The sequence below is a fragment of the candidate division KSB1 bacterium genome (genome assembly GCA_034506255.1).
Classification (GTDB): domain Bacteria; phylum Zhuqueibacterota; class Zhuqueibacteria; order Zhuqueibacterales; family Zhuqueibacteraceae; genus Coneutiohabitans; species Coneutiohabitans thermophilus.
Genome location: JAPDPX010000010.1, coordinates 115,344 through 230,686, shown reverse-complemented (window position 1 = coordinate 230,686; position 115,343 = coordinate 115,344). Strand labels below are relative to the sequence as shown.

General features: G+C 62.2%; 49 protein-coding genes (2 of these 49 cut by a window edge). 31 read left to right on the top strand and 18 right to left on the bottom strand.

Translation table 11 applies throughout. The annotated features are described in order from the left end of the window. Positions 1-24 carry the start of a hypothetical protein gene (locus tag ONB52_19720; protein ID MDZ7418361.1) on the bottom strand. 342 nt of this gene lie to the left of the window's left edge, so only the first 24 of its 366 coding nucleotides appear in the window; it begins with the start codon at positions 22-24; its stop codon lies beyond the left edge, outside the window. A 1,009-nt stretch (positions 25-1,033) separates the two neighbouring features. Between ONB52_19720 and ONB52_19715 the strand changes: the two genes are divergently transcribed. From ONB52_19715 to ONB52_19690, 6 genes are all read left to right on the top strand, one after another. Further along, complete coding sequence (locus ONB52_19715; protein ID MDZ7418360.1) at positions 1,034-3,487, top strand: Ig-like domain-containing protein; 2,454 nt, start codon at positions 1,034-1,036, stop codon at positions 3,485-3,487. Positions 3,488-4,727: 1,240 nt separating this feature from the next. Continuing rightward, the gene (locus ONB52_19710; GenBank protein MDZ7418359.1) at positions 4,728-5,672 is read left to right on the top strand and encodes a hypothetical protein; all 945 of its coding nucleotides are present in this window, start codon (positions 4,728-4,730) and stop codon (positions 5,670-5,672) included. Between the two features lie 59 nt (positions 5,673-5,731). Then, positions 5,732-7,171 (top strand): M48 family metalloprotease, encoded by a 1,440-nt coding sequence (locus tag ONB52_19705; protein MDZ7418358.1) that lies wholly within the window; start codon positions 5,732-5,734, stop codon positions 7,169-7,171. Positions 7,172-7,685: 514 nt separating this feature from the next. Next, a complete protein-coding gene (thyX, locus tag ONB52_19700) occupies positions 7,686-8,651 on the top strand; it encodes an FAD-dependent thymidylate synthase (protein ID MDZ7418357.1) in 966 nt (321 codons plus the stop codon). Between the two features lie 234 nt (positions 8,652-8,885). Then, entirely contained in the window at positions 8,886-9,917 is a 1,032-nt protein-coding gene (locus ONB52_19695; GenBank protein ID MDZ7418356.1) for a hypothetical protein, read from the top strand. A 97-nt stretch (positions 9,918-10,014) separates the two neighbouring features. Next, positions 10,015-11,400 carry a GWxTD domain-containing protein gene (locus tag ONB52_19690; protein MDZ7418355.1) on the top strand — a complete coding sequence of 462 codons (1,386 nt, stop codon included), beginning with the start codon at positions 10,015-10,017 and terminating at the stop codon, positions 11,398-11,400. A 68-nt stretch (positions 11,401-11,468) separates the two neighbouring features. Here the strand turns inward: ONB52_19690 and rfaE2 are convergent, their stop codons facing one another. After that, entirely contained in the window at positions 11,469-11,996 is a 528-nt protein-coding gene (gene rfaE2 / locus ONB52_19685; GenBank protein MDZ7418354.1) for a D-glycero-beta-D-manno-heptose 1-phosphate adenylyltransferase, read from the bottom strand. Further along, positions 11,984-12,988 carry a D-glycero-beta-D-manno-heptose-7-phosphate kinase gene (gene rfaE1, locus ONB52_19680; protein MDZ7418353.1) on the bottom strand — a complete coding sequence of 335 codons (1,005 nt, stop codon included), beginning with the start codon at positions 12,986-12,988 and terminating at the stop codon, positions 11,984-11,986. Before rfaE1 ends, rfaE2 begins: the two co-directional genes overlap by 13 nt. A gap of 635 nt (positions 12,989-13,623) precedes the next feature. Here rfaE1 and ONB52_19675 point away from each other — a divergent pair. The 18 genes from ONB52_19675 (at position 13,624) to ONB52_19590 (ending at position 32,458) form a co-directional block, all read left to right on the top strand. Beyond that, positions 13,624-15,063, top strand: coding sequence for an adenylate/guanylate cyclase domain-containing protein (locus ONB52_19675; GenBank protein ID MDZ7418352.1), 1,440 nt, complete (start codon positions 13,624-13,626; stop codon positions 15,061-15,063). Beyond that, entirely contained in the window at positions 15,060-17,387 is a 2,328-nt protein-coding gene (locus ONB52_19670; protein MDZ7418351.1) for a tetratricopeptide repeat protein, read from the top strand. Before ONB52_19675 ends, ONB52_19670 begins: the two co-directional genes overlap by 4 nt. Positions 17,388-17,501: 114 nt before the next feature. Beyond that, a complete protein-coding gene (locus tag ONB52_19665) occupies positions 17,502-18,056 on the top strand; it encodes a GNAT family N-acetyltransferase (GenBank protein MDZ7418350.1) in 555 nt (184 codons plus the stop codon). Between the two features lie 167 nt (positions 18,057-18,223). Next, the gene (locus tag ONB52_19660) at positions 18,224-18,985 is read left to right on the top strand and encodes an NAD-dependent deacylase (protein ID MDZ7418349.1); all 762 of its coding nucleotides are present in this window, start codon (positions 18,224-18,226) and stop codon (positions 18,983-18,985) included. A 40-nt stretch (positions 18,986-19,025) separates the two neighbouring features. Further along, positions 19,026-21,050, top strand: coding sequence for a tetratricopeptide repeat protein (locus ONB52_19655; GenBank protein MDZ7418348.1), 2,025 nt, complete (start codon positions 19,026-19,028; stop codon positions 21,048-21,050). A gap of 76 nt (positions 21,051-21,126) precedes the next feature. After that, a complete protein-coding gene (locus ONB52_19650) occupies positions 21,127-21,918 on the top strand; it encodes a dihydroorotate dehydrogenase electron transfer subunit (GenBank protein ID MDZ7418347.1) in 792 nt (263 codons plus the stop codon). Further along, positions 21,915-22,826, top strand: coding sequence for a dihydroorotate dehydrogenase (locus ONB52_19645; GenBank protein MDZ7418346.1), 912 nt, complete (start codon positions 21,915-21,917; stop codon positions 22,824-22,826). The genes ONB52_19650 and ONB52_19645 overlap by 4 nt, the downstream gene beginning before the upstream one ends. A gap of 159 nt (positions 22,827-22,985) precedes the next feature. After that, a complete protein-coding gene (locus tag ONB52_19640; GenBank protein ID MDZ7418345.1) occupies positions 22,986-23,822 on the top strand; it encodes a phosphatidate cytidylyltransferase in 837 nt (278 codons plus the stop codon). A gap of 128 nt (positions 23,823-23,950) precedes the next feature. Continuing rightward, positions 23,951-24,109 (top strand): DUF5989 family protein, encoded by a 159-nt coding sequence (locus ONB52_19635; protein ID MDZ7418344.1) that lies wholly within the window; start codon positions 23,951-23,953, stop codon positions 24,107-24,109. A 113-nt stretch (positions 24,110-24,222) separates the two neighbouring features. Beyond that, positions 24,223-25,278, top strand: coding sequence for a glutamine-hydrolyzing carbamoyl-phosphate synthase small subunit (gene carA, locus ONB52_19630; protein MDZ7418343.1), 1,056 nt, complete (start codon positions 24,223-24,225; stop codon positions 25,276-25,278). A gap of 1,230 nt (positions 25,279-26,508) precedes the next feature. Further along, entirely contained in the window at positions 26,509-27,456 is a 948-nt protein-coding gene (locus ONB52_19625; GenBank protein MDZ7418342.1) for a hypothetical protein, read from the top strand. Between the two features lie 499 nt (positions 27,457-27,955). Next, positions 27,956-28,339, top strand: a complete 384-nt coding sequence (locus ONB52_19620; GenBank protein MDZ7418341.1) for a roadblock/LC7 domain-containing protein — start codon at positions 27,956-27,958, stop codon at positions 28,337-28,339. A gap of 30 nt (positions 28,340-28,369) precedes the next feature. Then, positions 28,370-28,954 (top strand): ATP/GTP-binding protein, encoded by a 585-nt coding sequence (locus ONB52_19615; GenBank protein MDZ7418340.1) that lies wholly within the window; start codon positions 28,370-28,372, stop codon positions 28,952-28,954. Positions 28,955-28,992: 38 nt separating this feature from the next. Next, positions 28,993-29,556 carry a protoglobin domain-containing protein gene (locus tag ONB52_19610; protein ID MDZ7418339.1) on the top strand — a complete coding sequence of 188 codons (564 nt, stop codon included), beginning with the start codon at positions 28,993-28,995 and terminating at the stop codon, positions 29,554-29,556. 96 nt (positions 29,557-29,652) lie between these two features. Then, a complete protein-coding gene (locus tag ONB52_19605) occupies positions 29,653-30,042 on the top strand; it encodes a roadblock/LC7 domain-containing protein (GenBank protein MDZ7418338.1) in 390 nt (129 codons plus the stop codon). Between the two features lie 46 nt (positions 30,043-30,088). Then, positions 30,089-30,475 (top strand): roadblock/LC7 domain-containing protein, encoded by a 387-nt coding sequence (locus ONB52_19600; GenBank protein MDZ7418337.1) that lies wholly within the window; start codon positions 30,089-30,091, stop codon positions 30,473-30,475. 6 nt (positions 30,476-30,481) lie between these two features. Next, on the top strand, positions 30,482-31,126 hold the full coding sequence (locus ONB52_19595) for a hypothetical protein (protein MDZ7418336.1): 645 nt from the start codon (positions 30,482-30,484) through the stop codon (positions 31,124-31,126). Between the two features lie 285 nt (positions 31,127-31,411). Further along, entirely contained in the window at positions 31,412-32,458 is a 1,047-nt protein-coding gene (locus tag ONB52_19590; GenBank protein ID MDZ7418335.1) for a DUF3365 domain-containing protein, read from the top strand. A gap of 7 nt (positions 32,459-32,465) precedes the next feature. On the opposite strand, the gene ONB52_19585 is transcribed toward ONB52_19590, so the two are convergent. Further along, positions 32,466-32,771, bottom strand: a complete 306-nt coding sequence (locus ONB52_19585; protein ID MDZ7418334.1) for a hypothetical protein — start codon at positions 32,769-32,771, stop codon at positions 32,466-32,468. Between the two features lie 54 nt (positions 32,772-32,825). Here ONB52_19585 and ONB52_19580 point away from each other — a divergent pair, with 54 nt between their 5' ends. From ONB52_19580 to ONB52_19560, 5 genes are all read left to right on the top strand, one after another. After that, positions 32,826-34,010, top strand: coding sequence for a hypothetical protein (locus tag ONB52_19580; protein MDZ7418333.1), 1,185 nt, complete (start codon positions 32,826-32,828; stop codon positions 34,008-34,010). Between the two features lie 159 nt (positions 34,011-34,169). Next, entirely contained in the window at positions 34,170-34,538 is a 369-nt protein-coding gene (locus ONB52_19575; protein MDZ7418332.1) for a roadblock/LC7 domain-containing protein, read from the top strand. 92 nt (positions 34,539-34,630) lie between these two features. Beyond that, positions 34,631-35,281, top strand: a complete 651-nt coding sequence (locus ONB52_19570; GenBank protein ID MDZ7418331.1) for a cobalamin-dependent protein — start codon at positions 34,631-34,633, stop codon at positions 35,279-35,281. Next, positions 35,281-36,309 carry a uroporphyrinogen decarboxylase family protein gene (locus ONB52_19565; GenBank protein ID MDZ7418330.1) on the top strand — a complete coding sequence of 343 codons (1,029 nt, stop codon included), beginning with the start codon at positions 35,281-35,283 and terminating at the stop codon, positions 36,307-36,309. Before ONB52_19570 ends, ONB52_19565 begins: the two co-directional genes overlap by 1 nt. Positions 36,310-36,437: 128 nt before the next feature. Further along, positions 36,438-37,079 (top strand): DUF1638 domain-containing protein, encoded by a 642-nt coding sequence (locus ONB52_19560; GenBank protein ID MDZ7418329.1) that lies wholly within the window; start codon positions 36,438-36,440, stop codon positions 37,077-37,079. Between the two features lie 113 nt (positions 37,080-37,192). Here ONB52_19560 and ONB52_19555 read toward each other — a convergent pair whose 3' ends face one another. The 4 genes from ONB52_19555 to ONB52_19540 all read right to left on the bottom strand — a co-directional run bounded on the left by ONB52_19555 (position 37,193) and on the right by ONB52_19540 (position 44,366). Continuing rightward, positions 37,193-39,043 (bottom strand): ABC transporter ATP-binding protein/permease, encoded by a 1,851-nt coding sequence (locus tag ONB52_19555; protein ID MDZ7418328.1) that lies wholly within the window; start codon positions 39,041-39,043, stop codon positions 37,193-37,195. A gap of 115 nt (positions 39,044-39,158) precedes the next feature. Next, positions 39,159-40,052: a hypothetical protein gene (locus ONB52_19550; protein ID MDZ7418327.1), complete on the bottom strand. Its 894-nt coding sequence runs from the start codon at positions 40,050-40,052 to the stop codon at positions 39,159-39,161. Further along, positions 40,049-40,837 (bottom strand): alpha/beta hydrolase, encoded by a 789-nt coding sequence (locus ONB52_19545; GenBank protein MDZ7418326.1) that lies wholly within the window; start codon positions 40,835-40,837, stop codon positions 40,049-40,051. Before ONB52_19545 ends, ONB52_19550 begins: the two co-directional genes overlap by 4 nt. 268 nt (positions 40,838-41,105) lie before the next feature. Then, complete coding sequence (locus tag ONB52_19540) at positions 41,106-44,366, bottom strand: amino acid adenylation domain-containing protein (GenBank protein ID MDZ7418325.1); 3,261 nt, start codon at positions 44,364-44,366, stop codon at positions 41,106-41,108. Positions 44,367-45,287: 921 nt separating this feature from the next. On the opposite strand from ONB52_19540, the gene ONB52_19535 reads away from it, so the two are divergent. After that, complete coding sequence (locus ONB52_19535; protein MDZ7418324.1) at positions 45,288-46,517, top strand: T9SS type A sorting domain-containing protein; 1,230 nt, start codon at positions 45,288-45,290, stop codon at positions 46,515-46,517. Positions 46,518-46,826: 309 nt separating this feature from the next. On the opposite strand, the gene ONB52_19530 is transcribed toward ONB52_19535, so the two are convergent. From ONB52_19530 to ONB52_19510, 5 genes are all read right to left on the bottom strand, one after another. Continuing rightward, positions 46,827-50,297 (bottom strand): amino acid adenylation domain-containing protein, encoded by a 3,471-nt coding sequence (locus ONB52_19530; GenBank protein ID MDZ7418323.1) that lies wholly within the window; start codon positions 50,295-50,297, stop codon positions 46,827-46,829. 412 nt (positions 50,298-50,709) lie between these two features. After that, a complete protein-coding gene (locus ONB52_19525) occupies positions 50,710-59,559 on the bottom strand; it encodes an amino acid adenylation domain-containing protein (protein MDZ7418322.1) in 8,850 nt (2,949 codons plus the stop codon). A gap of 114 nt (positions 59,560-59,673) precedes the next feature. Next, positions 59,674-64,479 (bottom strand): type I polyketide synthase, encoded by a 4,806-nt coding sequence (locus ONB52_19520; GenBank protein ID MDZ7418321.1) that lies wholly within the window; start codon positions 64,477-64,479, stop codon positions 59,674-59,676. 28 nt (positions 64,480-64,507) lie between these two features. Continuing rightward, a complete protein-coding gene (locus ONB52_19515) occupies positions 64,508-77,914 on the bottom strand; it encodes an SDR family NAD(P)-dependent oxidoreductase (GenBank protein MDZ7418320.1) in 13,407 nt (4,468 codons plus the stop codon). Positions 77,915-78,058: 144 nt separating this feature from the next. Then, on the bottom strand, positions 78,059-84,763 hold the full coding sequence (locus ONB52_19510) for a type I polyketide synthase (GenBank protein MDZ7418319.1): 6,705 nt from the start codon (positions 84,761-84,763) through the stop codon (positions 78,059-78,061). Between the two features lie 438 nt (positions 84,764-85,201). Here ONB52_19510 and ONB52_19505 point away from each other — a divergent pair, with 438 nt between their 5' ends. Beyond that, positions 85,202-85,375, top strand: coding sequence for a hypothetical protein (locus tag ONB52_19505; protein MDZ7418318.1), 174 nt, complete (start codon positions 85,202-85,204; stop codon positions 85,373-85,375). A gap of 532 nt (positions 85,376-85,907) precedes the next feature. Here ONB52_19505 and ONB52_19500 read toward each other — a convergent pair. The 5 genes from ONB52_19500 to ONB52_19480 all read right to left on the bottom strand — a co-directional run. Then, positions 85,908-92,846, bottom strand: coding sequence for a type I polyketide synthase (locus ONB52_19500; GenBank protein ID MDZ7418317.1), 6,939 nt, complete (start codon positions 92,844-92,846; stop codon positions 85,908-85,910). A gap of 338 nt (positions 92,847-93,184) precedes the next feature. Then, complete coding sequence (locus tag ONB52_19495) at positions 93,185-101,059, bottom strand: SDR family NAD(P)-dependent oxidoreductase (GenBank protein MDZ7418316.1); 7,875 nt, start codon at positions 101,057-101,059, stop codon at positions 93,185-93,187. A gap of 1,576 nt (positions 101,060-102,635) precedes the next feature. Then, entirely contained in the window at positions 102,636-107,078 is a 4,443-nt protein-coding gene (locus ONB52_19490) for an acyltransferase domain-containing protein (protein ID MDZ7418315.1), read from the bottom strand. Positions 107,079-107,139: 61 nt separating this feature from the next. After that, positions 107,140-115,173 (bottom strand): SDR family NAD(P)-dependent oxidoreductase, encoded by an 8,034-nt coding sequence (locus tag ONB52_19485; GenBank protein ID MDZ7418314.1) that lies wholly within the window; start codon positions 115,171-115,173, stop codon positions 107,140-107,142. Between the two features lie 24 nt (positions 115,174-115,197). Then, positions 115,198-115,343: the end of a type I polyketide synthase gene (locus tag ONB52_19480; protein MDZ7418313.1), read on the bottom strand. The gene runs 6,685 nt beyond the window's last position; the window shows 146 of its 6,831 coding nt (coding positions 6,686-6,831); the start codon falls outside the window, past its right edge; its stop codon occupies positions 115,198-115,200.

The window sequence follows — 115,343 nt, the reverse complement described above, 5'->3', positions numbered from 1 at the left end:
AAGCAAGATCATGAAACGCTTCATCTGAAAACTCCTTTCTCGCGCAAGCATTCACCTCTGCGCTCCGGCAGCCGTCGCAAAAACCCCTTGCTTCTCGAAACACCGATGCTTATCATCTCGCGCGTTTTGGTTGAGAAGCTTTGGTGGTCTCCCGGCAGACTGCCAAAGCTTTTCTTTTTTTGGAGAAAGAAAAACGCCGGAAGGCAAGGCTCAGCAAAACGTGCAGCGGCCGGGGAAACGGTGTTTCTTCATGGCAAGACCCGCCCCAAATGATACTCGTTCTCTCAACGCACAGCAGGCGGGGAAAACGCGAAGGCAGGAGATCCGGGGGTGGCGCAAGGCAAAAGCGGCTGTTTCCCCATTCCCACCATGCCGTTGACGTGACGGCGCCAGAGTAAGCAAAAAAAAAATTTTGTCAAAGGGAAATTTGCTTTCGTGGGAAAAGAGCCATCAAGAGAATGGTCACACACGAGTCGCGGTATCTCCCACGAAACGGAAGCTCCCACGAAAACAGCCCCAAACCATTTTCGTGGGATTTCCTTTTCGGAGAGCAGCACAAGCATCCTGCTTGCAGACAAGATGTCGGCGCTACGTTCCCCGCCAATAGCCGAGGCATTACTGTTTCGGGGAAAAATTTCAGTCACGGAAGAAGGGTCGCATTTTCTCCCACGAAACTGAAGCTCCCACGAAAACAGCTCCAAACCATTTCCGTGGGATTTCCTTTTCGTGGGCGAAAGGTTTTCAAAAAAATGTTGGCGCGATGGCGGGGGCGTGGGTTGAGCAGCACAAGTTCCATCCTGGATGGCGGGCCTGTACGCGTTTCAGCGCCCGCGTGATTGAGCTCGCTGGTTTGCACGGTGTTTGAGCTGGGGCCCTTCCTACTTTTCCGATTTCACGCTTGATATTATCGGAAAAAGTTGGTTTTTTAGCCGGTCGGTCAGTGACAACGGGTGGGATGCCGCTGCCGACAGATGCCCAAAACCGCAGTGTCGGACACGAAATGCCACTTACCTGCTTGCGGAAGGATCACTTGATGATGTGCAAGAACGCATTGGCGGTGTTCCTGTTGATTTTCTTCTTCCCGCCGTGGGCGGCACCGGCACAAAATCTTTCAGGCGTGAGCATTTGCATTGACCCGGGACATGGCCCCGGCAACAGCAATGCCGGGCCGACCGGTCTGCGCGAGGCGGACATTAATTTTCGCGTGGCCACTTTTCTCAAAAACTATCTCATGGCTGCCGGCGCGGACACGGTATTGCTCACCCATCAAAACAACACCACCGACATCAGCCTGAGCCAGCGCGAACAAATCGCCAACAACTTCGGGGTGGACTGGTTTCACTCGGTGCATCACAATGCCACCGGCACCACCAACACCTCCACGCGCTACACCCTGGTGCTGCTCGAAGAAAAGCGCGATCCGGCGCGGCCCTGCCCCAATGGCAGCAGCTCCGGCACCGGCCGCGCCGAATGGCCGGGCCAGTCCGACGTGATGAGCAATCTCATGGCCGAGAGAATTTTCCAGGCCTATCGTACTTCTTCATTCTTGACGCGCCTGGACTGGACCTTCTACGGCGGCTGCAATGGCGGCTTCAGCCTGGGGGTGTTGAACGATTTGCAAATGCCGGGCGAGCTCTCCGAAGGCACGTTTCACGACCATCCCGGAGAAGAAGCCAAGATGCGCAATCCTGATTTCCTGCGCATGGAAGCGCGCGCCCTGGCGATGAGCTTTTTTGAATACTACAACGCCGGCAAAATGTCCACCGGCGCGCTGGTGGGCCTCGTCAGCGACGCGGAAAACGGCGCACCGCTCAACGGCATCACGGTCATGCTGCAGCCGGGCAACCGCACTTACACCACCGACAACAACCGCAACGGCGTTTATGTTTTCGACGATCTTCCGCCGGGCACCTACACGGTGACGATCGCCGCGCCGGAGTACCTGCCGCTGACCGCGACGGTGACGGTTGCCGCGCATGCGTTCCGCGCCGCCGACGCCCGCCTGATCCCCGCAGCCCTGCCGCAAGTGAGCCAGGTCAGCCCGGAACCGGATGGTCAAAACGTCTACGTCTATGCGCCGATCCGCATCTCGTTCTCGCGCAATATGAATACCGCCTCGGTGCAAGCGGCGTTTCGCCTGCAGCCGGCAGTGGCCGGCGTGCTCAGCACCGTCGCCAACAATCCCAGAGAGTTTCTCTTCACCCCGGATTTTCGCTTTGAGTTTGGCACGCGCTACACGGTGACGATCGACAGCACGGCGATGGATCAGTTCGGCCATCGTTTGCAGGGCGGCACAGTGCAGTGGAGCTTTGCAACCATGCCGCGCAACGCGGCAACGCCGGCGGTGGTGGACTTCGCGCCGGCCAACAAGCAGACACAGGTTTTCGTACGCGACGTTATCGAAGTGCGCTTTAATCGCGAAATGGCAATGGCCTCACTCCTGCCGCCGGCTCTGCAAGTCTTTGCGATTCCAGGCAGTCCCGCCGGCATGCGGGTTTTCCTTTCCCGTGAAAGCGATTTGTACAAGTACAGCCTGGTGCCCGTCGGCAACCTGTTGGGGAACCGGGTTTACACCGTGCAGCTTTCCGATCAGGTGCGCGATGCCCAGGGCAACCGCCTGCCCCAGGCACTGGAATGGAAATTCAAGACCGCCCTCGCGCCGGAGGTGCTGGAGCTGCGCAGCACGTTTTCCCTCACGGATAATATCCTGGGCGATCCGCGGCTGCATGCCGGCAGCAACAACTTCGTGGCGGATTCCACCGACTTTGCACTCGTCCCGTTCTTTGTCGTGAGTGATTCCACGGCCGGCCGGCTGCGTTATGCCTTCGTGTCCAACCGCAACGGAGCCGTGTTCATGAGCCTGACTGCAGCGCTGGTCCTGGGCAAAAATGATCTCGCCAGCCTGCTGGTGTTTGGCGACGCCAGCGGGAACACGCTGCGCTGGCATGTGCGCGGCAGTGACGGCCAGCTTTATGTTTGGGAAAAACGCCTGGATTGGACCGGCTGGCGCAATCTCAAATTCGAAGTGCAGAAAGACAGCGTGAATCTGGCGGGTCAGAGTTTTGCCGCAGCCGCGCTCGCGCCCCTGCGCTGGGAGGATTTATCCGTGTCGAATACCGGCGCGGCCGCGGGCGAAATTTATTTTGAAGATTTGTCTTATGGCCATCCGAGCAGTGTGAAGGTGGATGAATCTGCGGCCGCTGGGCCGGCGGGCTTCGTTCTGCGGCAGAATTATCCCAATCCCTTCAATCCCACCACTGAGATCGAATTCGAAATGGCGAATACCGCAGCGGTGGAGCTGGCGATCTTCGATCCCGCCGGTCGCCGTGTGCGCGTTTTGCTGGAAGGTGTGGCCGCCGCGGGCCGGCATCGCGTGCGCTGGCACGGCGACGAGGAGGGTGGCCGGGCCGTGGCTTCCGGCCTGTATTTGGTGAAAATGACCAGCGGAAGTTTTACCGCCGTGCGCAAGCTGGTGCTCGTGCGCTGAGTGATTCATACTCCGCCGTCAGGCGCTCGAAGGTAGAACCTGAATTGTGCATCGAATTCGTGAGATGCCCCCGTTACCGCGGCCAACAACGGCCAGTCAAATCACCCATTGGGTACTGGGTCAAACCGCCGGCCGAATGGACCACGGAGCCACGGAGAATACGGAGTCAACACGGAGTCAGCTTATTCACGCATCCGATGTCCTTGCTCTGAAAGATGATCGTCATCGCAATTTCCGGCCTTTCTCCGTGCAGCTCCGCGATCTCCGCAACTCCGTGGTCAGAAACGGTGTTCCGGCTCATCGCGCATTTCCGCCTGGTGCTTGCAGCGATTGTGGTGAATCCATGCAAAATCCAGGTAGAAGGGAATTCTGAAAGTTCATGGCAGAATCATTTTTCGGCAGAATGACTTTGAAACATTTCGGCTGATGAATCATCCTGCCAAAGTCAGTTGCGGCGATGCTCGGTGACTTCGGTGCGTTTCGTTGGAAAGGCTTTATCGCCGATGTTGACCGAAGACACTGAATTTCGCCGAACAGTTATTTCCTGAATTTTGCACCAAAGCTGGCTAAAACCGCAATTCAAGCGGTTCAAACAATTGTTTTGATTCATCCATTGGGTGGTGCAAGAAATTTTTGCACGGCTGGCATTGCTTTGAACTCCGCTAGGAGTGGGATGATTATAGCAGTGCGCCGCTCAAGTTTTGAAAACTCCGTAGGAGTGAAATGTGCTTCTCGTCAAATAATCGAGGCTTGTATCAATGAAATGCGACATGTCACTCCTACGGAGTTTGAGAATGGTGGTAGCTTGGAATCTACTATAAACATTTCACCCCTAGCGGGGTTAGTGAGAGTGCACAACCGATCACAATTGACAGTGCCCTTTGGTGCAAAATTCAGGTATTTACTGCATCGCATAAGCTTTGATTTGCAGCTTGTCTGCAAATCAGGATGGAACGTGAAATCGAATTCAATTACATGGACAACCAGCCCCAAGCGGGCGAAATGTAACAGCGAAGGGCAACGCCCCGGGAATCGGTCAATCGAAACATTTGGAAGCTCGAACAGAGCGTTATTGGGCCACGTCATGAATGCCGCCCCGGCAGAGCTTGGTAAGATGGATTTCATTGGTTCCCTGGGCCTTGCCCGTGGGCTGTTATCTGCGACCCCGTCGGGGTCGATTAAGCCTTTCGTGAAAAAGCGGCGTGGATTTAGCGTTGCGGTTTTAAAGAAAGCGAGTCCCATGAGAAAAAGACTGTTGCTCCTGATGTTGCTGGCTGCGGCTGCCGCATTCGCCCAGGTGGCGGAGGGGCCGCAACCGCAACAATTGACCGCCGCCGGCCGGGAGTTCATGCAACCGGTATGGTCGCCAACCGGCGAATGGATTGCGCTCACCGGGCCGAATTATGACGGCATCTGGCTCATCCGGCCGGATGGCAGCGGCCTCGAGCAATTGACCGGCGAGGTGGGGGTGGGTTACAAAATGAGCTGGTCGAGTGACGGCCGCTTCCTTGCAGGCCGGGTGACGCGCCGGCACAATCAGCGGCGACAACACGCGCTGCAAGTCTATGACGTCGCGACCAAAACCGGCACGGTGATTTCCGCTGAACGCAAACGCATGCCGGGTGTGCCGCAATGGGTGCCTGGGCAGGGCCGGCTCGCGCTGTGGACCGGCGGCCGGGTGGAGTATTTTGAAGTCGCTTCGGCCCCTCAGCCGGAACCTCCGACTGCCGCGCCGCGGCCTCTGGTTTTTGCGACGCCGCAGGGTGTGCTGGTAACGGGAGCCGGGGTGACGCCGCGGGTGGTGCAGCCGATGGCGGGTGAAATCATCAACGCCGAGCTTGCGCCGGACGGCACGCGCCTCGTTGCGGAAGCCCTGGGCAGCCGGCTGTTTGTCTGCTCACTGACCGGCAGCGACCTGGTGGAGCTCGGGCGGGGCGAACGGCCGCATTGGTCGCCGGACGGGCAAAAGATCGGGTTCATGGTCAGCGAGGATGACGGACATCGCCTGCAGCAGGCGGATATTTACACCGTCAACCCGGACGGCAGCGGCCGGGTGAATGTGACGGCGACCGCCACACAACTGGAGATGAACTGCAGTTGGTCGCCCGACAGCCGGCAGTTGGTTTATGATGAACGCCGCAGCGGTGCCATTTGGGTGATGAGGTGGAACCGGGTGCGGGAATGAGGCCGGTATGTGCCGCGCAGACGTGGTGTGGCAGGTTTCAAGAAACCGGAGGCAGAAAAATGTATCGTCGCAGTTTGGCTTTGCTCCTGCTGGCTGGTGTGGCAGTCCTGGCATTGGCCTCGTGCACCAGGGACTATGTCACCGGCAAATCGACTTTCAATCTCATGAGTGAATCCAGCGAGATTGCGCTGGGTCGGGAGGCGGATCCACAGATCGTCGCTGAATATGGCCTGTACCAGGATGCGAATCTGACCGCCTATGTAGACGGCATCGGTCAAAGCATTGCCCGTGTGTCGCAGCGGCCGAATTTGCAGTACACCTTTCGCGTGGTGGACAGTCCGATCGTGAATGCGTTTGCACTGCCGGGCGGTTATGTTTATTTCACCCGCGGCATCCTGGCACATTTCAATTCCGAGGCGGAGCTGGCCGGGGTGATGGGTCACGAAGTTGGTCACATCGTGGCGCGGCACGGTGCCGAACAGCAGTCCAAAGCACAACTCGCGCAGCTTGGCCTGGGCTTGGGCAGCGTCCTGTCCGAGGATTTTCGCCGCCTGGGCGGCGTGGCAGAATTGGGTCTGAGTCTGATCTTTCTGAAATTCAGCCGCAGCCAGGAATCGGAATCCGATCTGCTGGGGGTGGAGTATTCCACCCGGCTGGGCTACGATGCCCGGGAAATGGCCGGCTTTTTTCGCACCATCGCACGGCTGAGTGATACGGGCGGCGGCCGCATGCCGGTGTTCCTGTCCACGCATCCGGATCCCGGCCAGCGCGAGGTGCGCGTTGCCCAGCTTGCCGCCGAGTGGCAGGCCAAGATTCCCTACACGCCCAAAAAGCTGGATCGCAAGGATTATTTGCGCATGATCGATGGCATCGTCTATGGCGAGGACCCGCGCCAGGGCTTTGTGGAAAACAACGTCTTTTATCATCCCGAACTGCGCTTCCAATTTCCCGTGCCGGCCAAGTGGGCGTTGCTGAACTCGCCGAGCGTGGTACAGATGATGAACGCCGAGAAGAACGCCATGATCGAGTTCAGCCTGGGCCGCGGTGACAGCCCCAGGGCGGCGGCGGGCAGTTTTGTGCAAAATGCACAGGCCCGGGTCATTCGTGAACAAGCCACGCGCGTGCACGAGCTGCCGGCGTACGAAGTCGAGTCCCAGGTGCAGACGCAGAACAATCTGTTGCATCTGCTCTCCTACTTCATCCAGAAGGGCGAGGCGATTTACGTGTTTCACGGCTACACCACCAACGCGCTTTATGCCACGCATGCCGCGACCTTCAAAAGCGTGATGACCGGCTTCGAGGAATTGCGCAATCAGGCGGCGCTGCAGAAGCAGCCCTTGCGCGTGCGCATCGAGCGGGTGGAAAAGGCCGGCGATTTGGCGGGCGTCCTGCGCGGCTACCGCATGGAAGAGAAGCAGCTCAACGAGCTGGCCATTCTCAACGGCATGAACCTGCAGGACCAGGTCAAACGCGGCGACTACATCAAAGTGATAAGATAGAGCGCGCTTGCCGTCCCCGTCTGGCGCGGGCGTGAGTCTGCTCGCGCGACGGGATTTACAGGATGAAAGAAGTTGGGTTTTGTGTGCCGCGTCAGGGAAAACAGGCCGCACCGATGGCGCCGGGAGAAGCGCATAACTGCTGTGCCATAAACCGGGCCTCGCGGAGGGAACTGATTGACGTTCTTCTCTTTCAGCGCGCGGCGAAAACGGCTTCCGGAGCGCACGGTTTATAACTCCCTCTCGCCCACAAACTGCAGGCTCGAGAAGAGCGGCCCGGGGCCGCCTCCCGTCGGCAGATTGCGCTGATGACGGCGATGACAGGCATGCCTGTTTGGGTTTTTTGAGACCGCGTGCGATGCCCAAGCATCGCTGCCAAGCTGAAGTAATCCCCGGCCACGTGTGGCGTGGCGCACGCCTCGCTGTCTGCAGACAGGAGCTTTGCGCAGCGTCGCCACACGCAACTGAGGCATTACCTTGCAAACTGAAACGCGAATTCGAACCCTGGACAGGAAAATTGTCACGATCCGGGAAATTTTACAGCACAGACAGCAAAGAGAGGCAAACGAAAGTGACGCCGGAGCAGCTTTTTACGGAATGGGGCGGGGTGTTGGAGGATGGCTTCACGGTGATGCATGCGCCGGTGCGGCATTCGCCGGCCGGCACGCCCTATTTGACACAGCCGGGCGTGGTGCTGGTGTCCCGGCCGCAGGTCAAACTGGCGGGTTTGCGGGCCTTCCTGGCGGGCTTTGATGCCAACCTGCAATTTGACCAGTATCTCGACGACCCCGAGCCGCTGGCGCCTGGCGCGCAATTGTGCAAAATCGCCGGACAAACCTGTTACGCCAGTTTCGGACCGAAGCGCACACGCAACGAGCAGGCGGCCCGCTATTTTGAAAACCTGCTGAGCAGCGGGCACGGCTCAGTGCTGGAGCACGCCACTTATTCCTTTCTGCTCTACGGCATTTCCCGCAGCCTGACGCATGAGCTGATCCGCCATCGTGCCGGCTTTGGTTACTCACAGTTGTCGCAGCGCTACGTCTCGGGGCGGGTGTTGCGCTTTGTCGAGCGGCCGGAGTTTCAGGATGGCGGCGCGTTGCACCAGCAGTTCCTGCAGCGCATCGATCGCAGCCATGCCGAATATCATGCCCTGGCCGCGCGCCTGCTCGCCGCGCAGCAGGCGGGCACGGCCCTGCTCTCCGCCGAGGCGGCGACCGATTTGCGCAAAAAAGTCAATCAATCCGCGCGGGCATTGCTGCCCAACGAAACCGAGACCATCGTGGTGGTGACCGGCAATGTGCGTGCCTGGCGGCATTTCATCGAGATGCGCGCCAGTGCCCATTCGGAGCTGGAGATTCGCGGCCTGGCGCTGCGCCTCTTTCTCTGCCTGCACCGCCTGGAGCCACTGCTGTTCGGTGATTATCAACTGGCCCCCCTGCCCGATGCCACCCTCACGGTGAGCACGGCTTATCGCAAAGTTTGAGGCGCGGCAGGCAGCCGTGCGCGGGCCGGCTTCAGTTGCCCGCACAGAAAACAAAGCTGTTTCGGTGCGCGTTTCCCTTTCCCGGGCGCGCACATGAACGTTCTGCCGAATTCGCTGCGCGGTGGACACAGCAGGAGCGCTGGCCGCCGCGCCCGGCAGGCGATGCTTTCCGCCTTTGTCCTTGCAAATAAAGCGCAAATTTGTTACCCTGCAGCCATTTGTCATCCGCTTGACATGATGATTGCCGCGGACCAACCCGCGCAGGAGGACATGGAACAGGACGCCTTGCTTCACAAAATCTGGCGGGAAAACGAGCTGCCGCTGCTGGCGCGTTCGCACCGCTTGTATGAAGAGGTTGCCGAGGCAGCGCAACACGGCCGCGCAGAAGCGGTGTTCACACAACTCTGCCGCTGTTTGCGCCTGCCTGCGACGCAGTGGGCCGTTGCGGCGCAGCGCGTGTGGGAGGGCCTGCCGGAGAAACCATCATCTTCCGAGGCCGCTGAATTCAAAGCCCTGCTGGCAGCCGCCCAAGCCCGCCATGACAACGCCGCCCAGCGCGAGCAACTGCGGTTGTGGCTCTGGCGCCGCGTGGTGCGCTCCGGCAAGGCCGAATTGATTGCCAGCCGTTTTTTTGCGGACGCGCATCTCTTCTATCGCACGCTGCGCGACGACAAGCTGATTGCCTGGTATGGCACCCGGCAGGTGGAATGGCCGGTGCAGCTTCTGCTCGGCCTGTTTCTCGGTGGCGGCGAGGAAACGGAACGGTTGCGGCTGAAACTCTACTGGCCCACGGCGCGGCTGCCGGAGGATTTCCAGCCCTCGCGCCGTGAGAACCGCGCGCTGCGGCGGCTGTGGGAAGCCCGCATTCTGGTGCGCTTCGGCAGGTGGACGCATCTGCATCCCGAGATCATGCTGTTGTTGCCGGAAATCTCCTCGTTCACCGCGCCGGTGTTCGAGTGGGACGGCGACACGCTGGTGGCCCACATGCCGGACGGCCGGCGCTGGCCGGTGACGCCCTTTGCCCTGGCTGCTTTGATCTTTGACGAAACCCTGGCCTTGTTTGGCCGCGATCGCCAGGGCTGGTGGCGCAATTTTGCAGGCTATGCCGCGGCCTATCTTGCCCGTCCCGAGGACGTGGCCTCGCATTTCATCCTCAAGGCGTGTGATGATCTCGGGCTGCATCTCATGCGCGAGGCCGGCAGTCCGTTTTTGCACGAATTGGCCGGGGCGATTCAATATCTGGAAGCGCTGCGCGCGGCGCTGTGAAGCAGGAGGGCGAAGCGGCGCCCGGAGGGGCGTGGCAAGGTTTCAGGAAAAAATCTTCTCTCACTCCAAGCGTCTCTGATCGGCGCGTGTGAAAATCATGAAACTGAATTTGCGAATTTTGCTGGCGGCTGCCGTGCTGACCGGCGGGCTGCCGTCGGCCGTTGCCGCGACCGGGGAAACCACCCTGCCTTTCGAGGTGGATTTTGCGCGCTTCCGCATGAATGATCACGTCGCCCTGGTGGAGGTGTACATTGCCGTGGCGCGCAACCGCCTGCAGTTTGTTGCCGCGGACGAAAAATTGCTCGCCTCCTTCGAGTCGCGCGTCACCGTCGCCGTGGGCGACAGCGAGGTCATCGATTACCGCTGGGTCGAACACACCATCGCCGCGGATTCCGCCGAGATCAGGCCCTCACAGGTGTTGTGCACCCAGGCCGGCTTCCAATTGCCGGTCAACAGCTACAATGTCACGGTCAGCGTCAGCGACCCGCGCTCCGGGCGTTCCGGCACGCGGTCGTTCCGGCTGGTGGTGGAGCCTTACGCCGCCGGCCAGCTCGCGCTCAGCGATCTGGAGGTCGCCTCCCGCATCATGCGTGACACCACGCGCTCGCGTTTCTACAAGAACAACCACACCGTCATTCCGAATCCCGGCCGCACCTATGGCGCGGCCATGGCGATGCTTTATACTTATGCCGAAATCTACAACCTGACCTTCCCCAGCGACAGCACTTACTCCGTGCGCTATCGCGTGCTGGATGATCAGGGCCGCGAGATCAAGACGCTGCCGGTCCGCCACCGGCCGGTGAATGGCAGACAGTTGGTGGAGGTGGGTGGCTTCAACGTGATGGCCTTGAGTGCGGGCGCCTATGTGCTGGAGGTGGAGGTCACGGATCACGCCAGCCGGCAAAAGGCCACCGGCCGCCAGAGGTTTTACGTTTACCGGGAGGAGGTTCGGCCGCAGCCGCAAATATCGGCGCAAGCCGCCGGCTACGATTACCTGCTGAATCTCTACCGCGAAGTTCCCGAAAGCGAGCTGGATGAAGAATTCAAGACCATGCGCTACCTCGCCTCCACGGATGACGTGAAAATTTTCTCCGCGCTCGATGTGGCTGGCAAGCGGGCCTTCATCGCCAAATTCTGGCAAACTCGCGACCAGACACCGGAAACCCCGCAGAACGAATTCCGCGAGGACTATCTCCGGCGCGTGCGCTTCGCCAATGAGAGCTTTTCAGGTTTGCGCAAGGGCTGGCAGACCGACATGGGGCGCGTGTTGCTGCTCTATGGCCAGCCGGATGAAGTCGAGCGCTTCCCCAGCAGCAGCGAGAACCGGCCATATCAGATCTGGCACTACTTCGAGATTCAGGGCGGGGTGGTGTTCATCTTTGTGGATGTCAGCAACTGGGGGGAATTTCGCCTGGTGCATTCCACTGCGCGCGGCGAGCTGTCCGATGATGACTGGCAGCGCTGGATCAATCCCGGCCGCTGAGTCACGCTTGGCAGCAGCGGCCGGGCCGGGCGGGAGGTCGCCGTTTGATCAAGGCGCATCCAGACGTCTCACTCCCGCGGCGGGGTGTGTTTGTTTGCCTGCCGTTTTTGTTCGTGCTGGTGGCAAAATCTCTCCAATATAGTGGCCAGCACGTCGCGGGTGGCGCGTCCGGGCGTGAGGGCGATGCGCACGACCTGGCCGCCGGCGGCCTGCACCAGCTCATGGCCGACGATTTCGTGGATTTGATAATCGGCCCCTTTCACCAGCACCTCGGGGCGCAGGCGGTGAATCAGCTCGGCGGGGGTGTCCTGCTCGAAATAAACCACGTAATCCACACATGCCAGTGCGGCAAGAATCGTGGCGCGATCCTCCTGCGGCACGATCGGCCGCCCCTCGCCTTTCAATCTCCTCACCGACTCGTCGGAGTTGAGTCCCACGACCAGGAAATCCCCCAGCCTAGCGGCCTGCTGCAAATACTCCACATGTCCGCGATGCAGCAGGTCAAAGCAGCCGTTGGTGAACACCATGCGCTTGCCGTCGCGACGCCAGGCCGCGCGCAATTCCAGAAGTTCCTCCAGAGCGATCAGTCTTCCCATTGCAGATGCTCGGCAATTGTGGCGAGGAGCTTTTTCTTGTCGATGGGCACGGCCCCGACTTCCGCGACCACCACGCCGGCGGCGTAATTGGCGAGGGTGGCCGCCTCCAGAACATCGGCACCCGCGGCCAGGGCGAGCGTGAGCGTGGCAATCACGGTGTCGCCGGCGCCGGAGACATCATGCACCTTGCGGGCGCGCGTCGGGATGCGCAGCATGTCACCCGGACCGCGAAACAACGCCATGCCTTCGGCGCCCAGGGTAATGAGCACGTAACGGCAGGCCAGGCGGTGCAGCAGCAATTCCCCGGCGCGCCGCAGTTCCTCTTCGGAATGCAATTTGGTGCCCAGCACTTCCTCCGTCTCTTTGCGGTTGGGCTTGAACAGCGTCACGCCGCGATAGTCGAAGAAGTGGTTGAATTTGGGATCGACGGTGATGAGGCAATTCCGCTCGCGGGCGAGCGCGATCAAACGGGAAAGCAGGGGCTGGACGATCACACCCTTGTTGTAATCTTCGATCACCAGGCCGTCCAGTTGTGGCATCAAATCACACAGGTGCGCGAACAGCTTGTCCTGCATGCTCTCGCCAAGCGGGGCACGGGATTCGCGGTCGATGCGCACAACGTGCTGGTTGTGCGCAATGATGCGGGTCTTCAGGGTGGTGGGCCGGCTGCCGTCGGTGAGCATGCCGGCGACCGGGAAGCCGGCTTCCTGCATCAGGTTGAGCAGGCGGCTGCCGGCGCTGTCGTCACCCACCACGCCGATGGGATGGGGAATGGCGCCGAGTGAGGCGAGATTGTTGGCAACATTGGCCGCGCCGCCCAGTTGCTCGGTTTCGCCGGAGATATCGACGATCGGGACCGGTGCTTCCGGTGAGATGCGCGACACTTCGCCCCAGAGGTAGCGGTCGAGCATGAAATCGCCGAAAACAGCAATCCGCCGTCCCGCCATGGCCGCCAGGCATGCCTGCACTTGTGAAGGTTTGAGATCGAGCATGTTTTTTGCTTTTGCAGGGCGCAATATAGCCAGCGCCGCGCTCGTGAGCAACAGGAAAAACGCTGCGCTCCACGCCGGCGCTGTCGCACCTTCGTGGCAGGCGCCGAAATGAGGCTTGACTCTGAGCGGGGATTTGGTTACTTTGCCGCAACAATTTTGCCGAACAGCCCTTGCCGGCCTCCACGTCCGTTTCAACAGGCAACTCGCGGTGAAGCTTAGGGGAATGCGACCACGTCGTTTTGCCCCTAATTTTTTTTGCGCCCGGCCGGGCAAGACAGTCTTCCGACAGAAAAAATCGCGACGCGGAGAATCGCTGGATGGTGCTTTTGCCAAAGCCGCGCAAACCACGTGTTTTCGCATACCAGCCTCGTTTTCTGCAATCACGCTCGGTTGAGCTTGAACCCCCAGTCAGCGCCCCACGGGCAGGGCCACGCCGGTTTTCAGCGCCGGCTGCCCGTCGCCTCCCGGTGTGGCGGTCTGTCATCCTGCTGCTGGCGCTGAGCGGGTTGTTTTGGTATCTGCGCACGCAGGTGCCGCCGCTGCCCAAAGCGGAGATCACCGTCGAAGATCTCGCGCCGTGACCGGCAGAGGAGGCCAATCGGCTGCTGACGGCCGGCGCGTAAGGAGAGTTTGGGTTGCCAGCGCTCAAGAAACCGCAAAACTGGTGGCAGCGCCTTGTTGCCGGCGTGCTGGAGTTCTTCAGCGGGCTTGAGATCAAATACAAGCTCAGCATCAACATCGCCATCATCGTCGTGATGGTGATCGTGTTCTTCAGTGCGCTCATCCTGCCGATCCAGCGTCGCGTGCTGGACAACGCGACCATGGAGACGTGCACCTACCTGCTCAAAAAACTCAGCCAAAGCATCTACAGCAGCCTGTTGCTCAACAACCGCACCGAAGTGCAGCTCGAAGTGACCCGGACGCGCCAGATGGGCGTCAAGGGTCTGCAATACATCCTGATTTTCGACCGCACCGGCGCCCTGATTGCGACTTCGGATTCCATCAAGACCGGTCTGGTTCTGCCGCCGGCCACGCTCGAGGCCCTGGCGCGGCAGGAAACGGTGACGGTGCGCGAGGATGCTTCCTACTACGAATTCTACTATCCCATCACGGCGCGCATGGATGCCGGCGCCGCACGCAAGCCGCTGCTGGGGGTGGGCTGTGTCGGCTTTGCCAGGCAGGTGCTGACCGAGCCGATCATTCACACCCAGCGCCGCATTCTGGCGATGGCGGCGCTGGTGATCGTGATGTCGGTGTGGGTGATCTATTTCTTCGCGCAGAAGATGGTGGACGAGATCCACGCGCTCTCACGCGCCGCGCGCGAGGTCGGCAATGGCAACCTGGAGGTCAGCCTGCAGCCGCGCAGCAATGACGAGCTGGGCCAGCTCGCGCGCGAATTCAACAACATGATCATCCATCTGCGCGAAAAACTGCAGATGCAGAAATTCCTGTCCAAACTCACCGTGCAGATGATCCACCAGCGCGGCGGTCACCGGGTTGAGCCCTATGAGGGCGAGCGCCGCAATGTCACCATCCTGTTTTCCGATATTCGCAACTTTTCCGCCATCGCGGAGGATTCCGAGCCCGAGCAAATCGTCAAACTCATCAACATCTATTTTGATCTGCAGACCCGCATCATCGAGGCGAATGGCGGAGTGGTGGACAAATTCATGGGCGATCAGATCATGGCGGTGTTTCAGGGGCCGCGCATGATCGAAGAGGCGGTGCGGGCCGCCACCGAAATCCAGCGGGCCGTCAAGGAGCTCAACCGCCAGCGCCGCGCCGCCGGCGAGGTGACGTTCGAGCTGGGAATCGGCATCAATCAGGGCCTGGCGGTGATGGGCAACATGGGCTCGAAGAACCGCATGGACTATACTGTCATCGGCGACGTGGTCAACATTGCCAACCGCCTGTGCAATCTCGCCCGCAGCGGCCAGATCATCGCCGAGTACAACATCGCCCACAGCTTGAATGGCGCCTACATCATCAACCGCCTGGACTCGATCGTGGTCAAGGGGCGCAGCAAACCAGTGGAAATCGGCGAAATCGGTTACGAAAGGGATGACGAGCTGTGAGAGTGTGCTTCCCCAAAGACCGCCGCCGGCGGCAGGCCGTGCGCAACGGCGTTGTCAAGGTCGTGGGGGTGCTGGCCTTCCTGCTGACGGGCACTACCCTGCCGGCGCAAGCTCTGTTTGACAATGACGGCCGTGCGGCACGCATGATCGGTCTGGGTGGCGCACACCTCGTTGCCGCACCCGACCCCCTGGCAGCGGCATGGAATCCCGCTCTGCTGTCCGCGCTGCGCGAGGCGCAATTTGCCTTGAGCCTCGAGCAAGCCTTCACCCTTTCCAGCGCGGGCGCCGCCGGATTTTGGCCGGCGCTCGGCGGCTTCGGTCTCACCGTGATGAAGCTGTCCGATGGCCGCCGCGAACTCGAACGCTTGAGCCTGGGCTGGGGCAAGACCTGGACGCCTTTCTTCTCGTTCGGACTGTCTTTGCACGGCAACCGCAGCGGCCCGCAGACCAGGGCGGAAACTTTCACCACCGCCACCGTTGGTTTCATTCTGCATCCTTTTAGCGGCCGTTTGCCGGTCTCCGAGGAGCTGGGCAGTCCCGTCGCCTTCAATTCGCCACTACCGCCCTATCGCTTTGCGCTGTCGCTGCAGGCCAGCGATATTGCCCTGGGGGAGCGACGCCTGCGAACCTATTACAAAAGCAGCATGGCGCTGCGCCCCGCGAAACGCGCGCCGGCCCTGTTTGCCTCCCTGGAATGGCAGGAGGCAGAGCCCTTCGCGCGGCTGGGCTTGGCGGTGCCTGTCCTTCCCAATTTTGCGCTCTATTCCTCCCTGGTCGATTTCAAGAGCCGGCGCAGCGCCGTGGGGCTGGCGCTGCTCAGCGAGCGCTCTGCCTTTGACCTGACCTACTCTTTCGCGGATGCGCACGTGCGCGGCGGCATGAGCATGCGGCTGGGGCCCAATCCGGTGAGCCGGGCGCAGCAGCATTACGAGGCCGGCACCAGGCTGGCGGAGGCGCAAAACTATCGCGCCGCACTGCGCCAGATGCGGCACTATCACGTCTATGAGCCGGAGGATGCCAGGCTGCAGCAGCTGCTGCGCGCCCTGCAAATCAAAGTCGAATCCGAAGACCGGCAAATTCGCACGCTGCTCGACGAGGCACGCGCCTATGAGCACAAGCACTGGTACATCAGTGCCGCGCTTAATTATCTGCAGGTGCTGAAAATGGACCGCCGCCACCCGCACGCGCGCAACCGGCTGGCCGTGCTGCAGCCGCGGCTCGACATTTATCTCAACCAGCTCTACACCCGCGGCGTGCAGGCCTTCGAAGCCGGCAATTACGAAGTCGCGCACAAGGCCTTCGACAACATTTTGCTCGTCCGCCCCAACTACCCGCGCGTGGAACACTATCTGGCGCAGCTCCGGGAAATACGCGCCAAACAGGCGGAGGAGATTTTCCTGCGCGGATTGGGCTACTACAGCCAGAAGAACTACCGCAAAGCCATCGCGGCGTTCGAAGAGGCACTCAGCCTGGCGCCGCAACACGAGGAGGCGCTCGCCACCATGGAAAAGGCGCGCGCCGGTCTGGCGCAGCAGAAAAAGCAGAATGACCAACTGTTCGCGCAGGCACAGCGCTGGCAGCAGCGCCGGCAATATCTCACCGCCTACAATCTCTACCGCCAGATTCTCAACAATGACCCGGACTACGATGCCGCCCGCCACGAGATTCAGGCGCTGCAGGGCCGCATCGATGAATTCATCGCGGCACGCATGCAGGCCGGCGAGCGGGCCTTTCAGCAGGGCGACCTCGCCGCCGCCGCCGAGCATTTCGATGCCATTCTCGACATGTCGCCCGGCCATCGCGAAGCCGCGGCCTACCGCCAGCGCCTCGCCGAGGCCAGGCGCACCCGCATCGAGGGTTTGATGCGGAACGCCATGTCTCTCTTCGATGCGCGTTTGTGGCAGCGCGCCGTGGAGGCCTTCGAACGCGTGCTCGACCTCGATCCCGCCAACAAATTCGCCATCAGCAAGCGCAATGAAGCCCTGTCAATGATCAACCTCAAGGATTTGTATGAGCAGGGTGAGCGCTACTACAACCGCGGCCAGTTTTTGCAGGCGATGGAGCTGTTCGACCGCGTGCTCGCCCGCGATCCCAATCATGCCGAGGCCAAGCGCTATCTCGACAACGCACAGCGCCAGCTCAATCTCGTCATCGAACAACACTTCAACCGCGGCCTGAGCCATTATGCCAATGAAGACTACGACAACGCCATCAAAGAGTGGGATCGCGTGCTCGCCCTCAACCCCGATCACGCGCAATCGCGGCAGTATCGGGAGCAGGCGCGCCAAAAGCTCGAAGCGCTGCAAAAACTCATGAACCCCTGACGCCGCGGCAAGATTGCGGCGGCGGACCGCAATCTTGGTTTGACAAGGACGGCGGATTTTGTATCTTGCGCTGCCCAGCCGGCCTGCGGCGGGAGTGGCATCCGGAGATACACCATGGAAATCAGCATACGCGCGGCGGCCAGCAGTGACATCCCCGCCCTGCAAGCTCTCATCCCGCTGTCGGCACGCGCCCTTAGTCAGGGTTGGTATACGCCGCAACAGATCGAAAGCGCGATCCGATACGTCTTCGGGGTGGACAGCCGGTTGATTGCCGACGGCACCTACTATGTCGCGCTCGGCAACGGTGATTTGGTTGGTTGTGGCGGCTGGAGCAGGAGGAAGACGCTGTTTGGTGGTGATCAAATGAAGGCGGACGAGGATCCGCTGCTTGATCCCGCGCACGAGGCCGCGCGCATCAGGGCTTTTTTCGTGCATCCGCAATATGCACGACGGGGCATCGGCCGGCTCCTGATCCAAACGTGTGAAGAGGCCGCCCGCGCCGCCGGTTTTTCACGCATGGAACTGGCAGCCACGCTGCCGGGGGAGCCGCTTTACGCGGCCATGGGATATGTCGCCGTGGCACGCTTCGCTCATCTCACACCCGATGGCACCTCGCTGCCGCTGGTGCACATGGCCAAGTCACTTGTGCCGGCGGTCACACCGCCATGACCGTCTGGCTGCCGGAGAATGTTGTTGCAACCCTTTTGCCGCCGCGGAACCGGAGCCGGCCGGCTCTCCATTGAGGGCGACTGCTGCAACACTCCCCGCGGTCGCAACTGAACGCGGCGATTGCAGGCAGGGCTGTGGACACAGGCGCGCGGCATTCCTGTTTGACAATGTTGCCTTTCGATGACAAACTGCTGGCACAACTCGACCGGACCGCACGCGTGGCTGTTTTGACCGGCGCCGGCATCTCGGCGGAAAGCGGTTTGCCGACCTTTCGCGGCCCGGGCGGCTGGTGGCGCAATCATCGCGCCGAGGAATTGGCCACCCCCGCAGCCTTCCAGCGTGATCCCCGGCTCGTGTGGGAATGGTACCGTCACCGCCGGGAGCAGGTGGCGCAGCATCACCCCAATGCCGGACATGCCGCGCTGGTGGCATTGGCCGGGCAGGTGCAGCAATTCACTCTGATCACCCAATGCGTTGACCGCTATCATCAACAGGCGGGGTCACGGGAGGTGATCGAGCTGCACGGCAATCTGCGGGAGAGCCGCTGCCTGCAATGCGGTGTGCAGGCGGAGGGCGCGACCGAGATTTGGCGCGAGGGGCTGCCCTATTGCGGCTGTGGCGGTTTGCGCCGGCCGGCGGTGGTGTGGTTTGGGGAGGAATTGCCGGCCGCCGTATTGCAGCGGGCCTTTCATGCCGCGGAGGCGTGCACGATCTTTTTCGCGATCGGCACTTCCGCCGTGGTCTACCCAGCGGCACAATTGCCCCATGTCGCGCGGGCGGCGGGCGCCACCTTAGTGGAGATCAATCCCGAGAGAACACCGTTGACGCCGCAAGCGCATTGGTTTTTGCAGGGACCAGCGGGTGAAATCCTGCCGGCACTGCTTGCCGCCCTCTCCGGCGCAGGCGCTGGCAGCACCGCGTCGGTGTGAACAACTTCGCCAGGAAAATCTGTCGCCGATATTCAACACAATGAAGATTCGCTTTTTGCCGGCCGCCGTGGTTGCCCTGTGCCATCTTGCAGGATGCGCCTATTTCAACACCTACTACAACACCCAACGGCTTTACAAGGAAGCCCTGGAAGAGCACAAACGCCGGCCGGCCACGGTGGACAAGCCCACTGCGGCCGAAATTCAAAAGTTCGACAAGACGATCGAGAAAGGCTCGAAGATTCTGCAGGTCTATCCCAACTCCAAATACGTGGACGACACCCTGCTGATGCTGGGCGAGTGTTTCTTCCACAAGCAGGAGTATCCCCAGGCGTTGCGCAAGTTCAACGAGCTGATCACGCTCTTTCCCCAAAGCGAGCTGGTAGCGCCCGCCCTTTTGTGGAAAGCGCGCACCTACATCGAGCAGGAGGACTTCACCAACGCCGAAGCCGTGCTCAAGGAACTGCAAAACGACCGCAAAAAGGGCGACATTCTCCATCGCGCGCAATACCATCTCGGGGAGATTTACTATCGCCAGGAGCAGTATGAGCCCGCCGCACGGCTGTTCGAGCCGGCGGCCAAGCGCCTCTCCGACAAGAAGTTGCGCGTCGCGGCCTACCTGCGCTGGGGCGAATGCCGTTTCAAGCTCAAGCACTATCACGAGGCCGCCAAGGCCTACTATCAAGCCGGCAAGCAGGATGTTGATCTGGACGTCAAATTCAACGCCGGTCTTGCCTTCGCACGTGCGCTCAAAGCCGACGGCAGCTACGACAAGGCGCTGCTCAAATTGAACAGCATGCAAAAGGAATTCAGCACGCACAAAAACCTGGCGTGGGTGCGTTTCGAAATCGCGGAGTGCAAGCTGCGCCAGGGCCGGGTGGAAGAAGCGGAGGAGCTGTTCGCGCTGATCACCGCCAATGACAAGCGCACCGAGGCCTCGGCGGCCGCCTATTTCGTGCTGGGTGATTTGTATCAGCGCCAGCGCCATGATTATGCCAGGGCCAAAGAATTCTTCGACAAGGTGCGCAGCGAGAACAGCCGCTCGGAATATGCCACGGCCGCACAACAGCGCTCCAAAGCCATCGATGATTTGCTGAAATTGAACAGTGCGCTCAGCCTGCTGCGGTTGCAGCAGCAATCCCCCGCCAGCCCGGCCGGCCAGCCGCAAGCAGAGCGCACCCGGGAAAGTCACCAAAGCTCCCGCGCGTCGATCCGGCGCCTGCCCACCAGAAAGCTCGCGCGCTCCAGCGATCCCGCCAAACTGCGCGCCGAAATGGCCAACAACCAAATCAATCTCGCGGAGCTGTATTACTACCAGTTCGAGATGCCGGACTCGGCTTTCCATATCTATGAAACGGTGGCGCGTGATTACCACGACACCGAGGCTGCGGCCGCCGCGCTTTATGCACTTGCATTGCTCAAGGCCGCGCAGGATTCCACTGGACTGGCGCTGCGCGACAGTCTGCTGCACGTGCTGGCGGAAAAATATCCCCACACCCGGCACGGTCGCGAGGCACGCCGGCGGCTGGGCGTGCGCGCTGCCGCGGAACAAACCACCTCTTCGGCGCGGGAGAAATTCCAGCAGGCCGAATCGCTCTGGCTCTCCGGCGGCGATCCGCAAACCGCCATTCGGCTCTTGCAGGATCTCGTGGAACAACAGGAAGACGAGGAGATCAGATCGAAATCCCTGTTTGCCATCGGCTGGCTTTATGAGAACAAGCTCACTGACAACGCCCAGGCCTATGCCGCCTACAAGCAATTACTCGAAAAATTTCCCAGCTCCTCCTATTCCAACAAGGTGCGCAAGAAAGTCACCGCTTTCGAAAAACAGATGACCGGCGCGGAAACCACCCCGGCACCGGCGGCGGGCAATCCTGCCGCCAGCGACAGTTTGCGTGCCCGCATCGAGCAGGATCGCCAGGCAGGGCCTCCTCCGCAACCACCAACTCTGGAACGCAAGCAGCAGCGCAGGCCACCACCGGAGGTGCCACCGCCACAACAACAGGAGGAGGAGGAAGAAGAGGAGGAAGAGGAACAGAACATGGATGATGTTCCTCCCCGCTGGTGAAATTCGCAGGAAAGGACGGAAGCACGAACGGCCGGTGATGATGGCTACCCCGCACCCAGGCATTTATGATTGCCCCGTGATTGCCAACCACGAAGTGGCACGGGGCATTTTTTTGATGCGCCTGCACGCACCCGCGATCGCGGCCGTGGTGCAACCCGGCCAGTTTGTCAACATTCAAACGCAGACCCGGCCGGTGGAGCAGCTCATCCCGTTGTTGCGCCGGCCGTTCAGCGTATGCCAGGTCGATCGCCAGCAGGGCCACTTCACCATTTTGTGGAAAGCGATTGGTCCCGGCACGCGCCTGCTCGCCAGCCATCGCGCCGGCACGGTGTTGAGCGTGCTGGGTCCACTGGGCCGGGGATTTCGCCTCCCGGAGCACGCCAGCAGCATCGCTTTGGTTGCCGGCGGCCTGGGCATCGCGCCCATGCCGATGCTGGCGGCGGCATTGCAACAGCGCGGTTTCTCTTTCGAGGCGTTGATCGGCTGCCGTACGGCAGCGGAGCTGTGGGGTGCGGAGGAATTGCAGCGCCTGGGCGGCCGCGTGGCCGTTGCCACGGACGACGGCAGCGCCGGCCATCACGGCTTTGTCACCGCTTTGTTGCAGCACTGGCTGGCGCAGCCGGCCACCGCGACCGGCCGCCAGGTGTATGCCTGCGGCCCCATGGCCATGCTCGCTGCCGTGGCGGAACGGTGCCGCGCGGCCAATCTCGTGGCGCAAGTCGCAGTGGAGACCATCATGGGGTGCGGCTTCGGCATTTGCATGGGCTGCAATCTGGAGCCGGCGCAGGGCGTGCAACAGTTCGGCAGATATTGGCTCGCCTGTCTGGACGGGCCGGTTTTCGACTCGGATCGCATACGCTATTCATGAACCCCCTGCAGATTCACATCGGCCGGGTGGAGTTTGCCACGCCGGTGTTCGTGGCGTCTGGCACCTTTGGCTACGGCCAGGAAGCGGCAGAGCTGGTGGATTTGCGCACCATCGGCGCGATCGTGACCAAGTCAATCGGTGCCACACCGCGTGCGGGGAATCCCCCGCCGCGGTTGTGTGAAACGCCCGCCGGCCTGCTCAATTCCATCGGCTTGCAAAATGTCGGCGTGCACAGCTTTGTCACGGAAAAACTTCCCTTTCTCCGGGCCCATGCCGGCGTGATCATCGTCAATGTCGCCGGCCGCACGCTGGAGGAATACCAGGAAGTCGTGACCGTGCTCGAAGAACAGGAGGGTATTGCCGGCTACGAATTGAATTTCTCCTGCCCCAACGTGAAGGAGGGCGGCCTGGAATTCAGCCAGAAACCGGCGGTCACCGCGGCCGCCACGGCCGCCATTCGCCGCCTCACGCAGCGGCTGGTGATTCCCAAGCTCACGCCCAATGTCACACGCGTGAGCGAGATTGCGCAGGCGGCCGAGGCGGCAGGTGCCGATGCCGTATCCCTGATCAACACCGTCACCGGCATGGCGGTTGACATCGAAACCTGGCGGCCGCGCCTGAACACGGTTGTCGGTGGCTATTCCGGGCCGGCGATCAAACCGATCGCGCTTGCCAAAGTGTATGAAGCGGCCAATGCGGTGCGCATTCCGGTGATCGGCATGGGCGGCATTCGCACCTGGCAGGATGCGGTGGAGTTCTTTCTGGTGGGTGCCACTGCGGTGCAAATCGGCACGGCGAATTTTGTCGATCCGCGCAGCGCCGTGCAAGTGGCGGAGGGATTGCGCGCTTATCTGGCGGCCAAAGGCCTGGGCAGCATTGCGGCGTTGCGCGGCCGGCTGCAGCGGTGAAGCGGCGGCGGGCCATACTCGTTGCGGGTTGCAACTTGACGGTCAACGTGCAAAGCTCATGTTTTGCACGCCAGCCATCCAAACAACCCCGGGCAGGTGTCCCCTCTGTTTCAAAACGGCTTCGTTCTTTGTGAAAATGTGCGGAAGGGAGGCAGGAAATTGGATTGGCACAATTTGGGACAGCGCGTGGTGGTCGGCCTGATTTGCATTCCGCTGATCGTGTCGGCGATTTGGGTGGGTCGGCAGTTCTTTCTGTTGTTCATCGCCCTGGTGGTTGGGCTGGGCTTGTACGAATTTTATGACCTGGCCCGGCACAAGCAGGCACGGCCGCAGCGCTGGCTCGGCATGGCGGGCGGCGTGGCCCTGCCGGTGGCCATCTACTTCGGCTACGGCGACCTGCTGTGGCTGTGGTTCACAGCGGTGGTGGTGGCGCTGCTGGTCGTGGAGCTGTTCTCCCGGCCCACCGGCGAGAGCGGCCCGCTGCACAATCTTGCGATCACAGTTTTCGGCATGGTTTATGTGGCCGGCCTGCTGTCGTTTCTCGTGGCGATTCGGGAACTGCCCCGCCTGACCGGCAGCGACTACCATGCGGCCGGCACCTGGGTCATCATGATCTTTGCAGTGATTTGGATTTGCGACACCGCCGCCTATTTCGTGGGCCTGTATTTCGGCAAACGCAAACTGTTCGCGCGTGTCAGTCCGAAAAAAACCGTGGCGGGAGCAGTGGGCGGCTTTGTTTTTGCGATTCTGTCGGCGCTCGCCTGTCAGCGGACCTTCGTAAAGGAGCTGACCGTGCCGGATGCCGTGGTCATCGGTGTGATCATCGGCGTGTTCGGACAAATGAGTGACCTGGTGGAATCACTGTTCAAACGCGACGCCGGCTTGAAGGATTCCTCCAATCTCATTCCGGGCCACGGCGGCATCCTCGACCGCTTCGACAGTGAGATGCTGGTGGCGCCGCTGGTTTATTTTTACCTCCTGGCCAGAAACACCTGAGGGACATCTGCAGGCCGGGAAGACACGGCCGGCAAGCCGCAGCCGGGCGAAGAAATATTTCCCGCCCCGGCCTCCCGGCATGGCTGTTCAGCAACAATATGAGGTCGAACATTTTCACGGAGCCTGCCATGAGCAAACTGTCAATTCTCGCCGAGTTTTGGGAGTTCATGCGGGTGCGCAAGAAATGGTGGCTGGCGCCCATTGTGGTCGTGCTGCTGGCGCTCAGTCTGCTGATCGTGCTCACCGAAGGGTCGGCGCTGGCGCCGTTCATTTACACTCTGTTTTAACATGGCCCGGCTGTTTGCACAGCCTCTGCCATCACCTCGCCGGCAGGCACCGGGGCAGTCGCCCGTGCGCGTGTGCAGGCTGGCGTCTTGATTTCAGGCAGCGGAATTTTTCGATGAATGCAAAACTTGTTCTGGCAGATGGCAGTGTCTTTACCGGCACGGCCTTCGGTGCCAAGGCTTCGGTCGCCGGCGAAGTCGTTTTCAATACCGGCATGGTCGGTTACCCCGAATGTTTCACCGATCCCTCCTATCGAGGGCAAATTCTTACACTCACCTACCCGCTCATCGGCAATTACGGCGTGCCCGCCAGCGTGGCGGCCGCCGGCCTCGATTCCCCTTTTGAATCGGCGCGCATCCAAATCGCCGGCTTGCTGGTGGCGGAGCATTCGCTCGAATTCAGCCACTGGAGCGCCCGCCAGTCGCTCGATGCCTGGCTGAAGGCGAACGGCGTGCCCGCACTGGCCGGCCTCGACACGCGCGCGCTCACACAAAAGTTGCGCACGCACGGCAGCATGCTGGGCAAGCTCATCCATGAGGAGGAAATAGAAGCGTTTCACGATCCCAACCGCGACAACCTGGTGGCGCAGGTGAGTGTGACCAAACCACAACGCTACGGCAGCGGCGCGCGCCACGTGGTGGTGATCGATTGCGGCTGCAAGAACAACATCATTCGCTGCCTGCTCCACCGCGGGTTGACTGTCACCCTCGTGCCATGGGACTGGCCGGTGGAGCGCGAGCGCTGCGACGGGGTGGTGATTTCGAACGGCCCCGGCGACCCCAAGATGTGCAGTGCCACGATTGCCACTGTGCGGAAGCTGCTGGAGCAGGACCGGCCGCTCTTCGGCATCTGTCTGGGCAGCCAGATTCTCGGCCTGGCAGCGGGCGCGGACACGTTCAAACTGAAATACGGCCATCGCAGCCAGAATCAACCATGCGTGCTGGTGGGCAGCAAGCGTTGTTTCATCACCTCGCAGAATCACGGTTATGCCGTGGATGAAAACACCCTGCCGTCCGATTGGGAGCCCTGGTTCTTCAACGCCAATGACGGCACGAATGAAGGCATTCGCCACCGGCGCAAACCGTTCTGCGGGGTGCAATTCCATCCCGAGGCCTCGCCCGGACCGGTGGACACGAGATTTCTGTTCGATGAGTTTGTGGCGCGCTTGTGAAATGTCCGTGGCAGGATTTGAGGGGCGCAGGCCTGGCGGTGGGGGGAGGCCGCAAAGATGGGCGGGATACGGTCCCGGCTGGAAAACTTGAAGCCCGGGTGGGGTGACTTCCTCTTTTTCCGCTAGCCACGCGGGGCGACAACATACCGAAGATCATGCCCGGGCCGTTTTGTGAGACGACATCGCCAATCATGATCCTGTACTCGCGGTGTCCACCCGTGATTCGTACCGGCCTCATTGCCCGCCACAGCCACGCTCCTGGGAACCTTCCAGACATGCCACACCGCGCGGCGCGGCGGTGAGCGCCGATGGTCTTCACACCACGGCAACCATGCCAGACCGCGAACAAAACCATCCCGCTGCAATGCACCCGCTGATCTCCGTGGTGCACAGACCTTTCGTCTACCCGATAAGACCGACAGGTTGTTTTTCACGCAATATCTTTGCAGTCGTGAAAGTTTCTCCGCGGTAATTTATAAGCACACTTACCCGGACCCTCCCGCCTGCCTCTCAACCACACTCCCAAACGAAAATGCGTTAATCCCGCCAATTCTGGAAATCCTGTCTGCCATACTTTTCCAACGTGCCTGGCAAACACGCCGGTGCGTCGCGATTCATCATTTTAGATTTGGGGCGCAGAAGGGGGAACAGAATTTGAGATTTCCAGCGCATTGTACCCGTCGTAATCTTGACGACGCCTCTGTCAACCAGGCGGGTCAAATCCCTGCACCCCAAAATCCTTGCGTCAACGATAGTTTCGCCCCAATAAATGGCAAACATCCAAAGCGTTCGGGCGGGAGTAGCCGGGCCGCACGTTTTGTCCCGTGTTGCGATTCGGGGCACGCATGCCGCAGCAACAGGGGATTGGTGACGACAGAACATCTGAAAACAGGGAACACCTTTTTCAACGGAGAGGCCGCACAGGACGAATGAAAATCCGCCCATTTCTGACCCGTTGCGGCACGCGCAATTTTTCAACCGTTGCAACGGCACCAGGAATCGACGGGTGATGCGCAAACACCCTCACCGGGCTTGCCACAGTGCAATTTTAGAAAACCCGAAATTCCCTCAAGCGCCAAAGCTCAGGACGCCATCCAGTTTTTCCGCAAAACCCAAAGGTGCCTCTATTTATAGACCGTGATTGAAGAATCTGCGCATGCCGTCTCGCTTGCAGGGCTGTTGGACTGAGCATTATAACGACTGGCGCTGGTCGAATGAGGTAATAAAAAAATGATGCTTCTCAAGCTGCTCCTGGAGGAACTTAAAGAATGCTGGATTTTGATCAAACCTGCCCCGCAAAAGCGTCGAAGATCAGGGCGCCATACCACATCAAGATGGGAAGACCATGAGGTCACCTCGGACACACTAAAAAAGAATCAACCGCACTTGCGTGACGATGAAAACAGGGATCAATTGCGTGCTCAGCGCTTGACGACTGGTCATGCCAATTCAGGATCGGACGTTCAAGAACACGCGCAAAAAAATATTCACAATGATCATCAAGGAAGGCGGAGCCAATCCATTCACTCCCCGGTTCACTCCCGAACAAACATCGAGGTTCAGCCCCGTTTTCCTCCGGCTCATCAGACAAGTGATGAGGACCAAGGGACTTCCACTCCTGAAAAGACGAAACCGGCAGAAATCAATAGCTATCAACGTTCTTCATCCGACAGGCACGGGGATAATCTTGTTGGTGTGGCTGATTCGAAAGCCGCGACGACAACTCTTGCCACGGGTGATTTTCACAGCACGCGCGCAAACAAGCTGGATGAAACGGGAAAAACCGGGGAACACCCGGCTGTCCTCCAAAACCGCACGGCGGAATGCAGGGAAGCGCTCGAGCACTTACTGGGAGAGCGGGAGGAAATTACAGAAGCCATGCTGGTCACCAGCACTGGCGAGGTACTGGTGAATCAAGGGGCCCATCGTGAACAAGTCATAAGGGCCGTGACCCCGGTTCTGACACTGCTCGAACTCGCAAGACGGGCGGACGACACACTGGACTTGGGGGGCCTCGAAGCCTTGCAATTGCGTGGCGCAGTGCATGTAATCATGCTTTCTCTGGCCGAACATGCAGCGACGCTGGCCCTCTGGGTGGATCGCCAGGCGCCCCAGGGGGTCATCAACTTCGAAGCGCGCAAAGTGGCAGAAAGAATCGGGGCACTTCTCGCAAAATAGAGGGGAGAGCATCATCTCACTATACCCAATTATCTGAATTTTGCATGCTAGCTTGCTGCTCCCTGGAATAAATGGCGTGTCACAAAGCGCCGTGAGTTATTCCGCCCAAAGTCAAGCAAGACCTTTTTCGAATGTGGAGAAGCCCTGATTGCGAAATTCGCCCGTTTGCCGAAGGCGTCACGGCTTCTCTCCCACAAAAATGGACGCCCACGAAATGACTTTTTCCGTGGGCTTACTGCTTTCGTGGGCGGATGGTTTGTGTTGGATCCTGACACTGAGGGTGGAAGCACTGTTGTGCTGCCTGCATTTTGTATTCAGATTTGCTGTTGTCCGGAAGAAATGGCGTGTGTGAAGTGCACCCCTGCCGGAGTTGACCGCACGCTTGCCTGCAAAATTTTTTATGCCCCCGGGGAGTTGAGCGTCGCGATCCAAGCGGCGTTCCCCACGGGGGATCAATCTGATTGCAAAATCCAGGTATTACCTATACAGGAGAAAGAGCGTGAGTCAGGTATGGGCGCAAAAATTGATTGATGACACCCTTGAAAAATTGTGTGAGGATGGTTTCGGCATTGAAGGGCTCGGGGTGTTTTCCAAACAAGGACGACTGGTGGCTCACAACTTTGGCGATCCGAAAGTTACCGACGAACAGGCGGAAGTGATTGCAGCATTACTGCTGTTCGCAAAGCATGCCAAAGAGGCCCTGCGAATCGGCACGCTGGAAGAGCTGCATATAGAAGGGAAAAAACGCTCGCTCCTCCTTTATGACATGCAAAATGGCGTGTTGGCGGTGATGGTTGGCAGGGAGGCCAATATCGGTCTGGTGAACCTCGAGACCCGGCAGGCGATCAAACAAATCGACGAATGGCTCAGCCTCCCGGCTTGAAAGAATGCCACCAACTATCCCCAGGAAATCATGACGACCATCCAGCCTCCCGGCGCCTCGCTTGCGGCCCATTTCAACGAGGCGGAGTTTAACCGTGCGCTCAAAATCGTGGTGACCGGCCCGTTTGGCAGCGGCAAAACCCGGTTCATCGGCACGGTCAGCGACATAAAAACTTTGCAGACCGAAGTGCCATGCACCGCGGCGAAGGAATCTGACAAGCTCATGACGACGGTGGCACTGGATTTCGGCATGGTCAGGCTGAATCCCGGCGCGACGGCATATCTTTTCGGCACACCGGGACAGGCACGCTTCGAATTCATGTGGGAAATTTTGGCCACGGGCATGCAGGGCCTCATCTTTTTGGTGGATAGCACGGATGCCGATAGTTTCGAGGAGGCGCGTGTTATGCTCGATTACTTTTGCAACTGTCATCCCGTGCCGCTCGTGGTGGGCGCGAACAAACAGGATTTGATGCGGGCGCAGCCTCCGGAGACAATACGCTCGGCTTTGGCATTGCCGCCAGAGGTGCCCATCCTTCCAATCAATGCAGTTCAAAAAGAAAGTGCCATGCAAGCCGTGCGGGCTGTCGCGGCAATGTTGCACAGGCAAAGGTGATTGCTTCACCTCGAACCATCCATTCAGGAGACTGAACGATGAAAGAAACGCTGCAACAGGCTGTAACTTTGACGGGCTTCTCAGAACAAGACATGCAAATACTGAAAAAGTCCGCTTCCAAAACACAAAAGTGGGCCGACTTTATTGTCAAGGAATTTTATGACACCCTGTTCGCCTATGGCCCGACCGCCGGCGTTTTCAAGGAGGGTGAGCGTCCTGACCGCGAAACCACCTTGCGCAACTGGTATCTGGAAGTGACGAGCGGCAACATCGATGACAAGTTCTGGCGACACCAGTGGTTTGTCGGCTTGATCCACATCAAACGCCGGGTTTCAAATAATTTCATGCTGGGAATGACGAGTCGGGTTCAACAACTGTTCCTGACGAAATGCATGGAAGACTTCACGCCCAAGGAAGCGATCATCGTTTTTGGCGCCTTCAAACGCGTGACCGACGTGGTGGCAACACTCATTGCCGACGGCTACTTCATCAATTATGTCGAATCATTGGAAAACGTCCTGGGTTTCAAGCGAGCGCTGGTCGAAGTCCTGCTGGATATGGAAATCGACAAACGGATCGCCGAAAGCCGGCCCCAGAAATAGTTTGCAGCGTGTTGTCCCGAGAAAACGGGAAGAGCGCTCGTCCTGCGGCACCTGTTTTCTCGGGACAACCGGGTCCTTTCTTGCAACAAGCCGAATATGGTTGAGAATACGAAAGCAGAGCTGACTCTCATCCTCAAGGACTTGCGGAACAACAATGCTGGCATCGAAGGAGCGGCATTGATTGCTCCTGATGGCAGGTTGATCGCAGACGACTTTCCCGCTGACGCCCCGCGCGAAAAAGTGGCAACGGTCTGCGGCGCGCTTTTGGAACTTGGGGCAAAGACCACCACGGCTCTGGAGCATGGCGCATTCCGGGAGTTGCATTTAAAGGGCGCAGCGCATGCCACGGTGTTGTACAACTTGAAAACGGCGGTCCTGGCGCTCCGGCTTGCGGCCGAAACCAATTTGGGCATGATCAACCTGTCTGCTCAGGAGGCCACCGAAGCAATTCGTCTTTTGCTGGCAGGTGAGCAGACCGCGAGCTGATGGCACACGTAATTGCTGGAATGATACCACCTATGAAAGACCAGTTGTGGCCATACGCAAGCGATTAAAACTGGATCGAATTATTCAGGGGCTGCGCCGCGATGATCCGGAGGTGCTCAACGCTGTTTTGGCCACACCTGACGGGTTGGTCATCGCGCATACCCTCGCCTCTGTGGAGGCTGCCAGGCAACTGGCGGCCTCGGCTGCGGCGTTGCTGGCTCTGGTCAGTAGAGCCAATCACAAGCTTGGTCACGGTGCACCGCGGGAAATATTCGTGGAAAACACCGGCAATATCCTGTACTTCTTTTGCACCGGCAGCAGCATCCTTGCCGTCACGCTCAGGCCGCATACGGAACTTGAACGATTCCTGGAATACGGCCGCGCTGCCGTGAAAGAAATCAGCTCGATTTTGGAACATGCCATTTCGCATTGAGAGCGCATGCTTGAACTGAGCGAAAAAATTTGTCAACTCAACGGCGTTCTGGGCACCGCCATCCTCGATCAGCTAGCCAACATTCATGCAATCACCTGCCTGACCGAAACAGCCGATGCCATCCTGCAGGAAATGGCACCGGCCATGCACCGGGCGCTGCAAAGCTGCAGCATGCACGAACAAGATCTGCACTCCCTGAGCCTCAAATTTCAAGACTTCACGGTTTTTGCAAAAATTTTCGAAACGTGGCTCGTGGCGGTGGTCTGCCGGAATGAGCAGATTTTTTACCTGCTGGATTCCTCCATCACGGCACTGGCCACAGAGTATTTCGCCAAGCTGCAGGAGGGGGAAAATCAGGCAAAATCGGTGTCACTGCGTGCCCGCAAAAAAACAGCGGAGGAATTTTCCACTCCCCGCATGAATGCCTTGTGCGGGGAAATCTTGAAGCTGGTCGAGCCGAGTTTTGCGCAGCCGGAGACTGCGACCAGGTTCATTCTGCGCCAACTCAGCGAACACTTGAAAATTTCGCCGGAAGAGTTGCAGCATTCGCACTTGCCCGACCTTGCCGATTGGGTTTCGGTTTCTGCGCGCCTGTTTATCGACCATGCCGATGCCGCCGAGCTCGGCAACAAGATCCGCCGGATGTGTTAGCGTTTCGGTAATGCCTTTACTTTCTGTTGAGCTGGACCTCGTCCCGTAGAGACTTTCCCTCTACCAGAAAACTCCGAGCATTACCTGCCGCAGCGGGCGGGCTGGACACTTTGCCACAATGTCATCTTCCAAAAACATTGCTTTCCGGGTGAAAGTGTTCCCAGTCAAAACGCCGTTTTGAATTTTAGTGCACTAGGGAAGGAAATCACAACCATGCAGGGACTCCTGGCCAAAATTGTGCTTGCCGTCCTGATTTTGGGCGCCCTGATGACTGCCATGACCATCATGTGGACGGATCGCCTGCAAGATGAACTGGTCAGTGAGCAAGCGAGAAAGGTGGCGGAAACCATCAGCAGCCAGGTGCTCGCTGAACAGCTCGTTTATGCCGAGAAAGTCGTGCAAAAATTGGAGCAAGACGGCACCGGGGCCGCTCCAGATGCGCAACTGAAATTGGGCTTCGTGCATCTGCCGGAACAATTCATGCGGGAGGTCGGATCACGTGCCACCTCTTCTTTCCTCAGGGGCACCCCTTATCAATATCGATTGTTGAGTGAATGGAACCACAGCCCCGAAACCGGCATCATCGATGCGTTCGAAAAATGGGCGTGGGGGCGGCTCAAAGAGCAGGAAAATGCATTCAGAAGCAACGGGACAGTGCCAGATCACAGACTCGGCTACCCCTGGCAGCCCGTCTATCGTCTGGAAAAGAGCGATACGGGCAAAGTATTGCGCTTCATGAGCGCAGTGCCGGCGAATGCGGCCTGTTTGAACTGTCATAATACCCTGGCGCAAAGCACAACGGGCCGGCAGTGGCAAAGTCATGAGCTCCTGGGCGCGCTGGCGATTTCAGTTCCGATGCGGGAACTCGACCGTCTGGCGGCACGGGCCCGAATTTTTCTTCTGGCCGGCATTGGCGGGATTTTTCTGCTGGTGGCCGTCATCGTGACGCTGATCGTTTCCCGTGCCGGCATTGGGCCAATCATGACGACCGTAAACCTGCTGCGGGAGCATGCCACCCAGCTCGAGCAAGCCGCCGGCAGCCTTGTCAACGTCAATCGGGATATTGCGTTCGAATCGGAGCAGCAATTCCAAGCGCTGCGAAAGCTGGACTTCATCAAAGACCTGTATGGTCATGACCGCCAGTTGCAAGGAATGCTCGAATCGGCCGCGAACAGCCTCGACAAAACCCGGCACTCGGCAGAGCAAGTGGCCGCCGCCCTGGAACGCTCGACCATGGTGTGCAGCAAAATCGAAAAGAGCTGCCTGGAGATCAAAAAGATCTGTGATCAGACGCAGGGAAAGACAGGGCAAAAAAAGTCAACAGGGAAATGAAGCGAGATCATCTCGCCTGCTCGGGAGCGTGTCGATCCCAAGATAATACCAGAAAATGAGGGCGCAGGGATCGGGGTTGGCATTGCTCACACCACTGTTCATTGTCTTGCAGGAAAAAGTCCTGAATATTTTCCGGCGGTGAAAGTGGCAGTTCGCGCAGGATCGACAGGCCGCCGCTGCCGGCATTGAAATTTCTTCGCGGCAACACCAAGCCCGGGCATGCAAACCAAAGACCCGGCAAGGCCGATGCAGGTGAGGTCTGACTGTTGCTGACGACAATGACGCAACAGCAGCATTTGAGGCGGAATGACATGACAAGACCCCACTTCGTAGTCGGATTGAAACCAGGCTTTACTTTGATTGAACAATGTCTCTGCTAAACCTCATGAACTGGCAAACACCTTGTCTTTTTGTCGTGGCGATCGGCGCGCTCACCACGTCAGCGCCGGTGTTGGCTCAGGAAACGAGCGGGGAGGACACCACCTTCGCGGCAACGCCTGCCGTGCTCAACGACTCCAATCTTGTTCACCTTGCGCGGGCAGTGCGTTTTATGGAAAAGGGATGTCTTCGTCTCAGCGGTGCGGACGGCCGCCTGGTATCCCATCTTGGTGCTGAAAATGAGGTGTCCTCTACTCGTGGCCGGTTGACTTTGTATGAGGGGGCTCATCCTCGAGTTCATTTGGGAATCGACGCCAGCGGCGGCGGCCAGTTTCATCTCAAAGATCGCAGCGGAGCCGACAAGATCGAGCTGGGCGTCGAGCTCGATGCCGGCGCATTGCAGCTCCGGGGCAGCAACAATACTCCCCTGCTCCGCCTTGGTGCTTCCGGGAGCGGGGTTCGCAATCAAGGTCAAATTCAGGTCTATGGCTACCGCAATAATGGCATTGATTTGTTTGTCACGCCGGAGGGCGATGGCAGAATCGAATTGCGGGGGGGCTCACTGGAGCCACCCGCAAAAAGCCAGTTGCGGGCAGCCATTGGCGCGGCGACGGTAACCGGAGAGTTCCCGGCTGGTCAAAAGCGCGTCTCCAAATCCGGTTACGTTGCAACCTACGGCAGCCAGGAGAACATGACGGCGCTGCTCGGCCCAAGAATGCTCTCCAGTGCCGATCCGCAGGGTGCCGGCAACTTGACACTGTTCAATCGCGAGGGCGAGACGACGATTCAGCTCAATGGACAAACCGGGGAAATCATCGGGCGGACAAAATCGTTCGCGATGGTGCATCCCGGGAATGAGAATGTGCGAATTGTGTATGCGGCTTTGGAAGGCCCCGAGGCGGCGGCCTACGCCCGCGGCACCGCTATTTTGGAAAACGGCCGTGCGGTGATCAGTCTGCCAGAACACTTTCAACTCGTGGCGAGCGCGGAAAACATGACCGTCCATCTCACACCGCGCTCAACGGCCTCGCGAGGTTTGGCCGTGGTATCCAGCTCACCCGCACAAATCGTCGTGGAAGAATTGGGCGGCGGGCGCGGCAGCTACAAGTTCGACTATTGGGTTTGCGCCACCCGCAAAGGATACGAAAACTTTCAAGTCATTCGGGATCGGTGAAGCAAATGATAGCGCACGGCATGGCCGTTTTGTGATGAAAACAAATGCGTGGGGCGGAGAGCTGTTCAACTCACTACTATTTCCACGTTTTGGGGTCGCCATACTGTGATCAACACGCGCCGGCGATTCCCCCCAAACACAATCCCACAGGAGTTCAACATGGCAACCAAATCCGAAAGATTACAGGAAGTGCTGACGGACTTGCGTCAGGAAACCGGCGACATTGAGGCCTCTGCCGTGGTCAGTGTGGACGGCCTGATGATCGCCTCCGACTTGCCGCGCGACGTGGGCAAGGAAACCGTGGCGGCGATGAGCGCGGCAATGCTGTCCATCGGCAAACGCGCCGCACAGGAGTTGTCACGCGGCCGGCTCAACCAGGTTTTTATCGACGGTTCCGAGGGCTCGAAAATCATCATGACCGCCGGCGACAGAGCCTTGTTGGCCGCCCTAGCGCGCCCGAATGCCAATCTCGGCCTGGTGTTCCTGGAGATGAAGCGGGCCGCTGACAATATCGCCGGCATCGTGTAAGACCCACTGCTTTTGCTGGGGGATGCAATCATCTGCTGGGATTGCATCCTCCGCTTGTACTACAACCGGAAGGTAGTGATTCAGGAGGCGCCATGAACACACTTGCACAAAAACAAAAGGCTTTTCTCGCCTGCCTGGAGAACCTCGATCGTCAACGAGCGGAAGAGATGACCCGGCAGGCCTTGAGTGCCGGCGACGATCCCGAGCAACTGCTAACCCAGATGATTCTGCCGGCGATGGACAGCATCGCCCAAAAGCAGCGCAACAAGGAAATCGTTGTCGCCCAGATCTTCGTGATGGCCAAAATCATCGAAACCTGCATCAACATGATTCTCATCGAATTGCCGATCAAACCGCGCAAACTCGGCACGGTCGTGATCGGCACCCCGATGGGCGACTATCATGGCCTGGGCAAGAAACTGGTTGCCACCTTTCTGCGCTTGGCGGATTTTGAAGTGATGGATCTCGGTTTGAGCGTCAACCGATACGACTTTGTCAACATGGCGATCGCCTTCAACGCCAAAGTCATTTGTGTGTCCGCGCTCTTGCTGCATACCGCGCTCGGAATCCGGCAAATTCGCGAAGAGCTGGACAGCCGCCAGCATCGCGACATCAAGCTTGTGGTCGGCGGTGCCTTGTTCAATTTCAATCCCAAACTCAAAGACAAATACGGCGCGGATGCCATGGCCTCCAATGCCATGGATGCCGTGCGTGTTGTCAAGCACCTGATGGGGGTGAAATAATGCCGACACCACTGGAAAGATTACTCGCCGCGATCAGCCACAAGGAATCCGATCGCATCCCGATTCTCCCCATTCTCCTGCAGCAGGGCGCCAAAGAGCTCGGCATGCCGTTGCAGGAGTATTTCACCAATGGCGAAAAGCTGGCGGAAGGTCAGGAACGTTTGCTGGAAAAATATGGGCACGACGGCGTCATTGGGGTGCCGCATGTGGTTGAAGATCTGCTCGCCTTTGGCCAAAAGCTGGTCTATTTTCCCAATGGCGCACCGGTGCTGGGCAGCATGGCGATCACGCGCTTTCATGAAATCGATTCCCTGCGGCCCCACGATCCCACCGAGGTGCCGGAGCTGCGCCAAACGCTGCTCGCCATCGAGTTGCTGGCCCGGCGGTTCAAGGGCAAAGTGCCGATCTTCGGCGCCGGCATTGCGCCGTTCTCCTTGCCGAGCATGTTCATCGGCACGGAAAAATGGCTGCAATTGCTGTTTGACGACGAGCAAATGCGGCTGCAGTACCTGGATAAATTTCTCGCGGTGTCGATGGAGTTCTGTGTCAACTGGATGAATCGCCAGCTCGCGGCCGGTGCCGATGCCGTGATCATTGCCGACGGCATGGCTTCTGCAACCATCCTGCTGCGCAAACAATTTCAGGACTGGGCCGTGCCCGTCATCAAGCAAACCATCAGCAGGATCAACGGCCCGGTGGTCTACGAAGGGGTGGGCTCGCTCGGCCAGTTTGCCGAGCTGTTGCCGGAATTGGGTGCGGTGGCCGTGGTACTCGATCGCACGGACGACCTGGCCGCCTGCAAGAAAGTCCTGCAGGGCAAAGTGGCGATGGTCGGCAATTTGAACAACATCGCCATGATCGACTGGACGCCGGAGGAAATCGAGCAGCAGGTGAAAACAGCTTGTCTGGCTGCCAAAGCCGGCGGCGGTTTTATACTGGCCAACCAGGGCCCCGAAATGCCCTATGATGTTCCGGACGCCAACATTCAAGCCTTTGTGGAGGCGGGGAAAAGATGGGGCAAGCAATGAGCCGTAATCCGGAGCCCTTCATCGGAGGGCACCGGCAATAATTTTGTTGCGCCTGTGCCCTCATGGCCGGCCATGTTCCACCGCTTGCTCGTGAAAAACATCTGACACAGCAGCCTGTTTTCCGAAACATGAAACCTGATTTGGTGAGAGCGGAACCCTCGCGCCATCTCGTCATCACCTGTGGGGTGCTCGAGAAAGAACTGCTGGCCTGGCCGAAACGCGAACACTTCCATCTCGATTTCGTTTTTCTGCCTTCCAGCCTGGATCTGGATTATGACCGCCTGGAAGCCGCCATTACGAAATCTCTCCGGCGCGCGGCATCCCTGCAATACGACAAGCGTTTCGTGCTTTACGGTCAGTGTCATCCCCTGATTACGGAATTCGTTGCGCGCAATGGCGGCATACTCCTGCCGTTGGGCAATTGCTTCGAATTGCTGCTGGGCAAAGAAGCGTATCAGGAGGAATTGGCCAAGGGGACCTACTTCCTTTTGCCACAATGGGCGGGACAATGGAACAGGATTTTCACCCGAAAACTCGGCTTCACCTCCGACACGGCCTGCCTGTTCTTCCCGGAAATGCACGTCAAGGCGCTTTACCTGGACACCGGTTTTGCATACCAGCCGGCCTTTCAAGCGCAACCGTTCACCGCCTTTACCAGACTGCCGGTCGAATTTCGCAAAGTGGATCTCAGGGGCATGCATGAACGGTTGCACACGGCTTTTACAATGCTTCTAGGGTCAGAAGAACTGGATGCCATGTCTCAAGATTGATTCGCCGCTGCGATCCGTATTTCCCACCTTTACAGGACGGCGTCGGGCGCCCTTGCCCTCACGCCAGGCGAGATATTGTCATGTGGCGGCGCGGCGGACTCACCCGCTCCCCCTCACGCCTGCTGTTCGCTCACCACTTTGGAGCGCCTGCCGTTTTCGCCCGCGTTGTACACCGCTTCCATTGCCTCCTGGCCGCGCTTGAACTGGGTTTCAAACAGAAAAGCGTAAAAACCGCCGCGTGCCAGCAATTCCTCGTGACGGCCCTGCTCAATGATGCGACCCTTGTCGAACACCAAAATCCAGTCCGCCTCGATGACGGTCGACAGGCGGTGTGCAATCACCACCGAAGTGCGATTCTGTTTGAAACGATGCAGGGCCTCCTGAATCAGCGCCTCGGAGGCGGAGTCGAGCGAGCTGGTGGCTTCATCAAGAATGAGGATGGGCGGATTGCGCAGAATCTCGCGCGCAATGGCCAGACGCTGCTTCTGCCCGACCGAGATGCGCACGCCGCGCTCGCCGATGCGCGTGTCATAGCCCCTGGGGAAACTGAGAATGAACTCATGGGCATTGGCGGCACGCGCGGCCTCCTCGATGGCATGGTGATCGGTGATGCCGGTGCCGTAGGCGATATTCTCCCGAATGGTGCGGTCGAACAGAAAAACGTCCTGCGGCACGATGCCGATCAGGCGGCGCAGACTGTAAAGGTTGATTTCCCTGAGATCGACGCCGTTCATAAGAATGCGGCCATGGGTGGGATCATAGAAGCGCGGAATCAAACTGGCGAAGGTGGATTTGCCGGTGCCGCTCGGGCCCACCAGCGCGACCTGTGCGCCGTCGGGGATCTTCGCGTTGATCTGGCGCAGGACCAGCGTGTCCGGCGTGTAGCCGAAGCTCACATTGTCGAACACGATTTCGCAGCTCGCCGGTTTGAGTTTCGGGAAAGACTTGCTCGCCGGCTCCTGCGGGGTGTCGAGCACCTCGTAGATGCGCTGCAGGGCGTTCATGGCGCGCTGCAATTGCTGGTTGGCCTTCATCAGGCTGGTGAGCGAAGTGAAGAGCGTGGTGAGCGCCATGAAAAAGGCCATCAGGTCGCCGAAAGTGGTGGCGCCCACGATGATGCGGTAGGCGCCGATCAAGACGATGGTATAGAGGCCGAGCTTGGCGAACAACTCGATGGTTTCGGTGGCCAAGACTTCGAGCAGGTCCCGGCGGAAGGAGGCGCGGGTATGCTCGTTGAGCAGATGGGTGTAATGCCGGGTCTCGGTTTTTTCGCGCGCGGTGGCCTTGATCAGGCTGATGCCGATGATGGCTTCGTGCAGCGAGGTCGAGGTGCGGGCGATCGCCTCCTGCACAATTTGATTGCGGCGGCGCAGTGGTTTGGAATAACTCTGATTGACCGCGACGAAGAGCAGCACCAGGCCGAGGCCGGTGAGGGCGAGGACGAAATCGAGATAGAACAGCAGGCCGATGAACACCAGTGCGCGCACAGCGCTGATGCCGGCGCGCAGCACGGTGTCCGCCATCACGCCGCTGAGATGGCGCAAGTCATCGCGCTGCCGGCTCATCAAGTAACCGGTGCTGTGCCGGGTGAAGAAGCTCATGGGCAGGCGAATCATGTGCGCGAACAGGTCGAGGCGCATCCGGTTGAGCACCTTGAGTTCGACACGCTTGCTCAACACCGCCTGCCAGCAGGCCAGGCCCTGATCGAGCAGGGCGAGGGCAATGAGCACGCCGCCGATGAGGAACATTTCGGCGAGATCACGGCTCGGCACCACCTTGTTGATGAGATATTTGACGATCAGCGGCGCCACCGCACTGAGCGGCAGGGCCAGCACCATCAACACGGCAATCAGCACAATGGTTTTTTGGTGGGGCCTGACAAAAGGCAGGAAGCGTTTGATGACCGGCCAGGTTTCATGTTTCGGCATGACGCCGTCGGAACCATCGTCGTAAAATTTCGGCATGGTGTCAGGTCAGAGGGATTGGAACAGCGTGAATCGTGTATCGGGTTGACGAACATGGCGGCGTACCGGTGACGCCTGCCCCGGTGGCCGCAGCGCGCCTGCACCCGCCGGCTGGTCAAACCGTGGAGCGGACATTCTCATGCAACTGCCGGCGCTGTGTCACGGCTTTCACCCAGTTGCTGATGGTGTCGACCAGCATCTTTTGATGATGCAGCAGGGTGAAGCCGTGATCGGAATCGAGCAGGAACTCCAGCCGCAGATGCGGTGAATCCTGCAGGCGGCTGAGCAGCTTTTTAAGATTGGTGAGGTAGTTGAAATATGCCGGGCTGCCGCCGGAATACACGAAGAGCAAATCGGTGCCGCGCTGCAGCAGGTCATGCAACGTGGCAGCGAGCTCGGCCTGGCTGGGCATGTGCCAGTCGGGGGTGAGGCGCTCGCTTTGCTCCACCGGGCGGTCGCGCATTTGGCTGGCGCGGCTCTTGCGAACTTTGGCGAGCAGATCACTTTTGCCGGCCAGCAGGTTGACCCAACTGCGCACATTGAGCAGCCGTTTGCGATAGGAATACCAAAAGTATTGCGGTGTCGGAAAGGCATAGCTGTCGATCAACGCGGCGCCTGCCACACGCGCATCCTCATGCGCCACGCGCACCGCGTTGTCGGCACCCGAGCAGATCCCCATGAGGATGAATTGCTGCAGGCCGCGTGTTTGGGCAAGCAAATCCATGGCCTCCTGGGTTTCCACAATGGCACTGCGGACGAAGGCCAAACCGTCCTTGCGCGGCAGGCTGTCGCCGATTCCGGAGAAGTCGAAGCGCATGGCGGTGAAACCGGCGGCTGCCAGGCGCCGGGCGATCTTGACATGCAGCCGGTTGGGCCCGATTTTGGGCAGCAAACCGGAATTGAGGATGATCACGCCGGGCAGGCTCGCGACGGAATCCGCCTGCTCCGGCTCAGTGAGGACACCAACCAGGGATCGTGTTTTTCCAAACAGCAGGGCTTTTTCTTTCATGAGTCGAGTCGCGAAAGCCACGCTACCAACGTGTGCAGGATTTGCGCCGGCACCATGCCTTTGTCGGCGCCGGCCTGTTTGGCCCATACTTTGAGGCCGCTGATCTGCTGATAATCAATGGCGCTGGCGAATTGCGCCAGGTGGTTGCGCAGTTCGAGATCGCCGGGCTTTTCCTCGTTGACCACCAGGAAGATGCGCTTCGCCAAGAGTGACGAGAGGGCCAGCAAATTCAAGCGCGTCAGGCTGTGTCGCAGGCTGGCGGGCAGGGGAAAGCCCAGCACCTCCAGGTTGCCGTTGGCGGGCTTGCTTTTCAAACCGGCGTCAATACCCCATTGCTCGTGATCCTTCAGCAGGCGCTGCAGGTACTGCGCACCGCTGACCACCGGCTCCCACAGGATGAGACTGGTGACGTCTTCGCGCTGACTGCCGGCGAGCAGGGAGAGCGAGGCGCCCAGCCGCAGACCCAGCAGCGCAACCTGGTTCACCCGCGCGTGTTTTTTGAGCTCCGTCACGGCGTGCGCCACATCCTCCCGCCATTGTTCGAGCGTGCCTTCCTCACTTTCACCGGCGGAATCGCCACAGCCATAATAGTCGAAACGCAGCACATGAAAGCCGGCCTGATTCAGGCGGGTGGCCAGCAGGCGCAGCGCGCGGTGGGCGCGGATGTGCTCCTGGCCGATGGGATTGCAGATCACCACGCCGAGCTTGCGATGCAAGTTTTGCGGCGAGGGGTGGAAAACTCCGAACAACGGTTTTTCAGGTGTGCCAAAGTAGAATGGTTTCATAATTGTATTTCAGGCCGGCGACCGAAACGGTTGCTGCCAGCCAATCTATCGCGCGAACTGTATGCTTGGGACCGCCCGGGCGCCGGGATCATCGCACAGGCAAAGCTTCCGAACTCAGGATGTGCTTGAATCAGGCTGCTGCCGCGCCGGTTTCGCGGCGTTTTTCTGGTCGTCCCGCCCGCGAATCCGGCCTTTGCGCAGTTGAAAGCGAGGCGGAGTCCAGGTCTAATGAGTGACGGGCAAGCGGGCCAGCCCGGCCCATTCGCCTTTAAACCGAGGCCGCAGCCGCGCCCTTGCTGGCTGGGGCAGCCTGGCGGGCTTCCAAGATGGTCGCAAGCTGTTCCACGGTTTGTAAAATCATGTCACGCGGATGCAGACGGCGGCCGGTGGCTTTCTCCAAGCGCGCAATCACCTGCATCGACAGCAGCGAATGTCCGCCAAGGTCGAAAAAATTGTCGTGCACACCGACGTGTTCGATTTTCAACGCCTCGCGCCAGACTTGCGCAATCAGCTTTTCCATCGGGGTGCGCGGCGCAACGTAAGTGGTGGGCACTTCATCAGCAACCCGGCCCTCCGGGGGTGGCAGGCGGCGGCGATCAACCTTGCCGTTGGGCGTCAGGGGAAACGCCGGCAGCGTCACATAGGCGGAGGGCAACATGTAATCCGGTAGCTTCAGACGCAGAAAAGTGCGTAATTCGCTGCCGCCGGCCGCTTGCGGGCCGCGGCTGATGAGATAAGCCACCAGGCGCTGATCACCGGGCACATCTTCGCGCGCCACGACCACTGCCGCCTGCACCGCGGGATGTTGATTGAGCACGGCTTCGATCTCCTCCAGCTCGATGCGAAAGCCGCGCACTTTCACCTGGTGATCGCTGCGGCCGAGAAAATCGATGGTGCCATCCGCGAGATAGCGCGCGAGATCGCCGGTCTTGTAGAGACGCTCACCCGGTGTGCGTGCAAAAGGATGGGGGATGAATTTTTCCGCGGTCAGTTCCGGTCTGCGCCAATAACCGCGTGCCAGACCGTCGCCGCCGAGATAAAGGTCACCCATCACACCAATCGGCACCGGCTGCAAGTGGGCATCGAGGATGTAAACCTGCGTGTTGGCGATCGGCCGGCCGATGACGATCGCGGCATTGCCCGGTTCCACCTGATGCAGGGTGGACCAAATGGTGGTTTCGGTCGGGCCATACATGTTCCACAAGGAGCTGCTGCGCTCGCGAAGCTGCAGCGCCAGTTCACGCGGCAGCGCTTCCCCCCCGCACAGCACCTTCAGGCTGCTGCCATGCTCCCAGCCGGCCGCCAGCAACAACCGCCAGGTGGCAGGGGTGGCTTGCATCACGGTGGCTTGCGAACGGGTGAGCAGGTCCAGCAGGGCATTGCCGTCGCCCGCCACCTCCCGGCTGGCAATCACGACACGGCCGCCCACCAGCAGGGGCAGATACAGCTCCAGGCCCGCAATGTCGAACGAGAGGGTTGTCACGGCCAGCAACACATCTGTGGCGGTCAGACCGGGCCGCTGCCGCATTGCGTGTAGAAAATTCACAACCGCCTTGTGCGAAATTTGCACACCCTTGGGCGTGCCGGTGGAGCCGGAGGTGTAGATCACATAAGCGAGATGTGCGGGGGTGTTCACATTCGCAGGATTCGCGCGGCTGCGGCCTTCGATGAAATCCCAATCGGTATCCAGACACACCAGCTCGGCATTGTGCTCCGGCAGGCTTTCCAACAAGGTGGATTGGGTGACGAGAAAGCGCAGGCCGGCGTCTGTCACCATGAAAGCCAGGCGGTCGGGCGGGAAGGAGGGATCGAGCGGCACATAGGCGCCGCCAGCCTTGAGAATGCCCAGCAGAGCGACGAGCATGTCGAGTGAGCGCTCCACGCAGATGCCGACCAGTTCTTCCGGCTGCAGGCCGAGGCCGCGGAGATGATGCGCCAGTTGATTGGCGCGGGCGTTGAGTTCAGCATAGGTCAGTTCCTGCTGTTCGAACACGGCCGCGACGGCCGCGGGAGTGGCGGCGGCTTGTGCAGCCAGCAGCTCGTGCAAACACACCTCGGGATAGGGGGAGTCGGTCGCGTTCCAGGCGACCAGCAATTGTTCGCGCTCCGCCGCAGGCAGCACGGGCAGGCGTGACACACGCTGGTTGGGATCAGTGACGATGCCGGCCAGCAGCGTTTGCCAGCGCGCCAGCCAGCGTGTGATGGTGGCAGGTTCAAACAAATCGGTGTTGTATTCGAGAAAGCCGGTGAGGCCGCCGTTTTCCGCTTCGGTGAGCGAGAGCGTCATGTCGAACATCGCCGTGCCGCCTTCACTTTCCAGCACACTCACGGCCAGGCCCAACTGATCTTCGGCCGGCGGTTTGGGTGTGTTCTGCAGAATGAACATCACCTGAAACAGCGGGCTGCGGCTCAAGTCGCGCTCGGGCTGCAGCTCTTCCACCAGGCGCTCGAAGGGCAGATCTTGATGGGCATAGGCGCCGAGTGCAGTTTCGCGCACGCGCTGCAGCAGCTCACGAAAAGTGGGATCACCGGAAAAATCGGTGCGCATGACCAGGGTGTTGGCAAAAAAGCCGATCAGCCCCTCGGTTTCCCGGCGGGTGCGATTGGCGATGGGCGTGCCCACGGCAATGTCGGTTTGCCGCGCATGGCGGTGCAGCAAGGTTTGAAAGGCGGCCAGCAGCGTCATGAACAGAGTGACGGCTTCACGCTGGGAAAGGGCCTGCAGCTTTTGCGTGAGGTCCGGCGTGAGGTGAAAAGGCATGCGGGCGCCGCGATAGGTTTGCACCGGCGGCCGCGGCCGGTCGAGGGGAAGCTGCAGCGTGCCCAGTCCGGCGAGCTGTTTTTTCCAGTAGGCAAGCTGCCTGTCCAGCACCTCACCCTGCAGCCAGTTGCGCTGCCATTGCGCGAAATCGACGTATTGGATGGGCAGCTCGGGCAGGGCCGCCGTGCTGCCGGAGCTGAAGGCACGATACAATGCCGCCATTTCATTGACGAAGACATTGCGTGACCAGCCGTCGGAAATGATGTGATGCATGCACACGAACACCACATGCTCGTCCGCCGCCAAACGGTAGAGCTTGATGCGCCACAGCGGCCCGGTGGCGAGGTTGAAGGGCTTGAGTGCCTGCTCCCGCACACGCCGCCGCACTTCTGCGTCCCGTGCTTCGGGGGCGACTGACTGCAAGGACTCCATTTCGAGCTTGAAGGGAGCGGGCGGCGCAATGCGCTGCCTGGGCTCGCCCTCCACGAGTTCAAAGGTCGTGCGCAGGCTTTCGTGACGCGCAAGGATTTGTACACAGGCCTCTTCGAGCGCGGCCACATTCAACGGCCCCTTCAAGCGAACGGCCAGGGGCAGATGATAGGCCGCACTGCCGGGCTCGAGCTGATCAAGGTACCACAGCCGTTGTTGTGCGAAGGACAGGGGAAAACAGGACGAAGGTGTGGCCCCTTTTTGTTTCAGCAATTGCGCGAGCAAAGCCCGCTTGGCTTCGACAGAAAGGTCAGTGGCCCGTTGCGGGTCAAAACTCATTGAACAGCTCCATCAAGCACTTGGGAAGAAGCGACTCCCGCCCATTTCACGGGCAGGCACATTATCGGGTTTTGGCTCTTCACGGGGTTCTCCGTGACGCTGCTCTTCAGCCCGACCACCGGGCAGGGTGGCAACGCCGGGGAATTTTCGCGATCGCAATCGTTTTTTGTGTTAATTTGCCATGCCGTGCGCGGCCCCCATCAGAAGGAAAACGTCGCGCAAAACCTCTTGTCTGCCGGCAGGCTGAAGGCCTGCGCGGCGTCATTTTCGTGGTAATCTGCGTCAGGGAGACTTTGTCGGCAGCCCGAAGGTTGAATCAACACAGAGTGATCGACCGAACGAGGCGCGACTCTCAAAAACCGAAGCAATCAAACAATTTGTACCCACCAAGCCGCCGCTCTGCGGGCACGGGAAGCCGCGGCCAACGCCGGAACCCGCGAGCCGGCCCGTTGCGGCGAAGGGGAAAAATGCTCTGCAATCCTGAAATTGCGCTTACAGGAATGAAACGCGGAAGCCCGACTTTGCAGCTATTTTCTCTCCGGGAGAGATCATTCCGCCCGCCCAAGCGGCAACGCTGCAGGGTGTGACGCACGCGGTTCGAAATTTGCCGGTTTGTTATGCCATGCACTCACGCAACGACAGGCGCCGGTGCGCGAGTCCGCGTGCTGGCCTTGCCTTTGCATGTCTTCCTGTTGTCGCCTGGCGACGCCGGTGCAGCCGCGCAAGCCGCGAGACTGCCCGGTTAAACGTGCAAAGTGTCGGAGCTCTTCCTCCCGACTGCCTGGGCAGACATCCCCGCTGAAAGAACGCGTGAGCTTGCCATCACCCGGCAGTGACAAGGGGGGGCATCCTGTTTTGCCGGAGCGGGCCAGCAAAACAGTACACCCGACAGGTACATTTTCAATTTCAGGAGCATTCTTCATGTGGAAAGGTATTCTTCTCAGCATGGCGTTTGGGTGCTTCACCCTGGCACCGGCCATGGCCGGCGTGCAGGAGCGTGAAATCGCACCGCGTGCCACGGACAATCAAATCGACAAATGGAACAGCAATCACATCGTTTGTTTCGATCCGGCGGTCACGCCGCGCAACCTTTTGTTCGTCTTCCTGCCGGGTTCGCATCTCAACGCGGGCGATTACCAACTCATCACCCGCGTGGCGGCCGAGGCGGGCCTGCACGCCATCAGCCTGAACTACCCCAACTCCTGGACGGTGAACTTTGACCTGTGCGACAACACCAACGATGCGAATTGCTATGAGGCCTGCCGCCTGGAAATCATTGATGGCACGGACCGCACGCCGCGCGTGGACGTCAACCGGCCGAATTCCATCGAAAACCGTCTGATCAAGCTGTTGCTTTACCTCGACAAGAACTTTCCGCAGGAGGGTTGGGGGCAGTATTTTAGAGGCGGCGACAGTCTGGTTTGGGAAAAGATGATCGTCGGCGGACATTCCCAGGGTGCCGGCCACACCGGCGTGATTGCCCACTATCACCGCCTGGAACGCGCGCTGTTTTTAGCCGGTGGGGAGGATGGCAGCGCGACCACCGGACTGGCGCCGTGGATCAGCGCCAACAATGCCACCCCCGCCGCGGGCTACTACGGCTTCACGCATGCGGAAGACAATCTCTTCGGCCGGCAACAAGTCTGGAATATTTGGGGCATGTTTGCCTTCGGCACGCTCGTCACCGTGGACAACACGCCGGCGCCGTTTCAAGGGTCGCACACGCTGGTCACCCGCCTGAAAGTCAGCGACGCGCATCAAAGCGTGGCCGTTGACAGCAAGACGCCCAAGGTCAACAACGAACCCGCTTATGCTGAAGTCTGGCGCTACATGATGGTGGGCGGAAAGATTTCTACCGGCGTTGCGCAGGAGGCCGGGACACTGCCCGCCTCGTTCTGGCTCGCACAAAACCATCCCAACCCGTTCAATCCCGCCACGACCATCCGCTTTGCGGTTCCGTCCGAGCAGTTCGTCACGCTGAAAGTCTACGACAATCTCGGCAAGCTCGTCGCCACCCTGGTCGATGGCGCGGTGGCCGCCGGCACCCACAGCGTGGAGTTCGAGGCGGCTGGTCTGGCCAGCGGTTTGTACTGGTACCGCCTGGAAACCGCGCAGGGATTACTGCAGAAAGCAATGCAACTGGTGAAATGATATGCCGTTGATCCCCCTTGCTTTCTACGCGACGCTCAGCCACGGCTCCGGCCGTGGCTTTTTTGTGTCTGTTCGAAAATGTTCCGACCCTGACCGAGTCGAGGTGGCAAAAACTTCGAGCGCCGCGAAAACTTTGCAATCTGCAATGCAACGGCCAAGCCGTTGCGGAACACTTGTGTTAGTGTCTGTTCGAGGATGTTCCAGCCTCGGCTGGGAGGAGGTTGCCGAATCTTCAGCTCCTGTGGCAGTCCAGAAACCTTCAATGCAACGGCCAAGCCGTTGTGGAACACTTTTGTTCTCAGCAACGACTCATGGCGTGGGTTCGGCCATCATCTGTTGCAGCAAAGCTTCCACTTCTTCGTCGGACAGTTTGTCGACATCCGGCACCATGGAACGCGGGATCGGTTGAATCTGCTCCGCTGGTGGGACGGCATTGCCATTGTCATGTTGGGCAAGGTACGCCGCCAGGCCCGCGATGGTCGGGTCTTCGAAAACACGGCGCAGCGGCACCGGCACGCCAAAGACCTGCCGCAGTCGCGTGACGAGCTGGGTGGCCAGCAGCGAATGCCCGCCGAGATGAAAAAAGTTGTCGAACACGCCAATGCGTTCGTGCGCCAGCAGCTCGCGCCAGAGCGCGGCAATCTTCTCCTCGCGGGCATCGCGCGGCGCAACGTATTCGGTTTCCCGCCCGCGGTCTGACAGCTCCGGCCGCGGCAGCGCCCGGCGGTTGACCTTGCCGTTGGGCGTGAGCGGAAAACTTTCCAAAAAGACGAAAGCAGCGGGCAGCATGTAGTCCGGCAGGCTCTGCCGCAGCCACTGCCGCAATTCAGTCACGCCGGGCGCTGCGGTTTTGTCCGTCACCAAATAAGCCACCAGGCGTTTGTCGCCCGGAACATCCTCGCGTGCAATCACCACCGCCTGTTTGATCTGCGGGTGGCGGGTCAGCACGCTTTCGATCTCACCCAGTTCGATCCGAAAGCCGCGAATCTTCACTTGATGATCAATGCGACCGATGAATTCGATCGTCCCGTCGGGCAGATAGCGCGCGAGATCGCCGGTGCGATACAGGCGTTCGCCGAGCTGCGTGGCCAGCGGGTGCGGCACGAATTTCTCCGCGGTCAAGGCGGGCCGGTTCAAATACCCGCGCGCCAATCCCTCCCCGCCGATGTACAATTCGCCGGCAATGCCGACGGGAGTGGGATTGTATGCCGCGTCCAGGATGTAAATCTGCGTGTTGGCGATCGGCCGGCCGATGGCAATGAAACCGCCGGTGACGTGCTCGACTTTTTGCAGGGTGGACCAGATGGTGGTCTCCGTCGGACCGTAAAGATTCCACAGTTCGGCGCAGCGCGGCAGCAGCGCCTGCGCCAGCTCCGCCGGCATGGCCTCACCGCCACAGAGAATTTTTAAATTCGGGCTTCCCTGCCACCCGGCAGCCAGCAACATCCGCCAGGTGGCCGGCGTCGCCTGCATGATTGTTGCCCGCGATTCCGTGAGCAACTGCAGGAGGGCGGTCCCGTCGCTGGCAGTCTCGCGGCTGGCGATGACAACGCGGCCGCCCACCAGCAGGGGCAGGAACAACTCCAGACCGGCGATGTCGAACGAAAGCGTGGTGACGGCCAGCAGCACGTCCCCGGCGTGCATGCCCGGAGCCTCGCGCATCGACTCCAGAAAATTCACCACCGCGCCCTGCTGCACTTGCACACCTTTCGGCTTGCCGGTAGAGCCGGAAGTGTAAATCACATAAGCGAGATTCTGGGGGGTGGCGAGGCGTCCGGGATTGTCTGCGGGCCGGCCGGCGATCGCCCGGGCCTGCGCTTCCAAACACAGCACCGCGGCCTGCTGGTGCGGCAGCGTCTCGAGCAAAGATTGTTGCGTGAGCAGAACCGCCGCCTGCGAATCCTCCAGCATGTAGGCCAGCCGGTCCGCCGGAAAGGCGGGATCCAGCGGCACATAGGCACCGCCGGCTTTGTGCACTGCCAGCAGGGCAATCAACATCTCCAGCGAACGCTCCAGACAAACCGCCACCAGCGTCTCGGGTCCGACCCCCAGGGCGCGCAGATGGTGAGCGAGCTGGTTGGCACGGCGGTTCAGTTCCCCATAGCTGATCGCCTGCTGTCCGAACACCGCGGCGGTACGATCAGGTGCCGTCGCGGCCTGCGCTTCGAACAATTCGTGCACGCAGCGGTCGCGGGAATACGCACGCCCGGTGGCGTTCCACTCCACCAGCAGCTTGCGGCGCTCGGAGGCGGTGAGCAGCGGCAGTTCGGAGAGTCGCTGGTCGGGGTCCCCGGCGAGGCTGCGCAGCAGGGTGAGAAAATGATGCAGCATGCGCTCGATGGTTTCCGCCTTGAAGAGGTCGGAGTTGTATTCCAGGCTGCCGCGCAGCCGTTCCTGGCCGTCGAACAGGGTGAGGGTCAAATCGAATTTCGCGGTGCCGGCTTGAAAATCGACCGGGCTCACCTGCAGGCCGGCCAGCGAGGTGGCGGGCACCGGCGTGTTTTGAAAAATGAACATCACCTGAAACAGCGGCGAGTGGCTGAGATCGCGCTCCGGCTGCAGCATTTCCACCAGGCGCTCGAACGGCACGTCTTGATGGGAATAGGCGTTGAGCGCCACTTCCTTCACGCGCCGCACCAGCTCGCGAAAAGTGGGGTCCCCGGAAAGGTCGCTGCGATAGACCAGCGTGTTGACGAAAAAACCAATGAGCGGCTCGATCTCGACACGGCTGCGGTTGGCAATTGGCGCGCCCACGGCGAGATCGGTTTGTCCGGTGTAGCGATGCAGCAGGGTTTGGAAGGCCGCCAGTAAAACCATGAACAGGGTCACGTTTTCTTCCAGGCACAGAACGGACAGGCCTTCCGTGAGGCTGTGCGGCAGCTCGAATGGGCGGCGGCGACCGTTGAAAGTTTGCACCGCCGGCCGGGGAAAATCGCCGGGCAATTCCAGCACCGGGACGCCGGCAAGTTGTTTGCGCCAAAATGCCGCCTGCGTCTCGAGCACTTCGCCCTGCAGCCATTGCCGCTGCCAATGCGCGAAGTCGGCGTATTGGATGCGGAGTTCGGGCAGGGGCGAGGGCCGGCCGCTGGCAAAGGCTTCATACAAGGTCACCAGCTCGCGGAATAAAACACCCAGCGACCAGGCATCGGAAATGATGTGGTGCATGACCAGAATCAGAACGTGCTCGCGCTCCGACAGCCGCAACAGCGTCACACGCAGCAGGGGGCCGGCGGAAAGTTTGAAGGGTTTGAGGGCCTCCGCCTCCGCGAGCGCGACAACCTGCTTCTCCTGCTCCGCCCGGCGCAACGCCTGCAAATCGATTTCCGTGATCGGTACCGGCGCGGGTGGGGCAATGATTTGCCGCGGCTGGACGTTGCCCCCGGCAAAGGTGGTGCGCAACCCTTCGTGGCGGCGGAATATTTCATCCAGGCTGTGCTGCAGCGCGGTTTTGTCGAGGGCGCCGGTGAGGCGCAGGGCGAGCGGGAGGTTGTAAGCCGGGCTTTCAGGATCGAGCTGATCGAGCACCCACAGACGCTGCTGGGCGAACGAGAGCGGCAGGTCGCCCGCGCGGGAAATGGGCACAAGCGGCGGCTGACCGGCTGGCCGCAGTTCGGCGGCTTGCTGCAGAAAGGCCAGAATCTCCGCCTTGCGCCGCGTCAATTCCGCGCGCAGCTCTTCGGTCAAGGCGCCGCGCGGAGCATTGAGGCGGAGCTTGTCGCCTTCCACGCTGAGCTGAATGTTGCGTGTGCGCAGATGCGAGAGAAATTCGATGGTTGTCATGCGTTGAAGCAGATAAATTGAAAACGTGACCGTAAAAATAATCCCATTCCTCCCATCCTCGGGCCGCGCTGGCCGGCACGGCCGGGAGATCCCGGCGCAATCGTGCAACGCTGCATTCAAGCCGTCTGCTTGCGAAGGGCAATTACGTCACGAACTCACCGGGAACCGCCCGCGGACGACCTGATGATAGCCCGGGAGGTTGCTGATGTTTTCACCAGCCGCTTCCAGGGGCATTGCTCTTCCCTCTCGCAGCACAGGCACGCTGACCGCAGAGCAATACCGGCAGGAAGACTGCGCTGTCAAATCTTGATGCCCGTTCGCAAGCCGGCAGGCAGGCCGGAGCGGATGACGGCAGCGGCCAGATTGCAGGCTGGCGCGGCGGGCAACACCGCGATGCCAGACTTTCGTCGCGTCAAATTTCAATCTCTTCCCGCTCGCCCGGCAGTGCCTGTTGCGCTTCACTTTCGCGCCGGCCGGCCCAGCGAATCGTCGCGATGCGCTCCGCCAATTCCGCCACGGTTTTGGCTTCGAACAGAGTGCGCACGGGCAAATGGATTTGCATTGCGTTCTGAATGCGCGCCACCACCTGGGTGGCGAGCAGCGAATGGCCGCCGAGCTCGAAGAAGCTGTCATGCACGCCGACCTGCTCCAGACGCAGCACTTCCCGCCAAATCGCGGCGACTTGCGCCTCCACTTCGGTGCGCGGCGCCACGAAGGTGGTGGCCGCTTCGCGGCGAATCGCCTCCGGCTCCGGCAGGGCACGGCGATCGACCTTGCCATTGGGGGTGAGCGGAAAGCTTTCCAGGAAAACGAAAGCGGAGGGGATCATGTATTCCGGCAGCCGTTCTTTCAGGAAGGCGCGCAGCGTGCTCACTGCCGGAGGTTCGCCGGCGGCAATTAAATATGCCACCAGCCGGTTTTCGCCGGAGGCGTCGGGGCGCGCCATCACCACCGCCGCCTGCACCGCGGGATGTTGGGCCAGCGCCGTTTCAATATCACCCGGCTCGATGCGAAAACCGCGCACCTTCACTTGCTGATCGAGGCGGCCGAGGAATTCAATCACGCCGTCCGGCCGGTAGCGGCAGAGATCGCCGGTGCGGTAAACGCGCGCATTTGCCGCGATGCTGAAGGGATGGGGAATGAACTTCTCCGCCGTCAGCGCCGGGCGCCCGAGGTAACCGCGCGAGAGGCCGGCGCCGCCGATCAACAATTCTCCCGGCACTCCGATGGGCACGGGATTCATATGCGCATCGACAATATACATGTCGGTGTTGGCAATCGGCCGGCCAATCGGCACCGTGCCCGCCGGCGTTTCAACCTTGAGCAGGGAAGACCAAATGGTGGTTTCGGTGGGGCCGTACATGTTCCACAACGAAGCGCAGCGCGCGCGCATCTCTTTCGCCAGTTCCGCCGGCAGCGCTTCGCCACCGCAGAGAATTTTCAAACGCGGCGTGTTGCTCCAGCCCGCGGCGAGCAGCATCCGCCAGGTTGCCGGGGTGGCCTGCATGACCGTGGCCTGCGACTCGTGCAGCAGGCGCAACAGCGCCGGGCCATCCGCGGCCGTCTCCGCGCTGGCGAGCACCAGGCGGCCGCCCTGCAGCAGCGGCAAATACAACTCGAGGCCGGCAATGTCGAAAGACAGTGTCGTCACCGCCAGCAACACATCATCGCTGGTGAAGCCCGGCTCACGCGCCATGCTGCTGAGAAAATTCACCACGCTGCGGTGCTCGATCTGCACGCCTTTGGGCCGGCCGGTGGAGCCGGAGGTGAACAGGACATAAGCCAGATGAGACGGCCTGACCGGCGACACCGGATTCTCCCTCTCGCGGGCAGGATGGGCGCCATTCTGCCGGCCGTTTTGCGTGAACAGGGATTCCACGCACACCACCCGGGCCTGATGCGGCGGCAGCGTGGCGAGCAGCTTCTCCTGGGTGAGCAACACCGGCGCGGCGGAATCTTCCAGCATCAGCGTCAGGCGCTCGGCGGGGAAATGGGGGTCGAGCGGCACATAGGCACCGCCGGCTTTGAGAATGCCGAGCAGGCCAATCACCATCTCCAGCGAGCGTTCGACATAAATTCCCACCAGCACGTCCGGACCAACGCCCAGGCTTTGCAGATGATGCGCAACGCGATTGGCGCGGCGATTCAACTCGGCATACGAGAGCGTTTGCGCACCGAAGGTCACGGCAGCGGCCTCGGGTGTTTTTTCCACCTGAGCTTCAAACCAATGGTGGATGCAATGCTGGTGCGGAAAAGTGGCGGCGGTGTTGTTCCACTCGACCAGCATTTTGTGCCGTTCTTCTGCAGCAAGCAGCGGGATCGCACTCAGGCGCAGCGCGGGCTGCGGCAGCACGGCGCTCAACACGCTGTGATAGTGGTCGAGCAGGCGGCGGATGGTGTCTTCCTCGAACAAATCGGTGTTGTATTCCATGTTGCCGCGCAGCCCGTCGGGTTGATCATAAAGCGACAACCGCAGGTCGAATTTGGCGGTGCCACCGTCAATGGCGGCGGCCTCCACCGCAAGACCCTCCATCTCCGGCAGCTCCAGCTCCATGTTTTGCAGGACGAACATGACTTGAAACAGCGGGCTGCGGCTGGGATCACGCTCCACCTGCAGGACTTCCACCAGTTTCTCGAACGGCACATCCTGATGCGCGTAGGCGTTGAGCGTGACGTCGCGCACCCGTTGCAACACTTCATGGAAAGCGGGATCGCCGGCGAGACTGGTGCGCAACACCAGATTGTTGACGAAGAAACCGACAATGCCCTCCAGCCCGGGATGATTGCGATTGGCAGTGGGCGAACCGACAATGATCTCCTGCGCCCCGGTGTAACGCTGCAACAAAACCTTGAAAGCGGCCAGCAGGGTCATGAACGGCGTAACCTGGTGTTGCCGGCTGAAGGCGCGCACCTGCTCCGCCAATGCTGCCGGCCAGGCAAAATGATACCGCCGGCCATTGGCTGTCTGAATTGCCGGACGCGGCCGGTCGGTGGGCAGTTGCAGCGGTGCGGGATGGTCGCCGAGGGCGCTGCGCCAGTATTCGACCTGCCGCTCGAGATTTTCACCCGACAGCCATTCCCGCTGCCACACGGCATAATCGGCATACTGCAGCGGCAAATCCGGCAGCGGCGAGGGCTCACCGCGTCGAAAGGCGTTGTAAAGCGCGCCCAGCTCGCGGGTGAGGATGCCGAGCGACCAGCCGTCACTGATGATGTGATGCATGGGCAGCAGCAGCAGGTGATCGTCTGCGGCAAGCCGCAGAAGTTCGAAACGAATAAGCGGGCCGCCGACAAAATCGAAGGGCGCCCGCACCACCTCGCGCCCGCGGCGCATTGCTTCGGCTTCGCGTTCCGCCGCGGGGAGGCTGGTGAGATCGCTGATCCCCAGCGGAATTTTCCGATCCGCCGCGATCTGCTGCACCGGCTCGCCGGCATGCGCCGTGAAAGTGGTGCGCAGGCTCTCGTGGCGGCGAACCAGCTCCGCGAGGGCGCGCTCGAGCGCCGGCACGTGCAATTCGCCGCGCAGACGCAGTGCGAGCGGAATGTGGTACATCGGGTTGCCGGGTTGAAACTGTTCGAGAAACCACAGCCGCTGCTGCGCGAAGGAAAGCGGCAGCGCACCGGTGCGGGGCAAGGGTGTCGGAGCCGGAGGTGTGGCGGGCGGGGTGGCTGCCTCCGCCGCGGCGGGATACTCCGGCAGCTCATAACCCAAATCCTTTGCCACCCGCCGGGCAAAACTGCACAGCGGTTGCGCCAGCCGGATTTTGCGCCAGGCCTCACCGAGCGATTTGTCGATGCGGTCATGCTTGTGAAAATTGGGATCGCCGATCGCCAGCGTCTGATTGTTCAAGCCGTCGGTCATGCGGTTGCCGGAATAAGGATTGACCAGGGCGTCGCTGTATTCCAGCCCGAGAAACTCACAAATGCCGGCGGTGATGCGCTCCGGCTCGGCCACCATCTCCTCGTAACGCACAGGGTGGAAGCGTTCGCGACCGACGAGTTCACCGAGCTCCAGGGCGTTGCTGTTGCCATGCGCCCACATCAGCTCGGCATGCAACTGGCGGTCGCCACTCTGCTCCAGGCTGATGGTCCCCATCTCGTTGCGCAGATAGGATTCCACCATGGCATAGGGGTGGCGGAACAGGAAGAGATAGCGCGGCCGGTCGAACATGGCCTCGGCCCGGCGCAGCGCCTCGAGATCGGAAACATAGGTTGGTGACTTGTCGACCAAAAGCCGCGGATGCGCCAGCTCCTGCAGCATGGCATACACCTGCTGGGTGGGGAGGTTTTGCTCGACCAGTCCGGCGATCAGGGCTTTGGCCTCATCCGCGCTGATTTGCTTCAGCTCCATGAAAGCGCGCTGCAGGCCCTCGCCCAGCACCGTAAGGCGCAGGGCTTCGTGCCACTCGCGCATGGTGCCGAACAGCAACAGATGCAGCTCGGGCGGGGCAAACAGACGGGGATGGCCGGCAAGCATGACGCGAAACAGCGTCGAGCCGGAGCGCGGGCAGGAGAGCAAAAAGATCATGCCGGGATTGCGGCGCGTGACCGCGGGGAACGCCGTTGTGCGCCGTGGCCGCAAAATATTGACAAGCGAGTGCGCCGGGGTTGCGGCAGCCGCCGTGCTGCCCTCGCGCTGGTTGAGCGCAAGCGTGAGATAATCGATCATGGCGTCGATGGTGGGCCGGCGATGCACCTCGCGCACCGAAAGCTGGTAGTCGAAGTCGCGCTGCAGATAATTGGCGAGCTCCATGGCCATCAGGGAATCGACGCCGAGTTCGAAAATGCTGCGCGCCGGCGTGATCTCCGCGGCGGCTATGCCGAGAATGCGGCCGAGGGTTTCCTGCAAATACGTGGCGATGAATGCCCGGCGCTGCTCCGCCGGCAATTTGCGAAATTGATCCAGCGGCCGGGTGGTGTCACCACTGGACGTGGTTGCCGTGGCGGCGGGTGGCGTGCTCAGCAGGTCGCGCAACAGCGGTGGCAGCCGGTGGTGGCCAAGCTGGCGGGCAAATTGATTCCAATCCATGCGCAACACCGTCACCTGTGCCGCGGCGGGGTGTGTCATAAGCAGCTCGAGGGCCCGCAAGCCCTGGCGGGGGGTCAGGCTCTGCAAGCCGGCGCTGCGACGCTGGCGATCACGTTTCCCGCCCGCCACCACTGCCATGCCGGCCTCACTCCACGGCCCCCAATTGATGGTCAGTGCCGGCAGGCCGTGGTGCCGGCGGTAATGCGCGAGTTGATCCAGAAAAGCATTCGCCGCGGCATAGTTGGACTGGCCGGCCGCTTGCAGCACCGAGGCCGCGGAGGAAAACATCACGAAAAAGTCGAGTGGATCGTCGAGGGTCAATTCATGCAGATTGCTCGCGCCCTTCAGCTTCGGTGCCAGCACACGATGGAAGCGCGCCCAATCCTGCTGCAGGATCACACCATCATCCACCACCCCGGCGGCATGCACCACCCCGCGCAGGGCCGGCATTTGATGACGAATTTCATCCAGCAGCGTGGCAAGCTGCACTTCATCGGCAACATCGGCGGCCGCCACCATGATTCGTGCGCCGCGACTTTCCAGGGCGGCAATCGTCTCCTGCGCCGCTGCCGAAGGCGGCCGCCGGCTGATGAGCACCAGGTGCCTGGCACCACGTTCGACCAGCCACTGCGCCACTTGCAGGCCCAGCCCGCCCAGCCCGCCGGTGATGAGAATCGTGCCATCCACCGGCGGCGTGAATATTTGACGCTCGCCGCTCATCTCCGGCACTGTCTGCCGCACCAGCCGTGCGACAAAACGCCGGCCGGCGCGCAGCGCGATCTGATCTTCACCATCCGGCTGCAAAAGCTGTTCGAGCAGTTCACCGGCATGCTCTGCGCCCGCGCCGGGGTCCAAATCGATCATTCCACCCCACAGCTCGGGCAGTTCGACACTCAGCGCGCGGCCAAGTCCGAGCAGCGGGGCCGCCGCCAGATGCAAGTCGTTCTCCTCTTCCGTCACCGTCTGCGCGCCCCGGGTAACGAGCCAAAGCCGGGCCGCCGCGCGTGTGGCCAGGTTTTGCGCCAGGTTCAGCACACTGCCCCAGGTCAGGGCATACGACTCATCAAGAGCAGCAGGGTTGAGTTGCAAGGGGGTCGGTGCCTCGAGGCTCCACAAGTGCACGACCTGCACCGAGAAGTCAGACTGCGTTGCGTTCACTGCCGCCAACAGCCGTTCAAAATGCCCGCGCAGCGCGGGATTGACAAGCACGCGGCGGTCGGAGAGCTGCCGAAATTCGGTGCCGTAATCGACCAGCCAGCACGTCACACCCCGCTGCTGCAGGCGGTGCGCCAGGGCCTCGCCCAAGCCGCCGCGATCCGCGAGAATAAGCCAGACGGTGGCCGGAGAAGCCGGCACCGCGACTGTGGCAGCCGGTTTGTCCTGCCACACCATCTCATAAAACCAATCCGATACTTTCTCCCGTGCCGCCGGTTGACGGTCGATCCAGTGGCGTTCGCGCTGAAAAGGATAAGTGGGCAGAGTCACCCGGCGACGCGGCCGGCCGCCATCGAAACGGCGCCAATCGAGCGTCGCACCATTGACATAGAGCGCGGCAACGGCTTCAAAAATCTGCTGCTGCTCATCCCGGCCTTGTTTGAGAGAGGCCACCCAGCAGACTTCGGGCTGCGCCAGGGTGGCGGCACCGAGCTGGATGAGCGTGGGCGCCGGCCCGATTTCGAGAAAGTGGCGGTGGCCGAGGGCACGCGCGCTGCGGATGCAATCAGCGAAGCGCACCGCGGCGCGGATATGGCGGCGCCAGTAGCCGGCTTCAGGGATTTCTCCAACGGCGAAAGCATTGCCGGAAACATTCGAGAGCAGGGTCACTTCCGGCGGATGGTAGGTCACGCTGCGGGCCACAGCTTCAAACTCATCGAGCACCGGCTCCATCAAGGGGGAATGAAAGGCGTGCGACACATTCAGCCGGCGGGACTTCACTCCGCGGGAGGCCAGTGCGGCCAGCACCTGCTCAAGGGCATCACGCCGGCCCGCGATCACGATGTTCTCCGGTGCGTTGAGGGCGGCGATGTCCAGCACCGCGGCATGCGGCGCCACGGCCGCCTGCACCGTCGCGAGATCGGCAAATACCGCAGCCATATCACCATCCTGCGGCAACGCCTGCATCAGGCGGCCACGGGTGGCGATGAGCCGCAAGCCGTCCTCCAGGCGGAACACGCCGGCCACGCAGGCCGCGACATATTCACCCACGCTGTGGCCGATCACCGCCGCCGGCTCGAGACCCCAGGATTTCCACAACTCGGCCAGGGCATATTCCAGCGCGAAGAGAGCCGGCTGGGTGTAGGCGGTCTGGTGAAGCCAGGGTTCACTGCCCTCTGACGCCGGTGGCGCGAACAGCACGGACAGCAGGCTTTTTTCGAGATGCGGCCGCAGCAGTTCATCACATTTTTCCAGAGCGGCGCGAAACACCGGCTGCGTTTCGTAGAGCGTGCGCCCCATGCCGGGATATTGTGCACCCTGTCCGGTAAAAAGAAACACCCAGGCAGGTGCAGTGGCGCTTTGCAGGCGGCCGCGAAGCACGCCGGCGGCGGGTCGCCCGGCGCTGAAGTCTGCCAATGCCGCACGACCGGCCTCGGGCGAGGGCGCGATTACCGCCAGACGATGTTCGAAATGCGCACGGCCGATGTGAGTGGTGTGGCAAATGTCGGGAAAGTCGGCAGGACTTGCTGAGGCAAGCAATGTCTGGTATTGCTCTGCCATGGCCAGCAGCGCGGCTTCACTTTTGGCCGAGAGGGTGAGCAACTGCAAGCGCTCAGTCGCGGCGGGCGAGCCGGTGGCAAGCCCGGCGTCTTCTTGCTGCTGTGAAGCCGGGGCCTCTTCGCTTTTGCCCTGCCATTCCTCCACCACCACATTGGCGTTGGTGCCGCTGAAGCCGAAGGAGTTGATGGCGGCGCGGCGGGGCCTGCCATTTTTGGGCCAGGGTTGCGGCCGGGCGGTGATCACCACCGGCACACCGGCCAGATCGATGTGGGGATTGAGCTGCTTGAAATGCAGATGGGGCGGAATCTCCTCGTGCAGCAGGGCCAGCACGGTTTTGATCAGGCCGGCGATGCCGGCCGCGGGCTCGAGATGGCCGAGGTTGGTTTTCACCGAACCGACATAAAGCGGCCGCCCGGCCGGACGGTTGGCACACATCACTTCGACGATCGAGCGCATCTCGATGGGATCGCCGAGTGCGGTGCCGGTGCCATGAGCCTCAAGGTAATCGATGTCGGTGGCAGCGAGGCCGGCGATTTCGAGCGAGCGGCGCATGACCGCCACCTGGGCGCGGCCGTTGGGTGCAGTCAGGCCGTTGCTGCGGCCATCCTGGTTCACCGCCGAGCCGCGAATCAATGCGAGAATGTTGTCGCCGTCGGCGAGTGCGTCGCGCAACCGTTTGAGCACGATCATGCCGCAACCTTCGCCGCGCACATAGCCATCGGCCGCGGCATCAAAAGTCTTGCAGCGGCCGTCGGGTGCCAGCATGCGTGATTTGCAGAGCGCGACGTTGATTTCCGGTGCCAGAATCACGCTCACCCCGCCGGCAATCGCCAGATGGCATTCGCGATTGCGCAGGGCCTGGCAGGCGAGATGAACCGTCACCAGCGAGGAGGAGCAGGCCGTGTCCACCGCCAGGCTCGGCCCCTGAAACCCGAAGAAATAGGAGAGCCGGCCGGCGGCGATGCTCAAGGCATTGCCGGTGGAGGAATGGGCATCGATCTCACTCACGCCGGCGGTTTTGCTCTGCAACTGGCCGTAATCGTTGGTGCTGATGCCGAGGAACACGCCGGTCAGGCTGCCGTTGAGGCTGTCGGGCGCAACGGCGGCATGTTCCAGAGCCTCCCAGGTGGTTTCCAGCAGCAAACGTTGTTGCGGATCCAGGCCGGTGGCCTCGCGCGGCGAAATGCCAAAAAAGCGCGCGTCGAACTTGTCGATGTCTTCGAGAAATGAGCCGTAGCGGCAGTACATCTTACCCGGCGCTTCGGGATCGGGATCATAGTATTCCTCCAAATCCCAGCGTTCGGACGGCACTTCCCGAATCGCGTCCACGCCGTTTTGCAGCAACCGCCAAAAGGCCTCCGGCCCGTGGCCGCCCTCCGGAAACCGGCAGCCGATGCCGATGATCGCAATCGGCTCGCTGCGTTCGCGCTCCATGGCTTCCAATTTCGCACGCAACTCGCGAATGGCCAGCAACGCCCGCTGGGAGGGCGAGAGGTTTTCAAGCTCTTTCTCGGACACAGCGACATCCTTTCATGCAAGACATGATCTGTGCAGACAAACGTGCTGAAGATTGTGTCACCCGGGTCTCCTGCCTGCTTTTATCTTTTCCTCTTCGCCATCCGTGCCGGCGGCTCAACCGCCGTCCGGCTTCAGGAAGCCCTCCAGGTCCTGCAACTCCGCCGCCAGCGCCGCATCGATTTCCTCCTGGGAGAGTTGGCGAATCTTCTCCACCTGCTCCGTCTCGGCCGCCGCACGGGTGGCGGCCGCGCCATTGGCGGGGGCGCTGCGCACCGCGAGCCGCTCCAGGAGAAAATCCGTCAAGCTGGCAAGCGTGGGATATTCAAACAGCAGGGTGGGCGGCAGGGTCTGTGCGCTGGCCGCGGCAAGGGCATTGCGCAGTTCCACTGCCATCAGCGAATCCAACCCCAATTCCTGCAGTGGCTGCTGCGGCTCAGGTGCTTGCGCCGGGTCGATTCCCAAGACTCTACATGCTTCCGCCAGCACATGCGCAAAGATCACCTGGCGGCGGTTCTTCGGCGCTGTTTTGTCAAGCTTCGCGAGCAATTCCGGCTGGGGCTGCGCTTCGGTCACAAGCGGCTGGCCGCGCATTTCCTGCAGGAGCGTCGACAGCAGGGGTGGTTCGCTGCCCGCGGGAAGATTGGCGAGCAGGGTCTGCCGTTGCAGCGGCAGCACGGCGAGCTGCGGCCGGGATTCTGCCAGTAACAGGCCAAACAAACGCAACCCTTCCTCCAGCGGAATCGGAGTGATGCCCTGGCTGGCAAACCGGCTCTGCAGGGCATCGCCCAGCGCGGCCGCCATGCCCACCTCCGCCCACGGCCCCCAATTGATGCTCGAGGCCGGCAAGCCCAAACCACGGCGATGATGTGCCAGGCTGTCCATGAAGGCATTGGCGGCGGCGTAATTGCTTTGCCCGGGCGAGCCCAACAGCGCCGCCGCGGAGGAGAACATCACGAAAAACTCCAGCGGCAATTCCCGGGTGAGCACGTGCAGGTTCCAGGCGCCGGCGATTTTGGGACCCATGACTTTGGCGAAACCCGGCCAATCCTGCTGCAGCAGTGGCCGGTCGTGGCGCACACCCGCGGCGTGAATCACCCCGCGCAACGGCGGCAGCTTCTGCTGCATCTCCGCCATCACTTCGGCGAGTTGATCGGCATTGGCTACATCGGCCTGCCTCACCAGCACCGTGGCGCCCTTTTGTTCGAGTTCAGCAAGGCTTTGCGCCGCTGCTTCGGCGGGCGGGCGGCGGCTGAGCAGCACGAGATGCCGGCAGCCCTGTACCACCAGCCAGCGGGCAAGCTGCAAACCCAAACCGGCGGTACCGCCGGTAATCAAGATGGTGGCAGGCGAGGACGCGCGGGCAAAAATCGATGACTGCGCCGACCCGGCGGCAGCCGCGGACAGCTCCACCCGCGCCAGCCGAGCAACCAGGCGCTGCCCCGCACGAAACGCGATTTGATCCTCGCGACTGTCGGCCTGCAGTTCCTCCGAGAGCCATTGCGCGTTGCCGGCCGCGTCTGCTTCCGGATCCAAATCAACACGCAGGCAACGCAACTCGGGATGCTCCAGCGCCAGCGTGCGGCCCAATCCCCACAGCGAAGCGGGTGAGAGCGAAAGGGGTGTCGCGGCCGGCACCGCTATCGCACCGCGCGTGACCAGACAGAGCCGCGGCGGCGCCGCCATCTTCGCCAGGCTTTGTGCGAGGAACAGCGCGCTGCCGCAAACCCGCTGCTGGCCGGCCTCGAGTTGCACCGAAAAATTTTCGATCAAGCGTTCTTCATCCAGGCTCCACAGATGAACCACAGCATACCAGGGGGCCGCGGCCCGGGCGGAGGCTTCTTGTAAAAGTTGTTGATACTGTCCGGCATCATGCAGGGCGAGGCGAAACACACCTTCCGCGCTGCGCCCGTATTTTTCGCCCGGCAAAACCACCAGGCAGGAATGCCCGGCCTGCTCCAGCCGCGCTTTCAGGATGAACCCCAGTCCGCCTTGATCTGCAAAGATGAGCCAGGTGCCGGGTTGAGACGGCCGGAGCTGTGGCGCAAGCGTTTGCGGCTGCCAGGTGAGTTCGAAGAGCCACTCCTCCCGCGGCGGTTGCGGCTCACGGGAGGTGACCGCCGTGGTTTTCGCAGGTGTCGTGCGCGGTGTGATCCAATACCGTTCGTGCTGGAAGGGATAGCTGGGCAGCACCACGCGGCGGCGCGGCGCATGGTGATAGAAGCCTGCCCAGTCGACTTCGACGCCATGAGTGAAAAGTGTGGCAAGACTCTTGAGCATCTGCTGGGTATCGTCCTGGCCCCGCCGCAGAGAGGGAATCCAGACCGCGGCCTCGGGCGGCAGGCATTGGCTGCCCATGCCGAGCAGGGTGGGATGCGGCCCGATTTCGAGAAAGAGGCGGCAGCCCATCGCGTGCAGGGTGCGGAGGGAATCCGCAAAGCGCACCGCCTCGCGCACGTGCCGGCGCCAATAGTGACGGGGCGTCAATTCCGCATTGAATTGCAGCGGTTGCGCGGTGAGGTTCGAGATCAACGGAATTTTGGCCGGCTGGAAAGCCAGTGTGCCGGCAATGTGCTCGAAGGCGTCGAGCATCGGCGCCATCAAAGGCGAATGGAAAGCATGCGAGACCACGAGCTTTTTCCATTTGACCCCTTCGGCCTGCAAACGTGCCAGCACGGCGGCCACGGCCTGGCGTTCCCCGGAGATGACCACGTTGGCCGGCCCGTTGATCGCCGCGATCGACACGCGCTCGCGACAATCCGCCAGCGCGGCGGCCACGCGCTCCTCCTCGGCAAAAATTGCCGCCATCTCGCCGTTTTGCGGCAGCGCCTGCATCAGGCGGCCACGGGCGGCAATCAGCTTCAGACCTTCCTCCAGATTCAACATGCCGGCGACGCAGGCCGCGACATACTCGCCGACGCTGTGTCCCATGACCGCGGCAGGCTTCACGCCCCAGGAACGCCACAGCTCGGCGAGCGCATATTCGAGCGCGAACAACGCCGGCTGGGTGTAGGCGGTCTGGTTGAGCCAGGGTTCAGTGTCCCATGCCGACTGATCACTGCCAGCCGGCAAGGGCAGCCCGAACAGCACGGACAGCAGGGGTTTTTCAAGATGCGGCCGCAGCAGCTCCTCACATTTCTCCAGGGCGGCGCGAAACACCGGTTGCGTTTCATAAAGCTCGCGCCCCATGCCAAGGTATTGTGAACCCTGACCGGTGAAAAGAAATGCCACCTTGGGCCGGCTGTTCTCCTTCACCCGGCCGGTGATGATCCCGGACACGGCTTGCTGGTTGGCAAAGGCGGCGAGTTTCTCGCGCAGGGCCGGCAGGTCGTCGGCCACCACCCCGAGACGGTATGCAAAAGTGGAGCGGGTGGTGCTGGCGGAAAAACACACATCGGCGAGCGCCGGAACGGCGGGGGGCGCGAGAAATTCCTGATAGCGCCGGGCCAGATCGCACAGGGCTTTTTCGGTTTTGGCGGAGAGCGTCAACAACTGCCATCCGGCCGGCGCGGGCGCCGCGGGGGAGGCGGTCACCGGTGCCTCCTGCAACACCACATGCGCATTGGTGCCACTGAAGCCGAAGGAACTGACGCCCGCGAAACGGGGACGCGCAGTGCGCGGCCAGGCTTTGCCTTCCTTGACAATTTCCAACGGTGCGCCACCCAGGGCAATGTGGGGATTGAGCTGCTGAAAATGCAAATGCGGGGGCAAATACTCGTGATGCAGCGCCAGCGCAACTTTGATCAACCCAGCCACGCCGGCCGCTGCTTCGAGATGGCCGATGTTGGTTTTGGCGGAACCGACCAGCAGGGGCCGCCCGGGCGGGCGTTCACGGCACATGGTGTTGGCGAGGGCGTGCAGTTCGATGGGATCGCCGAGTGCGGTGCCGGTGCCGTGCGCTTCGACATAGTCGATCTCATGGGGAGCCACCCCGGCATTGTCCAGAGCCTTGCGTATCACGGCCTCCTGCGCCGGGCCGTTGGGCGCGGTCAGGCCGTTGCTGCGGCCGTCCTGGTTGACCGCCGAGCCGCGAATCAGGGCGAAGATGTTGTCGCCGTCGGCCAGGGCATCGCTCAGCCGCTTGAGCACGACCATGCCACAGCCCTCGCCACGCACATAGCCGTCGGCCGCAGCATCGAAGGTTTTGCAGCGGCCGTCCGGCGAAAGCATGCGGGCGCGGCAGAAATTGATGGTGGTGTCCGGCACCAGAATCGCGTTGACGCCGCCGGCCAGCGCCAGAGGACACTCCCCCAGCCGCAAACTTTGGCAGGCGAGATGAACTGTGACCAGCGAGGAGGAGCAGGCCGTGTCGACCGCCAGGTTTGGACCCTGCAGGCCGAGCACATAGGCCAGCCGGCCGGCAGCCACGCTGAAGGCATTGCCGGTGCCGCCATAGGCTTCCAGTTGTGTGAGATCGGCATGGCGCATCTGCAAATGCGCATAGTCGCTGGTGCTGATGCCGATGAACACCCCGGCATTGGTGCCGAACAGCCGCTCGGGCACTATGCCGGCATGTTCCAGCGCTTCCCAGGTGACTTCGAGCAGCAGGCGCTGCTGCGGATCCATGCTGAGGGCTTCACGCGGCGCAATGCCAAAAAAACGGGGGTCGAATTGATCGACGCCATCGATGAAGCCGCTGCGCCGCGTGTACATTTTGCCGGGCGCATCGGGATTGGGGTCGTAATACGCCTCGAGGTCCCAGCGCTCGGGCGGCACTTCACTGATGCCGTCGCGGCCGGCGGCGAGCAACTGCCAATACGCCTGGGCACTGTTGGCGGAGCCGGGAAAACGACAGGCCATGCCAATGATCGCGATCGGTTCATTGCGGCTGCGTTCGAGCGCGTCGAATTTCGTGCGCAATTCTTTCAGTGCCAGCAGTGCACGCTGCAGGGGAGTGAGTTGTTCGAGTCCTTCTTGCGACACGGCGATTCCTTCAGTATAAAAGTCCAGCTCACTTCAGGAGATTCTCCAATTCCGCGATTTCGGCGTCGATCGAAGCCGCCAGCTCATCTTCGGAGAGCTGCTTGATCTGCTCGACCACGGCAGCGGGAGGACCGCCGGCCGCAGGCTGCCTTCCGGCCGGCGGTTTGAACTCGAGCGCCAACACTTCGCGGCCGAGGTAATTCGTCAACGCCTCGAGATTGGGGTGATCATACAGCAACGTCGCGGGCAGCGTGCGACCCACCAGCGCACTCAAGGCATTGCGTAACTCAACGGCCATCAAGGAATCCATGCCCAGTTCGTTGAGTGATTGCCGGCCGTTGAGCGTCTCGGCGGGATTGAGGCCGAGCACGCGAATGATCTGCTCGTGAATGTGCGCAGCGAGCAGTTCTTCCCTCTCTTCCGCCGCACTCGCAGCGAGGCGGCGCAACAGCTCCGGCTCGCTGGCTGCTGCCGAAGCGCTGCCAGTTTTCTGGGCAATCAGCGCCAGCAACGGCGGGACTTGGCCGCCGGGAATCTTTCGCAGAAAGAGTTGCCAATCCATCGCCAGCACGAGGCGCTGGCTGCTACGGCTGAACAGCATGTTCTCCAGAATCTGCAAGCCCTGCGCCGGCGCAATCAAGCTGAGGCCTTGCGCTGCCATGCGCTCCTGTTCGGCGTTGCTCAAATTCGCGGCCATGCCGATCTCCGCCCACGGCCCCCAGTTGAGGCTCACAGCAGGCAGACCCAGGTTGCGGCGATGATGCGCGAGTCCATCGAGAAAAGCATTGGCAGCGGCGTAGTTGCTTTGACCCGGTGAACCGAGCACGGCGGCAGTCGAAGAGAACAGCACGAAGAAATCCAACTGCAGATGGGCGGTGCCGCGATGCAGACTCCACGCGCCTGCCACTTTCGGCATCATGACTTTCTCGAAGCGCGGCCAACTCTGCTGCGCGATCACGGCATCGTCCAGCACACCGGCGGCGTGAATGAGGCCGCGCAACGGCGGCAAACCCGCATGCGCCATTTCCGCGAGCAGGCGTTGCACTTCTCCCGGCAGCGCCACGTCGCCGAGGAGAGTCAACACGCGCGCGCCGTTCTCCTCCAGCCTTTTGATGACAGCGGCTACTTCAGCGGTGGGGCTGCGCCGCCCAACCAACACGAGATGGCGGGCGCCCTTTTCCACCAGCCATTCCGCGACTTTCAATCCCAACCCACCCATACCGCCGGTGACGAGATAACTGGCTTGCGCTGTAATTGCCCCTTGCCCCTCGCCCCTTGCCGTTTGCGCCTCACCCCTTGCCCCTTGCTCCACCACCACTTTGCCGATATGTTTCGCCTGCGCCATGTAGCGAAAGGCGGCTACCACTTCGTCGCGCGCAAAGGTTTTCACCGGCAGCGGTTTGAGCGAACCGTCTCGAAAACCGGCGAGCAGCTCGCGATACATGGCCTGAATCAAATCCGGCTGGGTGAGCATCACTTCGCCGAGATCATAGGCCCAGTAGGAAACGTCCGGTCGGCTTTGCGCGGCCTGCTCCGGACTCCAGATGCCGCGTTTGCCAATCTCCAAAAAGCGGCCATTGGCCGCCAGCACCGCGAAACTCTTGGGAATGAAATCATCAGCCAGCGAATTCAAAACTATATCAACGCCTCGCCCGGCAGTGGCGACCTGCACTTGTTCGGCGAATTCGAGCGTGCGTGAATTCATTACCTGCGCCACCCCGAGCGACTTGAGGAAATCCCACTTGCCGGGACTGGCCGTGCCGAAGACTTGCGCACCCGCGCGCAAGGCGAGCTGCACCGCGGCCACGCCCACGCCGCCAGCAGCGGAATGAATGAGCACGCGTTCGCCCGCTTTGATTTGGGCGAGATGATGCAAGCCGTAACAGGCTGTCAAAAACACCAGCGGAATGGTGGCGGCCTCGACAAAACTCAAGCCCGCGGGTTTGGCTGCCACCCACACCGCGCGCGTGGTGGTGAACGTGCCGAAACAGCCAGAACTGAGCGCGATCACTTCATCACCGGGTTTGAATTCACTCACGCCCTCGCCCACCCTGGTGATGACGCCAGCACATTCGAAGCCGATGGGGGCCGAGACGCCGGGATACATACCCAGCACGATCAGCACGTCGCGGAAATTCAAGCCGGTGGCATGAATGCGAATCTCGACTTCACCGGGCTGCGGCAGCCGGCGCAGCACCGGCTGATAACGCAGGCCCTCGAGCATTCCGGGCATGGTGACTTGGAGCTGCTCCGCGGTCTCGACCGCCGGCAGAGAAGTGGCCGGGCTGGCGGCAACAGGTTGCGCGATGTGCTCTTCACTCGGCGCCAACCGCGCCACATAGCGCTCGCCGTTGCGATAAGCGACTTGATCTTCCTCGCTGTTGGCGGCCAACTCGCGGATGAGCGCTGCCAGGACAGACGCCGCGCTCCCGGCGTCGGCTGACGGTTGCGTCTGCCCAGCAGGAATCGGATCAAGATCGACACAGACACTGCGCAATTCCGGCTGCTCTGCTGCCAACGCGCGCCGGAATCCCCACAGCGCGGACGCGACGCAGTCGACAGGTTCATCCGCGCGTACCGGTTGCGCGCCGAAGGTCACAAACCACAAGCGCGTGCGGCCGGCCTCGCTGTGTTTGAGCACAGCCTGGGTGAGATGCAACGCGCTGCCACAAAGCACGCGCTGCACCGCCATCACTTGTGCAGGCGTTGCCTCGGGAGCAAGCCCGGTCTCGCGGCTCCAGAGATGCACGATGCCGTCACACTGCTTGCCGTGCAGCAGGCGCTCGAACGCCTCCACGCGCGACGGGTCGAGATGCAACTGGCCGTTGCGTGCTACAGCGAGACCAGTGTCGAGGAAAGCGAGTTCGCAATTCGCGCCTTGCGCCTGAAGCTGTGCAGCGAGAGCCGCACCGACGCCGTGGTGATCGGCCAGGATCAACCAATGCGTTCCGGCGATTTGGCCGGGTGCGCCGTCGGACAGCGGCTGCGGCTGCCAGCGCAATTCATAAAGCCGGGGCGCCGTTTGCTGCGATTGCAGCCGTGTCAGCGCCGCACGTTTGACGCGCTTGAGTTCGAGGGCACCGAGCGCTGCGATCACCTCACCGCCTGCATCGAGCCATTGCACTTCACCCTGCAGACGGTCGTTGTCGGCCGGCGGCGGTGTTTGAATCCTGGCGTACGCCCATTGCGGCACCGCACCGGGCCGAAAGACACGGTACTGGTCCAGGGTCACCGGCAGAAAACTCTCGCCCTCACTGGTTCGCGCTTGCTCCGCCAGGGCCGCACCCAACAACTGCAGACCGCCGTCCAACAGCGCGGGATGCAAGTGATATTCGCCCTCCAACTTCTCCGGCAAGGCGAGGCGGCCCAGCGCTTCATTTTCGCCGCGCATGATTTGCTCCAGGCAGAGAAAGCTTCTGCCGTATTGCATGCCGTTGTGCTGCAACTGGCGGTAGAATTCTGACGCCGCCAGCGGCGTCGTGCAAGCCGCCTGCACTTCCGGCAGCGCGCGTCGCGGTGCGGGCGAGTCCGGCCGCGCGCGTCTGATTGAACCGGAGGCGTGCAGCCGCCAGGTCTCTGCCGTATTTTGCTGCGCTGCCGGCAAACTGAAAGCTTGGAAGGTGAAACCGCCGGCTTCCTCAGCATGCAGCACCACTTGCAATGCGGTTTCTTCGTTCGCGGACAGAAGCAACGGCTCATGAATCGTCAGGTGTTCGAGCAGCGGCGGATCGAGTTGCGCCTGCCGGGCGGCAGCGATGATCATTTCCAGATAAGCCGTCGCGGGAAACACCACCGTGCCATAAACGCGATGCCCCTCTAGAAACGGTATGTGCGCCAGGCTCACGACCGACTCAAAGACAAGGTCTTTGAGCAGCGGCGAACGCAGACGCTGGCCGAGCAGAGGATGTCCTCCGGCGGCAGGCAAAGGCCGTGCGCTGACCACCGACTTTTTGCGCTCGTCACACCAATAACGTTCACGCTGGAAGGGATAGCTGGGCAGCACCACGCGGCGGCGCGGCGCATGGTGATAGAAGCCTGCCCAGTCGACTTCGACGCCATGAGTGAAAAGTGTGGCAAGACTCTTGAGCATCTGCTGGGTATCGTCCTGGCCCCGCCGCAGAGAGGGAATCCAGACCGCGGCCTCGGGCGGCAGGCATTGGCTGCCCATGCCGAGCAGGGTGGGATGCGGCCCGATTTCGAGAAAGAGGCGGCAGCCCATCGCGTGCAGGGTGCGGAGGGAATCCGCAAAGCGCACCGCCTCGCGCACGTGCCGGCGCCAATAGTGACGGGGCGTCAATTCCGCATTGAATTGCAGCGGTTGCGCGGTGAGGTTCGAGATCAACGGAATTTTGGCCGGCTGGAAAGCCAGTGTGCCGGCAATGTGCTCGAAGGCGTCGAGCATCGGCGCCATCAAAGGCGAATGGAAAGCATGCGAGACCACGAGCTTTTTCCATTTGACCCCTTCGGCCTGCAAACGTGCCAGCACGGCGGCCACGGCCTGGCGTTCCCCGGAGATGACCACGTTGGCCGGCCCGTTGATCGCCGCGATCGACACGCGCTCGCGACAATCCGCCAGCGCGGCGGCCACGCGCTCCTCCTCGGCAAAAATTGCCGCCATCTCGCCGTTTTGCGGCAGCGCCTGCATCAGGCGGCCACGGGCGGCAATCAGCTTCAGACCTTCCTCCAGATTCAACATGCCGGCGACGCAGGCCGCGACATACTCGCCGACGCTGTGTCCCATGACCGCGGCAGGCTTCACGCCCCAGGAACGCCACAGCTCGGCGAGCGCATATTCGAGCGCGAACAACGCCGGCTGGGTGTAGGCGGTCTGGTTGAGCCAGGGTTCAGTGTCCCATGCCGACTGATCACTGCCAGCCGGCAAGGGCAGCCCGAACAGCACGGACAGCAGGGGTTTTTCAAGATGCGGCCGCAGCAGCTCCTCACATTTCTCCAGGGCGGCGCGAAACACCGGTTGCGTTTCATAAAGCTCGCGCCCCATGCCAAGGTATTGTGAACCCTGACCGGTAAACAAGAAGGCAAGCTTGGGTGCCTCCTGGGCGCGGCCGGTGATCACCTGTAGTGAGGATTTGCCGTCCGCTAGCATCGCCAACTGCGCTTGCATTTGTTCGTGATTGCCGGCGATAATGGCGGCACGACAGTCGAAATGCGTGCGGGTCCTTGCCGCAGCGTGACACAGGTCGGCAAGGCTCACCTCCCGGTGCTGCTGCAAAAAGATTTCATACCGCTGGGCCAGTTGCCGCAGCGCGCTTTCGTTCTTTGCCGAAATGGTCAACAGGTGCGAATCATTCGCCGCCGCAGAAATTTCGGGCGACGCCACGCTCACTCCCCCCGCCTCTCCCGACCTCACCGCCGCCCACTCCTGCAAAATCACATGCGCATTGGTGCCGCTGAAGCCAAACGAGCTGACGCCCGCCAGGCGCGCCTTGCCATGGCGCGGCCAGGGCTCGGCGGTGGTGGGAATTCTGGCTGGAATCTCCGCCAGCGAGATGTGAGGGTTCAATCTGGTGAAATGCAGATGTGCCGGAATCTCGCCGTGCTGCAGCGCCAGCACGACTTTGATCAAGCCGGCAATGCCGGCCGCGGATTCCAGATGGCCAAAGTTGGTCTTGACCGAGCCAATGACCAGGGGATGACTGGGGTCGCGGCCCTCCTGCAAAACATTGCCGAGCGCGCGCACTTCGATGGGATCACCCAGCGCGGTGCCGGTGCCGTGCGCTTCGACATAGTCGATCTCGTGGGGAGCCACCCCGGCATTGTCCAGAGCCTTGCGTATCACGGCCTCCTGCGCCGGGCCGTTGGGCGCGGTCAGGCCGTTGCTGCGGCCGTCCTGGTTGACCGCCGAGCCGCGAATGATCGCGAGAATATTGTCACCATCGGCCAGTGCCTTGCTCAGGCGTTTGAGCACCACCATGCCACAGCCCTCGCCGCGTACATAGCCATCGGCCGCGGCATCGAAGGTCTTGCAACGGCCGTCAGCCGCCAGCATGCGTGCCCGCGCAAAATTGATGGTGGCCTCGGGCGTGAGGATGAGATTCACGCCGCCGGCCAGCGCGAGATCACATTCACCCCGGCGCAGACTGTTGCAGGCGAGATGCACCGACACCAATGACGAGGAACAAGCCGTGTCCACCGCCAGGCTGGGGCCCTGCAGACCAAACGTGTAGGACACCCGTCCGGCGGCGACACTGAAAGCGTTGCCGGTGCCGGCATAGGCATCGATGCCGCTGACCTCCACATGCTTGAGCAGAAGCTGCGAGTAATCCGTGCCACTGATGCCGACAAACACGCCGGTCGGGCTGCCCATCAAAGTTTCCGGCACTATGCCCGCGTGTTCGAGCGCCTCCCACGTCACCTCCAGCAGCAGACGCTGCTGCGGATCCATGCTGACGGCCTCCCGCGGCGTGATGCCGAAGAAACGCGCATCGAATTTGTCCACCTCGCGCAGGAAGCCACCCTTGCGCACGTACATCTTGCCGGGTGCGTCGGGATTGGGATCGTAATACTCGTCGATATTCCAGCGGTCGGCCGGCACTTCGCTCGTACCCTCGCGGCCTTCGTGCAGCAACTGCCAAAAGGCTTCGACATCGTCGGCCCCACCGGGGAAACGGCAACCCATGCCGATGATCGCAATCGGCTCGTCGGCCGCCACGGCATGGCTTTCGGCTTTGGCCGGTGCCGGCACGGCGCTGAACACGAAGACTTTCTCCAGGAGAAAATCCGCCAGCGCCCTGACAGTGGGATAATCATAGAGCAGGGTTGCCGGCAGCTCGCGGCCCACCGAGTTGCCGAGGACATTGCGCAGCTCGACCGCCATGAGGGAATCCATGCCCAGTTCCTGCAACGGCTGCTGCAAACCGACGGCTTCGGGGGTCTGCAGACCGAGCACGCGCGCGACCAAAGCCCGGACGTGCGCCACTGTGAGTTCCAGTCGCTCTGCGGGCGGGGCCGCTTCCAGGCGCCGCTGGAATTCGTTGGTCGCAATCGCCGGAGCTGCAGTTTCCGCCGGCCGGCCCGCTCTCTCACCGGCCATCGCCCGCAGCACCGGCGGAACGCGATCGGGAGAAAACTGGCTCAGAAATTTGCGCCAGTTCACCGGCAAAACGCCGACTTGCGTCTCGTCGCGGCCGAGCAATTCCTCGAGAATCCGCAAGCCCTGGCCGGGCGCGATCATGCCCATGCCCTGGTTTGCCATGCGTTGCTGCTCTTTGCTGCCCAGGCTGGCGGCCATGCCCGCTTCCGCCCACGGTCCCCAAGCGACACTCAACGCCGGCAGGCCGAGAGCACGGCGATAGTGCGCCAGGCCGTCGAGAAAGGCATTGGCGGCAGCATAGTTGCCCTGGCCGGCAGCGCCAAGCAGGCCCGAGCTGGAAGAGAACAACACGAAGAAATCGAGCGGCATGGCGCGCGTTGCAGTGTGCAGATTCCACGCGCCCGAAACTTTGGGCGCAAAGACTTTCGCGAATTGTTGCCAGCTCTGTTGCAACAACACCCCGTCTTCCAGCACGCCGGCAGCATGGATGATGCCGCGCAACGGCGGTGTAATGTCCGTCACGATCCGCCTGACCTCGTCTTCCCGGCTGATGTCGCCCCGGGCGATGGTGATCTGCGCGCCCGCCCGCTCCATTTCCGCGATAGCACGCGCCGCCTTCGGTGAGGGCGCCGAGCGGCCCACCAACACCAAATGGCGTGCACCGTGCTCCACCAGCCACTCCGCGACTTTCAATCCCAGTGCCCCCATGCCGCCGGTGATGAGATAACTCGCCTTCTCTTCTATTGCCCCCTGCCTCCTGCCCCCTGCCCCCTGCTCCCTGCCACTTGCCTCCTGCTCCACCACCACCTTGCCCACATGCTTGGCCTGCGCCATGTAGCGAAAGGCATCCCGCGTTTGCTCGTGGGAAAAAACTTTCACGGTCGGTGGCTTGAGCGAACCATCTGCGAAGCCGGCGAGCAGCGCGCGAAACATTTGCTGCAACAGCGCCGGCTCTTCGAGCATCACCACGCCGAGATCATACACCCAATAGGAAACATCCGGCCGCACGGCCGCCACCTGCGCGTTGCTCCACACCCCGCGTTTGCCGATCTCCAGAAACCGGCCGTGCGGCGCGAGCACCGCCAGGCTTTTGGGAATGAACTCATCCGCCAGGGAATTGAGAACAACGTCCACCCCCGCGCCATTGGTGGCCTGCATGACTTGTTCGGCAAACGCCAGCGTGCGGGAGTTCATCACGTGCGGCACGCCCTGCGCCTTCAGAAAGTCCCATTTGCCGGGACTGGCCGTGGCAAAAACCTCGGCGCCGGCGCGCCGGGCCAACTGCAGTGCCGCCTGCCCCACACCGCCAGCCGCGGCATGAATCAAAACCCGGTCGCCGGTCTTGAGGCGCGCAAGCTGATGCAGGCCATAGTAGGCGGTGAGGAAAGTGATGGGGATGGCCGCGGCTTCCACAAAACTCAAAGCCGCGGGCTTGGGCGCAATCCAATCCGCGCGCGTGGTGAGATGCGTGGTGAAACAGCCCGCACCCAGCGCCATGACCGCATCACCGATCCGGTAGTCGCCCACTCCTTCCCCGAGCGCCACGATCACGCCGGCGCATTCCCCACCCACCGGGCCGGGATCGCCGGGATACATGCCGAGCGCATTGAGCACGTCGCGGAAATTCAAACCCGTGGCCTGCACGGCGATTTCCACCTCGCCAGGCCCGGGTTGGCGCCGCGCCACCGCTTGATAGCCGAGATTGTCGAGCACGCCGCGTTTGCTGATCAACAACTGCAGGGCGTGATCGGGCGCCGGCGCTGACGGCGGTGGTGACGCCGGCTTCTCACGCTCCCCCCGGCGCGAGGTGACTTTCACCAGCCGCGCCACATGGCGAACCGTGCCGCGCCAGGCAACCTGATCCTCGTCGTCATCACGCAGCATTTCCTGCAGCAACAGTGGCACATTTTCTTCAGGGGGAAAAATTGCAGCCGGTGTCTCATGGCCGGAGGTGGAAAGGTGGCCTGCCCTCCCCGGATCGAGATCCACGCGTTTGCAGCGCAGCTCGGGATGCTCGGCGGCAATCGTGCGGCCGAGTCCCCACAACGCGGCTTGCAGCACCGCGAGTCCCGGGGTGTTTGCGCCAACCGGCTGGGCCCCTGCGGTCACCAGCCATAATTGCGGCCACGGCGTCGTGTTCAGGCGCGCCAGCGCCTGCACCAGATGCAAAGCCCCGCCGCAAATTCTCGCACTCTGCGCCTCCAGCTCCGTCAGCGGCAGATCGGGCGGCACGCGGCCGTCCAAACTCCAAAGATAGATCACCCCGCGCCACGGCTCGCCGGCGGCCTCCTGCAAAACGCGGAGAAAATCCCCGGGCTGATTGGGATCGATTTCAAAATGTCCCTCAGAACGGTGGCGGTAACTCCCGCCGGCATACACCAGCACGCCCTGCCCGCCGTGGCGCTGCAAGTGTGTCAACAGCTTCTCGGCGAAACCCTGTTGGTCGGCGAAGAGCAACCAGGGCCCGCCACGGCCGGCTGCGGGTGTCTCGCCGAGGGCTTGCGGCTGCCAGTGCAAACGATAGAGCCACTCCGGCAGCATGTCGGTCAGCGCACGCTGCAAGGCGGCACGCCCGCTGCGCTTGAGATGCAAACCGAAAATTTCCGCGACAGGATTGCCGGCTTCATCATAGACAACGACATCGCCCGTGAGGGTCTCGGGCGAATCCTGCTCCTGCTGCCGCAGGCGCGCGTGACTCCACACCCGGCTGTGGCCTTTGCCGCGCAGGTGGAAGCGTTCGACGCGAATGGGAAGATAGGTTTCATCCGTGCCGGCCGTGTTTCCCGTCAGACAGGCGCCGAGCACCTGCCAGCAGGCATCGAGCAGCGCGGGATGCAGATGATGCCTCCCGGCTTCGGCGGCCAGCCCGGCCGGCAGATGCACCGCCGCGACCGCCTCGTGCTCTCCGCGCCAAAGCTGTGTGATGCCGCGAAACAACGGCCCGTATTCCACGCCGCTGTGCTGCAGGTTGTCGTAAAAAGCGGCCACCGGCAGTTCCGTGCGACAACGGTCGCGAATCACAGCCAGCGTTTCTTCCGCCATGCTCCCCGAGGCAGGCGCCAGTCGTCCTTGCGCATGCAGACTCCAGGTGCCTTCTTCAATGTTGAAGCTGTAAATTTGAAAGGAAGTCTCCGCTTCCTGCCCGCGCAGCACCACGGTTTGCACGCGGCGACTGTCCTCCTCTGCAAGCAGCAACGGCGCTTGGATCACCAATTCCGTCACGGCGCAGGTCTGCCCATCCGGGGTTTCCGCCGCCGCGGCCTGCGCCAGCTCCAAATAAGCGGTGGCGGGAAACACCGCCGCGCCGTGCACGCGATGATCGTCGAGATAGTCCTGCCGTCTTATGCTGATCTCTGTTTCGAAAACCACGCTGTCAGCCAGAGCCAGCGGCAGTCGTGTACCGAGCAGGGGATGAGAGGCGGCTGTCGTGGAGACGGTGGTGGAGGCGGTGTGCCCGCCTTTGGCACGGCGCTCATCGATCCAATGGCGTTCGCGTTGAAACGGATAAGTCGGCAGCGGCACGCGCCGGCCACCACGATCGCGATGAAAGGCGGACCAGTTGACCGGCACGCCATTGACATAGAGTCTGGCCAAATTTGCGAGAATCTCCGGCCAGTCGTCATGGCTTTTGCGCAGGGACGGCACCCAGGTGCCATAATTCGCCGGCACACAAGCCCTGGCCATACCCAACAGCGTCGGGTGTGGCCCGACTTCAAGAAACACCTGGCAGCCCAGCTCCTGCAGGGTCTGCAGCGAAGCGGCAAAGCGCACGGCCTCGCGCACGTGACGGCGCCAGTAGATTTGGGGATTGGAAAAAGCCGTGGCAGCATGCGCGGCCGGCGCGGAACCTGCCTGCCAGGATTCGATCTCCAGGCGCCGGCCGGTCACATTCGAAATTATGGGAATGCGCGGCGGCTGGAAGGTGATCTCGCCCGCGACCTGCTCGAAGGCGTCGAGCATCGGCGCCATCAAAGGCGAATGAAAGGCATGCGAAACCGTCAGAGGTTTGCTTTTGATGCCTTCCGCCGCCAGCGTCCGGACGATCGCCGCCACCGCCTCCTGCTCACCGGAGATCACGACATGCTGCGGCCCGTTAATCGCCGCGATCGACACGCGCTCGCGACAATCCGCCAGTGCGGCGGACACGCGCTCTTCACCGGCAAAGATTGCCGCCATCGCGCCATTTTGCGGCAGCGCCTGCATCAGGCGGCCGCGCGCCGCAATCAACTTCAAACCATCTTCCAGGTTGAACATGCCTGCCACGCACGCGGCGGCATATTCGCCCACGCTGTGCCCCATCACCACCGCGGGCTTGATGCCCCAGGCCTTCCACATCTCCGCCAATGCATATTCCAGCGCGAACAAGGCCGGCTGGGTGTAAACGGTTTGATGCAGCCAGTGATCCGTGCGCAAGGAGCGTTGCTCAGCGGGCAGTGATGACTCCTCACTGAACAAAACCGAGAGCAGCGGTTTTTCCAGATGTGGCCGCAGCAGCTCGTCGCATTTCTGCAGCGCCGCGCGGAATACCGGTTCGGTTTCATACAGCCGCCGGCCCATGCCGGGATATTGCGCGCCCTGGCCGGTGAAAAGAAACGCAAGCTTCGGGCCGCCAGTCGCGGCCTCCGCGCTCATCCCGGTGATGACATGCGGCGCCGTCTGGCCTGCCGCGAAAGCTGCGAGTTGCTCGCGCACCTGCTCCACGGTTTCGGCGGGGACCGCCAGCCGGTGTGCCATGTGCGTCCGGCCGGTGTTGGCGGTGAAGGTGAGATCGGCGAGCGTGGGAGCCTCCGGCGTGGCAAGCATCTCTGCGTAACGCTGGGCCAGCTCCCGCAAAGCGGATTCACTCCTTGCGGAAAGAGTCAAAATCTGCTGTGACGGCAACACCGCCTGTGGCAGGGCAAGCCTCACCTGTTCCCGCGCCCGCTCTTCCGTCACCCCGCTCCCGCCTTCCTGCATTTGCTGCCTGTCCGGCACCTCCAAGCCGGCGGCCGGCCACTCCTGCAACACCACATGCGCATTGGTGCCGCTGAAGCCAAACGAGCTGACCCCGGCGATGCGTTCGCCCGCTGGCGCCGTCCAGGGCTGCAGACGGGTGGGAATCACGACCGGAATTTCCTCCCAGGGAATGTGCGGGCTGGGATTTTTGAAATGCAGATGCGGCGGAATCTGGCGGTGCTGCAACGCCAGCACGACTTTCAGCAGCCCGGCAATGCCAGCCGCCGCTTCGAGATGTCCGAAGTTGGTTTTGGCGGAGCCGACGATCAGCGGTTGCGTGCGGGAACGTCCGCGACACAGCGCCGCGGCCAGCGCCCGCATCTCGATGGGATCGCCGAGCGGCGTGCCGGTGCCGTGTGCATCGACATAACTCACCTGCAGGGGATCGAGACCGGCATCGGCGAGCGCAGCACGGATGACGGCCTGTTGCGCCTGGCCGTTGGGCACGGTGAGGCCGCTGCTGCGGCCGTCATGATTGATCGCCGTGCCGCGAATGACGGCATGAATGTGATCGCCGTCCGCCAGGGCCTGGGACAGCCGCTTGAGCACGATCACGCCGCAGCCTTCGCCGCGGCCGTAGCCATCGGCCGCGGCATCGAAAGTTTTGCAACGGCCGTCCGGCGAAATCGCGCGCATGCGGGTGAAATAGATGTTCGGCTCCGGAATCAAAATCAGATTCACGCCCGCGGCAATCGCCATTTGGGATTTGCCGCTGCGCAGGCTCTCACAGGCGAGATGCACCGCCACCAGCGAGGAGGAACAGGCGGTATCCACCGCGAAGTTGGGGCCGTGCAAACCGAGAAAATAGGACAGCCGGCCGGCCGCCACGCAAAATGCGCCGCCGGTGCCGGTATAGGGATCGATGGCGGTCGGATCCTGGTCGCGCTCGAGATAATGCGCGAAATCATTGGTGCTGATGCCGACAAACACACCGGTGGCGCTGCCCGCCAGCTTGTCAGGAGCATAGCCGGCATTCTCCAACGCCTCCCAGGTCACTTCGAGCAGCATGCGCTGCTGCGGATCCATGCTCGCCGCCTCGCGCGGCGCGATGCCGAAGAATTGCGGATCGAACTTGTCGATGTCGCTGACGAACGAGCCGTGGCGCGTATACATCTTGCCGGGCGCATCGGGATCAGGGTCGTAGTAAGCCTCGACGTCCCAGCGATCCGGCGGAATTTCGCTGACCGCGTCAATGCCGTTGGCGAGCAGATGCCAATAACTCCGGCGGTCGCGCACACCGCCGGGCAGCCGGCAGGCCAGCCCGACAATCGCAATCGGTTCCTTCCTGGCCTGCTCCAGGGCGGCGAGCTTGGCACGCATGTCTTTCACGGCAAACAAAGCGCGCCGGAGAGCATCTTGATCGGGGGAATGCTTGGGAGAGTTGCTCATGCTTGTTGTCAGTGCAAAGATGCAGTGCTTGCGCTATCAACCGGCAATTGCCAGCGCCGGTGTTTTTGACTCGCTGCAGCCGGGGAGTGTACTCTTCGCCCCCGGCCACCAGCCGGTTTTCCACCACAGCCTGCCTATCGCAGGCTAATACCCCGCCCCTTCCAATTCCTTCAACAACGACTCCTCCAGCTCCTCGCCGGAAAGGTTTGCGAGACTCTCAGCCACAGCCGGAACGCCGCCGTTGCCGGCGTCAGGCGCTGCTGCTTCGCTTGCCGTCTCCCATGCCAGGACTTCCGTGGCGAGATACTGCGTGAGCGCGGCAATGGTCGGGTGTTCGAATGCCAAAGTCGAAGGCAGGGACTTGCCGAAGCTGGCACGCAGGCGATTGCTCAACTCCACCGCCATCAACGAATCCATGCCGAGATCGGTCAAGCCCTGGTGCAGGCCGGGCGGCGGTGCGCCTTCCAGCCCCAGCACCTTGACCACCTGCTCACGCACATGTGCCGTCAGCAGTTCGAGACGCTCCGCAGGGGTGGCTTTTTCCAATGCCTGCAGGATGGTGACGGCCTGCTCCGGGGCCTTGAAATACTTGGGGTCGATGCGGGTTTGTCGCGCCATTTCGGCATAGAACGGCGGCTCCTGGCCGGGAGCAAAGCGCTGCAGAAATTGCTGCCAGGCGATCGGCATCACCACCACCTGCGTACGGTCGCTGGCGAGCAGCCGTGCCAGTGCCTGCACACCCTGCTCGGGCGCAATCAAACTCAAACCGGTGCCGCTCATCTTGTGCTCCCCGCGCTTGCCCAAGCTGGTCACCATGCCTCCCTCCGCCCAAGCGCCCCAGTTGATGCTGAGCGCGGGGAGCCCCTGGCGGCGGCGGTAATGCGCCAGGCCGTCGAGAAAAGCATTGGCCGCGGCATAATTGCCCTGGCCGGTGGCGCCGAACAGCGCGGCAATCGAAGAGAACATCACGAAGAAATCCAGCGGCAGATGGCGGGTGGCACGGTGCAGATGCCACGCACCGTTCATTTTGGGTGCCAGCACGCGGGCAAAGCGGGACCACTCCTGCTGCAGCAAAACGCCGTCGGCCAGCACACCGGCAGCGTGCACGATGCCGCGCAGCGGCGGTGTGATGTCCGCCACGATCCGCCAGACCTCGTCTTCCCGGCTGATGTCGCCGCGGGCGATCGTGATCTGCGCGCCCGTCTGCTCCATTTCCGCGATCACACGCGCCGCTTCCGGCGAGGGTGCCGAACGACCCACCAAAACCACATGGCGCGCACCCTGCTCCACCATCCACCTGGCCACGTGCAAACCCAACGCGCCCAAGCCGCCGGTGATGAGGTAACTCGCCCTCTCATCTATTGTTCCTTGCCTCCTGCCCCCTGCCCCTTGCTCCTTGTCACTTGCCCCATGCTCCTTGCCATTTGCCTGCTCCGGCTGCGTCAAAACGACTTTGCCGATGTGGCGGGCCTGTGCCATGAAACGATAGGCGCTCACTGCCTCGGCCAGCGGGAACGAGGTGACGGGCAAGGGCTTGAGCTCGCCGCGCGTGAAGGCTTGGTACAATTCCAGAAACTGCCGCCGAATCAGCGCGGGCTGCTGCCGCACAGTTTCACCGAGATAGATGACGTGATAGGACACCTCCGGATACAATGCCTTGACGCGGTCGGCATTCCACACGTCGGTCTTGCCAATCTCCAAAAAGCGGCCGCCGCGCCGCAGCAGCGCCAGGCTGCGGGGAATGAATTCCCCCGCCAGCGAATTCAACACCAGGTCAACGCCTTCCCCGTTGGTGAGCTGCCGGATCCGTTCGGCGAAATCCAGCGTGCGCGAACTGAAAATGTGCTGCACGCCCAGCGCGCGCAAATGGGCATGCTTCTCGGGACTGCCCGCGGTCGCAAAAATTTCCGCGCCGGCGCGCTGCGCGAGCTGCACCGCAGCCAGCCCGACACCTCCGGCAGCCGCGTGAATCAGCACCCGCTCGCCGGCCCGCATCTTCCCGAGATGCAGCAAAGCATGATAGGCGGTGAGAAAAGTGATCGGCAGTGTCGCTGCCTCCTCGAGACTGAGTGGTGCCGGCTTGGGTACCACGAAAGCGGCATCCGTGGTGACATAAGTCGCAAACGTATCCGCTGCCAGCGCCATCACCTCGTCGCCGACGGCCAGATCCGTCACACCATCGCCCACGGCCGTAATGCGCCCAACACACTCATTGCCGAGCGGGCCGGGATCGCCGGGGTACATGCCCAGCGCGTTGAGCACGTCGCGAAAGTTCAGGCCGGTGGCGAGCACGCGAATTTCGACTTCGCCGCGTTGCGGCGGCCGCCGCGTCAACGGTACAAGTTGGAGATTTTCCAGAATACCGCGCCTGGGAATCTCCAACTTGACCGGACGCTCCTCTAATACCGAATCCCGCAGCGCACGGGATTCATGGCTTTCCATTGGTGCACGCCGCAGCCGCGCAACGAAGCGCCGGCCGCGGCGCCAGGCGATTTGATCCTCCGCGCCCTCCGCTAAACATTCCTCCGCAAGCTGCGGCATGGCCGGCAGCACGGCGCCGGCCTCGAGATCGACGCGGCGGCACTGCAACGCCGGATGTTCCAGTGCGATCACATTGCCCAGCCCCCACAACGGCATTTGCGCGGCTGCCGGCGGCGCAGCATCGCCATCGAGGCTTTGTGCACCGGCGGTGACCAGCCACAGGCGCGGAGCCCCCGCGAGTTTCGCGCCCGCCATCGCCTGCACCAGGGCCAGAGCACTGCCACACACAAACTGCGCATTTTGCTGCAGCACTTCCGCGGAGATCTTCTCCTCCAGGCCGGCGGTCAAACCCCACAAATGCACCACGCCGCGCCAGTTGACCTCCTGCAGCAAGCCGCTTTCCTGCAACAGGCGCTCGAAATCCGCGCGTTCCGCCGGGTTGACACACCATTCGTTTGGCTGCCGGCGTGTGAATTTTTCCCCGGCGGAAACGAGAATGCAGGTTTGCCGCCGCTGCTCGAGACATTCTGCCAGCGCCTTGCCGGCGCCGTCGGCACCGGCCAAAATCAGCCAGACACCCGGCCGGTCTTGTGGCGCCGCCGCCGGAGCAGCCATCTCCGCCAGGGTCTGCGGCTGCCAGTGGATTTCATAAAACCAGTCGTCGATCTTCTGCGGCAAGCGCTGCAGCGCCGCGGGCGTCACGCGTTTGCAGCGCAACCCCTCCAGGCTGGCGACGGGCGTGCCGTCCTCTTCGAACAGGTGCAGATCACACACCAGCGCCTGCTCGTTGCCGCCCGGCCGCAAACGGGCATGGCACCAGACGGCCTGCACCTTCGCAAGATGCACCCGCAGCCGTTCGAAACCCGCGGGCATGTAGACTCTTTGCTCCGCCGCCTGACGCTCATCGAAGGCCGCGGCACCCAGCAATTGCAGGCAGGCATCCAGCAGGGCAGGATGCAGATGAAACTCGTCGCTGACCGTTCCGGCGGGCAATTGCACGTGCCCCAGCGCTTCCCCCTCCCCGCGCTGAATGGCCGTCAGGCCGCGAAAGCCCGGCCCGTAATCGACCCCCAGTTCGCTGAAGCGGCGATAATAGGCGTCAACTGCGAACGGGATGGGACAGCGCGCGAGTATTTCCCGCCGCCCGATCTTCCCGGCTGTGGGCGTTGCAATGCCGGAGAGCAGCATGCCCTCGGCATGCAGCCGCCATTTGCCGTCGCCACCGTTTTCACTCATGCTGAACATCTGAAAGGCAAATTTGCCTCCCGGCAGGGGCGTGAGAATGGTTTGCAGGATGGCGGTCTGGTCTTCCGGCAACAACAGGGCTTCGTGAATATTCACCTGCTCCAGCACGGCAGGGGGCGCGCCCGATACTTCGGCTGCGGCGGCCAATGCCATTTCAACATAAGCCGTCGCGGGGAAAACGGCGGTGCCATAGAAGCGATGTTCGCGCAGGAATTCCTGCGTCGTCAGGCTGATTTCGTTCTCGAATTGCACTTCTTTGAGCGCCGAGCGCAACCGTGCACCCAACAGGGGATGCCCCGTCGCTTGACCTTCGCTTCCCGCCTCTTGCCCCATGCGCCTTGCTCCCCGCCTCCTGCCCAGCTCCGCGGCTTTGGCCCAATAGCGGCTGCGTTGAAACGGATAGGTCGGCAGGATCACGCGCTGCCGGGCATAGTCACGGTCGAAACGTGCCCAGTCCACGTTCACGCCGTGAACGTAGAGACTGGCTAGCGAGTCCAGCATCGTCTCCCAATCGTCGCGGCCCGGACGCAACGAGGGCAGCCACAATCCCGTGCCTTCCGGCAGACAGCGCTGTCCCATGCTCAGCAGGGTTGGCCGCGGGCCGATTTCGAGAAAGATGCAGCAGCCCTGCTGCGGCAGCGCGGTCATGGCCTCGGCAAAGCGCACCGTGCCGCGCACGTGGCGGCGCCAGTACTGCGCATTGGTGACTTCATCCTCGGCCACGAGCTTGCCGGTGAGATTTGAAATCAACCCGATGCGTGGCGGCGCGTATGCGATCTCCGCGGCAATGCGCTCGAACTCGTCCAGCATCGGCTCCATCAGGGGCGAGTGAAAGGCATGCGAGACCGTCAGCGGCCTGCTTTTGATGCCCTGTTGTTCGAATTGCGCCACGAGCGCCGCCACGGCCGCGGCTTCGCCGGAGATCACGATATTGTTGGGGCCGTTGATTGCGCCGAGGTCAACCCGGCCGGCATAGGGGGCGAGTGCGGCACGCACCAGCGCTTCCCCGGCAAACACCGCCACCATCGTGCCGTTTGGCGGCAGCGCCTGCATCAACCGGCCGCGCGCCGCGATCAATTTCAAGCCGTCTGCCAAACTGAACACACCGGCAACGCAGGCCGCCACATATTCGCCCACACTGTGACCCATCACCACTGCCGGCTGCACCCCCCAGGCGCGCCACAGCTCGGCGAGCGCATATTCGATGGCGAACAAGGCCGGCTGGGTGTAGGCCGTCTGGTCAAGCCAGTTATCCGTGAGCGCTGCAGATGGTTGCCGGAACAACACCGACAGCAGGGGTTTTTCGAGATGCGGCCGCAGCAGTGCATCACATTCCTCCAGCGCGGCACGAAACACCGGCTGTGTTTCATAAAGCTGACGGCCCATGTCGGGGTACTGCGCGCCCTGGCCGGTGAAGAGAAACGCAATCCCGGGGCGCTGACCTTCATCGACCTGGCCCACCTGCACCCCGGGCGGCACCTGTCCGCTGCAGAAGGCGGCGAGCAACTCGCGTGCTTGCGCGCACGTTGCGGCGGTGAGCGCCAGCCGGTGGGTGAAATGGCTGCGTCCGGCATTGGCGGTGAAACAGATGTCGGGCAGCGCAGCCGTCGGATGCTCCGCCAAATGGTGTTGATAGCGGCTTGCCAGTTGCTGGAGTGCGGCTTCGCTTTTGGCGGAAAGTGTGAGCACATGCCGCGGCCGCTCAAGGGCGTTCGTCGCTGCCGCCGGCGGGCGCGCCGGCGCTTCCTCGAGGATGACGTGCACGTTGGTGCCGCTGAAACCAAAGGAACTGACACCTGCCAGGCGGCGCTGGTTGGGCGGCAGGGACCAGGGCATGGCCGTTGTGACGACTTTGATCGGCAGCTTGTCCCAGGCGATGTAGGGATTCAGATGGCGCACGTGCAGGCTCGGCGGCAGCTCGCGATGCTGCAATGCCAGCACGGTTTTGATGAAGCCCGCAATGCCCGCCGCGGCTTCGAGGTGGCCGATGTTGGATTTCACCGCGCCGATCAACAATGGCTGCGCGGGCGAACGGTCCGCTCCGAACACCGCGCCCAACGATTGCACTTCGATGGGATCGCCCAGCGCGGTGCCGGTGCCGTGGGTTTCGAGATAGGAAATATCCGACGGTTGCAGGCCGGACCTCTCCAGCGCGGCGCGAATCACGGCCTGTTGCGCCGCCGTGTTGGGAGCGGTCAAGCCGCTGCTGCGGCCGTCTTGATTGGCAGCCGTGCCGTGAATCAGCGCGAGAATGTGGTCGTGGTTCGCCAAGGCATCAGACAGGCGTTTGAGCACGACCATGCCGCAGCCCTCGGCACGCACGTAGCCATCGGCGGAGGCATCGAAGGTTTTGCAGCGGCCATCGGGGGAGAGCATGCGCGCTTGTGAGGCCGTGATGATGCCATCCGGCGAGAGAATCACGTTCACGCCGCCCGCCAGTGCCAGGTCGCTTTCACCCAGGCGCAGGCTCTGGCAGGCCAGATGCAGGGCGGTGAGCGAGGCCGAGCAGGCGGTGTCCACCGAGACGCTCGGCCCCTGCAGACCGAGCAGATAGGAAATCCGGCCGGAGGCAATGCTGTGTGCCACCCCCGCACCAAAATAGGTGTCGATGTAATCCCGCGAGCCGGAGGTGGACTGCAAATGCGAGTAATCGTTGCCGCTGATGCCGATGTAAACGCCGGTGCGTGAGCCGGCGAGTTTGGCGGGCGCCTGGCCGGCGTGCTCCAGCGCCTCCCACGTCACCTCCAGCAGCAGGCGCTGCTGCGGGTCCATGCTCACGGCTTCACGCGGCGCGATGCCGAAGAACTGCGGATCGAAAAGATCGACCCCTTCGATGAAACCGGCGCGGCGTGTGTACATCTTGCCGGGCACACTGGGATCGGGATCGTAATAGGCGTCCACGTTCCAGCGCTCCGGCGGAATTTCGGTGATGCCATCGACCCCCTCGCGCAGCAGCTGCCAGAAGCTTTCCGGATCATTGGCGCCGTTGGGAAAGCGGCAGCCCAGGCCGATCACCGCGATCGGTTCATTGAGCCGGTCAAGCCGGGCCTGCAGGTCATCGATCTTCAACAACGCGCGTTTGAGCAGCTCGCGCTGGTCTTTACTGGGTGCGGGATTACTCATTCAGGTTCCTCGACAGAACAGAAAAGCAGGGGTGGTGCACTGTAAACGTGAATTCTGTAGTCCCCGCCCTCGTCGACGTCTGTTCTCAAAAATGAATTTTTGCCACTTCAGCAGCGACCCACGAGGGGGCGGGGCTACAAAAATCAACGTAACAGTGCCGCAGCCGGCAAAAACAAAGGATTGCAACAGATGCGCTGCCGGCCCATGTTGGGCCGAATCGCTCATCTCTCCGGCCGTCTCGGCCGATCGCAAAAACAACGGCAGCACAGGGAATCTCGTGAATACCCAAAGCGAACTTCCGTGGCTCGATCTGTCGCGTGACGATATCATTCCGTATTTCATGTGGAACGATCGCCACACGGTCGGGGAAATCCGGGAGATTCGCGCAACCGGTGAAGCGTCCCGGAAAATCTGGCTGATGCCACGATATTGCGCGACATGCACTATGCCGATGTGTGGGAATTCCTCACCTTCAAAGATTTTGTCACCTGCCGCGAGCGCCTGCTGCCCCACCTCGGCCGTGAGTGCCAGTTCTGGGAGTTTATGTACCAACAGTGGCTGGCACATGGCATCGTCCAACCGGATGACCACTCTGAGCCCTCTGCCAAGTAATTGCCATGCCCGTATGGGCACCCATCAGAATGAAAATGTAGCACAGACATCTTTTCTGCAGGCAGGCTGGAAGCCTGCGCTACGGCATTTTCGTGGTAATTGCCATGCCGCGTACGGCACCCATCGGGATGAGAATGAGCTTTCGTAGTAGTGCCTTCAGGCACCGACCCTGAAGGGTCTCCTACAAAAGTATTTCCGTGGAACTTCATTTTCGTGGGAGGGTTTTGGGTGCTGCTCCCAACGCCACCCTCTTCTGCTGTGCCGCCGTGGCGGAAGCAGTTGCGCCCCCGCGTAATGCCTCAGTTACGTGTGAGGATTCAGCGCCGAGATCATCTTGTTTGCCTGCAAGCTGGAAGCCTGCGCTCCAGCATTTTCGTGACAACTTCCTGGAAGCCTTTTGCTGTTGACCGGCGCCTCAGCGCAGACCTGCTGCCTGCTTTCTTTGCAGACCAGAGGTCCGCGCAACGTTTTCATCGCGATGGCTGTGCAAACCGGCATGGCATCTCCGCCGCGCGGGAAATGCTGCAGGGCTTCATCTCAACTTCTCCTCCAGCAACGCCGCGATCTCTTCATCCGACAGGGCATCCAATTCCGCCTCCTTCGCAGCCACAACCGGCCGGCCATTGACTTTGGGCAATTCCTCCCCGTCGGTGGCGGCCATTTCCAAACCCAGAACATTTTTGCCGAGATGCTCGACCAGATTCTCAATCGCAGGATGATCGAACAGGAGTGTCGCGGGCAGGGTTTGTTCCACGCCCTTGCCGAGCGCATTGCGCAGCTCCACAGCCATCAGCGAGTCCAGGCCCAGCTCGGTCAACGGCTGTTGCAACGGTACGGGCCGGGAAAGCCCCAGCACTTTCATCGCCTGCTCCTGCACGAACTGTTCAAGCAGTTGCCGGCGCTTGCTCACCGGCGCGGCGGTGAGACGGGCGGGCAATGTGGCCGGCTGTGTCTCCTGGCTGCCGTCCCGTTGCTCACTGCTGACGGCGGTCGGTCGGCACACCCCCTGCCGGATTTCAGCAAAGAAGGGCGAATGCAGACGTGCGCCCATGCCGGCAAAGGCTTCGCCCCAGTCCACCGGCAGCACGCCGATTTGCGGCGGTGCCTCCTGCAACAGGCGTTCGAGAATGAGCAAGCCCTGCAGCGGTGTGATCGTGCTTTTGCCGTGCAGCGTGAAACGATCGCTTTGCCGGTGTCGCGTCACCGTGCCGATCTCCGCCCAGGCGCCCCAGTTGATGCTCAACGCCGGCAGACCGAGCGCCGCGCGTTGCTGCGCCAGCACATCCATGAACGCATTGGCCGCAGCATGATTGCCCTGACCCGCGGAGCCAACCAGCGAAGCACCGGTGGAATACAGCACGAAGAAGTCGAGCGGCCGGCCGCGTGACAACAGGTGCAGGTTCCATGCGCCCGGCACTTTGGCGCGCATCACTTTCTCGAAGCGCGGCCAGTTCTGCTGCAGCAACACGCCGTCATCAATCGCGCCGGCGGAGTGAATGATGCCGCGCAACGGCGGCAGGCTGGCATCGATGCTGGCGAAGAGCTGTGCCATGCGATCATAATCCGCCACATCCGCTTGGGTGACAATGATCTGCGCGCCCTCGCTTTCCATCTCGCGAATCGTTGCCTGCGCCGCCTCGGAGGGGCTGCTTCTGCCCAGCAGCACGAGGTGGCGGGCGCCCTGTGCCACCAACCAATGCGCGGTGAGCAGGCCGAGCCCCGCCAGTCCGCCGGTGATGAGATAAGTGGCATCACCGCTTACTGGCAACCGCCCGGGCTTGGCGGGCTGATCGAGACGGAGCGAACTGGCGACCAGGCGCGGCACATGACGCCTGCCGCCGCGCCGAGCGATCTGATCTTCATCGTCCTGCGTCATGATTTCTTGGTAAAGCTCGTGCGCGCCGTCTGCGGCATCGAGATCAACAAGGGTGCAGCGCCATTCGGGATGTTCCATGGCGATGACTTTGCCCAAACCCCACAACGGCGCCTGCCAGGCAGCCAGCTCACCGCGGTGCTCTCCCACGGGTTGCGCCCGGCGGGTCACCAGCCACAAACGCGCGGCTTTGGTTGCGGCAGCCGTGGCCATCGCCTGCACCATATGCAGGGCGCTGCCGGTGATTTTGTTTTGCAGCGTTGCCAGCTCGCTGGCGGAGGGACTGGCGTGCGGCGGCGCATCCAGCGCCCAGAGATGCACCACGCCACAGCAGCGCGGCAGGTCGGGCGTCAGCGCCTCGCGCAACAGGCGTTTGAAATCCTCCGGTTCGCCGGGATTGAGGCGGAACTGCTGTGCCGCGTGCGCGGCAAAGTTTTCGCCGGCATGCACCAGGATCGGCGTTTGTTCCTCCGCAGCGAGGCGTTGTGCAAGCTGCTCAGCCACACCCCCCTTGTCCGCCAGGATGATCCAGCTTCCTTTTTCCCTTTTTGTCTTGCTCGCGCCCGCGTTGCTGGCGGAGACGTCCAGCGGCGCACGCGCCAAAATCACCGCCTGGGTGCGCAAGACACCGACACGCGTCGCGCCTTCGGGAAGGGCGACGGCGTCGGTGAAGTTCATGGCGTGCAGCAGTGTCAGCCATTTTTCAGGAGAAAGCAGGGCGTAATCCGGTCGCAGATCCCTGTCGGCGTAACTCCACCAGCCTTCGGTGAGGCCCACGGTCAAATCGCCGAAGCGCTGCGGCAGCGAGCCTTCGAGCAAAACCAGCAGGCCGCCGGGGGCGAGCAGTTGCCGCACATTGGCGAGCGTCGTGCGCAAATCGGCGGTGGCGTGCAACACGTTGGCGGCGACGATCACATCGAAATGATGCGGGGCGAAGTTTTGTGCCAGCGGGTCCGCGCTGATGTCCAGCATCTGATAGCGCACAAAGGAATAGTCTTTGAATTTTTGCGCCGCCCGCGTCAGGAAGAGCTGGCCGATGTCCGTGAACACGTATTCGGTGCGCCCGGCGGGCAGCATCGGCAACAAGCGGCTGGTGGTGCCGCCGGTGCCGCCACCGATTTCGAGCACGGTCAACCGGCGTTCGGGCGGCAGATGCTGCAACGCGGCAGCTACCGCTTCGCGCAGAAGCAGATTGAAGGCCCGGGAGTTTGGCGCTTCCTGATAAAGCTGTTCGGTGTCGTCCAGCGAGCCGCCGGGGAAAAGCAGGTGCAGCGGATCAACCGCGCCGGTCAGCGCCGCCGCCAGGCCGGCAGCACAGCGCTGTGTGATCGCCAATTCTGTCGCGCACGCGGGAAAGGCCGCCAGCAGGGCATTCATTTCCGCCGCCGGATCGCGCGGCGCCGGCGTCGCGATCACCTGCCACGCGCCATCCACGGCCTGCAACCAGCCGTCTTCCTGCAGCATGAACAGCAGGCGTTCGAACAAGCGGCGATGCCGGGCTTGCACGCGCAGACTGGTCATCAACTCCTCGGTCTGGAAACGTTTTCCCGGCGTGAAACCGAAGCCGAGCTGTTGCAAAGCCGTGCAGACGTAGGCACCGCACACGGCGTCGAGCCGGGGCAACAGCTCGTCATACACAGCGAGATTGTTCTCGCGATAAATCCGGTCGATGTGCGGCTGCACAATGCCGGCGATTTCCGCCAGGCCGGGGAGGAAGGCCACGGGCGGCGGCGGCGCGGCAGCGTCGGCCGGCCGGGGCTGCCATTGCACTTCGTACAGCCAGTTGTTCAACTGCCGGAGCTGTGAGCGCAGCACCGCCAGCGGCAGAGCCCGTTTGAATTGCAAACCGGAGAAGCGGGCACAGATGCCGCCATCGTCGTCGCACAAAGTCATTTCCGCTGTCAGCGTTTCGCGGGCGGTTTCCCAGCTGTCAGCAAGGCGGGCATGCGCCCACATCCGGGTGCCGGGCCGGCGCAGCCATTCCAGACGTGCCAGCCCCATGAGCATGTAAGTGCCCTCCGCACCGCTCTCCTCGGGCAGCGCCGCTTCGAGTGTGTGCAAACAGGCATCGAGCAGGGCGGGATGCAGTTGAAACGCCCCGGACTCGCGACGCACGGCTTCATTCATGTGCAGCAACCCCAGGGCTTCGCCCGGCCGGCGCCACAGGCGGGCAAGCGTTTGCGATTGCGGGGTGAGCTGAATGCCGCGCCGGCGCACGCGCTCGAGCAACTCGCTCACCGCGCTTTCCGGGCAGGACTCGCGAATGGCAGCGAGCGCGATGCTCTCCGCAGCCTTGCCGGGTTGCTGCACGATGATTCTGCCGGACGCATGCCGCTGCCAGGCGCCATGCTCTTCAACATTCTCCGCTGCACTGCTGAACAATTGGAAGGTGGCGCGCTCCGCAGCTTCCGGTGTTAAAATCAATTGTACGGTGCGGCTGTCCTCCTCCGGCAGGACCAGTGCGTCGTGCAGGACGACATCTTCCAGCGTCACGCCGGCCGCCGCCAGCGCCTCGACCGCTGCTCCCAATGCCATTTCCAACACCACCACACCCGGCACAACCGCGATCCCGCAGGCGCGATGTTCGTCCAGCAAATTCTTCAGCGCTGCACGACTGAGCTCCGGTTCAAAGACCGGCAGCGGACCGGCCAGCCGGCGGCCCAGCAGGGGATGACGGACGGGCTGTCCCGCCGCTGCGGCGCGCTGGCGGGGCGGTGCCGCCGGGGTTTTGTGCGCGCCGGCTGGCTCGAGCCAGTACCGCTCCCGTTGAAAGGGATAGGAAGGCAGCACCACCCGGCGGCGCGGATAGGCACGATCGAAGCCGCTCCAATCGATATTCACATTCTGCAGGTAAAGCGCAGCCAGACTCTGCAACATCTGCTGCCAGTCATCGCGGTCGCGGCGCAGAGAAGGCAGCCAAAGCGGCGCCGCAGCCGGGCGCTGGGAAGCCTGCGCCTCCAGGCATTTGCCGGCCATCCCGAGCAGCACGGGCTGCGGCCCGATCTCCAGGAAAATGCGGTGGCCCTCCTGGTGCAAACGCATGATCGAATCCGAAAATCGCACAGCCTGGCGCACATGCCGCCGCCAATAGCCGGCCATCGCACGAGCCGGCGACGGCGGGAGGTCGTGTTGCGCACCACCGGGATTTGCAAAATCCAGCGGCGCGGCGGTGAGATTGGAAAGCACGGGAATGCGCGGCGCCTGATAGTTGACCGTGGCGGCGATCTGCTCGAATGCCTCCAGCATCGGCTCCATCAACGGCGAATGGAAAGCGTGCGAGACTTCGAGCGATTTGCTTTTGATGCCTTCGCCGGCCAGGCGCCCGACGATTTCCGCCACAGCGCCGGCTTCGCCGGAAATCACGATATTGTCCGGGCCGTTGATCGCCGCGATATCGACAGTGTCGCGATGGGCGGCGATGGCCTGGCGCACACGCGCTTCCGCAGCGAACACGGCGGACATTGCACCATTGGCCGGCAACGCCTGCATCAACCGGCCACGGCTGGCGATCAACTTCAAACCATCCTCCAGGCTGAACATGCCCGCGACACAGGCTGCGACGTATTCACCCACGCTGTGGCCCATCACCGCTGCCGGCTCGACACCCCACGAGTGCCACAATTCCGCCAGCGCATACTCCACGGCAAACAGGGCCGGCTGGGTGTAGGCGGTTTGATGAAGCAGGTGGCCGGTGGTCAGCGAGGGGGACTCACTGAACAAGACAGTGAGCAACGGCATTTCGAGATGCGGCCGCAACAACTCGTCGCATTTTTGCAAAGCTGCGCGGAACACCGGCTGGGTTTCATAAAGCCGGCGCGCCATGCCGGGATATTGCGCACCCTGGCCGGTGAAGAGAAAAACCACTTCCGCACGCCGGTTGCCCGCCGGCTCACCAGTCATGACGCCCTCCGCCGTTTCTCCCGCTGCCAGGGCGGCCAGTTTCTCCTGCATGGCGGCTGTCGTGTCCGCGAGCAGGGCGGCACGCTGGCTGAAATGCGAACGGCCGGTGTTCGCCGTGAAACAGACGTCAGCGAGCGCAACTTCGGGGTGAGCCGCCAGATGGCCGGCGTAGCGCCGTGCCAATTCCTGCAGCGCCGTTTTGCTCTTCGCTGAGAGGGTGAGCAAATGCAGCGGCCGCTCGCAGGCTGTGGCGGCGGGGCCCTGCACCGCCGCGGCAGCTTTCGCGTCGCTGCCACGCAGCCACTCCTGCGCCTGTTTGCTGTCCCATTCCGCCACCACCAGATGCGCATTGGTGCCGCTGAAGCCGAAGGAGCTGGTGGCGCCGATGCGCCTGCCGTCGATCGGCAGCCAGGGCGTCAACACGGTCGGGATGTCGAAGGGATAGTCTTCCCAGGGAATGTATGGGTTGCGCTGCCGCAAATGCAGATGCGGCGGGATGTGCTTGTGCTGCAGGGCCAGCACGAGTTTGAGCAAACCCGCGATGCCGGCCGCGCCTTCGAGATGGCCAAAGTTGGTTTTGACCGAGCCGAGCAGCAGGCGATTGCCCGGCTCGCGGCCCCGGCCCAGCACCGCGGCAAGTGCGTTCACTTCGATGGGATCACCCAGTGAAGTACCGGTGCCGTGTGTTTCCACGTAGCCAATTTGACGGGGGGCGAGATGAGCCTGACGCAGGGCTTCACGCATCACGGCTTCCTGCGCCGGGCCGTTGGGCGCGGTGATGCCGCTGCTGCGGCCGTCCTGGTTGCACGCCGAGGCGAGAATCAGCGCGAGGATGTTGTCGCCATCGCGGAGCGCGTCGCGCAGGCGCTTGAGCACGACCATGCCGCACCCCTCGCCGCGCACGAAACCGTTGGCCGAAGCATCGAAGGTCTTGCAGCGGCCGTCGGGCGACATCATGCGCGCCTTGGAGAGCGTGATGGTGGTGTCGGGCGTAAGCATGACGTTCACGCCGCCGGCGAGCGCCAGCCGGCAGGTGCGGCTGCGCAGATGCAAACAAGCGAGATGCACCGCCACCAACGAAGAGGAACAGGCGGTATCGATGGAAAGGCTCGGACCATGCACGCCCAGCACATAGGACAAACGCCCGGAGGCAATGGCATGCGAGGCGCCGGTGGCGAGATAGGCATCGAACGCTTCGGGCCCCCGGCCGAGCAGGAGTTGCGGATAATCCGAGCTGCAGATGCCGAGAAAAACGCCGGTGGCACTGCCCTCCAGGCGTTCCGCCGCCAGGCCGGCATGTTCGAGCGCCTCCCACGTCACCTCCAACAACAACCGTTGCTGGGGGTCCATGCTGGCAGCCTCGCGCGGTGAAATGCCGAAAAAATGCGGATCGAACTGGTCGACCTGGTCGAGAAAGCCGCCATAGCGGGTGCTCATTTTGCCCGGGGCATCAGGATCAGGGTCGTAATAGGCCTCGATGTCCCAACGATCCGGCGGTACTTCGCGAATGGCATCAACGCCGTCGCGCAGGAGCTGCCAGTATGATTCCGCATCATTGGCGCCGCCGGGAAAACGGCAGCCCATGCCGATGATCGCGATGGGCTCCTGCTGTTCCTGCTCCAGACGTTCCAGCTTTTCCTGCAATTCCATCGCCAGCAGCGCCAGCCGCTTGGGGGAAAGCTGGGAAATGCGTTGCAAAAAGTCCGACATCATCTTCCTTGTAAGTCCATTGCACGGGTGTTGCTTCGTTTGGCATTCCGCGGGAATTGTCGGATACGGTTGCACACCCTTCACGATAACAACGCAGCGCAGCCCACCTCTCCGCCTGCAGGCGGGAGGCCTGCGCCAATGAAAACGTCGCGCTGCCCTCTTGTCTGCCGGCAGGCATTTTCCTGGCGACCTTGCTTCACACGGGGAGCACCGCCCGGCCCGTGACTGTTCCGGTGCGCACGGAGATTTTCACATCCTCATGCCGGAGCGACACAATGGCAGGGCGCGCCCCTGCCGCTGCTGACTCCCGGCGCAATCACCGCGGTTCAATTGCCACCGGCCATTTTCTCCGCCAACAGCCGGTCGACCTCCTCATCCGAAAGCTGCGAGATACTTTCCAGCATGGCGGCCGGGGCGGGTGATGGCGCCGCCGCCGGGGGCGTGTCTGTCGCGAAGAGGGTGCGCAGGAAATAATTCGCCAGCGCGGCGGTAGTGGGATGGTCAAACACCAGCGTGGCAGGCAAAGGACGTTCGAGCCCCAAACCCGCACCGAGCAAATTGCGCAGTTCCACCGCCATCAACGAATCCAGGCCGAGATCCGTGAGCGGCTGCTTTTCATGGATGGTTTGTGAGGCCTCCATGCTCAGCACCTTCTGCGCCTGCGCCTCCACGAAGGCCAGCAGCATTTGCCGGCGCCTGGCGGGCGTGGCCTGCTGCAATTCCTGCAGGAGGTTGCGCGGCCCTGGTGACGGCGTCGCCGGCGCGGCCGTCCGCGCTTGCGCACCAGCCACCAGCTCGGAGAAATAAGCAGGAAGCCGCCGGCCGGTGAACTGGTCGGCAAAGGTGGTCCAATTGACCGGCATCACACCCACCTGGGTCACGGGCCGCTCGAACAGCATGGCCAAAACCTGCAGCCCCTGCTGCGGGGTGAAGGAATTGATGCCGCGCGTCACAATGCGGTCGCCGACGTTGTGCCGTGCCGCGGCGCCAATCTCTGACCACGCGCCCCAGTTGATGCTCATCGCGGGCAGGCCGAGCGCCGCGCGGTGATGCGCCAGCGCATCGAGAAACGCATTGGCGGAGGCGTGATTGACCTGCGCCAGCGTGCCGAGCAGCGCCGACACCGAGGAGTAGATCACGAAGAAATCCAGGGGCAACTCGCGTGTCTGCACATGCAGGTTCCACGCGCCGAAAACTTTCGGCGCCATGACGGTGAGAAAGCGCTCCCAGGATTGCTGCAGCAACACACCATCATCCAGCACACCGGCGGAGTGAATCAGCCCGCGCAAGGGCGGCAGCATTGTTTGAATCTGTTGCAGACAACGCGCAACCTCTTCGGGTTTGGCCACGTCACCCTGCATCACCAACACGCGACAGCCGGCTTGCTTCAACTTGCGAATCACGGCCAGGCTGGCTTCCGCTGGCGCGCTGCGCCCCAGCAGGGCGAGATGACGGCAGCCCCGCTCGACCAGCCATTCGGCCGTGAGCAGACCCAGGCCGCGCAATCCACCGGTGATGAGATAAGTGGCATCTCCCCGCACCTGAATACCCGCCTCTTGCCTCGTGCCCCGTGCCCCGTGCCCCTTGCCCCCTGCCCCTTGCTGAGTGACAACGACTTTTCCGATATGTTTCGCCTGCGCCATGTAGCGGAATGCGGCCGCGGCCTCCGCGAGGGCAAAAGTCGTGTGGGGCAGCGGCTGCAGCTCACCGTTGGCGATCGCCTGCATGATTTCCAGCAACTGCGGCCGCACGGCGGCGGGATCGCGCTTGATTTTTTCCGCGAGATCGACCGCGAAGTAGGTGGCGTGCGGATTCACCGCCGCCACCTGCGCGGCGCTCCAAATTTCCTTCTTGCCGATTTCCAAAAAACGGCCATTGCTCCGCAACAACCGCAGGCTCGCGGGAATGAACTCGCCGGTGAGGGAATTCAACACCAGGTCGAGGCCTTCGCCGGCCGTGATCCGCCGGATTTCGTCGGCAAAATCCAGCGTGCGCGAGTTGAACACATGCGCAATGCCGAGCCCCTTGAGATAGTCGCGCTTCTCGGCGCTGCCGGCAGTGGCGAAAATCTCCGCGCCGGCACGCCGGGCGAGCTGCACCGCGGCCATGCCCACGCCCCCGGCCGCCGCGTGGATGAGCACACGCTCCCCGCGCTGCAGCCTGCCCAAACTGTGCAGGGCATATGCCGCAGTCAGATAGGCCAGCGGAATCGTGGCTGCGGCGGCAAAATCGAGTCCGGCCGGCTTCTTCACGGTGAGAGCGGTGAAGGTCGTGAGAAAGGTGCTGAAGCCGCCAACAGTGACAGCAATGACTTCATCGCCGACTTTGAAATCCTTCACCGCGCTGCCGACGCGCACCACGGTGCCCGCGACTTCGCCGCCGAGCGGATCCTCATCGCGGCGCATGCCCAGCGCGTTCAACACATCGCGGAAGTTCAAACCGGTGGCGGCGACACGCAGCTCGATCTCATGCGGCCCCGGCGGCCGGCGGCTGGCCGGCTTCAGTTTCAGCCCCTCGAGCACACCGGGTTGCACGATCTCCAACTGCACCGGCGCCGTCTCACCCGCGTTCGCCATCGCGGAAATATCGGAGGAAAAATCCAGCGATCGGCGCGCCAGACGGGCGACGTAACGCTGACCGTTGCGATAGGCGACCTGCTCTTCGCCATCCGGATGGAGCAGCTCGTTCAGCAACAGTTGCGACTCGACGGAAAGGTGCGCCGGCGCGTCGAGATCGAGGCGAACACAGCGCAACTCGGGATGCTCCAGCGCCAGAGCGCGGCCGAAGCCCCAAATCGGGGCGTGCGGCAGGGCCAAGAGTTGTGCCGCCTCTGTCACCGGCTGGGCGGTGCGCGTCACCACCCAGACTTCCGGTGTCTCGAATCCCGGCGTCGTCAACAGGGCCTGGAGGAGCGCCAGCAAACTGCGACTGCCGCGCTCCTGCGCGTCAATCAGCGTCTTCAAGTCGAGCTGGTCGCCGGCAAAGTCATCGGCCGGCCAGAGATGCACGACACCGCGGCAGGAGAGGTGCGGCGCAACGAAAGCTTCCTGCACCAAGCGTTGATAATCTTCGCGATGGCCGCGGGCCACGCGGAAGCTGCCATTTCCCGATGCTGCAAAGGATTCGCCCGCGCTGACGAGCACACAGCGTTCACCCTGCGCCTGCAGGTGCTGTGCGAGGCCTTGCGCGACGCCGCCTTGATCTGCAAAAATCAGCCAGGCATCCTTCCGGTCGGCAATGGCAAGCCCGCCGGGCGCACGCGACAGCAGCAGGGCGTTCTGCGACCAGGCGCGGCCGCTCTGTTGCGCCGGCACCGTCTCGATCTGCTCGAAGCCCAGTTCGCGCAGCAGGGTGAACCATGCCGCCGGCGGAAGCAAAGGATAGTTGGGGCGCAGCTCGAGATCCGTGAAACGCCACCAGCCCTCGGTCATGCCAAAGGTCAGATCGATCCAGCGCTGCGGCTGCATGCCTTCCAGCAGCAGCAACAGGCCCCGGGGTGCAAGCAGTTGCCGGAGGTGCCGCAGGGTTTGGCGCAAATCGCGCGTGGCGTGCACGACATTGGCGGCGATGATCAAGTCATACCCGTGCGGCCGGAAGCCCTGCTGCTCGGGATCCTGCTCGATGTCCAGCAGCTCGTAGCGCAGAAAGGAATGGGCGGCGAAATCCTCCCTGGCACGCGTCAAAAACAGCGGGGAAAGATCGGTGAAAGTGTACTCCGTGCGTTGCGCCGGAAATTCCGGCAGGATGAAGGAGGTGGTGCCGCCGGTGCCGGCGCCCACTTCCAGAACGCGCAGGGTGCGGTTGGCTGGCAGGCTGGCCACGATTTGCGCGATCGCGCGGCGCGCCAGGCCGTTGTACACCTTCGCGGCCGGCGATTCGCGATAAAGCTTTTCCGCAAGATCGAACGAACCTCCCGGAAACAGGACCTGCAGGGGATCGCAGCGGCCGCGCAACACCTCGGCAAGATTTTCACCGCCGCGCCGCAGCAGGGTCAATTCGGCGTGGGCGGTAACGAACTCTGCCGCCAAACTTTCGGGATCGCCGGGCGCCGGCGCCTGCCGCACTTCCCAGTCGGACTCCCTGCGCCTGAGGATGCCGTCTTCTGCCAGAATCTCCAGCAGCCGGTGGAACAAACGCTGATGCTGTTGCACCACACCTAATCGAGCCGCGAGTGCCCCGGCCTCAAAGCGCCGGCCGGGAGTGAATTCCCAGCCCAGGTCGCGCAGCGCTTTGACAATGTAAGCAGTGCTGAGCGCATCCAGGCGGGGCAGCAATTCGTCATACACGGCAAAATTGTGGCGGGCGCTCAAGTCCGGCAGGGCGGCTTGCAAATGTGCGCTGAGCGGCGCGCTGTCCGGGAGAAAATCGGGAGCCGCGGCAGTGGCGGTTTTGCCCGCAAGCGGCTGCGGCAGCCACTTCACTTCATAGAGCCAGTCTTTCAACCCGGCGCTGGCGGCGCGCTGCAACAAGGCGGCCGCGACACGCTTCACCTGCAAACCCAGCAGCTCGGCCACCGGATTGCCTGCGGCATCATAAATATGAAAATCGATGACGCGGGTTTGCGCAGCGGCGGCAGGGGTGGCGGCGTGCGGCCGCAGCACGGCATGTGAAAAAAGCTGCGCCGGCGCAGGAGCAAACAGACGAAAAGCTTCCAGGCCGATCGGCATGAAGATTTCCTCGGCGGCGAGCCGGTTGTGATCAGGGGCGAGCAGGGCGCCGGAAATTTGCAGGCAGGCATCCAGCAGCGCGGGGTGAATGTGGAAGCGTCCGGCCTCGCCGGCAATCGTGTCGTTGCGGTGAATTTCTCCCAGCACCTCGCCGTCCTGGCGCCAAAGCTGCACGATTCCAAGGAAGCGCGGCCCGAACTGCAAACCGGTGGCGCGCAGATGCTCATAATATTCCGGCACGGGCACGGCAGTACGCAGGCGCTCACGCAGCGCAGCGGGATCCACCGCCGCAGGCAAATGGCCGTTGGAACGGGCCGGTTGCATTTTGCCCGCCGCATGAACTTTGTAGGAGTCTGCGCCATACGCACTGGCGCCGGAAAAACTGATGATCTGAAAATCCCGGGCACCCTCCGCGGCGGGCGACAGCAACATTTGCACGGTGCGGCACTCGCCGGCCTCGAACGTCATCGCCTCGCGCAGGTCCATGTCCTGCACGAGGTGACTGTCTTCTCCCCACAGGGCGGTGGCTGCAGCCAAAATCATTTCGAGATACGCGGTGGTCGGCATGACCACCAGACCATGCACGACGTGATCCCCGAGAAAGGGCACGGCCGCGACGCTCACTTGCGTTTCGAACAGCACTTCCTTCAGCAGGGGAGATTGCACCCGCTGGCCGAGCAGGGGATGCCGCGCGCTGCCTGCAGCATTCGGCTGCGTCTCCACCCGGCGTTGTTCGAACCAAAAACGCCGGCGCTGAAAGGGATAAGTCGGCAGCGTCACCTTGTGCCGCGGCGTGTCCTGTTCAAAGCCGGCCCAATCAATCGCGACCCCATTGACGTAAAGTGCCGCCAGGCTGTCGAGCATTTGCTGCCAGTCGTCCCGGCCCTGGCGCAACGATGGCAGCCAGAGACAAGGCTCGCCGGCATTGGTCCCGGCGGGGAAACATTTTGTGCCCATGCCGAGCAGCGTGGGATGCGGGCCCACTTCCAGAAAAATGCGATAACCCTTGTCGTGCAACGCCCGCATGGCATCGGCAAAGCGTACGGTGCTGCGCACGTGCCGCCGCCAGTAGCCGGGGTCGCTGAAGAACGCGCCGGTTTCGAAACGGCCGGTGACATTGGAAAGCAGCCCGAGACGCGGCGCGGCATACTTCACCTGCGCGGCAACAGCGGTGAACTCCTCCAGCATCGGTTCCATCAGAGGCGAATGAAAGGCATGGGACACCGTCAGCCGTCTGGTCTTGCGGCCTTCGGCTTCGAACCTCCGGCACAGCCTTTCGACCGCGCCGGTCTCACCGGAAATGACTGTGCTGTCCGGGCCGTTGAGCGCGGCGATCGCGACTTCCTCGCTGTGGCCGGCGAGAGCAGCCGCAACTTCGGCTTCCGAGGCGGTGATGCTCGCCATCGTGCCGGAAACGCATTTCTCCTGCATCAGGCGGCCGCGCGCCGCGATCAGCTTGAGCGCATCTGCCAAATCGAAAACTCCCGCCACACAGGCGGCGGCATATTCGCCCACACTATGGCCGAGCACCGCGGCAGGCTTCACCCCCCAGGCGCGCCACAACTCGGCCAGGGCATACTCGAGCGCAAACAACGCCGGCTGGGTATAGGCGGTTTGATGCAGCTCGTGCACCGTCTCCGGTGCCGCCGGATCACTGAACATAACCGAGAGCAGCGGCTTTTGCAGATGCGGCCGCAGCAGCTCCTGGCACTGCTCCAGCGCCCGCCGGAAAACCGGCTGGGTTTCATAAAGCCGCCGTCCCATGCCGGGATATTGCGCACCCTGGCCGGTGAAGAGAAAGGCGATCTGTGGTGCCTCATCCACCACCACCTGGCCGCGGTGACAGCCGGCGGGCAATTGGCCACGGCCAAACGCCGCGAGCTTGGCACGCAATTCCTCCCTGCTCTCCACGGGCAGCGCCAGACGGTGTGAAAGATGGGCGCGGCCGGTATTGGCGCTGCGGCACACTGCCGCGAGATCGAACTCGACAGGGCTGGCAAGATGCTCTTCATAGCGTTGTGCCAAGGCCTGCAGAGCCGGTTCACTCCTGGCAGAGAGAGTCAACAGGTGACGCGGCCGCGCCGACACCGCCGAAACCGCCTGCCGCGAGGAGCTGTCACTGCTCTGCGAGGTCCCGCGAAATTCTTCCAGCACCACGTGGGCGTTGGTCCCGCTGAAGCCAAATGCGCTCACGCCCGCCACCCGCCTGCCATTGATCTCGGGGAAGGGAATCAGCGCCGTCACCACTTTGACCGGCAAATGATCCCAGGGGATCAGGGGATTCGGCGTTTTAAAATGGAGGGTCGGCGGAATCTGCCGGTGCTGCAGGGCAAGCGCGGCCTTGAGCAAACCGGTCACACCCGCGGCCCCCTCGAGATGGCCGAGATTGGTTTTCACCGCGCCGAGCAACAAGGGATGCTCTTGCGAATGGCCGGCTGCCAGCGCCGCGCCGATGGCCTGCACTTCGATGGGATCGCCCAGTGACGTGCCGGTGCCATGTGTTTCGACATAACCGACCTCGGCAGGTTGCAGGCCGGCATTGTGCAGCGCTTCCCGAATCACTGCCTCCTGCGCCGGGCCGTTGGGTGCGGTCAGGCCGCTGCTGGCGCCATCCTGATTGATTGCGCTGCCGCGAATCAGGGCATAGATGCGGTCGCCATCCGCCAGCGCATCAGAAAGACGCTTGAGCACGAGCATGACGCAACCTTCGCCCTGCACGAAGCCGTCGGCGGCGGCATCGAAAGTTTTGCAGCGGCCATCGGCCGCCAGCATGTTCGAGCGCGAGAAGCTGATGGTGTTGTCCAGCGACAAAATGAGATTCACACCGCCGGCGAGGGCCATCCGGCTTTCGCCCGCGCGCAGACTCTGGCAGGCAAGATGAACCGCCACCAGTGAAGAGGAGCAGGCGGTGTCCACCGTCAGGCAGGGGCCCTGCAAACCGAGCAGATAAGAAATGCGGCCCGCCGCCGTGCTGTAAGCGTTGCCGGAGGCATAGTAGGTATCGAGCTGGCCGGGATCATTCTGCTTGAGCAGCATCTGGGCATAGTCGACCTTGCACATGGCGAGGAACACGCCGGTGCGGCTGGCCATGAGCTGATCCGGGGCCTGGCCGGCATTCTCCAGCGCCTCCCACACGACTTCGAGCAGCAGGCGTTGTTGGGGATCCATGCTCATGGCTTCGCGCGGCGAAATGCCGAAGAAGGCGGGATCAAACTTGTCCACTTCCGGCAGGAACGCGCCCCATTTGCAAACGGTTTTGCCGGGCGTGTCGGGATTGGGATCATAATAGGCCTCAATGTCCCAACGCTCGCGCGGCATCTCCTGCACGGCATCCACGCCCGCCGCCAGAAGCTGCCAAAAGCCTTCGGGGTCGTGCACACCACCCGGCAGCCGGCAGCCCACGCCGACAATGGCGATCGGCTCGCGTTTGGCCGCCTCGACGGCTGCCAGCCTGGCCTGCATTTCTTCGATTTTGAGAAAAGCGCGTTTGAGCGGGGAGAGTTCCTTGGAATCCTTGGGAGTGTTGTTCAGCATATTACCTTCACGGGGAAGAATGCCCTTGCTGTTGTCGGGTACGCCAGTCATTTTTCCGGCTGTCCGCCGGGGGTCGGCGGTTGGTTGGAGTGCTGAGTTGTGAGGTGATTTGTGCGGCGCACACCAATTTACAGCCCAGTAAGTATCGACAAAGCCGTGATCCAGCGGAGAGGATTGCGCAAGAAATAAAACCTGCGCTTGCTGGGAGGCGCTGCCACTGTGGCCACCACCAAAGTGACACCTCCGAAAAAAGAATGCACGTTCGTAGAATTGCAATTGTCGTGGGGAAAAAATTCGGCGCAGTCAGCACCGCTTTGCCAGAGAAGCACCGCCGGCGAAACCCTGCTTCCAGTAGATGAACTTGCTTTGGAAGGCCATCAGCAACGTGAGAAGTGGTGCAGACATCCCTGCCTGCAGACAGGACGTCGGCGCCGGGTTTACCACGAAAGTGCCGTAGCGCAGGCTTCCCGTCTGCAGACTAGATGTCGGCGCTGCATTTTGATTGTGATGGGTGTGCAAATGCACATGGCAAATACCACAAAAACTGCAAGAATACCACGGCCAAGCCGTGGTGGCTGATCAAATCAAAGGTTCATCCGACTCAAGCGTACATGGCCACATGACTGTTCTTTGCATCTGATGAACTCCGATAGGAGTGAGAGGTTTATAGCCAGGTGCCGTTCGCCGAAATGAAACCCCAGCGGGGTGACAGGTGTATCGTGCCTCCTCCTTGATCTCCTCTTGAATTGAAGGCAAACGCCGCTACATGTCACTCCTAAAGGAGTTTGAAGGTGGAGGTGTTGACAATTGCTCTAAACATTTCACCCTGGCGGGGTTGGGCCGTTCGCTATCAAGTTAGGGCAAGTGGCTCTCAGCAGAGAAGGCACGGAACTGCTTTTGCGATTCTTTTCATCTTGTTGTCGCAAAATGTACGCAAAATTCGGATGACCCAAATCAAATGGGAAACTGATTCGTCAATGTTTTCTTTTTGAAACGCCGGGGCGCGGAGTCACCATGCCGCCAGGGAAAACTTCACAGTTTTCCTGACAGCTTTGCGTTGACCACGAAAATACTTTTACAGTAGCCCCTTAAGAGTCGGGGCCTGAAGGCACTGCTCCAAAAGCCCATTTTCATCCTGATGGCCGCCGCGTGCGGCATGGCAAATACCACAAAAATGCCGCCCGGCAGGCAAGATGATCTCCACGCTGAGTCCCCACACGTAACGGAGGCATTACGCAGGCGGGCAACCGCTTCCGCCCCGGCGGCACAGCAGGGAAGGGCGGCGTTGGAAGCAGACATCAAAAACCCTCCCACAAAGATGAGGTCCCACGGCAAAGCTCTTTTTGGGAAAATGCTTCGCCCAATGAAAATGAAAGTGAAGTCCCACAAAAAGCTTTTCGTGGGAGGGTATTTTCGTGGGAAAGGAAAGGCGGCGCTTTCTCCGCAATTCCGCAAGAATACCTGCGGGCAAACAGGAGGTCGGCGCCCGGCAGCAGCGTCTTGGGGCGGCTGTACTCATCCTGTCAATACATGCCAATGTGTGCAGCCCGACGGAAGGCGCCACGACCGAGAAATCTCAAATCGCTTCCAGCTTGCGCTCCAGCATCGCCGCGACTTCTTCCTCGGACAGCGCTGCGATTTCCTCGGCGGTGACGGTTTTACCGTTGCCCTCAAGCGCACTGCGCGTGGCGGTTACTCCTGCCGATTCACCGTCAGCAAACACCATTTTCTCCAGCAGCCGGGCAATGGCCTCGATGTTGGGATAGTCGAAGATCAATGTTGCCGGCAGGGAAGTTGTCATGCCCAGCCCGCGTGCCAGCAGGTTGCGCAGTTCGACCGCCATGAGCGAATCAATGCCGACCTCCATCAGGCGTTGTCGCCGCCCCAATGTTTGATCGGGATCACGGCGCAACACTTTCACCACGTGGCGGCGCACGTACTCGATCAACTGCTCGAAGCGTTCGGCCGGCGGCAGACTTTGCAGCCGCTGCACCAGCGTCTCTCCGGCCTCTGCCGCGGCAGACTCAACCGCCGCGGCCGGACCGGTGGCTGGCGTGCTGCTGCCGGCGGTCACCGCCTGCATCTGCACGCCTTCACGGGCCAGCGGCATCCGGGCGAGAAAGACATGCTGGTTTAAAATTTCCGCGGGTGAGCCAGCCTCGGGAAAAGCCGCGACTTTCTCGAAACCGTGCTCGCGCAACAGCGCCTGCCACTTTTCGGTCGGCAGCAAGGGGTTGTCGCTGCGCAAATCGTCTTCGAACAACTGCCAGCCTTCGATCAACCCGATCGAGATGTCGAACCAGTGGGGATGATGCGTGGTCTCGTAGAGGATCAAAGCGCCGCCGGGCTTGAGCAGGGCCCGGGTGTTCTCCACGGTGGCATGCAGGTTTTTGGTGGCATGCAGCACATTGGCCGCCACCACGATGTCGAAGTCGTGGCTGCCGAAGCCCTGCTCCGCGGGCGGGTTTTCGATGTTGAGAATGCCGTAGCGCAGGAAAGGATAAGCGCGAAAACGTTCGGCCGCCTGTGTGAAAAAATACTCCGACATGTCGGTGAAGTAGTAGAGCGTGCGTGTCGCCGGCAGCACCGGCAGGATCGCGGCGGTCGTGCCGCCGGTGCCCGCACCGATTTCGAGCACCCGCAGCGGCTGCGTCGCGGGCAGGGTGCGCACGAGGGCTTGCGCCAGACCGCGGACAATGCCGGTGTAGTAGCGCGACAACGCCCATTCGTGATACAAGAACTCCGAGGTGGCGTTGGTGCCGCCGGGGAAAAGTGTTTCCAGCGGGCTTTCCCCGCCGGTGAGAACAGGCACCAGCATGCGTCCGCAGCGCTGCAGGTATTCCAGCAACGCCGGAATGTCCGCGAAGAGAGCGCCGTCCTTCGCGAGAATGGCCTCGGCCGTCAGACGCGGCCACGGCTTGTGGCGCACATAGCCTTCACCCGCGCGCGTGAGCACGCCTTCAGCGGTGAGTTTTTCAAACCAGCGCCGCAGGAGATTGCGATAGGTCGGTTGAATCTGAAATTGCGCCAGGCACTCGGCCACGCGGCACGCGACTCCGGTTTTCTTGAAAATGCCGAGCTGGCGCAATGCCTTCACGATACAGGCGCTGGTCAGGCGGTCAAGGCAGGCCCATTTCGCGGGATAGGTGTGCAGAGCCAAATCCATCGGCACCTGCCGCGCGTGATAATGGCCGGCTTCCTCCACCTCCTCCCAGCGGCTCGCGGTTTTCGGGGTGAAACCCTGCTGCCAGACTTTCAATTCTTCCAGCCAATAGCTCTTGGGCGACATGGGAGTGGCGGGCAGCGCGACGCGACGGCGGGCAAAGGGCCGGTCGAAACCCGCCCAGTCAAGCTCGACACCGTGGACGTACAAACTGGCAAGGCTGTCGAGCATCTGCTCCTCCTCGTCGCGGCCCTGGCGCAACGAGGGCAGCCACACGCCTTCCCCGGCGGGGAAACATTTCTGTCCCATCACCACCAAAATCGGGGCCGGCCCCAGTTCCAGGAAAATGCGATACCCCATCTGGTGCAGTGCCTGCATGGCCTCGGCATAGCGCACGGTGTGTCGCAGGTTGTGGCGCCAATAGGCTGCGTCGAGCAGATGGTTTGCGTCGACCAACGCCAGTCGCATGCTGGAAAACAGCGCGGTGGCGGGCGGCCGGTAGCTGGCGCGCCGGCAGGAGGCTTCGAATTCGTCCAGCACCGGCTCCACCAGGGGCGAGTGAAACGAGTTGGAGACCTGCAGCAGCTTGCTCTTGATGCCCTGCGCTTCGAGCCGCTGCAAAATCTCCATCACCGCCTGGCGCTCGCCGGAGATCACCGTACTTTCCGGCCCGTTGAGGGCCGCGATCGCGACACGATCGGTGAATCCCGCCAGAGCTTCGGCGACACGCTTTTCACCGGCAAGAATGGAAGCCATCAGGCCCGTGTGCGGCAGGCTGTGCATCAGGCGGCCGCGCTCACTGACAATCATCAAGCCATCTTCCAAACTCATCATGCCGGCCACGGTCGCCGCCACAATTTCCCCGACGCTGTGCCCCATGATCAAACCCGGCACCACACCCCACGATCGCCACAACTCCGCCAGGGCATATTGCAGGGCGAAGGTGGCCGGCTGGGTGTAATTGGTCTGGTCGAGCAGGCCTTCCTCACCGGGTTGCGGAAAGAGCACGGACCACAACGGCCGGTCGAGGTGCGCGCGCAGGATTTCTGCGCAGCGTTCGAGCGCGGCGCGAAAGACGGGTTGCGTCTCAAAAAGCCGGCGCCCCATGTTGGCATATTGCCCGCCCTGGCCGGTGAAGAGAAAAACCACCTCCGGCCGGTTGGTGAGATCACAACGGCCGTGCATGACGCCCGGCGCCTCCTGCTGCGCGAGAAAGGAAGAAAGCTTTTGCTGCAATTGCACCGTGTCCGCTGCCACGATGGCCAGACGATGATCGAAATGAGCCCGTCCGGTATTGGCGGTGAAGCAAACGTCGGCGGCTGGCAGAGCGGGGTTTTCGGCGAAGTGCCTGACATAGCGGCCGGCCAGCTCCTGCAAATTCGCGGCACTGCGTGCCGAAAGGGTGAGCAGGTGGCGCGAGCGCCCAGGTTGCCCGCCGGCCGGCGGCGCGAAATCGCGGCCCTCGACAATGATATGCGCATTGGTGCCGCTGAAGCCAAAGGAACTCACCGCGCCCAACCGCCGCCCCGCCACTGCCGGCCAGGGCGTAAGCCGGGTGGGAACTGTCAGCGGCAACTCCTGCCACGGGATGTGGGGGCTGGGGGTGCGCAGATTCAAATGCGGTGGAATCTGGCCGTGCTGCATCGCGAGCACGACTTTGATCAGACCCGCCACGCCTGCCGCAGTTTCGAGATGGCCGATGTTGGTTTTGATCGAGCCGATCGCCACTGGCTGATCCAGGCGGCGCGCTTCCGCCATCACCGCGCCGAGCGCCTGCGCCTCGATGGGATCACCCAGCGCCGTGCCGGTGCCGTGGGTTTCAACATATCCGATCTCCGCGGCGGAGACCCCGGCGTTTTGCAACGCCTGGCGGATCACCGCCTTCTGTGACGGGCCGTTGGGCGCAGTGATGCCGCTGCTGCGGCCGTCCTGATTCACCGCCGAGCCGCGAATCACCGCCAGAATATTGTCGCGGTCGGCGAGGGCATCGGACAGCCGCTTGAGCACCACCAGCGCCGCGCCTTCGCCGCGCACGAAACCATCGGCGGCAGCATCGAAGGTTTTGCAGCGGCCATCGCCCGCCATCATGTGCGCTTTCGAAAAGTTGATCAACAGCTCGGGCGCGATGATCAAATTCACGCCGCCGGCCAGCGCCAGATTGCATTCGCGCTGCCGCAGGCTGTTGCACGCCAGATGCACGCACACCAGCGAGGAGGAGCAGGCGGTATCCAGGGAAATACTCGGGCCTTGCAGACCGAAAAAGTAGGAGAGCCGTCCCGAGGCAATGCTGTGCGACGAACCGGTGGCATAATAGGCATCGATCTGGTGGTGTTCGAGAAACTGCATCTGCATGGCGGGGTAGTCGAAGGCGGCGATGCCGATGAACACCCCGGTGCGGCTGCCCATGAGTTTGTCGGGGGCCTGCCCGGCATGCTCCAGTGCCTCCCAGGCGACGGTGAGCAGCAACCGTTGTTGCGGATCCATGCTCATGGCCTCGCGCGGTGAGATGCCGAAGAAATCCGCATCGAAGTGATCGATGTGATCGATGAAGCCGCCCCAGCGCGTTGACATTTTGCCGGGCTGGTCGGGGTCGGGATCGTAGAACGCCTCGATGTTCCAGCGGTCGGGCGGCACTTCACGAATGGCATCGACGCCGTCCCGCAACATGCGCCAGGCGGACTCGGGATCATGCGCCCCTCCGGGGAAACGCAGGCCCATGCCGATAATGGCAATTGGTTCGTTTTTCGCCGCCTCGGCTTCTGCGAGGCGCGCCTTCAGCTCGCGGATTTCCAAAAGCGCGCGCTTGACCGGCGAGAGTTGATCACGTTGCTCGATTTGTTCAACAGCATTGGCCATGAGAGAATCCTTCGAGTTGGTGTTTGTCCAAATGGGCGGCAACCGGCCGGCATCGCCGGGATCACGCGCCCTCGAGCTCCTGCAACAACAGCGCTTCCGCTTCGGCGTCACTCATTTGCTGCAGATCGCGCAAGGCCGCCGCCTGCTGGCCGTTGCCGTTCGAGGCGCCGTCTGCCGTTTCCCACCTGAGCACTTCCGCCGCCAGATAATCGGTCACCGCGTTGATGCTGGGATAATCAAACAGCAGCGTGGCGGGCAGGGAACGCGGCCCGCCCAAACCCGCGCCGAGCAGATTGCGCAGTTCCACCGCCATCAGGGAATCCAGGCCGAGCTTCTGCAGCGGCTGGTCTTTGTCGATGGGATGCGCGGCCTCCAGACCCAGCACTTTCGCGGCCTGCTCTCTGACAAACGAGGCGAGCAAGCCGCGGCGCTTGCCCGCCGGTGCCTCTGCGAGCTGCTGCAAAATCGACGGTGCGGCCGGTGCCGCGCCGGCCACCGGCTTGGGCGGCGGCGCGCTCACCAATTCCGAATAGAACGCCGGCACCGTCTGGAATTGCCGCGCAAACATCTGCCAGTTCACCGGCAGCACGCCCACTTCGACTGCATGCTCGGCCAGGAGGCTTTCCAGTACTGCGAGACCTTTTTGCGGCGAGATGACACCGATGCCCTGACTGGAAACTTTTTCGCCGACCTGTCGCGCTGCCGCCGCACCAATTTCCGACCACGCCCCCCAATGAATGCTCATGCCCGCCAGTCCCCGCCGCCGGCGATGCTGCGCCAAACTGTCGAGAAAAGCATTGGCCGCCGCGTGATTGCCCTGACCGCGCTGCCCCAGCACCGACGACATCGAAGAGTACAGGATGAAAAAGTCGAGCGCCAGGCCGGTGGTGTGCTGATGCAGCAGCCAGGCGCCGTCGATCTTCGGCCCGAGCACACGGCTGAAGCGCTGCCAGTTCTGCTGCAGCAGCGCCCCGTCATCGAGCACGCCGACGGAATGAATCAGGCCGCGCAACGGCGGCAACTTCTCCCGGATCAATGTCAGCAGGCGTGCCACCTCCGCCGGCTGCGAAACATCACCCTGCACGATCATGACTTGCGCGCCGGCCTGCTCCATCGCCGCGATTTTCTCTCGGGCCGATTCCGAAGCGCCGCTGCGGCCCATCAGCACAAGATGGCGCACCCCGCGTTCGACCAGCCACTGCGCCGTCAACAATCCCAGACCCGCCAGACCACCGGTGATGAGATAAGTGGCATTGCTGCGCAACGGAATGCCCGCCTCTTGCTCCTCCCCTCTTGCCCCTTGCCTCTTTTCCCTCGCTTCCAGTCCCTCGCCCTTTTCCCCTTGCCCCTTGCCACTTGCTTCTTGCCCCTTGCCCCCTGCCACTTGCTGACTCACCACAATCTTGCCGAAATGCCGGCCGCTTTGCATCAGGCGAAACGCCTTCACCACTTCATGACTGGGGAATTCCTGGAAGGGCAACGGCCGCAGGTGGCCATCCGCAAAGCCCGCCATCACCTGTGCAAGGATTTCCCTGATCAAGCCGGGATTCGCAGCCGCGGCGGCCGCGAGATCGACGACGTGATAGGCACCGACGCGCTTGAAGTCATTGACCTGGGCAGCGCTCCAGATCTCACGTTTGCCGATTTCGAGAAAACGGCCGTCATCCTTCAACACCGACAGGCTGGTGGGAATGAATTCGCCGCTGAGTGAATTGAGCACGACATCCACACCCTCCTCGTCAGTGAACTGCATGATCTCGTGGGCGAAATCGAGCGAGCGGGAATCCATCACATAACGCACACCGAGCTCGCGCAGCCGCTCGCGTTTTTCGCCGCTGCCCGCCGTGGCAAAGATGATGGCGCCAGCGCGTTGCGCGAGCTGCACCGCGGCCAGGCCGACCCCGCCCCCCGCCGAGTGAATCAGCACGCGCTCGCCCGCCGCGAGCCTGCCGAGATGGATGAGCGTGTAATACGCGGTCATGAACGCGCTCGGAATGGTGCAGGCCTCGGCGAAACTGAGCGCTTCCGGCTTGGCCACGAGCAAATCCGCGGCGGTGGTGACATAGTTGCTGAAGCTGCCGGCAGCGATGCCCATCACTTCCTGGCCGGGTTGAAACCGGCTCACGCCTTCGCCCAGCGCCACGATTTCGCCGGCGCATTCCCCGCCCAGCAGGCCGGCGTCACCGGGATACATGCCGAGGGCATTGAGCACATCGCGGAAATTCAGGCCTGTGGCGCGCACGCGGATCTCGACTTCACCGGGGCCGGGCGGCCGGCGTTCAACGCGGCGATAGCTCAGGCTGTCGAGCACGCCCGGCACACTCATCTGCAATTGCACCGGCTCCTCGGTGGTGGCCGGATCAAGAGGCTTGGCGGGTTCCTGTGCAACGGGCACCGTTGCTGCGTTTTGCCTGCCGGGCACATGGCGAATCAGGCGCGCGACATGGCGCACCCGCCCGCGCCAGGCCAGCAATTCTTCGCCGTCTTCGGTGAACAGCTCCTGCAACAGATCGGCGATCTCGTTTGTCTCTTCTTCAGTCGTGGCGGTACTGCCGCTGCCAGAACGGCGACGCACTGCCGGATCGAGATCGATGCGCTTGCAGCGCAGTTCGGGATGTTCGAGCGCAATCACCCTGGCCAATCCCCACACCGGCGCCTGCGTACACGCCACCTCCGTCTGTTCATTGCCCACGGCCTGGGCGCCGCGGGTCACCAGCCAGAGCGCCGGTGTTTCGCCACCGGTTTGTTTGATCATCGCCTGCACGAGATGCAGCACACTGGCCACGTTGAGGACTTTGGCCTGCTGCAAACTTTCCAGCGTCGCGCTCGCCAGCCCGGCCGCGTCCAACGACCAGAGATGGATCACGCCCTGACAGGGCCTCTGCTTCTGCGTGAAGGCCTCCTGCAGCAGGTGGAGAAAATCCTCGGGCTGTCCGGCCGCGAGTTGCCAGCGCTGCTCACCAACTTGTTCAAAAGCGGAACCGGCATAAGCGAGGACGCAATGATGCTGCCGGCGGGTGAGCGCCGTTGCCAGGCGTTCGCCCACGCCGCCCTGATCCGCCAGGATCAACCAGTTGCGCGGCGGCGCGGCAATCGCAGCATCTGCCACTGCTGCTTCCACCTGCGGGCCGCGCGCCAGGATCAGGGCGTGCTGCGCCAGGGCACGACCGACTTCAGTCTTTGCCTCCGCCGCCGGCACAATCCGGGCATCGCTGAACGCCAACCCCTCCAGCAGCCCGAGCCATTCCGGCTTGCTCAGCAGCGCATAGGAGGGGCGCAACTCATGGTCACGAAATTTCCACCAGCCTTCGGTCAAACCGAAGGTCAAATCCACCCAGCGCTCGCGTTCCGTGCCTTCGAGCAAAACCAGCAAACCTTGCGAAGCGAGAAGCTGCCGCACGTGTTGCAGCGTCTGCCGCAGGTCGGCCGTGGCGTGCAGGACGTTGGCGGCAATAATCAGATCGAAGGCATGCGCGGCAAAACCCTGTGCCTGCGGCGCGGCCTCAATGTCCAGGGTGCGATACTGCACGAAAGGAAAGCCGCGAAACTTGTCCTGCGCCTTGTTCAAAAACAGCGGTGAAACATCGGTGAAAAAGTATTCGGTGCGCTCCACCGGCAGCAGCGGCAACACAAACGCGGTGGTGCCGCCCGTGCCCGCGCCAATTTCGAGCACGCGCAGTTTGCGATCCTTCGGCAAGCCCGCCACGGCCGCAGCCACCGCCTGTGCCACCAGCCGATTCATCGCCTGCGTGATCGGCGAATTTTGATAGAGTTTCTCCAGCACCTCGACCGAGCCACCCGGGAAAAGCAGTGGCAGCGGGTCCTGCTCGCCGCGCAACGTCCGGGCGAGCTGCTGCCCGCATTTGCCGGTGAGCGCCAGCTCGGTGCTGCTCGCCGGATATTTGGCCAGCAGGGTTTTGAATTGCGTCTCGGGATTGGCATAAACCGGCGGCCGCTGCACCACCCACTCGCCCTCCTGCCACTGCAACACGCCGTCTTCCGCGAGCATCTCCAGCAGGCGATGCAGCAAACGGCGATGCCGCTCGATCACGCCGGTTTGCTGCGCCAGCGTTTCCGTGCGGAAGCGCTGCCGCGGCTGCCACTGGCAGCCAAATTGGTGCAGCGCATGCTGGACGTAGGACAGACAGAGCGCATCAAGCTGCGGCAGCAATTCTTCATAGGCAGCGAGCTCGGGAGTGGCGCGCAGTTGTGGCAGGAGCGGTTGCACCTGCGGCACCAGGCTGCCGGGGCCGGCGAGTGCAGTCGCGGCATTAGGCGTGGCGAGCGGCTTGGGCCGCCAGGCAATCTCGTACAGCCATTCGGCGAGGTTGTCTGCGGCCAGGTCCTGCAGGACTGCGGCGTTGGTGCGCTTCACCAGCACCCCGCGCAGCTCCGCCACGAGCCGGCCGTCGCCATCGTGAATGGTCACATCACCACTGTAGGTCTCGCGATTCTTTTGTCCGGCTTCACGCAGAACAATGTGACTCGTCACCGGGCCGGTGGGACGGCGAGGGAGGCGATAGCTCTCGACCCGCAGCGGCAGATAGGTTTCTTCACTGTTACCATCGGCTGCCGGCCAGCCGGCAACGAAGGCCTGCAAGCAGGCATCGAGCAGTGCCGGATGAAATTGATAGGTGGACAATTGCGGCAGCACCTCCTCCGGCGGCTGCACGTGCGCGAAGGCTTCGCCGTCACGGCGCCAGAGCTGTTGCAAGCCGCGAAATTGCGGCCCAAATTGCAGCCCGCGCCCGGCCAGTTGTTGATAGTAGGTCGCAATCGCGAGTTCTTCCCGGCAACGTTCGCGGACGGCCGCCGCGTCCAACTCTGTCCCGGCCGGCTCCTCCGGCTTGCCCGCCGCCACCCGGCCGGTGACATGCACCTTGTGGCCGGCCTTGCTTTCTTGCGTCAGGCTGATCACTTGAAACGACGCGATGCCGGGCGTTTCCGGCGTGAAGAGCAGTTGCACGGTGCGCTCCTCGTGGCCGGCCAGCACCAGAGGCTCGTGCAGGGTGATTTCTTCGAGAGCAAGCGCCTGGTCGGGAAACGCGGCCTGCGCGCCAGCCAAAACCATTTCGAGATAACCGGTGAGCGGCAGCACCACCAGGCCGTGCACCTGGTGATCGGCGAAATAAGAATATCGTGCGGTGCTGAGTTGCGACTCGAAAACGATCTCCCGCAACAACGGCGAGCGCGTCTGCCGCTGCAGCAGCGGATGAATGTCGGGCAGCGGCGTGTGCCTGTCATTGCGAGGCGGGCCGGACGCAATCCAATAGCGTTTGTTTTGGAAGGGATAAGTGGGCAGCTCGACGCGGCGGCGGTGGTAGTCGCGATCGAAGCCCTGCCAATCCAGCTCCACGCCACAGGCAAACAAGCCGCCGGCGCTTTCCAGCAACTGCTGCCAGTCGTCGCGCTCCTTGCGCAGCGATGCAAACCAATGCCCGTAATCCTCCGGGGTGAAGCGGCGCGCCATGCCGAGCAGCGTGGGGTTGGGTCCCAGCTCGACGAAGTATTCACAACCCAGGCGGTACAGCGTCTGCATGGCCTGATGGAATTGCACTGGTTCGCGCAAATGGCGGCGCCAATAATTGGCATCCACCACCTGCACAATCTCCTGTCCGGTGAGCGTGGAAACCACGCGCAGGCGGCCGGGTGAGAATTTGACCTGTTCGGCCACGCGGGTGAATTGTTCGAGCGCCGGCTCGATGAAAGGCGAATGGAAGGCATTCGAAATCGCCAACCGGCGAACATTGACGCCCTCGCGCTCGAATTGCTGCAGCACCTGTTCGACATTTTCCGTGATGCCCGAGATCACGACGCTGTCCGGCCCGTTGATCGCGGCAATGCAGACCTTGTCGCCATGGGGCGCAAGCACCTGGCGCACGCGTGCTTCGCCGGCCTGCACCGAAGCCATTTTCCCCACTGCCGGCAAATCCTGGGTGATCAGGCCGCGCGTCGCCACCAGCTTGACCGCATCCTCCAGGCGGTACATGCCCGCCAGATGCGCCGCCATGAATTCGCCCAGACTGTGCCCCATCACCACCGCCGGTTGGAGACCCCATGACAGCCACAACTGGGTGAGCGCGTATTGCAGGGAGAACATCGCCGGTTGCGTGTAGATCGTTTGATCGATCAACGCGGCGCCCTCCGGCGTTTCGGGATAGAGAATCGCCAGCAGGGATTTTTGAATGTAGGGCCGGAACAATTCGTCACATGTTTCCAGGGCGCGCCGGAAGGTCGGCTGCGTCTCGAAAAGCTGGCGGCCCATGCCCGCGTGCTGATAGCCCTGGCCACAATAAAGAAACGCCAGTTTTCCGGGCCTGCCGGACTTCGCTTCCCCGCGAATCAAGCCCGGGGTCTCGCGGCCGGCCACAAAATCCGCCAGCTTGTCGGCCGCCTGCGCCAGCGAACCGGCGACGACAGCGAGGCGTTGCGTGAAGCGGGCGCGGCCCACACCGGCCGTGTAGCAGACATCCGGCAGCGATAAATTCGGGTGGGCGGCAAAATGCTGCTGATAGCGCGCCGCCAGTTGCTCGAGGGCATTCGCCTCCCTGGCCGAGAGCGTGAGCAGATGCAACGGCCGTTCTCTCCCGCCCGCGAGGCGCAATGTGCCGTGAGCCGTGCTGTCCGCAGCGAGTCTGGCGTCTCCGCCACCGGCCGTCAACAGATCACGGCTCACGGCCGACTGCTGCCTGGCAGGCGGTGCTTCTTCAAGAATGACGTGCACGTTGGTGCCGCTGAACCCGAAGCCGCTGACGCCGGCAAAGCGGGCTGGTCCGGCGGCGGAGCGCGGCCAGGGCGTGCGCTGTCTGGGCACCTCGATGGGCAGGCGCTCCCACGCAATGTGCGGAGTGAGCTGCTGCAAATGCAGATGCGGTGGAATTTCTTCGTGCTGCAGCACCAAAACCGTCTTGATCAAGCCGGCCAGGCCGGAGGCCGATTCCATGTGGCCGAGATTGGTTTTGACGGCACCGATGCGCAGGGGATTGTCACGGCTGCGACCTTCGCGGTAAACCGCGCCGAGCGCCTCCACCTCGATGGGATCGCCGAGCGTGGTGCCGGTGCCGTGTGTCTCAACGTAGCCAACCAGAGCCGGTGCGATGCCGGCATTTGCCAGCGCGCGCCGGATCACCGCCTCCTGTGCCGGCCCGTTCGGCACGGAAATGCCGCTGCTCGGCCCGTCCTGGTTGGCGGCCACGCCGCGAATGACGGCGAGAATGTTGTCATTGTTGGCGAGCGCATCGGACAGGCGTTTGAGAATCACCGCACCACAGCCTTCCGAACGCACGAAGCCATCGGCTCCCGCGTCGAAGGTGCGGCAGCGGCCCGAGGGCGACATCATCCCCCACTTCGAAAACGAAATCAGCGTCTCGGGCGAAAGAATCACATTCACGCCGCCCACGATCGCCATGTCACACTCGCGGCTGCGCAGACTCTGACAGGCCAGATAGGTGGCCACCAGCGAGGAGGAGCAGGCGGTATCCACGGAAATCGCCGGGCCGTGCAGGCCGAGATGAAAGGCGATGCGGCCGGAGGCGACATTGGAAACATTGTTGGAAACGAGATAGGCGTTGATCTGCGCGGCCTCGATGACCTTGTAGTGAAGCTGCAGATATTCATTGGTGGTGATGCCGACGAACACGCCGGTGTTGCTGCCGTGCAGTTTGTCCGGTGCCTGGCCGGCATGCTCCAGCGCTTCCCACACCACTTGCAGCAGCAGCCGGTGCTGGGGGTCCATGTGCACCGCCTCGCGCGGCGAGATGCCGAAAAAGTGCGGGTCGAATTTGTCGATGTCCGACAGGTAACCGCCCCAGCGCGTGGTGACTTTGCCCGGCGCGCGGTGATCGGGATCATAATAGGCGTTGATGTCGAAGCGGTCCGGCGGAATTTCGGTGATGGCATCAACGCCATCGCGTAAAAGCTGCCAGTAGCTTTCCGGGCTGTTGACGCCGCCGGGATAACGGCAGCCCAGTCCGATGACCGCCAATGGCTCGCGCCCGGCCTGCTCCGCGGCGGCAAGCCGGGCTTCCAGCTCCTGAATGCGTTGCAAAGCTTCCTTGAGGATGGCTTTGCGGTCGGTGGTTGCAGCATTGCTCATTTCGACATCATCCTTTTTGGATCATCAAGCCTTGTGCAGCTTGGCGGCGAGCATCGCCACCAGCTCCTCTTCGGAGTAATCTTCCTGTTTGGCCGTGCTGGCCGCGGCCGCCGTGCCGCCATTCACCGGGGCAGCGGGCGCGGGTGGCCCGGCCTGCTCCAATCGCAAGA

What these genes read in the sequence shown, in the direction of transcription:
- ONB52_19605 (MDZ7418338.1), top strand. Translation starts at nt 29,653, where the DNA reads ATGGTTGAGAATACGAAAGCAGAGCTGACTCTCATCCTCAAGGACTTG.
- ONB52_19545 (MDZ7418326.1), bottom strand. Translation starts at nt 40,837, where the DNA reads ATGAAACCATTCTACTTTGGCACACCTGAAAAACCGTTGTTCGGAGTT.
- ONB52_19560 (MDZ7418329.1), top strand. Translation starts at nt 36,438, where the DNA reads ATGAAACCTGATTTGGTGAGAGCGGAACCCTCGCGCCATCTCGTCATC.
- ONB52_19645 (MDZ7418346.1), top strand. Translation starts at nt 21,915, where the DNA reads ATGAACCCCCTGCAGATTCACATCGGCCGGGTGGAGTTTGCCACGCCG.
- ONB52_19495 (MDZ7418316.1), bottom strand. Translation starts at nt 101,059, where the DNA reads ATGCTGAACAACACTCCCAAGGATTCCAAGGAACTCTCCCCGCTCAAA.
- ONB52_19575 (MDZ7418332.1), top strand. Translation starts at nt 34,170, where the DNA reads ATGGCAACCAAATCCGAAAGATTACAGGAAGTGCTGACGGACTTGCGT.
- ONB52_19565 (MDZ7418330.1), top strand. Translation starts at nt 35,281, where the DNA reads ATGCCGACACCACTGGAAAGATTACTCGCCGCGATCAGCCACAAGGAA.
- ONB52_19625 (MDZ7418342.1), top strand. Translation starts at nt 26,509, where the DNA reads ATGATGCTTCTCAAGCTGCTCCTGGAGGAACTTAAAGAATGCTGGATT.
- ONB52_19550 (MDZ7418327.1), bottom strand. Translation starts at nt 40,052, where the DNA reads ATGAAAGAAAAAGCCCTGCTGTTTGGAAAAACACGATCCCTGGTTGGT.
- ONB52_19690 (MDZ7418355.1), top strand. Translation starts at nt 10,015, where the DNA reads ATGAAACTGAATTTGCGAATTTTGCTGGCGGCTGCCGTGCTGACCGGC.
- ONB52_19540 (MDZ7418325.1), bottom strand. Translation starts at nt 44,366, where the DNA reads ATGAGTTTTGACCCGCAACGGGCCACTGACCTTTCTGTCGAAGCCAAG.
- ONB52_19530 (MDZ7418323.1), bottom strand. Translation starts at nt 50,297, where the DNA reads ATGACAACCATCGAATTTCTCTCGCATCTGCGCACACGCAACATTCAG.
- ONB52_19635 (MDZ7418344.1), top strand. Translation starts at nt 23,951, where the DNA reads ATGAGCAAACTGTCAATTCTCGCCGAGTTTTGGGAGTTCATGCGGGTG.
- ONB52_19665 (MDZ7418350.1), top strand. Translation starts at nt 17,502, where the DNA reads ATGGAAATCAGCATACGCGCGGCGGCCAGCAGTGACATCCCCGCCCTG.
- ONB52_19595 (MDZ7418336.1), top strand. Translation starts at nt 30,482, where the DNA reads ATGCTTGAACTGAGCGAAAAAATTTGTCAACTCAACGGCGTTCTGGGC.
- carA (MDZ7418343.1), top strand. Translation starts at nt 24,223, where the DNA reads ATGAATGCAAAACTTGTTCTGGCAGATGGCAGTGTCTTTACCGGCACG.
- rfaE2 (MDZ7418354.1), bottom strand. Translation starts at nt 11,996, where the DNA reads ATGGGAAGACTGATCGCTCTGGAGGAACTTCTGGAATTGCGCGCGGCC.
- ONB52_19660 (MDZ7418349.1), top strand. Translation starts at nt 18,224, where the DNA reads ATGTTGCCTTTCGATGACAAACTGCTGGCACAACTCGACCGGACCGCA.
- ONB52_19490 (MDZ7418315.1), bottom strand. Translation starts at nt 107,078, where the DNA reads ATGGCCAATGCTGTTGAACAAATCGAGCAACGTGATCAACTCTCGCCG.
- ONB52_19485 (MDZ7418314.1), bottom strand. Translation starts at nt 115,173, where the DNA reads ATGAGCAATGCTGCAACCACCGACCGCAAAGCCATCCTCAAGGAAGCT.
- ONB52_19710 (MDZ7418359.1), top strand. Translation starts at nt 4,728, where the DNA reads ATGAGAAAAAGACTGTTGCTCCTGATGTTGCTGGCTGCGGCTGCCGCA.
- ONB52_19695 (MDZ7418356.1), top strand. Translation starts at nt 8,886, where the DNA reads ATGATGATTGCCGCGGACCAACCCGCGCAGGAGGACATGGAACAGGAC.
- ONB52_19555 (MDZ7418328.1), bottom strand. Translation starts at nt 39,043, where the DNA reads ATGCCGAAATTTTACGACGATGGTTCCGACGGCGTCATGCCGAAACAT.
- ONB52_19590 (MDZ7418335.1), top strand. Translation starts at nt 31,412, where the DNA reads ATGTGGACGGATCGCCTGCAAGATGAACTGGTCAGTGAGCAAGCGAGA.
- ONB52_19580 (MDZ7418333.1), top strand. Translation starts at nt 32,826, where the DNA reads ATGTCTCTGCTAAACCTCATGAACTGGCAAACACCTTGTCTTTTTGTC.
- ONB52_19515 (MDZ7418320.1), bottom strand. Translation starts at nt 77,914, where the DNA reads ATGAGCAACTCTCCCAAGCATTCCCCCGATCAAGATGCTCTCCGGCGC.
- ONB52_19655 (MDZ7418348.1), top strand. Translation starts at nt 19,026, where the DNA reads ATGAAGATTCGCTTTTTGCCGGCCGCCGTGGTTGCCCTGTGCCATCTT.
- ONB52_19610 (MDZ7418339.1), top strand. Translation starts at nt 28,993, where the DNA reads ATGAAAGAAACGCTGCAACAGGCTGTAACTTTGACGGGCTTCTCAGAA.
- ONB52_19535 (MDZ7418324.1), top strand. Translation starts at nt 45,288, where the DNA reads ATGTGGAAAGGTATTCTTCTCAGCATGGCGTTTGGGTGCTTCACCCTG.
- ONB52_19510 (MDZ7418319.1), bottom strand. Translation starts at nt 84,763, where the DNA reads ATGAGTAATCCCGCACCCAGTAAAGACCAGCGCGAGCTGCTCAAACGC.
- ONB52_19705 (MDZ7418358.1), top strand. Translation starts at nt 5,732, where the DNA reads ATGTATCGTCGCAGTTTGGCTTTGCTCCTGCTGGCTGGTGTGGCAGTC.
- ONB52_19615 (MDZ7418340.1), top strand. Translation starts at nt 28,370, where the DNA reads ATGACGACCATCCAGCCTCCCGGCGCCTCGCTTGCGGCCCATTTCAAC.
- ONB52_19570 (MDZ7418331.1), top strand. Translation starts at nt 34,631, where the DNA reads ATGAACACACTTGCACAAAAACAAAAGGCTTTTCTCGCCTGCCTGGAG.
- ONB52_19505 (MDZ7418318.1), top strand. Translation starts at nt 85,202, where the DNA reads ATGCACTATGCCGATGTGTGGGAATTCCTCACCTTCAAAGATTTTGTC.
- ONB52_19585 (MDZ7418334.1), bottom strand. Translation starts at nt 32,771, where the DNA reads ATGTCATTCCGCCTCAAATGCTGCTGTTGCGTCATTGTCGTCAGCAAC.
- ONB52_19715 (MDZ7418360.1), top strand. Translation starts at nt 1,034, where the DNA reads ATGATGTGCAAGAACGCATTGGCGGTGTTCCTGTTGATTTTCTTCTTC.
- rfaE1 (MDZ7418353.1), bottom strand. Translation starts at nt 12,988, where the DNA reads ATGCTCGATCTCAAACCTTCACAAGTGCAGGCATGCCTGGCGGCCATG.